Below are 85434 nucleotides of genomic sequence, written 5' to 3' on the forward strand. Positions count from 1 at the left end.
ACCGGGCGGGTGACCGGGGTGTCGTACAGGGCGCTGACGTCGCGGGCCAGGCCGGCGATGGACAGGCAGTCGCCGCGGTTGGGGGTGAGGCCGATTTCGATGCTGGCGTCGTCCAGGCTCAGGTACTGGCGAATGTCTTCACCAACCGGGGCGTCGGCAGCCAGTTCCAGCAGGCCGTCGTTCTCTTCGCTGATCTGCAGCTCGGCAGCCGAACACAGCATGCCGAAGGACTCGACGCCGCGCAGCTTGGCCTTCTTGATCTTGAAGTCGCCTGGCAGTTCGGCGCCGATCATGGCGAACGGGATCTTGATGCCTGGGCGGGCGTTAGGGGCGCCGCACACGACCTGGAAGGTTTCCTGGCCGTTGCTTACCTGGCACACGCGCAGCTTGTCGGCGTCCGGGTGTTGTTCGGTGGCGAGGATTTCGCCCACGACGATGCCGCTGAACTGGCCGGCAGCGGGGGTAACGCTGTCGACTTCGAGGCCGGCCATGGACAGGCGGGCGACCAGTTCGTCACGGGAGACTTGCGGGTTTACCCAACCGCGCAACCACTGTTCACTGAATTTCATGCTGTTCTCCTAGAATGTGCGTCGATTGGGCCTAGCGGAATTGGGCAAGGAACCGCAGGTCGTTATCGAAGAACAGGCGCAAATCGTTGACGCCGTAGCGCAGCATGGCCAGGCGCTCGGCGCCCATGCCGAAGGCGAAGCCCTGGAACTCTTCAGGGTCGATGCCGGACATGCGCAGCACGTTCGGGTGCACCATGCCGCAGCCCATCACTTCCAGCCAGCCGGTCTGCTTGCACACGCGGCAGCCTTTGCCGGAACACATCACGCACTGGATGTCGACTTCGGCGGACGGCTCGGTGAAGGGGAAGAACGATGGGCGGAAACGTACCGCCAGTTCTTTTTCGAAGAACACGCGCAGGAATTCTTCGATGGTGCCCTTGAGGTCGGCGAAGTTGATATCGCGATCGATCAGCAGGCCTTCGACCTGGTGGAACATCGGCGAGTGGGTGATATCCGAGTCGCAGCGGTATACGCGGCCCGGGCAGACAATGCGGATTGGCGGCTGGGTGGACTCCATGGTCCGCACCTGCACCGGCGAGGTGTGGGTGCGCAGCAGCATGTTGGCATTGAAGTAGAAGGTGTCGTGCATCGCCCGGGCCGGGTGGTGGCCGGGGATGTTGAGCGCTTCGAAGTTGTGGTAGTCGTCTTCCACCTCTGGGCCTTCGGCAATGCCGTAGCCGATGTGGGTGAAGAACTGCTCGATGCGCTCGAGTGTACGGGTGATCGGGTGCAGGCCACCGGTGGCCTGGCCGCGGCCTGGCAGGGTGACGTCAATGCATTCGGCAGCCAGGCGAGCGCTGAGCTCGGCTTCTTCGAAGGCGGCCTTGCGGGCATTGAGCACAACGGTAACGCGCTCTTTGGCGTCGTTGATCAGCGCGCCGACTTTCGGCCGCTCTTCGGCTGGCAGGTTGCCCAGGGTCTTCATCACCTGGGTCAGCTCGCCTTTCTTGCCGAGATAATTCACCCGGATCTGTTCCAGGGTATTGATGTCTTCAGCGCGCTCCACGGCCTCTAGGGCTTGGGAGACCAACGCATCCAGGTTTTCCATGTACAGACTCCAGATACGAAAATAGGGGAAGAGCTTTGAAGGCTCTTCCCCTATCGATGACGTTCAATGCCCGACGGCGCTAGCGCCGCCGGGTGATTGTCGCGGGTACTTAAGCCAGAACGGCTTTAGCTTTCTCGACAATCGCAGCAAACGCCGCTTTTTCGTTCACTGCCAGATCGGCCAGAACCTTACGGTCGATTTCGATCGAAGCCTTTTTCAGGCCAGCAATCAGACGGCTGTAGGACAGACCGTTGGTGCGGGCACCGGCGTTGATACGAGCGATCCACAGTGCGCGGAACTGACGCTTCTTCTGACGACGGTCACGGTAGGCATATTGACCTGCCTTGATGACAGCCTGCTTGGCAACGCGGAATACGCGCGAGCGTGCACCGTAGTAGCCTTTAGCCAGTTTCAGAATTTTCTTGTGACGCTTACGAGCGATGACGCCACGCTTAACACGAGCCATGAGTAACTTCCTCTATCTAAACCAGAATTAACGTACGCGCAGCATGCGCTCGACTTTTGCCACGTCAGACGGGTGCAGCAGGCTGGCACCGCGCAGTTGACGCTTACGCTTGGTCGACATTTTGGTCAGGATGTGGCTCTTGAAAGCGTGCTTGTGCTTGAAGCCGGAAGCGGTCTTCAGGAAGCGCTTCGCAGCACCGCTCTTGGTTTTCATTTTTGGCATGTTGGAACTCCGCATTCGATAAAATTACACAATAATCATCAGGCCTGCCGTGCCCGGGAGATTACTTCTTCTTTTTGGGGGCGATGACCATCATAAGCTGGCGTCCTTCCATCTTCGGATGCTGCTCAACGGAGCCGTATTCGGCGAGGTCGGCTTCGACCCGCTTCAACAGCTCCATGCCCAGCTCCTGGTGGGCCATCTCACGGCCGCGGAATCTCAGAGAGATCTTGGCCTTGTCCCCATCGGTAAGGAAACGTACCAGGTTGCGTAGTTTTACCTGGTAATCCCCTTCTTCCGTCCCTGGACGAAACTTGATTTCTTTGATCTGGATCTGCTTCTGGTTTTTCTTGGCTTCGTTGGCCTGCTTCTTCTTCTCGAAGAGGTGCTTGCCGTAGTCCATCACCTTGCAGACGGGCGGTTGCGCGTCGGCGGAGATTTCCACCAGATCCAGCTTCGCTTCATCAGCGATACGAAGCGCTTCATCAATCGAGACGATGCCAATCTGCTCGCCGTCAGCGCCAATTAACCGAACCTCGCGTGCCGAGATATTCTCGTTGATCGGGGCTTTCGGTGCAGTTCGTTTATCGTTTCTCATTTCACGCTTAATAGTCATTACTCCGATTCTAGGCGACCGCGCTGGGCAACAGCGCTGTTGAGCAGCTGCGTGAATTCAGCCACCGGCATGGAGCCGAGGTCTTTGCCTTCACGGGTGCGTACGGCGACGGTCTGCGTTTCGACTTCGCGATCCCCTATAACCAAAAGGTACGGGACCTTGAGCAAAGTATGCTCGCGGATTTTAAAGCCGATCTTCTCATTTCTCAAGTCCGACTTGGCACGGAAACCGCTACCATTCAGGGTATTTTCCACCTCGAGGGCGAAATCGGCCTGCTTGTCGGTGATGTTCATGATCACGGCCTGGGTGGGTGCCAGCCAGGCCGGGAACACGCCAGCGTAGTGCTCGATCAGCATGCCGATGAAGCGCTCGAACGAACCGAGGATGGCGCGGTGCAGCATGACCGGGCGAACTCGGCTGTTATCTTCGGCGATATAGCTGGCATCCAGGCGTTCCGGCAGGTTCGGGTCGTACTGCAGGGTACCGCACTGCCAGTTACGGCCGAGGCAGTCGCGCAGGGTGAACTCGATCTTCGGGCCGTAGAAGGCGCCCTCGCCCGGCTGGTATTCCCACTCCAGGCCCGATTCGTTCAAGGCGTCGGCCAGTGCGCCTTCGGCACGGTCCCACAGCTCTTCGGAACCCACGCGCTTGGCCGGGCGGGTCGACAGCTTCATGGCGATGTCGGTGAAGCCGAAGTCCTTGTACACGTCCAGGGTCAGCTTGATGAAGTCGGCGGCTTCTTTCTTCACCTGTTCTTCGGTGCAGAAGATGTGCGCGTCGTCCTGCACGAAGCCACGCACGCGCATGATGCCGTGCAGGGCGCCGGACGGCTCGTTACGGTGGCAGGCACCGAACTCGGCCAGGCGCAGCGGCAGGTCGCGGTAGCTCTTCAGGCCCTGGTTGAACACTTGCACGTGGCACGGGCAGTTCATCGGCTTGACCGCGTAGTCACGGCTTTCCGACGAAGTGGTGAACATGTTCTCGGCGTAGTTGGACCAGTGGCCGGAACGCTCCCAGAGAATGCGGTCGACAACCTGCGGGGTCTTGATTTCCTGGTAGCCGTTGACGCGCTGGACCTGGCGCATGTACTGCTCGAGTACCTGGTACACGGTCCAGCCGTTGGCGTGCCAGAACACCATGCCCGGGGCTTCTTCCTGCAGGTGGAACAGGTCGAGCTGCTTGCCGATCTTGCGGTGGTCGCGTTTTTCGGCTTCTTCGATGCGCTGGATGTACGCAGCCAGCTGCTTCTTGTCGGCCCAGGCGGTGCCGTACACGCGTTGCAGCTGCTCGTTCTTGGCATCGCCGCGCCAGTAGGCGCCGGACAGCTTGGTCAGCTTGAATGCCTTGAGGAAGCGGGTGTTCGGCACGTGCGGGCCGCGGCACATGTCGACGTATTCTTCGTGGTAGTACAGGCCCATGGCCTGCTCGTCCGGCATGTCTTCGACCAGGCGCAGCTTGTAGTCTTCGCCACGGGCCTTGAACACATCGATGACTTCGGCGCGCGGGGTCACCTTCTTGATGACGTCGTAGTCCTTGTCGATCAGCTCCATCATGCGCTTTTCGATGGCGGCCATGTCTTCAGGGGTGAAGGGGCGCTCGTAGGCGATGTCGTAGTAGAAGCCTTCGTCGATGACCGGGCCGATCACCATCTTGGCGGTCGGGTACAGCTGCTTCACCGCGTGGCCGACCAGGTGGGCGCACGAGTGACGGATGATCTCCAGTCCCTCTTCATCTTTAGGGGTGATGATCTGCAGGGTGGCGTCGTTGCTGATCAGGTCGCAGGCATCGACCAGTTTGCCGTCGACCTTGCCGGCCACGGTGGCCTTGGCCAGGCCGGCGCCGATGGAAGCGGCGACTTCGGCTACGGATACGGCATGATCGAACGAACGTTGACTGCCATCGGGAAGAGTAATAACGGGCATGGCGCCTCCTCTCCTAGTGGTGACCCCTACCAAAGGTCACGTGGGTTGGGATGAGCCAGTACAAGATCCGACCTGCCTTCCCGCAACGGGAAGCCTGCCTCACAGTGGCAGAAGCCTTTCGGCTTGCCAGGGACGAACCAGAGTGACTGGAAAGAAAAAAGATAGCTGCAGGCTGCAAGTTGTCAGCTGCAAGCCGGGCATGCTAGCACGCGGGTTGCATGCCAGGCAGAAATATTTGGAAATTACGCCGCAGCGGTGAACTAACGCGGAAAAATTCCTATCAGACCTTGGGAAGCAACCTACTCTTGATGAGACCTTAACCCAAGGAGTAACTGGTTATGCGAGTTCCGTCTCTTCTGGCCCTGGCGGCCGCTGGGGCCCTGCTGCTGCCCATGGCTGCGAACGCCGGCAACTTCCCGGCCGGGAAGGAAGCCGCCTACATGAGCCAGTGCACGCAAGTGGCTCAAGGCCAAGGCGTTGACGCTGCGACCGCGAAAAAACACTGCGACTGTGGCGCGCAAACCATCAAAAAGAATTTCACCGACGCGGAGATTGCCGACCTCGACAGCAACGATGGCGTGGACGCCAAGCTGATGCAGAAGGCCCAGACGGTCGTGAAACAGGCCTGCGCACCGAAGAGCTGAAACCTTAAAGCCAGAGCAGACCAGCCATTCTTTGAGCTGGATCAATATCCTGCGAAGGTAAAAGGCGCTAGATGCGCAGAATTAGACTATGATGTGTTCCGTGCTCCGTAGCCTCGGCCGCATTGCACCACTGAAAAAACTAAATGTTCTGGAGATTCACCCATGTCCAATCGCCAACAAGGCACCGTCAAATGGTTCAATGATGAGAAAGGCTACGGCTTCATCACCCCAGCAGGCGGCGGCGACGACCTGTTCGTTCACTTCAAGGCCATCGAATCTGACGGCTTCAAGAGCCTGAAAGAAGGCCAGACTGTTTCCTTCGTCGCCGAGCGCGGCCAGAAGGGCATGCAGGCTGCACAGGTTCGTCCGGAGTAATTCGGATAGCTGTAAAAAAACCCGCCCTTGTGGCGGGTTTTTTTATGGCCGTTTGCCAGGCTGCACGCGCTCGTTTTTTTTGTAGGAGCGGCCTTGTGTCGCGACGGGGCGCGTAGCGGCCCCAGGGTTTCAGCTTTGCAGCATCAATGGCCGGGGCCGCTTTGCGCCCCTATCGCGACACAAGGCCGCTCCTACAGGGACCGCGTCAAAGCTTGCCAGGGCCGCACCCTCGCTTTCTTGTAGGAGCGGCCTTGTGTCGCGACGGGGCGCGTAGCGACCCCAGGGTTTCAGCTTCGCAGCATCAATGGCCGGGGCCGCTTTGCGGCCCTTTCGCGACACAAGGCCGCTCCCACAAGGACCGCGTATCAGCCGCAGTTGACGCGAACTACCTTGCCCTGCTCGTCCACGTTCAGGTTCAAGCGCTCGGAGCGGTACTCGAGGGTAACCACGTCGTGCGGCTTGAGAATGCGGGCCATCTGCGAGCCACTGGCCTTGCGCGCCTGCTCCAGCAGCTCGGCGCTGGCGGGCTTGCCAATGGCGAAATCGGCGCCGCTGGCTTCGCAGCGGCCGTCGTTGCCTGCCGGCGTGGCTGGCGCAGCGCCACCAGCAGAATTGCCACCAGTGCTGCAACCAGCCAGGACAGCAGCCACCGCCAGGGTTGCCAGGTAAGCACGGGTACGGAACATGAAGCCTCCTAAATCGGTCCGGGAACTGTCTGATCCGACAGCTCCGCTCATCTTTTGTTGCAAAACCGGTCAAGTCTGCCTGAACTCTCCAGCCGAGGCGAAAACGCAATCGTGACCGGATTTTGCACAACCTGCTGCGTTTGCCATATGCTTAAGCCGCAAGGTCACTGACGCAAAGTCATGATTTAGTGCAAGAAGTGGAGCGCACCCCGCCTCCATCGAACACCAGGGTCAGGTGTTCGCCCCTTCGTCCCGGGCCCCAAGCGAGAGCCTTTCATGAGCAGCCACAGCATCGAAGCCGATATCAAGGTCAAATGGGCCGAAGGCCAGAGCGCGTACAGCCCTGGCACGCCGGAGGAGTTGCTGCTGATTGCCATCGACCTGCTGGTGCGCGATCGCGGCGCCGAGGCGGCACGCAGCTTCTTCGACCAGGTGTTCGAGCGCTACGCGCCGCACACGGCTATTCCAATCGCGCCAAACGGGCGCTGAGCAGGTCGAACAGGCCCTGGGCATCGCCCTCCTCCACCCACATCACGTTGGCAGGCTGCTTGAGCACGCCGTACCAGTCGGCAAGGGTCTGGCCGAAGCTGGGGCCTTCGCGGCTGTCGATGCTCATATGGATGCGCCGGCCGCTGAACAGCTCGGGCTTGAGCAGGTAGGCGATGACGCTGGCGTCGTGCACCGGGCCGCCGGGCATGCCGTACAGGTCCATGTCGTGGGTGATGTAGGCGTTGAGGATATCCACCACCCGTTTGCTGGCCTGGTTGTTCACCGCCGCCAGTTGCTTGAGGCGGGCGTCGCTGGTCAGCAGCTTGTGGGTGACGTCCAGCGGCAGGTAGGTCAGTTGCACGCCGCTGGCCAGCACCACTTCGGCGGCATGTGGGTCGGCATAGAGGTTGAATTCCGCCGCCGGGGTGATGTTGCCGCCGTTGAAATGGGCACCGCCCATGACCACCACCTGCTTGATGCCTTTGGCGATGACCGGGCGCTGGATCAGCGCCAGGGCCAAGTTGGTTTGTGGGCCGAGCATGGCGATGGTGATGCTGTGGGGCTTGGCGGCGCCCAGGGTGTCGACCAGGTATTGCACGGCATTGCCCTGGGCCAGCGGCGCTTTCGGTTCGTGGACCTGGATGCCGGTGAGGCCTTCTTCGCCGTGCACGTCGGCGGCGTAGATCGGCTTGCGCACCAGCGGGCGAGCGGCGCCGGCATACACCGGGATGTCTTCGCGGCCGGCCCATTCGCGGGCCAGGCGGGCGTTGCGCGAGGTTTTTTCCAGGCGCACGTTGCCGGCCACGGTGGTGATGGCGCGGATGTTGAGTTCGTCGGGCGAGGCCATGGCCAGGAACAGCGCGACCACGTCGTCGGCGCCGGGGTCGGTGTCGATGATCAGGTCGATGGGGGCGGCCTGGAGGGTGGTGGCTGCGGCCATGAGGGCGATTCCTTGTAGCAGGGGTTTGAGCATGGGTGGCACTCCTGTTGCCAGAGCATAATTATTCAGGCAAACCGCAATCCCCCTGTGGGAGCGGGCGTGCCCGCGAAGAATCCAACTCGGTGTATGGCACCGGCGTTGCCGGTGTTCGCGGGCATGCCCGCTCCCACAGGGGTTCTGCGTTGACCAAAACGACGAGCTAGAAGGTCACGCCGGAAATCAGCGCGATGTTGCTGTAGGGCTGGCACTCGCCAGTGCGCACTACCGCACGGGCACTGCGTGACAATTCCTTGAAATCTTCATGGCTCAGCCATTCGCGCTTGCCCAGCTTGCCCTTCAGCCGCTCGATCTCGACCAGCGCCGGCGGCACCACTTTCTGCATCTCTTCGGCCAGCACGTGGCGCTCTACCTGCAATTCGCTCAGCACAACCCGCAACACGCTGGCGAAATCCGGTAGGCCGGGCGTGACGGCCAGGTCGATCAGTTCGACACCCGGCGGCACCGGCAGCCCGGCATCGCCGATCACCAGGATGTCACCATGCCCCATGCCGGCGATGGTCCGCGACAGGGCGACGTTCAGCAGTGGGGTTTTCTTCATGGCGCAAGCTCCGCCAGGTAGGGAATCGACGGCTGGGCGCCGGCGCGGGTAACCGACAGGGCCGCGGCGCGCTGGCCGAAGGCGATGGCTTCGCCCTCCTCCAGGCCGCGCACCAGGCCAGCGGCAAAGCCGCCAATAAAGGTATCGCCGGCTGCCGTGGTGTCCAGCGGCTGCACCACCGGCGCGGGGAAGTGCTGGTGGCCCTGAGGGGTGACCAGCAAGGCCCCTTGCGCGCCCAGGGTGATGATCACTTTGCCCGCGCCCAGTTGCAGCAAGCGCTCGCCAGCGCGCCGGGCACTGTCCAGATCAGCCACCGCCACGCCGGTCAGGGCTTCGGCCTCGCTTTCGTTGGGCGTCAGGTAGTCGATGTGGGCGAACCAGTCCGCCGGCAAGGGGCCGGTCGCCGGCGCCGGGTTCAGGATCACCCGCTTGCCCAGTTCACGCCCCCTGGCCAGGGTCCAGGCCACGGTGTCGGCTGGTACTTCCAGCTGGCAGATGATCACCTCGGCCGCCTGCAGCAGCGCATCGAACCGCTGCACCGACTGCGGCGTCAGCAGGCCGTTGCCACCGGGGATGATGACGATGCAGTTCTGGCTGGCGGCATCCACGGTGATCAGCGCCACACCGCTGGACACGCCCTGGCAGGTGCTGACGCCCTGGCAGTCGATGCCTTCCACATACAAGGCCCGGTGCAGTTGCCGGCCATAATCATCGTCGCCAACGTTGCCGATCATCGCCACGCTGCCGCCCAGGCGCGCCACGGCCACCGCCTGGTTGGCCCCCTTGCCGCCCGGCACGGTGGAAAAGCTTTCGCCGGGGAGTGTTTCGCCGGCCCGGGGCAGGCGCTGGGCGCGGGCCACCAGGTCCATGTTGAGGCTACCGACTACCACGACCTTGGCACTCATGACATTTCCTTAGCGTTAGCGGTAATCGTTGAACAGGTCCGGGCGCGGCCCGGTGGACTCGCGCAGCACGATGCGCGGGGCGACGATGCGTTGCTCCGCCGCGCCCTGGCGGGGTGTGCCGATACGCGCCAGCAACAGCGACGCGGCGCTCTCGCCCAACTCGCGGATCGACTGGCCCACCGTGGTCAACGGTGGGTACACATAGCGGCTGAGTTCGATGTCGTCGAAGCCGATCACCGACAGCTCGCCAGGCACGTTGATATTGCGTTCGGCCGCGGCACGCAGCACGCCGAAGCCGATCATGTCGTTGCCGGCGAAGATCGCCGTGGGCCGCTTGCCCTCCAGCAACCGGGTTGCCACCGCATGGCCCCCCGGGCTGGTGAAGTCGCAGTGCAGCACGCGGTCGCCCAGCACCGCTGCGCCGGCCTCGGCCATGGCGCGACGGAAGCCGCTCAGGCGCAGCTGGGTGACCCCGGTCTCGGCGGGGCCGCCGATGTAGGCGATGTCGCGGTGGCCAAGCTCCAGCAGGTGACGGGTGGCCAGGTAGGCGCCCTGTTCGTGGTCGATGCGCACCAGGTCGGCATCGACGCCGTCCAATTCGCGGTCGACGATCACCATTGGCGTGCGCACGCCAGTCAGGCTTTGCAGCAGGTCGCTGTCCTGGCCTACCGAAGCCACCACCAGTCCGTCGATGCGTTTTTCCAGCAGTACACGCAGATAGCTGCGCTGCTTTTGCGGGTTGTCGTCGGAGTTGCACAGGATCACGCAGTAGCCGTTGCGTTCGCAGGCGTCTTCGATACCCCGCGCCAGTTCGGCGAAGTACGGGTTGACGCTGTTGGGCACCAGCAAGCCGATGGTGGCCGTGCTGCGCGCCTTCAGCGAGCGGGCCACGGCGCTGGGCACGTAGTCGAGCTCGGCGATGGCGGCTTCGACTTTCAGCCGCACCTGCTCGCTGACCGGCCGGGTCTTGTTCAACACATGGGACACGGTGGTGTAGGAAATACCCGCCAGTGCCGCGACGTCTTTGATGGTTGCCATGTTTTCAGTTCCGCCGGCCTGCACGCCGGCTACGGTAAGTGTCGAGCACCACGGCGATGACGATCACCGCCCCGGTGATGATGCGTTTGGTCGGTTCGCTGGCACCGATCTGCGCCAGCCCTGCAGCCAGCACCGAAATGATCAGCACGCCAAAGAAAGTGCTGATGACCGAGCCACGCCCGCCCATCAGGCTGGTGCCGCCAATCACCACGGCGGCGATTACCTGCAGCTCCAGGCCGGAGCCGGCATTGGGGTCTGCCGCTTCCAGGCGCGAGATCTGGAACAGCGCGGCCAGGCCGGCAAGCAGGCCCATCAGGGCGAACACCAGCACCTTGTACGGGCGCGGGTCGATGCCGGCCAGGCGCACGGCCTCTTCGTTGGTGCCGATGCCGATCAGATAGCGACCGAACACCGTGCGGGTCAGCACCAGCTGGGCCAGCACGATCACCAGCAAGGCAATGATGAACGCCGGCGAGATGCCGAATGCAATGGGGTTGGAGAACCAGGCATAGGCATCGCCGATATAGGCGGTGCGCGAGTCGGTGAACTGGTAGGCCAGGCCGCGGGCCATTTCCAGCACCCCGAGCGAAACGATGAACGACGGAATGCGCCAGGCCACGGTGACGCCGCCGGTGATGCTGCCAGCCAGCGCGGCCACGGCCATGCCCAGCAGGGCCGAAGGCAGCACGCCCCAACCCCAGCCGAGGATCGCCACGCTGACCGTGGAGGCCGCCAGCGCCAGCACCGAGCCCACCGACAGGTCGATGCCGCCGATGATCAGCACGAAGGTCATGCCCACCGCCAGCACCATCAGGTCGGGGATCTGGTTGGCCAGGGTACTGAAGGTGTTGTACGACCAGAAGTGGCTGCTGAGAAACGAGAACAGCACGATCATCGCCAGCAAGGCGCCGGCCAGGCCCAGATAGGTACCCAGGCCAAGATAGGTGCCACTGCGGCGCACCGGTGCGGCGCCTTGGCTGTCGAGCGGGGTGGTTTTCATGCATCCATCCTGGGAGCTGCGTCATGCAGCAGTGCGTCACGTTTCTGATAACCGGCAAAGGCCGCGGCCAGCAGCTGGTCCTGGCTCCAATGGTCACGCTCGAAGGTGTCGATCAGGCGACCGGCCGACAGAACGGCGATGCGGTCGCAGATCAGCATCAGCTCGCGCAGGTCGCTGGACACCACCACCAGGGCCTTGCCCTGGCGCGCCAGCTCGGCCAGCAGGCCATAGATGTCGAACTTGGCGCCGACGTCGATGCCACGGGTGGGCTCGTCGAACAGCAGCACCTGGCAATCGCGCTCCAGCCAGCGGCCGATCACCACCTTCTGCTGGTTGCCGCCAGACAGCTCGCCCACCACTTGCTGCGGGCCGGCACTGCGAATGCGCATGGCCTTGATCTGGCGCTCGGCCAAGGCCGCTTCGGCTTCGCCATCGAGCACCCCGGCCCGTGATACCGCGCCGAGGTTGCCCAGGGCGATATTGGCGCTGATCGACTGCGTCAGCAGCAGGCCCTCGCCTTTGCGGTCTTCGGTGATCAGCGCGATACCGGCCTGCACCGCAGCCTTGGGCGAGTCGATGGTGACCACCTGCGGTGGCTGGCCGAGGGCAATGCTGCCGCTGTCGGCACGGTCGGCGCCGTAGATCAGGCGCAACAGTTCGGTACGGCCGGCACCGATCAGGCCGGAGATGCCGAAGATCTCCCCTGCCCTGACCTCGAACGACACTTCACGCACCTTGTCGGCACGGCTGAGCTTGTCGACCTTGAGCAGCGGCGCGCCGATCTGCCTGCGGCCCAGGTCGATATGCTCGCCCAGCTCGCGGCCGACCATCAGGTTGACCAGTTCGGCGCTGCTGTAGCGCTGTATCGGCTCGTCGCACACCAGTTTGCCGTCGCGTAGCACGACGATGCGCTGGGCCACGCGCTGCAGTTCTTCCAGGCGATGGGAGATGTAGACGATGGCCACGCCACGTTGGCGCAGGCGCTCGATCTGGGTGAACAGCAGCTCCACCTCGCGCGCGGTGAGCATGGCGGTGGGTTCATCGAAGATCAGCACATGGCAATCGCCGATCAGGTTGCGGGCGATCTCGACCATCTGCTGGTGGCCGATGCCCAGCTCGCCGACCGGGGTGTCCGGGTCGATGGCGTCGAGGCCGACCTGGGCCATGGCGGCCGTGGCCAGTTGGCGCAGGCGCTTTTGGCTGATCCAGCCAAAGCGGCCGGGCAGGTTGTCGAGGAACAGGTTTTCCGCCACGGTCAGCGTGGGCAGCAGGTTCAGCTCCTGCATGACCATGCGCACGCCGAGGCGCTCGGCCTCGCTGCGGCTGCCAGGCGCGTAGGCCTGGCCGCGGTAGTGCATGTGCCCGGTGGTGGGGGTTTCCAGGCCACTGATGAGCTTGGACAGGGTGCTCTTGCCGGCGCCGTTCTCACCGGTCAGCGCCAGCACTTCGCCGGCCCGCAGGTTCAGGCTGACCTCGCCGAGCACGGGCTGGGCGTAGGTCTTGCCCAGGCCGCTGGCGGCGAGCACCACTTCATTGGCCGATGCAGGCATGGCCGTTTCTCCTGCCAGCGATCAGGGCTTGGTGATGAGTTGGACCGGGGTCTGGATGACGTTGTCGGCATCCACGTCAGGCTTCTCGCCCTTGACCATTTTCAGCGCCGCCTGGATGCCGTACACCGCCTGCTGGCTGGCCGCCTGGTCGAGTGTGGCGAGCACACGGCCATCGGCGAGCATCGGCTTGATGGCGTTGATGTTGTCGTAGCCCACCACTTGCACCTGGCCGGCTTTGCCAGCAGCACGCACGGCCGACACGGCGCCCAGGGCCATGCTGTCGTTACCGGCCAGCAGGGCTTTCAGGTCGGGGTATTCGTTGAGCATGGAGGCGGCGACGGCGTTGCCTTTGTCGATTTCCCAATTGCCGCTCTGCACCGAGACGATCTTGATCTGCGCGGCCTCCATGGCGTCCTTGAAGCCGGCGGTACGCTGCTGGGCGTTGGTGGTGGTCGGCACGCCTTCGATGATGCCGACCTGGTCGCCGGCCTTGAGCTTCTCGTTGGCCAGGTAGTCGCCGACCAGGCGCGCGCCCTTGCGGTTGTCGGGGCCCACGAAGGGTACGCTGATGCCTTTGCTCTTGAGCAGTTCAGGGTCCAGGCGGTTGTCGATGTTGATCACCACCACGCCTTGGTCCATGGCCTTCTTCACCGCCGATACCAGCGCCTTGGAGTCGGCCGGGGCAATGACCAGGGCCTTGGCGCCCGCGTTGACCATCTGCTCGACGATGCGGATCTGCTCGCCGGTGTCGGTCTCGTTCTTGATGCCGTTGGCGATCAGCTCGAATTCATCGGCGTGGGCTTTCTGGTAGTCCTTGGCGCCGTCTTCCATGGTGCGGAAGAACTCGTTGGCCAGCGACTTCATGACCAGGGCGACCTTGGGCTTGTCTTCGGCGTGGGCGGCCGAAAACGGCAGGGCCAGGGACAGCGAGGAAATGACCGCGAGGGCCAGCAGACGACCGGGGAACGGCAGTTTCATGGACGATGACTCCGGATCTTGTGTTTTTTGTCGGATCGCAAACGTTTGCGTTGCCTAACTATGGAAACAGGACCGGGGTTTGTCAAATCCGTTTGGCTGTGGGAGGTCAAGTCGAGCCTGGGGCAGTTTATCCGGATTTTTTCCGAAAAGCCGAACGTCTTTTCCTACGTTTGTTCGGAATCTCGAATGACACACCCCCGCATGTGGGAGCGGCCTTGTGTCGCGAAAGGGCCGCAAGGCGGCCCCGGCAATGTGTGTTGTTGCGCCGGGATCCGGGGCCGCTGCGCGCCCCTTTCGCGACACAAGGCCGCTCCCACAAGGCCCGTGCGCACAACTGGTACGAAACCTGCCTTGCACCCTGTGCGACAAAACAACCATCTCATTAGGAAGAGAGAGAACAATAACGATGAATGCCGCACTGAAAACCTTCGCCCCCAGCGCACTCGCCCTGCTGCTGGTGCTGCCAACCACCGTTTCGGCCAAAGAAGCCGAAACCCAGCAGAAGCTGGCCAACGTGGTCATTCTCGCCACCGGCGGCACCATTGCCGGTGCTGGCGCCAGCGCCGCCAACAGCGCCACCTACCAGGCCGCCAAGGTGGGTGTCGACAAGCTGATCGCCGGCGTACCGGAACTGGCCAACCTGGCCAACGTGCGCGGCGAGCAGGTCATGCAGATCGCCTCTGAGAGCATCTCCAACGACGACCTGCTCAAGTTGGGCAAACGCGTTGCCGAACTTGCCGAAAGCAAGGACGTGGACGGTATCGTCATCACCCACGGCACCGACACCCTGGAAGAAACCGCCTACTTCCTCAACCTGGTGGAAAAGACCGACAAGCCGATCGTGGTCGTCGGTTCGATGCGCCCGGGCACCGCCATGTCCGCTGACGGCATGCTCAACCTGTACAACGCCGTGGCCGTGGCCAGCGACAAGCAGTCGCGCGGCAAGGGCGTGCTGGTGACCATGAATGACGAGATCCAGTCCGGCCGCGATGTGAGCAAGGCGCTCAACATCAAGACCGAAGCCTTCAAGAGCGCCTGGGGCCCGATGGGCATGGTGGTGGAAGGCAAGTCCTACTGGTTCCGCCTGCCGGCCAAGCGCCACACGGTCAACTCCGAGTTCGACATCAAGCAGATCAGCAGCCTGCCGCAGGTGGACATCGCCTATGGCTATGGCAACGTCACCGACACCGCCTACAAGGCGCTGGCGCAGAATGGGGCCAAGGCACTGATCCATGCCGGTACCGGCAACGGTTCGGTGTCGTCGCGGGTAGTGCCGGCGCTGCAGGAACTGCGCAAGAACGGCGTGCAGATCATTCGCTCGTCGCACGTCAACCAAGGTGGTTTCGTGCTGCGCAATGCCGAACAGCCGGATGACAAGAACGACTGGGTCGTGGCCCATGACCTGAACCCGCAAAAGGCGCGGATCCTGGCGATGGTGGCGATGACCAAGACCCAGGACAGCAAGGAGCTGCAGCGGATCTTCTGGGAGTACTGATCACTAGTACCCCCTGAAATGCAAACAGCCCCGCTGCGTGGGCGGGGCCGTTTGCTGTCAGCTAGCCGAAGGCCTCAGTGGCTGGTCGGCATCGCGAACTCCGCCCCCTTGGCAATCGCCTGCGGCCAGCGCTGCATGATGCTTTTCTGCTTGGTGTAGAAGCGCACCCCTTCCTCACCGTAGGCATGCATGTCGCCGAACAGGCTCTTCTTCCAGCCACCAAAGCCATGCCAGGCCATCGGCACCGGGATCGGTACGTTGATACCGACCATGCCCACCTGGATACGGCGGCCGAACTCGCGGGCGATGTGGCCGTCGCGGGTGTACAGGCTCACGCCATTGCCAAACTCGTGGGCGTTGATCAGGTCGACCGCTTCGGCAAAGTCCTTCACCCGCAGGCAGGCCAGTACCGGGCCGAAGATCTCTTCCTTGTAGATGCGCATGTCCGGGGTGACGTTGTCGAACAGCGTGCCGCCCAGCCAGAAACCGTCACCACAACCTTCGCCAGCCGCCTGGCCGTTGAAGTTGCGGCCATCGACCAGCAGCTTCGCGCCCTCCTTCACGCCTTGCTCGATGTAGCCGGTGATGCGCTCCAGCGCCGCGCGGGTGACGATCGGGCCCATCTCGGCTTCGAGGTTGGTACCGTTCAGCACTTTCAGCTCGCGGGTACGCTCGATCAGCTTGGGCATGACCTTCTCGGCAGTATCGTCACCGACAAACACCGCCACGCTGATCGCCATGCAACGCTCGCCAGCCGAGCCATAGGCGGCACCGATCAGCGCATCGACCACCTGATCGATGTCGGCGTCGGGCATCACCACCAGGTGGTTCTTAGCCCCGCCCAGGGCCTGCACGCGCTTGCCGTGGCGGGCACCGGTTTCGTAGATGTGGTTGGCGATCGGCGTGGAGCCGACGAACGACACCGCCTGCACATCCGGGTGCTCGATCAGCGCGTTGACCGCGTCCTTGTCGCCCTGCACCACGTTGAACACGCCGTCCGGCAGGCCGGCCTGCTTCAGCAGCTCGGCGATGAACAGGCTCGGGCTCGGGTCCAGCGGGCTGGGCTTGAGCACGAAGGTGTTGCCGGTGGCCAGGGCGACCGGGAACATCCACATCGGCACCATCACCGGGAAGTTGAACGGGGTGATGCCGGTGACCACGCCCAGCGGCTGGCGCAGGGTCCAGTTGTCGATGTTGGTGCTGACCTGGTCGGTGAAGTCGGTTTTCAGCAGCTGCGGTGCGCCGCAGGCAAACTCGACGATCTCGATGCCGCGCATCACCTCGCCCTGGGCATCGGTGAACACCTTGCCGTGCTCGGCGGTAATCATGCGGGCCAGGTCGTCGCGGTGCTCGTTGAGCAACGCCAGGAACTTGTTCAGCACCCGCGAACGGCGCAGTGGCGAGAGGTTGCTCCAGGCCGGGAAAGCGGCCTTGGCCGACGCGACAGCGGCGTCCACGTCCTTTTGCGCAGACAGCTGCACCTGGCCGGTGACCACGCCGGTGGCCGGGTTGTAGACCGGCAGTTGCTGGCCGCTGGTGGTCTCGGCCTGAGCGCCGGAGATCCAGTTCATGATGGTTTGGGTCATTGTATTTTTCCCGTAATTCATTGGTAGAGCGCCTGCCCCTGTGGGAGCGGGCGTGCCCGCGAATCAGGCACCGCGGTGGATGGCACGGGCTTCGCCCGTGTTCGCGGGCAAGCCCGCTCCCACAGGGATCGCGCCAGCTTTCAAATGCCGAGCAAGGTACAAAGGGCCAGTGTTGCGTCAGTAGATGGCATAGACCTTGCGCACGGTTTCCAGCACGTCCCAGCGGCCGGTCCAGCCTGGCGGCAGGATGATCAGGTCGCCGCCGGTCACTTCCACCACCTCCCGGGTGCTGTCGTCGGTGAGCAGCGCCTTGCCGGAGATGATGTAGGTGAACTCGGTGTCAGGGCGGTCGACCACCGGCCAGCCACCCGGCTGGCACTCCCACACACCAAGGTTGCCGACCGCTTCCGGGGCCTGCTTGCTGATGGCGATCTGCGGGTCCCCCTTGTCGGCGCCGGCACGCTGACCGGCAGGGTTCAGTGGCAGTGCCTTGATATCGGCGTGCTTGATGATGGTGAACGAAGGCATGGGGTTTCTCCTTGTCAATGGGCGCCGGTGAGCTTTTCCAGCAGCATCGCGGTACGTGAAGGTTTGTGGGTGTAGCGCTCCTCCAGATCACTGAGCGACGCGGCAGCCAGGCCGCTGTTGATGCCGAACCAGCGCAGCGGTTCTGGCTCCCAGGATGGCGAGCGGTGGTTGACCAGGGGCAGCGTGTTGATGTCTTCATCACGCTCGAGAATCAGGTTGCGCAGAATGCGCCCGGCCAGGTTGCTGGTGGCCACGCCATCACCGACGTAGTTGCCGGCCCAGGCCATGCGCTGGTTGCGGTCGATACTGACGGTCGGGCACCAGTCGCGGGAAACACCCAGCGCGCCACCCCAGCGGTGGGTGATGCGGGCGTCGCGCAGGGCCGGGAAGAATTCGAGCAGGGTGTCGTGGATCTTGCCGTGGATACTGTCCACCAGGTCGGCCTGCTCAGGCATGCTCGAGCCCCATTTGTAGGGCGCGCCCCGGCCACCGAACACCAGCCGGCCTTCTGCGGTGACCTGGCCGTATACGCGCAGGTGGCGCATGTCGTTGAACGCCAGGCGGTGGTCGAGGTTTAGCCGGGCCAGCAGCTCTCGTGGCAACGGCTCGGTGGCCAGCACCAGCGAATACAGCGGGATGACGAAACGCGACTTGCCCGGCTGTTGCGAAGTGAATGCCTCGGTGGCCCGCACCGTCATGCCGGCACGTACCGAACCATGTTCGGTGTGCACCACGCCCGGGGCCATCTGGGTGACCGCCGACTGCTCGTAAATTGTCGCGCCCAGGCTTTCGACCAGCTTGGCCAGGCCACGCACCAGCTTGCCGGGGTGGATGAGCGCGCAGTGTTCGGTGTAGAGGCCGCCAAGGGTGCCTTGGGCACCGGTCCGGGCCTGGGCTTCGGCAGCCTCCAGCACTTGCCACTGGTCAGGCAGCCCGAAGCGCGCCGAGGACTCCACGGCCGCACGCGCCCGCGCCATCTGCGGGGCGCTGCGGGCCAGGGAGAGGAAGCCCTGTTTGGCATAGTCGGCATCGATCTCTTCCAGCGCCAGCACCCGGCCGATCTCGTCGACCGTTGCGTTCATCGCAGCCTGCAGGTGCAAGGCCGCAGGGTGGGAATACAGTTGCTCCACCCGGTGCAGGGAAATCGGGAAGATCGCCGAGGCCCAACCGCCGTTGCGGCCTGAGGCGCCGAAGCCGACGGCGTTCTTTTCCAGCAGCACCACGCGCAGCGACGGGTCGCTCTTGAGCAGGTAGTAGGCGGTCCACAACCCCGTGTACCCGGCACCGACGATCACCACATCGGCATCGGCCACGCCGTCCAGCCGGGCCCGTGGCGCGCTCGGGGCAAACCATAGCGGTTTGTTGGGTAACAGGGACAAATCGGATTTCGCTGACATGCTGGTGGCTTCCCGTTGGCGTTTGCGACTGGTGTAGAGGGCTTCGTCTTGTCAGTAGTGACCAGTGCGTGTTGGCCTGAGGTTATGCGGGGTTGGCGGGGGGTGGTATCGACCATTTTCAATAGACGGAGCCATCAGCCATACAAATGTATGAATGATCATCAGCATTTGCAGTTGCGCGATACCTGTGGGAGCGGGCATGCCCGCGAAGCATGCGACGCGGTGTATGGCACCGGCTTCGCCGGTGTTCGCGGGCACGCCCGCTCCCACAGGGTCTCCCGCATCAGAACCCTACGATGAGAAGCCTGTGGAATACCCTGGATAACGCTGCGCACGGATCGGCCCAGGCTTGAGCACAGTTTTCGCCTGACAAGCTGTTGCGAAATTACTTACAGTGAAATACTGTATGTGCATACAGCAAAAACAAGGAAACACTTGTGTCCAGCACCGCCTCCGCCACCCCGAGCAGCTATGAACAACTGGGTATGCGCATCCAGAAGATCATCAACAGCCCCACGGCCCAGCGCAGCCGCGCGGCGCTGATCTTTCGCCTGGAACAGGAAGCCCCGGAAGACTGGGAAACCCTGCTCGAGGAAATCGCCGAAAACGATAACGTCACCCTCGCCCACCGCGACGATGGCGGTGTGCAGATTTTCTGGACCGTGCCGAAGGAAGACTGACCGCGTATTCAACCTCAGGCCAACGCCTGCAGGTAGGCGCTGGCTTCGCGGTAACGCGCCAGCCGCGCCAGGTCGGTGGGGCCTGGGCAGGGGATGCGCGAAAGGTCGCTGTTGTCGGCCAGGTCGGCCAGCTTGACGGTGCGCGCCAGCGGGTCACCGCCCAGGCGCACCACGAAGTCCTGGTAGGCCTCGCCCTCACGGCGGCTGAGCGCCAGCAAGGCGGCAAGGATTTTCAGCGCGAAACCCTCGCGCGCCAGGTCGGACAGGGTCAGCGGGGTGTCTTCGATCACATCGTGAAGCACCGCGACAATCCGTTGTTCGGTTGTGGAAACCCGCATCATCACGCGTAGCGGGTGGAGGATATAAGCAGCCCCACCCTTGTCGTATTGCCCTTCATGCGCCCTGGCGGCCACGGCAATGGCCCGCTCCAGTGTAGACATGAGGCCCTCCCCGTTCGGCTTCTTCCTGCCAAGCATAGCCAAAACTGTGCGGACAATGTCTAGCGCGCGTTTGACTGTGCCGCGCCGACCTTGCACAAGCGGACTTGTGGAAGCCGTGTGGGAGCGGCCTTGTGTCGCGAAAGGGCCGCATAGCGGCCCCGGCAATCTGTGCAGGGTTCAAGATTCTGGGGCCGCTGCGCAGCCCTTTCGCGACACAAGGCCGCTCCCACAAAAGGCCGCGCCTGCAGAAACCGGGTTCAGCGCGCTGCGCCGTGCTGGATCACCACCGAATCGGTACCCAGCTTGGCCATCACCTCGGCCTTGCGTGCTTCGGCTTCCTCACGGCTGGGGAACGGCCCCATCAGCACCACCGGTTTGCCGTCGCGGTACTCCACCGAGGATGGGATGCCCTTTTCGATCAGGCGCGCGGTCATGTCGCTGAGCGCGCCCATGTTAGCGCCCTGGATCACTTCCACATCCCAGCCTTGCGGGGCCGGCTGGCCAGCCAGGGCTTCGGCGCGACGCTGCAGTTCGGCGCCGCCACACATCTCGCGGATGCGCAGGTTGTTGCCGCTGTCGTCGACGATGATTTCGTATTGGCCATCGCGCTTGATCGCCACGTAGCTGCGGTAGGCTTCGTACTGCCCGGCATCATCCTTGCCGCGGACCTGGCCGCAGATGGTGCCCTGGGTGTCGATCCGCACGTTGCCGAACTTGGCGGTCTTGGGGTTGTGCAGGTGTTCGGCCACCTGTTTGTGCACGCCTTCGACCTCGTTCTCACAGCCCGCCAGGGCGAGCACTGCCATTACCACAGCCAGTTTGCGCACGCGTGTACCTCCAGATTCGAAGGCGCGGATTCTAGCACGCCCTCCCCAGGCAAGGACCGCGACCATACGTTACACCGTGCAACCAGTGCTCATGCACCTCAGGCAGTCATGGCATGCCTTGCCCTGTCATGACGGCAGCAGATCCAAGGTCCGTTCGAGCTCATCGAGGTCGATGCGGAAGCCGCTGCCATCAGGTATCCCGACCACAAAGCCGAAATGCTGTTGATCGCGATCAGTCAGGTACTTGTAGAAGCAGACAAAGCGATCAGGTGGCTGCAGCGTCAGCACCGAAGCGCCGGGCGACAGCACATTCATACCGTGGATGAGCTGGCTGCCTTCGACGCCCACCACTACCCTCGCCCCGGCACAGGTTTCCACGATGGTTGCCAGGTCGCCCCCCAAAGGGGCAAGGATGCGAAAGCCGCGATGTTTTTGCAGATGTTCGGCAATCTGTAGTTCGTTGCGCAGCAGGCGCAGATCTCCGTCACAGCCCCGCAAGATGAAAACCCCCGGGTGGGACTGGTAATTTACCCGCGACAACAACTTTTGGCCCATGGCGCGGTATCGCTCGGACTGGTTTGTGTTGTGGCTGAAGTCATCGAACAGCACCAACTCTCGAAAAAAGGCCGTGTGCAGCCGAAGCGGATGCATGCCAAGCCATTCTTCGTACTGCGCAGCCTGGGAAAAAAGGGGGAACCTGCCGGAGGGTGCCGTGGTGACCGGCACGCCTTCGTTACGGGCCAAAGCATATGTGACGCAATCCTCGGCCAGCCACGTTCCAAACCAGCGGTTGCCGTAACGTGAACAATAAGCGGCCCCACGCTCGATCTCTTGCTCCACGACGATTCGCGGCAACCCGTTGGGCCGGTCAGACAGCCAGAAGCTGGCATTGTTCTTGTAGAGTGCGCCATCGATCAGAATGACGTCCTTGATCAGATAGCCCTTGGTAGGGGCCTGTGCGACGCTGCCCAGCCCCTCCATGGTCCGCCGCGGATGCTCGAACGGAAAGAAACGTTTCGCTTCCCAGCCGGTCACTCGCTCCAACTGATTCGGCAGAAAGAAAGCGGGAGGCGCTGGGGTGACCTCGGCCGGGGCGATATCCCAGGTCCTGACCGCAAGGTTCTTCAGGTTCTCCGACGGCTTTCGTACCAGCCGCTTTCTTGCGAGGTACTTGTATGCGGCCAAGCTCCAGCTTTTATGGTCGGATACCTTCGTGTCTACACCCGAAATGTCGTTCATCATGCAGCGCTCTCATTGAAAGGCTATCTTTCACGCTCAGTTGCACACTACTTTTTCCAGAATGGGAGGGGACTGGAAGTGAGCATATCGATCACGCAAGTTCTCCAGCAGCAGTTCGCCAGGCGCTTTCGCACAGTAAATGTAAATCTTGAATAACCCACCGAAGACCATTTCACGATAGCGATCGACAATTTCGTCGTCACTTGGCCCATCCGGCAAACCCAGATGCAGTGTAAGCCTGCTGTCCTCGACGGCAAATAACGGGAACTCCCAGAGAAACTTGGCGATGCCGGTCTTCGGCAGCCGGACAAACATATAGGCCTGGTTGCCCAAAGTATCCACATCACCGCCGCGCCGGCGCTTCCATTTCAAAAGCCCATCGTCCGGACGTGCCAGACATTGACCAATGTCGTAATAATCGAAACCCTGCTCGATGGCCCATTCCAGAGCCATGAAGGTAGTGATCGAGTTGACCTCGCGCAGTCGTTTTGGGTCGTTGAAGACGGCCTCCGGGTAGCCAAAGCGAAGCGTGCTCCAATAGCGCTTGCCGGCCCGGGTTATTACACAACCGAAATGACAGGCTACAACCTCCTCGCCTTTCATCACGAGGTCGAGCCGGCCAACGGTCTGGGCGATGCGCAACACTTCCTGGGAGTCGAATTGTTTGGCATGCAGGCCATGCCGCGCCTGGGCATAAGGCTGCAACATTTCCCGGTCGGCCTTGCCAATCTCCTCGTCCGTCAGCACCTGCTGCATGCGGTACAGCGGCCGACACTTGCGGATGTTGCGGCGCAGTTCACCGTCGTAGCGGGCGATGATCTCTTCCAGCGGACGCCCCAGGGGGATGATGGCGCTCAGATAATGGGGCACGTACAGGGCACCTGCACTGGGCATCTCGCTGATCAACACCCTATGGGACGCGGCGCCAGGCTGTTGCGTGCCAGCGCCGGATTTGGTGTCGGCCTCGGGTTTACCGCCGATGAGCAGCTTGGCCATTTCCTTGCGGCTCTTTCGACCGACATATAAGACTTCGTAGTCGTTACTTGTCTGCAGCCGAAACCTGGTAATTTCCCAGCGCCACAAACACGCGCGCCCCATTATATCCTGGGCCCAAGTCAAGAACTTTCTTATTTCGAAGCGCATCGACGGCGTTATGAGCTTTCGTATGTGCTCTCTCATTTCATGTCCTTGGAGCTTATCCAGTTAACAGGCAATAAGCGCTGCCAAATAAACACGCAATAACCTTTGGCACTTAAACGCCTTGGGCCACCATATACCAAAAGATTAAAGATCTGCGAAAAAGATCTGTCAAGACACGCTTAATCATTGATTATTCAATGATTAGCCCGTGGAAACTGTATGTTTTATGGCGCCATTTTTTCTACTTGTGAATATGGCGAAAGATAACAACGGCATACCTGACCGTGCGGCCTCAGGGGCCGCCTGATGCAGCCCCCCCCCCAGGCGCTGGAACCTTTCGCAGCCCATGTGTCTACCGACCACACGCTCACCTGCCTGCGCCTTCACGGCCCAATCAGGTGAACAGGCTGGTTATCATTTCACCGAAAAAGACGCCGATCAGCAGGGCAGGCAGTACTACAACCTCGCGCTTCAGGTCCAGCAGACCCAGCTTGCGGTTGACAGGAAAAATCAGGAAAAGCGTGAAGAAGGTATGCAGCGCCACACCCCAGATGGCATAGCTCACGCCACCGATGGCCATGAGGACCGGCAGCAGGATGAACAGCGAAACGACCCGGATGATGTTGTCCATCGCCACGTATTTGGTCAGCCCCAGGGCCAACCAGAGCTGGTGTGCCAGCGTGAAGCGCAAGGTGAAAAGAGAGAGCGAGAGAATGGCCATGGTATTGCCGGCGCCGGCATAACGGTCGTCGTACAGCCAACTGATCAACAGCGGGCTGGCAGTCAGCAAAAAACCGCAAGCGAACAGCGAGGTCAGGTCGAACAGCACCCTGGAGCGGTAGTAAAGGCTGCGCACCCGCTCTTTGTCGCCACTTCTCGTTGCCTCACTGAAGGCCGGCAAGGCGACTGCCCCCGCCAGCCGCAGCAGGACCGACTGAATCGCCCCGAGGATGGCGACAGCGATGGAATAGACCCCTAGCTCCGCGACCGACATACTTCCGCCGAACCAGATCCGGTCACCCTGCATCGCCAGCACCCCTACGGAGGACGACAACAAGATCCAGCGTCCGTAATCGAACACCTCGCGCAGCGCGGCGGGGTCCCATCGCAGGCGGTTGCGCGGCCCTTGGAATACCAAGTGACTGAGTACGGTGAAAACCAGTGTGCTCAGCAGCCCCGCCGCCACCAATGACCAGATGGAGCGGGTGAGATAGCCTGCCACGAGCATCACGATCAAACCGACAAACTGTGCAATCAGTTCGGCGATCACTACCTTCTTCTGCTGGAAGACACGGATGGCCACATCGACCTTGGGCGACTGGAAGCCATAGATGATCGCGGCGAACCCAGACAAAGCCAGCACCATCGGTAGCTCTGGAGCGGCGTAGGTGGAATGGGCCGGCCACAGTTCGATGTACTGCGTGAATTTTGCCCCCAGGGCCAATAGCAACGTCAGAAGGAACAGCACAAACCCACGGATGACTTGCACCGTCCACACGGTATCGAGAAACAGCGGTTCGTCGCCGCGCGAGCTCTGAATGACGTTCGGCCGCAGCCCAACATCGGAAAGCAGTTGCAGCACCACTGCAACAGTGGTTGCAATGGCCATCACGCCGAACATTTCCGGCACGAGCAAGCGGGTGATTACCAGATTGCCGCCCAGCCGCATGACCTGGGAAGCAAAGACAGCGAGAAGGTTCAACGCACTGGCCAACATGGCTCGTTTGCGCAGGCTCAACGGAAGCGACACATCAATCGAAGGCATAGCCGCATCTCTGACCCCATCGCTAGAGACTCACTATAGTCGCAATTCGCTATGCGGTTATCCGACGAGGCTGTAGCGCGTGAAATCGCCCTTCGTTGGGCACGACAAAAACAAAAGGGCGACCCCTTGGGGTCGCCCTTTTGATGCCCGGTAGCCGGGACTTTCGTTTGGTAGGCACAATTGGACTCGAACCAACGACCCCCACCATGTCAAGGTGGTGCTCTAACCAACTGAGCTATGTGCCTGTCGTGTGGTGCGCATTCTACCCATTCCAAAAACCCTGTCAACATTTTTTTTCGCGCTAACCTACTGAATCTTAAACTCTTTATAGAAAGGCGCGCTGACGGGGACCGAGTAAAGGATTTTCAACGGACGACTAGCGGGTGTTTATTATTATTGATAGCATCGGTACATTCGTTAAAAATATAAAACACGAGGTTCCTGCAGCATGGCTAACACCCCCTACCCCCAGTCCTACTACGCCGCCTCGGCCAACCCGGTGCCGCCACGTCCGGCGCTGCAGGGTGAGGTGGAAACCGATGTATGCATCATCGGCGCCGGCTACACCGGCCTGTCCAGCGCCCTGTTCCTGCTGGAGAACGGCTTCAAGGTGAGCATCGTCGAAGCGGCCAAGGTCGGCTTCGGCGCATCGGGCCGCAACGGTGGCCAGATCGTCAACAGCTACAGCCGCGACATCGACGTCATCGAACGCACCGTCGGCCCCAAGCAGGCCCAACTGCTGGGCCAGATGGCCTTCGAAGGCGGGCGCATCATTCGTGAGCGCGTGGCCAAGTACAACATCCAGTGCGACCTGAAGGACGGTGGCGTGTTCGCTGCCCTCACCAGCAAGCAGATGGGTCACCTGGAGTCGCAAAAGCGCCTGTGGGAACGCTTCGGCCACAACCAGCTGGAGCTGATGGACCAGAAGCGCATCCGCGAAGTGGTCGCTTGCGACAACTATGTGGGCGGCATGCTGGACATGAGCGGTGGCCACATCCACCCGCTGAACCTGGCCCTGGGCGAAGCCGCCGCGGTCGAGTCGCTGGGCGGCATCATCTATGAACAAACCCCGGCCGTACGCATCGAGCGTGGCGCCAACCCGGTGGTGCATACCCCGCAGGGCAAGGTCCGCGCCAAGTTCATCATCGTCGCCGGCAACGCCTACCTGGGCAACCTGGTGCCGGAACTGGCCAGCAAGTCCATGCCATGCGGCACCCAGGTGATCACCACCGAGCCGTTGGGCGACGAACTGGCGCGCACCCTGCTGCCGCAGGACTACTGCGTCGAGGACTGCAACTACCTGCTCGACTACTACCGCCTGACCAGCGACAAGCGCCTGATCTTCGGTGGTGGCGTGGTGTACGGCGCGCGTGACCCGGCCAACATCGAGGCGATCATCCGTCCGAAGATGCTCAAGGCCTTCCCGCAGCTGCAGAACGTGAAGATCGACTACGCCTGGACCGGCAACTTCCTGCTGACCCTGTCGCGCCTGCCACAGGTTGGCCGTATCGGCGACAACATCTACTACTCCCAGGGCTGCTCGGGTCACGGCGTGACCTACACCCACCTGGCGGGCAAGGTGCTGGCCGAGGCCATGCGTGGCCAGGCCGAGCGCTTCGACGCCTTCGCCGGCCTGCCGCACTACCCGTTCCCGGGTGGCCAGATGCTGCGTGTGCCGTTCAGCGCCATTGGTGCCTGGTACTACAGCCTGCGCGATCGCCTGGGCTTCTGATGTAGACAGGGCTGGCCTCTTCGCGGGCGCGCCCGCTCCCACAGGATTTGTGCTGGTTGCACGGCCCCTGTGGGAGCGGGCGTGCCCGCGAAAGGGCCGGTACAGACAAAGCTATTTGTTCAGGCTACTCACAGCCTGCTTCGCCGCAATCTCCTGCCCCGCCCGCGCCAGTTCATCCGCAGCCTGCAACCAGCGCTGGCGGTCCACCTGGGCCGGCAGTTGCCGCGGTGGCTGCACCAGCACCGCCCAGCTCCCAAGCTTCGCCCACGCCGAGGCAAAGTCATCGAACGCCATCAGCTGCCGCCGGTGCATGCCTGAACGCAACAGCACTCGCTGCTTGTAGCGGTCGTAGCCGATCAGCACGGCATAGCGTGGCTCGCTCCACCAGGCCGAACCATCCTCGTAACGCAGCAGCACCGGGTTGCCCGCCGCCACCTGGGTCAACAGCGCGTCCAGCTGCTTGTCCAGTGGATACACCACCATGCCGTAGTCGCGCGCCACCCGGGGGATGCTGGTGTCCAGCGCCTCGGCGCCCTGGGGCAGGTTCAGCGGCTTGTCCAGCAGCCCCGGCGTGATCGGAGCCCCCTGTTGCGACAGCACCGCCGCCAATGCCATGGCCCCGCTGTGGTTGGCGTTGCCACGGTAGAACGGCACGCTGCTGATCTCGACCCGCTGCGGCAGGCCCTTGAGGTTGGCGGAGGGTGCGCTGGCACAACCGGCCAGGCTGGCCGCTACCAGGCAGGCCGCCAGCAGCCGACGAGGGATGGTCTTGAAGGAAGGTTGCTGCATGGACACTCGCTTGCTCCAACGCCGGGCAGGCAGCGCCCGGCTCTGGCCACCGATCATAGGTCGGACAGCGGCGCGGGTATAGTCCGACACCGGTTAGGAGCAAATCGGACCAAGCAATAGACCTTTGGTCAATGGAACGTCACAGGCGAGAGACTAGACTAAAGCAGTGTCTGGAAGGCCAGCGTCGGCGACCGAGCGCGGCCCGTAGAGATGGAGGCACAGATGAGCCTGACCATGGCAATCCTCATGCTGGTGGGCATGTGGCTGAGCGTTGCAGCCGCCATGCTATGGGGTGTACTGCGTATCGTGCGGCGTCACTCCCACCACCACCTGCCACCGCAGGCCCCCGCCAAGCCACAGCCTGTGCGCCGGTCGCGGCGGCATGCCGGGGTGCACTGATTCAGAGCTTTCGGAGGCCCATTCGCGGGTGAACCCGCTCCCACAAGGCCCTCCACTGCCTTCAGAAGTGGCGGGGACCTGTGGGAGCGGGTTCACCCGCGAACGGGGCGCAAGCGCCCCGCATTTTTTACATCAACCTTCAGCCGCTTCGCGCTTCAACCGCGCCCGACGGGCCAGGATGTTGAGGATCTCGATCGCCGTCGAGAAGGCCATGGCTGCGTACACATAACCCTTCGGTACATGGGCGCCGAAACCTTCGGCGATCAGTGTCATGCCGATCATGATCAGGAAGCCCAGGGCCAGCATCACCACGGTCGGGTTGTCGTTGATGAAGTTGGCCAACGGGTCGGCGGCCACCATCATGACGATCACGGCAGTGATAACGGCAATGATCATGATCGGCAGGTGCTCGGTCATGCCCACCGCAGTGATGATGCTGTCGACCGAGAAGACGATGTCCAGCAACAGGATCTGGAAGATCGCCGCGGCAAAGCCCAGGGTAACCGTCGACGACACCTTGGCTTCTTCCTTGGCCCCGTGCGGGTCGACGTTCTCGTGGATTTCCTTGGTCGCCTTCCACAGCAGGAACAGGCCACCGGCAATCAGGATCACGTCCTTCCAGGAGAAGGCATTGCCGAACACTTCGAACACCGGGTCGGTCAGCTGGACGATCCAGGCCACCGTGCTGAGCAAGGCCAGGCGCATGACCAAGGCCATGCTGATACCGATACGGCGCGCCTTGGAGCGGTACTCCACCGGCAGCTTGTTGGTCAGGATGGAGATGAAGATCAGGTTGTCGATGCCCAGCACGACTTCCATGGCTACCAGCGTAGCCAGGGCAACCCAGGCGGTAGGGCTAGCGACGAGTTCCAGCAAGTATTCCATTGTTCAAATCCTGCAGCAGCGGTTGGGGGTCAGATTTCCTGGGTGTCTTCTTTCTTGTCGGCGTCCTTGGGCTTGTGCCCTTCGCTGCCGATGGCCTCGCTCAACGCCTGCTGTGCGGCCTTGTTGGTGTCGTCGATGGCCTGCTTGGCCGACTGTGCGGCCTGGTCGAGCATCTGCTGGGCGGATTTCTCGGCCTGCTCGCAACCGGCCAGGGTGAACAGGGCCAAGGCCAGCACCAGCGGCGTGCCGATGGATTTGAGTTGCAGCATGGGTTCCTCGCTTTTTCATGTTCCGGCGGCGCACACGGCGCCTGATGGAGTCGTATTCTAAAGAGCGCAACACATCCGGAAAATTCGTATTTTCAGCGGTTATACTTCGGTTTTTACGATTCCGGAAACATACCGATGCTCAACTATCGGCAGCTGCACTACTTCTGGGCCGTGGCCAAGACCGGCAGCATCGCCCGCGCCAGCGAACAGTTGAACCTGACCCCGCAAACCATCAGCGGGCAGATCAGCCTGCTGGAACAGACCTACGGCCTGGAGTTGTTCCAGCGCGTGGGGCGCCAGCTGGAACTGACCGAAACAGGGCGCCAGACGCTGATCTATGCCGAGCAGATGTTCCAGCTGGGTAACGAGCTGGAGGCCATGCTGCGGGCCGGCCCGCAGGAGCAGATCCTGTTCCGCGTGGGCGTGGCGGACGTGGTGCCCAAGTCCATCGTCTACCGCCTGCTGGCACCGACCATGGAGCTGGACGACGTGCTGCGTATCAACTGCCGCGAAGACAAGCTCGAACGGCTGCTGGCCGACCTGGCGATCCAGCGCCTGGACCTGGTGATTTCCGACAGCCCCATGCCCAGCCACCTGGACATCAAGGGCTATAGCCAGAAACTGGGCGAGTGTGGGTTGAGCTTCTTCGCCACCCCGGCGCTGGCACAACGCCTGGAAGGCCCCTTCCCCGCCTGCCTGCAGGATGCGCCATTGCTTATCCCCGGGCAGGAAACCGTGGTACGCAGCCGCTTGCTGCGCTGGCTGGGTGAACAGCAGGTGCAGCCACGGATCGTGGGCGAGTTCGATGACAGTGCCTTGATGCAGGCGTTCGGGCAGTCGGGCAGCGGCATCTTCGTCGCGCCCAGCGTGATCGCCGAGGAAGTGTGCCGCCAGTACGGCGTGGAGCTGATCGGGCAGACCGAGGCGGTGCACGAGTCGTTCTATGCCATTTCGGTAGAGCGCAAGGTCAAGCACCCGGGGATCGTGGCGATTACCGAGGGGGCGCGGCGAGAGTTGTTTCATTGGTAGCAGGCAGATTTGACGCCTCCCGCGTTTCAATGGTCATATGCCCGCCAGTTTCAGGTGCCCTGCGCCGCCGCGCGCAGGGTGAAACGGGAAGCCGGTGCGTCGTGTTGCCCACGACAAGTCCGGCGCTGCCCCCGCAACGGTAAGCGAGCGAACCCTTCGAGATACCACTGTGCACACGCATGGGAAGGTGAAGGTTTCATGCCCCTCGCAAGCCCGGAGACCGGCCTGGAGCTTCACTTGGCAACCCGCGGTGGGCGGGCGCAGGCCGGTATCCGTGCGCGCGCCTGCGTGCACGGTGCGCCTTTGCGTGTTTTCCACCGGGATCCATTCATTCCTGCAGTAGTGGAACGACATGTCCCGTATCTTCAAGCTTCACCCCCTGGCGGCCTGCCTGGCCGTATCCCTGCCGGCCCTGGCCGATGACCTCGACCGACAGCCACTGGCCCTGCCCTCCACGGCCATCACCGACACCCAAGGCAGCCACGCCATCGACCTGGCCACCCCGACCCAGGCGGGCTCGCGCCTGGGCCTCAGCGCCCTTGAGATACCGGCCAGCACCAGCAGCATCAGCGCCGAGCAGATCCAGCAGCGCAACAACCTCACCGTGCAGGACGCGGTAACCCGCTCACCGGGCATCAGCTACATCGGCTCCCCGGGCGACGGCGGCACGGGCCTGTCCGCCCGCGGCTTTACCGGGCACAACTCGGTGATGACCCTGTTCGACGGGGCACGCCTGTACACCGGTGCCGGCACCCAGACGTTCCCGGTCGACCCGTGGGTGGTCGAGCGCATCGATGTGATTCGCGGCCCGGCCTCAGTGCTGTATGGCGAAGGGGCCACCGGTGCGGTGGTCAACGTGATCCCGAAAAAGCCGTTTGCCGGCGAGGTACGCAACCACCTGCGCCTGGGCTACGGTTCGTGGGACCGCCAGCAGCTCGGCCTGGACAGCGGCGGCAGCCTCGGCGAGCGCCTGAGCTACCGCCTGGCCCTGAACCAGCAAACCGGTAACGGTTGGGTCGACCGCACCCCGTCACGCAGCCTGGCGCTGAGCGCCGCGCTGCGCTTCGATGCCAGCGACGACCTCAGCTTCACCCTCGCCCACGACCGCGGCGATGCGCAACCTGCCAACTACTACGGCACCCCGCTGATCGACGGCCACTACCGCAGCAGCCTGCGCAAGAAGAACTACAACGTGCAGGACGATGTGCAGCACTACGTCGATGAATGGACCCGCCTGAACACCGACTGGACGTTGAGCGACCACCTCAGCGCCAGCAACCAGCTGTACTACATCAAGAGCCGCCGTCACTGGCGCAATGCCGAGGAGTACAGCTGGGATGCCGGGCGCCAGCAGCTGCTGCGCGGCAGCTACCTGCAGATCAAGCACAACCAGGAACAGTTCGGCGACCGCCAGGCCTTCACCCTCGACCACACGCTGTTCGGCCTGGCCAGCAAGACCGTGGTCGGCGCCGAGTACAACAAGGTCCGCTTCAACGTCGACAGCAACGCGCCCTACAACGATGTGGGCGGTGACTACGTCGACCCGTGGCAGCCACAACCGGGTTGGTTCCACAGCGCCTCGCCGCTGCGCCCGCAAACGCTGTCTACCACCCACACCTTTGCCCTGTTCGCCGAAAACCGCCTGCAGTTGAGCGATCGCCTGTCCCTGGTCACCGGCGTGCGCCGCGACCAGAACCACATCGTCCAGGAGAAACTGACCACCGACAGCCGCAGCGACCGCAGCCTGCAAGGGGGCAACTGGCGTGCCGGGCTGGTGTTTGCGGTCAGCGACGACCTGTCGCTGTATGGCCAGTACTCCACCAGCGAGGACGGGGTCGACAACCTCATCAGCCTCAGCGCCAACCAGATGCACTACGACCTGACCGAGGCCAGGCAGACCGAGGTGGGCCTGAAGCAGCGCTTCTGGGAGGGGCGTGGCGAATGGACATTGGCGGCCTACCACATCGTCAAGAAGAAGTTGCTGGTGGATGACCCGGTCACTCACGAGAAGCAACAGGCTGGCCAGCAGACGTCCGACGGCCTGGAGGCAACCCTGGAACTGGCGCTGGCGCACCAGTGGCAGGTGTCGGCCAACGCGGCGATCGTGCGCGCCAGGTATGACGACTTCGACGAAATGGTCGGCGGCGTGGCGCAGGACCGTGCGGGCAATCGACCGGCCAATGTCCCGCGGCGTACCGCCAACCTGTGGCTGAGCAAAGGCTTCGGCCAGCGGCTGGAGACCGGCATTGGCGCGCGTTATGTGGACGAGCGCTATGCCAATACCGCCAACACCTACAGCGCCCCCGGCTACACCGTGGTGGATGCCGACATCGGCTGGCAGGTGTTGCCGGATGTGCGGCTGGGGTTGCAGTTGAACAACCTGTTCGACCGTGAGTATGTGCAGTCGGCGTTCAGTGGCCAGCAGTGGCTGATGGGGATGCCACGGTCGTACTTTGCGACGGTGGATTACAGCTTCTGACCTGAACTGCCTGCACCGGCCTCTTCGCGGGTAAACCCGCTCCCACAGGGATATCACAGAATTCGAATACGGTGACGTACCTGTGGGAGCGGGTTTACCCGCGAAGAGGCCGGCACAGGTAGCACAAAAACATCTACCGCCCCGTCACCTTTTAGTTATAAGATAACGTTTCAGTTGACATCCATTCCTATCAGCGACCTCCCATGACAAGCGCCAGTGCCACCCCCACCCTGCTCACCCAGCGCCTGCAGAGCATCGACGCCCTGCGCGGCCTGGTAATCCTGTTCATGCTCCTGGACCACGTTCGTGAAACCTTCTTTCTGCACCGCCAGGTCAGTGACCCGATGGCCATCGATACCACCGAGCCCACGCTGTTCTTCAGCCGCACCCTGGCCCACCTGTGCGCGCCGGTGTTCGTCATGCTGACCGGCCTGTCGGCCTGGCTGTACGGCGAGAAACACCAGGGCCGCGGCGATGTCTCGGCGTTCCTGTTCAAGCGCGGGCTGTTCCTGGTGGTGCTGGAATTCACCCTGGTCAACTTCGCCTGGACCTTCCAGCTGCCGTCCAGCGTCATCTACCTGCAGGTGATCTGGGCCATCGGCGTGAGCATGATCGCCCTGTCGCTGCTGGTCTGGCTGCCACGTGCCGCCCTGATCGCCCTGGGCGCAATCATCATCGCCGGCCACAACCTGCTCGACGGCCTGCACTTCGGCGCCGAATCCGCCCTGCATGTGCCATGGGCGATCCTGCATGACCGGGGTTGGCTGGAGCTTTCCGAAAACCTGCGCCTGCGCACCTCCTACCCGGTGCTGCCGTGGATCGGTGTCATCGCCCTGGGCTACGGCCTGGGCCCGTGGTTCGCCCGTGGCAGCGAGGCCGGCCAACGCCAGCATCGCCTGCTGCTGGCCGGGCTGATCGCGCTGCTGGGCTTTGTCGTGTTGCGCCTGGTCAACGGCTACGGCGAGGCGCCGTGGAGCGCTTACCCGACCGTCACGCAAACCCTGATGAGCTTCTTCAACATCACCAAGTACCCGCCGTCGCTGCTGTTCCTGGCCCTGACCCTGGGCTGTGGCCTGCTGTTGCTGCGCGCCTTCGAACGCGCCGGCCAGGCCCGCTGGATCAGTGCCCTGGCGGTGTTCGGCGCGGCACCGATGTTCTTCTACCTGCTGCACCTGTATGTGCTAAAGCTGCTGTACCTGGCCAGCGTGGCGCTGTTCGGCCGCAACCATGGCGACTACTTCGGCTTCGACGGCATCGCCGCGGTGTGGCTGGGGGCAGTGCTGCTGGCGGTTTCGCTGTACCTGCCGGTGCGCTGGTTCGCCCGCCTGAAGGCGCGGCGGCGCGACATCACCTGGCTGAAGTACTTCTGAAAAGCGTTTTCACCCGGCGGCACGATGGTCTACCATGCCGGCCGCCGGTTTCCACCACGGAATCAATAGGGAATCCCAGGCCCGCCAAATCGGGCCAAACGGAACTGCCCCCGCAACTGTAGGTGCCGAGCCTGCTCTATCGATGCCACTGGGCCACGAACCCGGGAAGGCCGGAGCCAGGCCATGACGCACCAGTCAGGAGACCTGCCGGCCTACATTCACCAACCGGCGGGGTGTCCGGGATTGGCCATCAGTGTTGCCCCTGCCGCCAGCGGGGGCTCGGCGATGCCTGTCCGTGCGTTCCTCACCCGAACTGTCCGATAGGAGATCGCCCAGCATGCTGCCCCGTTTTGCCACCCTGCTCGCCGGCCTCGGCCTCACCGGCCTGGCCCAGGCTGCTGCCACCCATTACCCGCTGACGGTCGACAACTGCGGCAAGCCGCAAACCTTCGCCCAGGCGCCGCAACGCACGGTCACCATTGGCCAGGCCGGTACCGAGATGCTCTACGCGCTGGGGCTGGGCGACAAACTGGCGGCCACCTCGCTGTGGTTCAACAACGTGCTGCCCGAGTACCAGGTGCAGAACGCCAAGGTGCCGCGCCTGGCCGACAACGAACCCAGCTTCGAGGCAGTAGTGGGCAAGCGCCCGCAACTGGTGACGGTGCAGTTCGAATGGATGGTCGGTGCCCAGGGCGTGGTCGGCACCCGCGAGCAGTTCGATGAACTGGGCATCCTCACCTACCTGCTGCCGTCGGACTGCGAAGGCAAGGACAACCTGGTGGGCGCCGATGGCACCCGCCTGCAGGCGTTCCAGGTCGACACTATCTACAAGAGCGTCAGCCAGCTGGCGGCAATCTTCGACGTGCAAGACCGTGGCACGGCCCTGAATGCCGAACTCAAAGGCCGATTGGACAGTGCCAAGGCGCAACTGGCCGACAAGGACCTGTCCGCCACCTCGGCGCTGTTCTGGTTCTCCAGCGCCGACCTGCACATCGACCCCTACGTGGCGGGCCGCCAGGGAGTCGCCGACTTCATGCTGCGCACCCTTGGCGTGCGCAACGTGGTCGACTCCAGCGAAGAATGGCCGACCGTAGGCTGGGAAACCCTGGCCAAGGCCAACCCCACCTGGCTGATCATTGCCCGCATGGACCGCCGCCGCTACCCCGCCGACGACTACCAGAAGAAGCTGGCATTCCTGCGTAGCGACCCGGTAACGCGCAACATGGACGCGGTGAAGCACGATCGCATCATCATCCTCGACGCCGACGCCATGCAGGCCGGCATTCGCTTGTTCAGCGGCCTGCAGACACTGGCCACCGCCTTCGCCAGCGGCAAAGCAGCCCAGTGATGATGCGCCTGTTACCCTGCATCGCCGTTGCCCTGGCCGCCCTGTTGGCGGCCCTGCTGGCCGGCACCGCCATCGGCGAAACCAACCTGTCGCCCGGCGTGGTCGGCCAGGTGCTGGCCAACCACCTGTGGCAGGCCGGCTACCCGGTCGACCCGATCGACGCCGGCATTGTCTGGAACTACCGCCTGCCCCGCACCCTGGTTGCTGCGGCCTGCGGCGCCGGCCTGGCCACCTGCGGCGTGATCCTCCAGGCACTGTTGCGCAACCCGTTGGCCGAGCCTTACCTGCTGGGGCTGTCTGCCGGCGCCTCGACCGGGGCGGTGCTGGTGGGCCTGCTGGGCTTCGGCAGCCTGGCGCTGAGCATGTCCGGCGGTGCCTTCATCGGCGCCCTGGCAGCGTTCGCCCTGGTACTGTTGCTGGCCCGGGCAGCCGGCCCCAGCAGCAACAACGCCCAGGTGATCCTTGCCGGGATCGCCGGCTCGCAACTGTTCAACGCCCTTACCGCCTTCCTTATCACCATGTCGGCCACCGCCGAACAGGCACGCGGCATCCTGTTCTGGCTGCTGGGCAACCTCAGTGGCGTACGTTGGCCTTCGGTGTGGCTGGCCGTGCCAGTTGTACTGTTCGGGCTGTTGGTGTGCCTGTGGCATCGCCGTGCCTTGGATGCCTTCACCTTCGGTGCCGACTCGGCGGCGTCGCTGGGCATCCCGGTGCGGCGTACCCAGTTGCTGCTGATCAGCTGCGCGGCGCTGGTGACCGCCGTGATGGTGTCCATCGTCGGCGCCATCGGTTTTGTCGGGCTGGTGATCCCCCATGCCCTGCGCCTGCTGCTCGGCCCCGGGCACAGCCGCCTGCTGCCCGCCAGCGCACTGGGCGGGGCACTGTTCCTGATTGCCGCCGACATTCTCTCGCGTACCTTGATCCCGGGCCAGGTGATCCCCGTTGGCGTGGTCACCGCGCTGCTCGGCGCACCGGTCTTCGCGCTGATCCTGGTCAGCCGCCGGGGGCGCCCATGACGGTCATGACGGCGCTACAGCTGGCCCCCTTGAGTTGCCAGAACCTGGGGCTGCAACTGGCCGGCAACACCGTGCTCAGCGATATCGAACTGAGCGTTGTCGCCGGTGAAACCCTTGGCATCGTCGGCCCCAACGGCTCCGGCAAATCCTCGCTGCTGAAGGTGCTGGCCGGGCTGCGCAAGCCAGGCAGCGGCAGCGTGCAACTGCTGGGCGAACCGCTGGCACGGTTGCCCCGACGCCGTGTCGCCCAGGCCTTGGCGCTGGTCGAACAGCAGGCAGACACCCTCGATGCGATCAGCGTGTTCGATGCCGTTGCCCTGGGCCGCACCCCCTGGCTGTCGGCGCTGGCGCCGTTCTCCCGGGAGGACCGTACGATCGTCGAGCAGGCCCTGGCCGACCTCGACGCCCTGCACCTGCGCACACGCCTGTGGGGGTCGCTGTCCGGTGGCGAGCGCCAGCGCGTGCACATTGCCCGTGCCCTGGCACAGCGGCCGCAGGTGCTGCTGCTGGACGAGCCGACCAACCACCTGGATATCCAGCACCAGCTGAGCCTGTTGCAACAGGTGCAGGCCCTGCCGGTGACCACCCTGGTGGCCCTGCACGACCTCAACCAGGCGCTCACCTGCGACCGCGTCGCGGTGCTCGACAAGGGCCGCCTGGTCGCCCTCGGCAAACCGCTCGAGGTGCTTACACCCGAGTGCCTGCTGAACACCTTCGGCGTGCACGCCCATTACCTCATCGACCCCTTCGACGGCGCGCACATCCTGCGTTTTCGCGCCCCCTGAACAGGAAGTTCTGCCCATGCCGCGCCCTGCCGTTTTGCTGCTCGCCAGCGCCCTGCTCGCGCCCCCTGCGCTGGCCGACTCCGCCCAGTCGCAAAGCAACGGTTTTGTCGAGGATGGCCGCTGGAGCCTGCTCAACCGCAGCGTATTCGACCAGCGCGACTACAAGCATGGCGGGCGCAACAGTGCCGGGCGCAACGCCTACAAGCCGCGCGATGAACGTAGCGGCAAGGCCGAGGAATGGGCCTATGGCCTGATGGGCACCTTCCGGTCCGGTTTTACCCAGGGGCTGATTGGTGTCGGGGTCGACGCCCACGCCTACCTAGGCGTGCAACTCGACAGCGGCGGCGGGCGTGTGGGCAAGGCACGCTTGCTCGGGGTGGATAACGAGGGGCACCCGAAGAACGAATACAGCCGTGCCGGCGCGGCACTGAAACTGCGCATGTCCGATACCGTGCTGTCCTACGGTGAGCAACGGGTCAAGACCCCGGTGTTCAGTTCCTCCGACAGCCGCCTGCTACCCGAGACCGCGACCGGGTTCTTCCTTGACAGCACCGAGTTCGACCACCTCAGGCTGGTGGCCGGGCACTTCAACGAGAACGCCGACCGCAATGCTTCCAGCCACGACCAGGGCTTCGTGGTGAACTACTCCAATGGCCGCCAGGGCAACAGCTTCGATTTGGCCGGCGTGGTGTGGAACCCCGGCGCCGCCTTCAGCGGCAGCCTGTACACCTCACGCTACCAGGACAGCTGGAACCAGCATTACCTGGGCAGCACCCTCAGCCATGCCCTGGATGAGCGACGCAGCCTCACCCTCGACCTCAACCTGTACCGCACCACCGACACCGGCAAGGCGCTGTCCGGGCACATCGACAACACCACCTGGAGCCTGGTCTCGCGTTACGACCATGGGCCGCACGGTTTCAGCCTGGGCTGGCAGCAGGTGGACGGCAACACGCCATTCGACTACGTGACGCGAGGGGCGATCTTCATTGCCAACGCGGTGCAGATGTCGGACTTCAACGCGCCGAACGAGAAATCGTGGCAGGCGCGCTATGACCTGAACATGGGCGCCTACGGCGTACCGGGGTTGAACCTGACGGCGTTGTACGTGCGCGGGTTCGATATCGACGGCAGCCATGTCGACCCTGCGGGCGGGTATGCGTACCTGGGGTATGGCAAGGGGGGCAAGCATTGGGAGCGCGACCTGGAGGCACGCTATGTGGTGCAGAGCGGCAAGGCAAAGGGCACCGCGTTTTCGCTGCGGCATAACGTGCATCGGGGCAATACGGCGCAGGCGGAGCTGGATGGGGACCAGATACGGTTGGCGGTGGAATGGCCGTTGGGGGGTGGGTTCTGATGTTTCGCGTGACCTGAAAAATCCTGGGGCCGCTGCGCGCCCCTTTCGCGACACAAGGCCGCTCCCACAGGTGCAATGCACCTTCAGAAACCTGTGAGGGTCTTGTGGGAGCGGCCTTGTGTCGCGATGGGCCGCACAGCGGCCCCAAAAATCCATCAGGCAACCACAACTGCCGTATAATCGGCAGCACTCACTGCCCAACCAGGCCACGCCATGCCTCGCCTCCAGAAGTTGCTGCTGCCCCTGCTGCTGACCGCAGCCCTCACCGCCTGCGACCAGAAACCCTCCCGTGAAGAACAGATCCTGGCCCAGCTGCCGCTGCAGGATGCCTACACGCACAACATCGAACGCATGGCCGCGCTGCTCGGCCGCACGCACCCGCAGCTGCCGCAAGCGACCATCCAGGGCGTGCTGCGCAAGCACCTGACCGTCGAGGACCAGCGCCAGGACCTGTTCCGCCTGTACAGCGAAAAGAACTTCAGCGATGCCGAGTTCGCCACCATCGTCGAGGCCACTCAGGACCCGGCCAAGGCCCGTGCCCTGGAAGACACCGAGGCCGGCAAGCGCCTGAGCGAAAAGCTCACCGCCCTGATGCGCGAATCGGCCCGCGACACGAAGGTGCAGGCCCTGGCCGAGCAGCGCATGCAGCAGGTTGAAGACGAGCTGGACGCGCTGGAAAAGGCAGGCTCCTGAACGCGGTTCCCCACTGCGCTCATAAGGCGTAAGTTTGTTCCCATTTCGTAGCTGTTTTTCGATCACCCGAGGTCAGGATTGCCACACGCCAAGCACGGACTGCGCCCGGATCTACGCACACTCATTCTGGTGCTTTGCGCCCTTACCGCCGTGGTCATGCTGTGCGCCAGCTACTTCGCCAGCTACCGGGTGCAACGCCAACTGCTGATCGACCATGCCCTGGAAGCCAACCGGGTGTATGCGATGAAGCTGGCAAGCATCACCGAGACCTTTATCGACAACGCCTTGCAGCAGCTGTCGTTCAGTGCTGGCGTGCAAGGCCGCCAGCTGGGTGACGCCGTCGCCCTGCAGGCGGAGACCGAGCGTGTCCTGAGCCAGAGCATGGCCTTCAATTCCACCTTCGTAATCGATGCCAACGGGGTGCTGCTGGCGATTTCCCCCGCCCCCTTGCGGCACCTGGTCGGCAGCCACATGCATTCGCCCGGTGTCCAGGAGGCGCTGCAGGCGCGCCGCCCATTGGTGTCGACGCCCTACATATCGGCGGCCAACAACCTGGTGGTGGCGTTGTCGCAACCCATTTACGACAGCAACGGCCGCTACCAGGGGTATGTCGGCGGCAGCCTGTACCTGCGTGAACGCAACATCCTCAACAGCCTGCTGGACGAGCATTTCTACACGGATGGTTCCTACCTGTACGTGGTCGACCGCAACCGCCGTCTGCTGTATCACCCCGACAGCGAGCGCGTGGGGACGGTGGTTGAAGGCAATGAATTGATCGATCAGCTGGCGAGCCTGGGCGATGGTACCCGGCAACTGACCAACAGCCTCGGCGTGGAAATGCTCGCCGGATACGCCACCGTGCCCAGCGCCGGTTGGGGCGTGGTGGCGCAGCAGCCGCTGACCCAGACAGTGACGCCGCTTAGCCACCTGATCCTCAACGTGGTCGGCACCTCCGCACCCTTGGCGCTGGTGGGCAGCGTGCTGCTGTGGTGGCTGGCCATGACCATCGCCCGGCCGCTGTGGCAGCTGGCCGCCGGCGCCCGCTCGATGGACCGGGCCGGCACTGCCGAGCGCCTGCATCGGGTACCGGCCTGGTACTTCGAGGCGGCCGAGCTGAAGCGCGCGCTGCTGTTTGGGCTGAACCTGCTGCATGAACGCATCGGCCGGCTCAACCGCGACGCCCAGACCGACCCGCTGACCGGCCTGGGCAACCGCCGCAGCCTGGAGTTCAACCTGTCGTTGCTGGAAGCCGAGGGCCGGGCATTTGCGGCCATCGTTCTGGATGTCGACCATTTCAAGCGGGTAAACGACCGCCACGGGCACGAGGTGGGTGACCAGGTACTGCGCCGGCTGGCGGAACTGATGCGCCGCTGTTGCCGCGAGGGTGACCTGCTGTGCCGCACCGGCGGCGAGGAGTTCCTGATGCTGCTGCCGGGGGCCGGCCTGGACGTTGCGGCAGTGGTGGCCGAGCGGCTGCGGGTGACGGTGCAGAATACGCCAGTGGAGCCGGTGGGGGCGGTGACGGTGTCGCTGGGGGTGGCGCATTGGGATGGCGAGACCGAGAGCGAACCGGGGGATGCGTTGAGCGAGGCTGACCGGGCGCTTTACCGGGCCAAGCAGGAGGGGCGTAATCGGGTGGTTGTTGCCTGAACGCCCTTGCTTGCCTGTTCCGGCCTCTTCGCGGGTAAACCCGCTCCCACAGGTACCCCGCAGCCCTCAAGGGCGGTGCATAACCTGTGGGAGCGGGTTCACCCGCGAAAGGGCCGGAACAGACACTACACAGCTCAAGACAAACCGATTGCCACATGACGGAATGAACTTGGCAGGCCGTAACATTCCTTGTCATAAAACTGTCTTGTTCCAGTCATAGGATTGACCCCAACCTGACATTTTCACTTCATGGATGAGCATCTAATGCGTCGTGTGGTTTTCAATCAGAAAGGCGGCGTCGGAAAGTCCAGCATCGCCTGCAACCTTGCCGCCGCCAGTGCCGCTGAAGGCTACCGGACCTTGCTGGTCGACCTCGACCCGCAGGCCAATGCCACCTACTACCTGACCGGCCTGGTCAATGACGCCATTCCTTCCGGCATCGCCGATTTCTTCCGCCAGACCTTGTCGCCAGTCACCGCTGCCGGCAAGAAGCACCGGGTGGCGATCACCGAAACCCGCTACAGCAACCTGCACCTGGTGACCGCCAGCCCCGACCTCAGCGACCTGCAAGGCAAGCTGGAGAGCAAGTTCAAGATCAACAAGCTGCGCAAGCTGCTGGTGGAACTGGGCGAGGACTACGAGCGGATCTACATCGACACCCCGCCGGCGCTCAACTTCTATACCTTCAGCGCGCTGGTGGCGGCCGAGCGGCTGTTGATCCCGTTCGACTGCGACAGCTTTTCGCGCCAGGCCCTGCACTGCGTCATGGCCGAGGTCGAAGAACTGCGCCAGGACCACAACCCGGCGTTGCAGGTGGAAGGTGTGGTGGTCAACCAGTTCGCCGGGCGCACCGCGCTGCACCAGACCCTGGTCGAGCAATTGCGCGGTGAAGGCATGCCGGTGCTGCCGGTGTACCTGAGCAGTTCGATCAAGATGCGTGAATCGCACCAGGCCTCGGTGCCGCTGGTGCACCTGGCGCCGCGGCATAAACTGGCGCTGGAGTTTGTTGATTTGCTGGATGTACTGGAGCGTGCGGCCTGACAGAACCCTGGGGGCGCTTTGCGCCCCTTTCGCGACGCAAGGCCGCTCCTACAAGGGATCTCGTCAAATTGCAGCCCCAAAATATCAAGCCCGAAGCACTACCCGACCGTTCATCCGGATGGTAGATTCGCCGCCATGAAAACCACCCGGCATACCCGCACGCTGACCGCCTGGACGCTCTACGCCAGTGTCCTGTTCAGCCTGGTTCTGTGCGGCCTGCACCATGGCCAGATGGGTGGCCTGCGCCTGGCCGGCCTGGAAGGCGGTTTCTGCTCGATCAACAGCGAACACGGCGTTGCCATCGACCTGGATGGCGCCGGCGGCGACCAGCACATGGCCCAGCTCGACTGCCCGGTGTGCTCCTCGTTCGGCCTGGCCGTGCCGCTCAGCAGCAGCGGCTGGTCGTTCACCCCGGCGCAAGCCGTGGCCACCTCGCCCATCGTGGTGCGCAGCTGGGCGCAACCGCCGCCGCGCTATCAACGCCCCGCCCTCAACCCCCGCGCCTCCCCCGTCGCTTTCCCCGCAGCCGTACTTCATTTCGCCTGACCTCAGCCGGGCGCGCCTGACTGCGCGCGCTCGAGGTCAGCCATGACCTTTGCGTGGAAGACACACCAACATGCTTCGCAAAACCTCCCTGGTGCTCCTCATGGGCACCTGCAACCTTGCCTGGGCGGATGCTGCCCCGGTGGAACTGAGCACCACCACCATCGACGGTGAACGCGACGCCGCCAGCGGCGTGCAACTGGACGAGCCGATCCGCACCGGTTCGCGCCTGGGCCTCACCGCGCGGGAAACGCCGGCCTCGGTCAGTGTCTCGGACCGCCGCCTGATCGAGGAGCGCGGCGCCAAGGACAGCCAGGACGTGATCAACGCCATGACCGGCGTCAATGCCTCGGCCAACCCCGGCTTTGGCGGCTTCGTCGCCTACCGCGGCTTCACCCAGAACCAGGTTACCCAGTTGTACAACGGCATCAACCTGGGCTACAGCAGCGCCACCCGGCCAGTGGATGCCTGGGTGCTCGACCGCGTCGAACTGATCGGCGGGCCATCGTCGTTCCTGCATGGTGCGGGCGCGGTGGGCGGCTCGATCAACTACATCACCAAGTTGGCCAGCCGCGATCAGCAGACCATCGACGGCCGTATCCGCCATGGCAGCTTCGACGACAGCGAAGTGGCGTTCGGCATCAACCAGGCACTGGCCAGCAACCCCGCCGATGCCCGCCATTTCATGCGCCTGGACTTCAGCCGCGGGCAGGGCAACGGCTACATCGACCGCAACGAACGGCACACCGACAGCCTGGCCTTCTCGTTGCTGAGCGACCTCACGCCCAACCTCACCCACACCCTGGCCCTGGAGTACCAGGAAGACCGCGAAGACAGCCCTTACTGGGGCTCGCCGATCCTGCCCGGGCGCAGCACGATGAAGATCGATAACAGCCGTCGCTTCGAAAACTACAACGTCGGCGACGGGCGCTATGAGCAGCGGGTACGCTGGCTACGCTCGATCCTCGACTACCAGCTCAGCGACAGCACCAGCGTGCAGAACACGCTGTACCACTACAACGCCCAGCGCGACTACCGCAACCTCGAACGCTACAGCTACACCAGCGATGGCAAGGTACGGCGCAGCAGCCCTTACCTGCAGCGCCACGACCAGAACCTGCTGGGCGACCGCATCGAACTGCGCCACGACAACCAGCTGTTCGGCCTGGCCAGCCAGTGGTCGCTGGGGCTGGAGTACTCGCGCATGCGCCAGACCCTCTACCCCACCTCGAGCAGCTGGAGCGACGTGGTCGATGCCGAGCACTTCGACCCCGGCAGCTTCGACGACATCCCCGGGGTGAATGCCGGCCTGACCAAGCAACGCCGCCACGAGGTGACCAACCGCGCGGTGTTTGCCGAAAACCGCCTGCAACTCACCGAACGCCTGGCCCTGCTGACCGCCCTGCGCTACGACTACCTCGACATGCAGGTGACCAACTACGGCGCGGTAACGCCAACCTCGCCGGCGTTCTTCGAACGGCGCTGGGAACCGCTTTCCGGGCGTATCGGCCTGACCTACGCGCTGACCCCCTCCGCCAGCGTCTATGCGCAGTACAGTACCTCTGCCGACTTGCCGGCCGGCTCGCTGGCGGCAGCGACCTATTCCAACGTCGGGCTGTTCGACCTGTCCAAGGGCGAGCAGTGGGAAGTGGGCAGCAAGTTCGACTTTCTCGACGGGCGCGGCGCGGCCACGCTGGCGCTGTACCAGATCGTGCGCAAGGACTTTGCCGTGCGCGACTCCAACGACGCCAACCTCACGGTCCAGGCCGGGCAGCAGACCTCACGCGGTGTCGAGTTGTCCGGGCGCCTGCAGGTGACGCCGAAGCTGCTGGCCGAGGCCAACTATGCCTATGTCGATGCGCAGTACGACGCGTTCAACGAGGCGGTCAACGGCGTGTCGGTATCGCGCAAGGGCAACGCACCGGTGAACGTACCGGCCAGCGTCGCCAACCTGTGGCTGACCTACAGCCTGACCCCGGCGTGGTCGGTGGGGGCAGACGGGCGCTACGTGGGCTCGGTGTATGCCGACAACGCCAACAGCCTCAAGGCCCCGGCGTACACCCTGTTCGGCGCGTTCGCCCGCTACCGGCTGGATGAACACACCACGCTGACCGGGCGGGTACGCAACCTGACCGACGAGGTGTATGCCAAGCAGGCCTACAACAGCCAGTACTACATGGGGCCGCCGCGCACCTTCGAACTGGCGCTGGACACGCGCTTCTAAGCGCATGGCCTGTCTTGCATGAACATCCCGGCCTGCATTGGCTCTTGTAGGAGCGGCCTTGCGTCGCGAAAGGGCCGCAAAGCGGCCCCGGCGATGTCAGTGGCGAAGCTGCAATCGAGGGGCTGCTGCGCAGCCCTTTCGCGACACAAGGCCGCTCCCACAGTGGACCGCGCCAAGCGAACAGCTCGCGGTTGAATCAGGTATCCCGAGGTCGCCCTCGACAAAGCGCCTTCCAGCGCCCGACTATCTACTGGCAAGCACAACAATGATGGCGCGGCCCGACCGCGCCACTTTCATCATGCCTGCCAATGGAACCGGAGAGCACTCGCATGCCCGCACCTCACGAGGTATCCCCCGCCACCCTGCGCCGGGTGATCGCCGCCTCGGCCATCGGCAATTTCGTCGAATGGTTCGACTTCGCCGTCTACGGCTTTCTCGCTACCCTGATCGCCAGCCAGTTCTTCGCCAGCGAAGACGCCAGCGTGGCCTTGCTCAAGACCTTTGCGGTATTCGCCGTGGCGTTCGCCCTGCGCCCGCTGGGCGGCATCGTGTTCGGCGCGCTGGGTGACCGCCTGGGGCGCAAGCGCATCCTGTCGCTGACCATCCTGCTGATGGCCGGCTCCACGACCCTCATCGGCCTGCTGCCGACCTACGCCAGCATCGGCCTGGCAGCCCCCGCGCTGCTGACCCTGGCGCGCTGCCTGCAGGGCTTTTCCGCCGGTGGCGAGTATGCCGGGGCCTGCGCCTACCTGATGGAGCATGCGCCCAACGACAAGCGCGCCTTCTATGGCAGCTTCGTGCCGGTGTCGACCTTTTCCGCCTTTGCCTGCGCGGCAGTGATTGCCTATGGCCTGGAAGCCAGCCTGTCGGCCGAGGCGATGAATGCCTGGGGCTGGCGCATCCCGTTCTTGATCGCCGCGCCGCTGGGGCTGGTCGGCCTGTACCTGCGCTGGCGCATGGAAGAAACCCCGGCGTTCCGCGAAGCCATCGCCCAGGGCAAGGAGCATGAACATTCGCCGCTCAAGGAAACCCTGCGCAACCATGGCCGGGCGATCCGCAACCTGGGGGCCTTCATCTCGCTCACCGCGCTGTCGTTCTACATGTTCACCACCTACTTCGCCACCTACCTGCAACTGGTCGGCAACCTGACCCGCGCGCAATCGCTGCTGGTAACTACCGTGGCCCTGCTGTTCGCCGCGGTCGGCTGCCCGCTGGCCGGGGCGTTCTCGGACCGCGTCGGGCGGCGCAAGACCATCGGCTTTACCTGCCTGTGGGTGATGCTGTGCGTGTTCCCGGCGTACTGGCTGGCCAGTTCCGGCTCGATGTCCGGTGCGCTGCTGGGGGTGATCCTGCTGGCGGTGGGGGCGTTGTGCAGTGGTGTGGTCACGGCGGCATTGCTGTCGGAAAGCTTCCCTACCCGCACCCGCTATACCGCTTCGGCAATTACCTACAACGTGGCCTATACACTGTTTGGCGGTACCGCACCGCTGGTGGCGACCTGGCTGATCGGGCAGACCGGCAGCAGCCTGGCACCGGCGTTCTACCTGGTGGTGATTGCACTGGTGGCGTTGGTGGGTGGGTTGGCGTTGCCGGAGACTTCGCGGATTTCGTTGCATGATGAGGCGGGAACGGAGAGCGCGCGGCCCGGAGCCCGTAGTACCGTTTGAGAATTTGGGGCCGCTTTGCGGCCCATCGCGACACAAGGCCGCTCCTACAAGGGATCGCGTCAATTTGCAGCTGATGCGGTCCCCTGTAGGAGCGGCCTTGTGTCGCGATGGGCTGCAAAGCAGCCCCAAAACGCTCAACCCTCCTGCACCTCTTCCCGCCGATACGCCCACTGATACAACGCCGGCAACACCAGCAAGGTCAGTGCGGTGGACGACAGAATCCCGCCAATCACCACGGTCGCCAGCGGCCTTTGCACCTCGGCCCCGGTCCCGGTCGCCAAGGCCATCGGGATGAACCCCAGCGACGCCACCAGTGCCGTCATCAGCACCGGCCGCAAGCGCGTCAGCGCGCCCTCCTCGACCGCGGCCCGCAGCGTGCGCCCTTCCTCCCGCAGGCCACGGATAAAGGCGATCATCACCAGCCCGTTGAGCACCGCCACCCCCGACAAGGCAATGAACCCCACGCCAGCGGAAATGGACAACGGAATGTCTCGCAACCACAGCGCCAGCACCCCGCCGGTAAGGGCGAACGGGATGCCGGTGAACACCAGCAGGCCATCCCTGAGGTTGTTGAACATCATCAGCAACAGCGCCATGACCAGCAGCAAGGCCACCGGCACCACCACCTGCAGGCGATCGGCCGCCGACTGCAGCTGCTCGAACTGGCCGCCCCAGCGGGTCCAGTAACCCGGCGGTATCTGCACCTGCTTGATCAGCGTCTGCTCGGCCTCCTCGACGAACGAACCCAGGTCGCGCCCGCGCACGTTGGCACTGACCACCACCACCCGCTTGCCATCCTCGCGGCTGACCTGGTTCGGCCCCAGCTGCAGGTTCAGCGTGGCTACCTGTGACAGCGGGATGAAGCCTATTTGCCCGGCACCCGCAGCAGCGCTGGCAGGCACCGGAATCAGCAGGCTGCCCAGCCCGTCGACATCGGTGCGTAGGGTTTCCGACAGGCGCACCACCATGTCGAAACGGCGGTCACCTTCGTACAGCGTGCCGGCCGTGCGGCCACCCACGGCAATGGCAATGGCGTCCTGCACATCACCCACGTTAAGACCATGGCGGGCCGCCTTGTCGCGGTCGATATCGATGGTCAGCACCGGCAGGCCGGTAGTCTGTTCGACCTTTACCTCGGACGCGCCCGGCACGCCTTGCAGGCTGCTGGCGATCTGCGCGGCTGTGCGGTTGAGCATGTCCATGTCATCACCGAACAGCTTCACCGCCACATCGCTGCGCACCCCGGAAATCAGCTCGTTGAAGCGCAGCTGGATCGGCTGCGACAGCTCATAGTTGCTGCCCGGCACGCTGGCGGCGGCACGTTGTACCTCGGCGATCAGCTCATCACGCGGCTTGCCCGGGTCGAGCCATTGCTCACGCGGACGCAGCATCACATAGGCGTCGGAAATGTTCGGCGGCATCGGGTCGGAGGCGATCTCGGCGGTGCCGGTGCGGGCGAACACCCGCTGCACTTCCGGCACCTGGGCGATGATCGCCTGCTCCAGGCGCTGCTGCATGTCGACCGACTGCGACAGGCTGGTACCCGGCACGCGCAATGCCTGCAAGGCAAAGTCGCCTTCGCTGAGGCTGGGGATGAACTCGCTGCCCATGCGGCTGGCCATAACCCCGGACAACAACACCAGGGTAGCGGCGGCAGCGAACGCCAGCTTGCGCCGGCCCAGCACCCAGGCCAGCACCGGGGCATAGCGCTGACGCGCCGTGCGCATTACCAGGCCTTCCTCTTCCTTGACCTTGCCGGTGACGAACAGGGCAATGGCCGCCGGCACGAAGGTAACCGAGAGGATCATGGCACCAAGCAGGGCGATGACCACGGTAAAGGCCATAGGGTGGAACATCTTGCCCTCCACCCCGGTCAGGGCAAAGATCGGCAGGTACACCACCATGATGATCAGCTGGCCATAGATCAGCGGCCGACGCGCCTCACGGGCGGCAGCGAACACTTCATGGAAGCGCTCGGTGCGGGTCAGCATGCGGCCATGGCGTTGCTGGGCGTGGGCCAGGCGGCGGATGGCGTTCTCCACGATCACCACCGCGCCGTCGACGATGATGCCGAAGTCCAGTGCGCCCAGGCTCATCAGGTTGGCGCTGACCTTGTTGCTGAACATGCCGGTGAAGGTGAACAGCATCGACAACGGAATGACCATGGCGGTGATCAATGCAGCGCGGATGTTGCCCAGGAACAGGAACAACACGGCGATGACCAGGATGGCGCCTTCGACCAGGTTCTTCTTCACCGTGGCGATGGCCTTTTCCACCAGGTTGGTGCGGTCGTACACCGTCACCGCGACCACGCCCTTGGGCAGGTTGCGGTTGATCTCGACCAGCTTGGCGGCAACCGCCTGTGACACCGTGCGGCTGTTCTCGCCAATCAGCATGAACACCGTGCCCAGCACCACTTCCCGGCCGTTTTCGGTGGCCGCGCCCGAGCGCAGTTCTTCGCCCAGGCCGACCTGGGCAACATGGCTGACGCGGATTGGCGTGCCATCGACGCTGGAAATGACGATGTTGGCGATATCCTCGGCCGACGCCACCTGGCCTGGCGCGCGAATCAGCAACTGCTCGCCATTGCGCTCGATGTAGCCGGCGCCGACGTTGGCGTTGTTGCGCTCCAGCGCCGCGATCAGGTCGTTGAGGGTGAGTTTGTAGGCCGCCAGGCGCTTGGGCTCCGGCGCAATCAGGTACTGCTTGGCATGGCCGCCGATGCTGTTGACTTCGGCCACCCCGGGCACGTTGCGCAACTGCGGCTTGATGATCCAGTCCTGGATTACCCGCAAGTCCGTCGGGGTGTAGGATGTGCCGTCCTCCTTCAGCGCGCCCTGCTCGGCTTCCACCGTCCACAGGAAGATTTCACCCAGCCCGGTGGAAATCGGCCCCATGCCCGCTTCGATGCCGTCGGGCAACTGCTCACGCGCCACTTGCAGGCGCTCGTTGACCAGTTGGCGGGCGAAGAACAGGTCGGTGCCGTCGTCGAAAATGACCGTGACCTGCGACAGGCCCGAGCGCGACAGCGAGCGGGTCTGCTTGAGCCCGGGCAGGCCGGCCATGGCGGTCTCGATGGCGAAGGTGATGCGCTGCTCGGTCTCCAGCGGCGAATAGCCGGGGGCGGCGGTATTGATCTGCACCTGGACGTTGGTGATGTCCGGTACAGCGTCGATCGGCAGTTTCTGGTAGCTGTGGATACCCACCGCGGCCATCAGGACCACGGCCAGCATCACCACCAGGCGCTGCTCGATGGCGAATTGGATCAGGCGTTCGAACATGCAGGCGTCCCCGTGATCAATGGCTGTGCTCGGCCGAGCCTTTGCCCAGCTCGGACTTGAGGACAAAGCTGCCGGCAGCGGCCACCTGGGTTCCGGCGGCAAGCCCGGTGGTGATTTCCACCTGGCCGGCGTCGCGGCGGCCGGTCTTCACCGGGCGGACCTCGAAGCCTTCCTCGGTACGGGCAAACACCACGGTCTGCTCCTCCCAGGTTTGCAGGGCGCTTTGCGGTACCACCACGGCGGCGTTGAAGCGTTCGACGCTGACCGCGACATTGACGAACAGCCCGGGGCGCCAGGCGCCGTTGGGGTTGGCCAGCGTGGCGCGGACAGTGGCGGCACGGTTCTGCTCGCCGAGCAGGCTGCCGACGTAGTTGACCTTGCCCTCGACCTGGGCGCCCAGGTCCGGCGCGCTGACCGTGACATTACGGCCGGTGGTCACCTTGTCCAGGTCGCGCGGGGCGACGGCGAAGGTGGCCCAGACCCGGCTCAGGTCAGACAGGGTGAAGGCATTGCTGGTCTCATCGACCACCTCGCCCACGGTCAGGTGCTTTTCCACCACCACTGCATCGAACGGCGCGCGCAGTTCATAGCGGTTGCCGGCGCCGGCCGGGCCCACGGCGGCGACTTTCTGCCGGGCGTTGGCCAAGGCAATCTCGGCTTCCTGCAACGCCTGACGGGCCTGCAGGTAATCCTGCTCGGCACTGATGCGTTCCTGCCACAGCTGCTGTTCGCGCTGGAAGGTCAGGCGCGCCAGTTCCAGGCGGCGCTGGGCAGCCTGTTGTTCGCTGCGCAGGTCGGAAATCTGCTGGCTGGCGATTACCGCCAGCACCTGACCACGCTTGACCGCCTGGCCCAGCTCGGCTTGCACCGACTCGACCACACCGGGCACGCGTGGCACGACGTGGGCGGTGCGGTCCTCGTCGAAGCGGATTTCACCCGGGAAGCTGATGGCGGTGCCCAGTTCACGAGGGCCGGCATTGGCCAGTTGCACACCGGCAGCTTCGATCTGGGCGATGGACAGGTGCAGCTTGCCCTCCTCTTCTTCGTGGCCCTCGCCGGCCTGTTCCTCGCCGTGGCCGTGGCTGTCTTCGCCGTGGTCGTCGTGCCGGGCTTCAGTGCCTGACGCGTTGCCGAGGTTGCCGGTCCAGGCCAGGCCACCGAGGCCAAGCGCGGCAATGGCGGCAGCCAGAAGGGCTATCTTGCGTGGATTAGTCATTGTTGCTCCTGCTGTTCAATTTGTTGCGCAGGCCATCGAGGTCGCCATAGATCCGCTCGACCTGCGCCCGCGCGTCGGTCGCCGAGGCCAGAGCCTCGAGGTACAGCCCGCGCGCCTCGATCAGCGTGCGCTGGGCGTCGAGCACATCGAGGAAGGCGAACTTGCCCATTTCGAAACCGCGTGTGGCGGTGTCCACGGCCTGCTGGGCAGAAGGCAGGATGGTGCGGTCATAGGCCTGCACTTCCTGCATGGCCGTGGCCCACTGGCTGACGGCGCTGCGGGTTTCACTGCGCAGGCGCAGCTCCACGGCGTTGCGCAGGTCACGCGCCTGGTCGGCACGGCGGGCCGCGGCCAGCACGTTGCCCTGGTTGCGGTCGAACAGCGGCAAGGGCATCGACAGGCCCACCACATTGACCCGCTCGCGGTCTTCGCGGCTGTACTGGCTGCCAAGGCTGACGGTGAGGTTGGGAATGCGCAGGGCCTTTTCCGAACCCAGGGACGCTTCGCCGCGCTCGACCTGGGCGGCGGCAAGACGCCATTCAGCCGTTTGCTCGACCTGGTCGAGCAGGGCGTCGGCGCTGGGCGCATCACCGGGGGACAGATTGGCGGCCTGCAACTGGTCGAAGCTTGCCAGCGGGCTGCCGGTCAACCGTGCCAGGGCCTGGTAAGCCACACTGCGCTGGGTTTGCGCACGGCGCACTTCAGCCTGGGCCTGGGCCAACTGCACCCGGGCCCGGGTGGCCTCCACGGGCGATGACTGGCCAGCGGTCACCCGCCCCTGCACCACTCGCAGCCCACGCTCGGTCAACGCCTGCGATTGTTGCGCCAGCTCCAGCGCGGTCTGCGCGCGCAGGGCCGCGTGGAACGCCTGCACCACATCGGCGCGCAGGCCGTTGCGCTGGCGCTCCAGGTCCAGCTGGGCAATGGCCTGGCCGGCACCGGCCACGGCGATGCGAGCACCGCGCTTGCCGCCCAGCTCCAGCGGTTGGCTGAGGGTGACAGTGGTGGTGCTGGTGTCACGGCGGGTGTCCTCGACCTCCCAGGACAGCTCCGGGTTGGGGATCAGCCCTGCTTGGCGCCGCTCGCCATCGGCAATGCCGATTTCCCGGCCGGCCGCGGCCAGCTCCGGGTTCTGGGCAAAGGCGGCGTCAAGCGCCTGGGGCAGGCTCAGGCTCTGGCTGGCCTGGGCGCTGGCGGCAACAGCCAGCAACAGGCAGAGCAAGGCGGTCTTGCGGGGGATGGGCACGAAACAGATCCTCGTCGGCGAGCTTTGGCGAGGGACTGTAGAAAGCCGCGCTTATCGGGGCGGTGGCGGGGAAATTACAATTTTGTAATCCAGCTGCGTTTCTCTTTGTAGGAGCAGCCTTGTGCTGCGAAGAGGCCGGTACTGCCACAGCAGATGTAATGGCACTGCCGGCCTCTTCGCAGCACAAGGCTGCTCCTACAGAGGGTGTGTACATACTGAGAGTTCGATAATCGCCCACTTTCCCGGTACAGCGGTTTAGTCCAATTGACTAAACTAACCAGTCGGTACAAAACTAGACGCATCCAACAACAACAAAGCGATGCCCGTCATGAAGCCCCTCATTCTCGTGCTCAACGGCCCCAACCTGAACATGCTGGGCACCCGCGAGCCTGCCCAATATGGCCACGAAACCCTCGCCGACCTGGCCCAGGGCTGTGCCGATACCGCCCATGCCCACGGCCTGGAAATCGAATTCCGCCAAACCAACCACGAAGGCGAACTGATCGACTGGATCCATGCCGCCCGTGGCCGCTGCGCCGGCATCGTGATCAACCCCGGTGCCTGGACCCATACCTCGGTGGCCATCCGCGATGCCCTGGTGGCCAGCGAAGTACCGGTGATCGAAGTGCACCTGTCCAACGTGCACAAGCGCGAACCGTTCCGTCACCTGTCGTTCGTATCGTCCATCGCCGTCGGGGTCATCTGCGGCCTGGGCAGCCATGGCTACCGCATGGCCATCAGCCACTTCGCCGAAATGTTGCAGGAGCACAGCGCATGAGCCAGCAAGCCATCCTCGCCGGCCTGATCGGCCGTGGCATCCAGCTGTCGCGCACCCCTGCCCTGCACGAACACGAAGGTGATGCCCAGGCGCTGCGCTACCTGTATCGGCTGATCGATGCCGACCAGCTGCAACTGGACGACAGCGCCCTGCCCGGCCTGCTCGACGCCGCCCAGCACACCGGTTTCACCGGGCTCAACATCACCTACCCGTTCAAGCAGGCGATCCTGCCGTTGCTCGACGAACTGTCGGACGAAGCCCGCGGCATCGGCGCGGTGAACACCGTGGTGCTCAAGGACGGCAAGCGGGTCGGCCACAACACCGACTGCCTGGGCTTTGCCGAAGGCTTGCGCCGTGGCCTGCCTGATGTGGCACGGCGCCAGGTAGTGCAGATGGGTGCCGGTGGTGCCGGTTCGGCCGTGGCCCATGCCCTGCTGGGTGAAGGGGTCGAGCGGCTGGTACTGTTCGAAGTGGACGCGGCCCGTGCGCAGGCCCTGGTGGACAACCTGAATGCCCACTTCGGTGCCGGGCGCGCCGTGGTCGGCAACGACCTGGCCACGGCCCTGGCCGAGGCGGACGGGCTGGTCAACACCACACCGGTGGGCATGGCCAAGCTGCCGGGCACACCGCTGCCGGTGGAGTTGCTGCATGCGCGCCTGTGGGTGGCGGAGATCATCTACTTCCCGCTGGAGACCGAACTGCTGCGCGCCGCCCGGGCGCTAGGCTGCCGCACCCTGGATGGCAGCAACATGGCCGTGTTCCAGGCGGTGAAGGCGTTCGAGCTGTTCAGCGGGCGCCAGGCAGATGCGGCGCGGATGCAGGCGCACTTTGCCAGTTTCACCTGACAGACAGGGGTTGGCTTCTTCGCGGGCTTGCCCGCTCCCACAGGTACTGCGCAAATTTCACTGATTACGCAAATCCCTGTGGGAGCGGGCAAGCCCGCGAAGAGGCCGGCACAGACAACTCACCCTTTCTCATCCAGCAACGCCTGTATCACCTGCTCCTGCCCCCCGTAATCCCCCTCGCCAAAGTGCACATGGCGCACCTGCCCCTTGCGGTCGACAAAGTAATGCGCCGGCCAGAACTGGTTGCCCCAGGCATTCCACACCTTGTAGTCGTTATCCACCGCCACCGGGTAACCGATCCCCAGGCTGGCCACCTTGTCACGCAAGGTGCCTATATCGTGCTCGTAGTCGTATTCCGGGGTGTGCACGCCGACCACCACCAGGCCCTGGTCGGCATAGCGCCGCGCCCATTCGTTCACATGCGGCAGGCTGCGCCGGCAGTTGATGCAGTCCCAGGTCCAGAAGTCCACCAGCACCACCTTGCCCTTGAGCCCAGGGCCATCCAGCGGCGCCGAGTTCAGCCACTGGCTGGCGCCGGACAGCGACGGCATGGCACCGTAGCTGTCGCGGGCCATCAGGTGCCCGGCCAGGCCCAGGCCGGCCAGCGCCAGGGCAATACCGCCAACCTTCAACAACAAGCGGCGATCAATTCTCATGGCAACCGCCGGTGGCGTAGGTGCGGTACTGCACGCTCTGCTGCTGGCCGTTGGAGTCGAGGTAGTCCATGCGGGTGTTCACCAGGCCGCAGGCGTCGCTCTGGTCATCCTGTATCGACAGCACTTTCTTCACATCCAGGTGGTCACCGTAGCGGTACTGCATGACCCCGGTATCGTCCATCGGCATCGTGGAGGCCTGGGCGGCAATGGCGCCGAAGCTGAGCACGGCGAACAGGCTGGCACGGGCGAAGGTATTGAAGTTCATGGCATCTCTCCTGTGTAACGCTTGAGGGTGGGGAGTTGTGCTCCCCGGTCGAGAGCCATTTCACGCCGGCCAGGTATCCCGTATGTGTCGCCCGAAGCTGTGATGTGCTTCCTCCTGTGTCTGTACACATGCCAGATACACTGCAATACAAACCCCCGCAGGCAAGCGCGATTGCGCTCGGTACACTGCGCCCATCCCTTCTTGCACAGGAACGCAGCGCATGGAACACGTCGATCACATCCTGATCGTCGACGACGACCGCGAAATCCGCGAACTGGTCGGCAACTACCTGAAGAAGAACGGCCTGCGCACCAGCATCGTCGCCGACGGCCGGCAGATGCGCGCCTTTCTCGAAGCCAACAGCGTCGACCTGATCGTCCTGGACATCATGATGCCCGGCGACGACGGCCTGCTGTTGTGCCGCGAGCTGCGCGCCGGCAAGCACCGCAACACCCCGGTGCTGATGCTGACCGCCCGCAACGACGAAACCGACCGCATCATCGGCCTGGAAATGGGCGCCGACGATTACCTGACCAAGCCGTTCTCGGCCCGCGAACTTCTGGCCCGTATCAATGCCGTGCTGCGCCGCACGCGCATGCTGCCGCCCAACCTGACCATCAGCGAAAGCAGCCGCCTGCTCGGCTTCGGCCAGTGGCGGCTGGACACCACCGCGCGCCACCTGCTCGACAGCGAAGGCACCCTGGTCGCCCTGAGCGGTGCCGAATACCGCCTGCTGCGGGTGTTTCTCGACCACCCGCAGCGGGTGCTCAGCCGTGAGCAGTTGCTCAACCTGACCCAGGGCCGCGAAGCCGACATCTTCGACCGCTCCATCGACCTGCTGGTCAGCCGCCTGCGCCAGCGCCTGGGTGACGACGCCCGCGAACCCAGCTGCATCAAGACCGTGCGCAGCGAGGGCTACGTGTTCTCGCTGCCGGTGCAACTGCTCGAGTCGCCATCATGAAGTGGCCACGTACCCTGGCCTCGCGCCTGGCACTGATCTTCTTCACCGGCCTGGTGCTGGCCTACGGCCTGTCGTTCGGCCTGCAGGCCTACGAGCGTTACATCAGCAGCCGCTCGATGATGCTCAGCACCCTGGAGCAGGACGTGGCCACCTCGGTGGCCATCCTCGACCGCCTGCCCGCGGCCGAGCGCGCCGCCTGGTTGCCACGCCTGGAGCGGCGTACCTACCGCTACCGGCTGGACCAGGGCCTGGCGGGCGAAGCCATGCCGACCAGCGACCCGCCCATGGCCGCCGACTCGATCGTCAAGGCCATTGGCGCCGACTATCGCCTTTCCTTCCAGGAAATCCCCGGCCCGAATGCGCACTTCCAGGCACACCTGACCCTGGCCGATGGCGCACCGCTGACCATCGACGTCACCCCATCGCCGGTCCCGGTGGCACGTTGGCTGCCCGTGGTGTTGCTGATCCAGCTGGCCGTGCTGTTGCTGTGCACCTGGCTGGCGGTACGCCTGGCGATCGGCCCGCTGACCCGCCTGGCCCGTGCGGTGGACAACCTCGACCCGGACAAGCCTGGCGTGCAGCTGGATGAAAGCGGCCCGCGCGAGGTGCGCTACGCCGCCGTGGCCTTCAACGCCCTGCAGGCGCGCATCGCTGCGTACCTCAAGGAACGCATGCAGTTGCTGGCGGCCATTTCCCACGACCTGCAAACACCGATCACGCGCATGAAGCTGCGTGTCGAAGTGATGGACGAAGGGGTGGAAAAGGACAAGCTGTGGAGCGACCTGGGTGAAATGGAACACCTGGTGCGCGAAGGCGTGGCCTATGCCCGCAGCATGGACACCAGCACCGAGGCCCCGTGCCGGGTCAACCTCGATGCCTTTCTCGACAGCCTGGTGTTCGATTACCAGGACAGTGGCGCCCAGGTCGAGCGCCATGGCAGCAGCGGCAGTCTGCTGGAAACCCGCCCGCATGCCCTGCGCCGAGTGCTGGTGAACCTGGTGGACAACGCCCTCAAGTTTGCCGGTGCTGCCGAGCTGGAGGTGTGCCGCGAGGGCGAAAGGACCCTGATCCGCGTGCTCGACAACGGGCCAGGCATACCCGGTGGCGAACTGGATGAAGTGCTCAAGCCGTTCTATCGCGTGGAAGGTTCACGCAACCGCAGCACCGGCGGCACCGGGCTGGGGTTGGCGATTGCCCATCAGCTGATCCAGGCCATGGGCGGCCGACTGACCCTGAGCAACCGCGCAGGCGGCGGGCTGTGCGCGCAGATCGAGCTCAAATGACAGTTTGTGGGAGCGGCCTTGCGTCGCGATAGGGCTGCGCAGCAGCCCCAGGTTTTCAGCTTCGTCGCATGAATTGCCGGGGCCGCTTTGCGGCCCTTTCGCGACGCAAGGCCGCTCCCACAAAAAGCAGGTGGCGCTTGAAGTATCAGTACACTCCGATACACAACCCCACCACCGCCGACACACTGCAGATACCCCACCCCGACACACTCCCGGTCACACAACCACACCCCGGGAGCCTCCAGATGAAACCCCTCACCCTTCCCTCCGGCTGGAAGCTGTTCGCCACGCTCGCCGGCCTGACCCTGGCGATGACTGCCGTGGTCCTGGCCAGCCAACCTGATCCGGACGGCCTGCGCAGCGCGATCCGTGCCACTGCGCGCAGCTCCTTCGCGCTATTCCTGCTGGCCTTCCTGGCCTCGTCGCTGGTGACCTTGCTGCCTGGCACCAGCAGCCGCCGCATCCTCCAGGAACGGCGCTATCTGGGGTTGGCATTCGCCTTTTCCCACACCGTGCACGGCGTACTGATCTACCGCTATGCCCAGCAATTCCCCGAGCTGTTCTGGGCCGGCCGCACGCTCACTTCCAGCCTGCCCGGCACCCTCGGCTACCTGTTCCTGCTGCTGCTCACCATCACCTCGTTCAAGGCCCCGATGCGCCTGTTGGGTGGCCGTGCCTGGCAGGCCCTGCACAGCACCGGCATGTGGGTACTGGCCGCGGTGTTCTGCCTGTCGTTCTACAAACGCATCCCAATGGGCGGCTGGTACCCGCTGGCGTTCGCCCTGATGTTCAGCGCCATCGCCGTCAAGCTCACCGCCAAGCTGGCCCGCCAGCAACGCCGTAACGCCCGTGCCCTTTCCTGAAGAGAGAAACCAGCATGACCACCTTGACCCGCACCCTGACCACCTTCGACCGTTTCGGTACCTGGAGCGCCGACCTGCCGTTGCGGCTGTTCCTGGCCTGGGAATTTTTCGAATCCGGCTGGGAGAAATTCAATGGCAGCAACTGGTTCGCCGACCTGCAAGCGAACTTCCCGTTCCCCTTCAACCTGCTGCCTGCAGAGCTGAACTGGCAGCTATCGATGTGGGCAGAGCTGATCCTGCCGTTACTGCTGTTGCTGGGGCTGGGTACCCGGCTGGCCTCGTTGGGGCTGATGGTGGTGACCGTGGTGGCGATTGCCGCGGTACATTGGCCGGCGCACTGGTCGAGCCTGGCCGAGCTGGCCCAAGGGTATGCGATTACCGACCAGGGCTTTGGCAACTTCAAGTTGCCGCTGATCTACCTGGTGGCGTTGCTGCCACTGCTGCTGAAAGGGGCTGGGCGGTTGAGCCTGGATCATTGGCTCAGAGGGCGGTTCTGCAGGTGATATCGCCGGGGCTGCGTTGCAGCCCATCGCGACACAAGGCCGCTCCTACAGGGGATCGTGTACCTCTGTAGGAGCGGCCTTGTGTCGCGATAGGGGCGCAAGGCGCCCCCCGTACCCGCACTCAACCTGTACCGATGATGACCCCCTGCTCGCGCAATCCCTCCAGCAACGCCAACCCCTCCTCCACAGCACCGCCCAACGCCTCCAACCGAGCCCGCCCACTGCCCTGTTCCAATGCCAGCAACCGGTACGCCAGCGGCGCCAGGCGCGCGAAGCGCACCTTCAGCTCCGCATCGCGATAAACCAGCAACAAGGTCGGCGCCTCTGGCGCGACCGCTGGCTGGTAATCCGCCCCGATCCGCTCCACCGGCCAGCGATAGGCCAACACCCGTGCCACACACGACAACAGTGGCTCCCCTTCCAGCAGGTCGCCTGCCGGGTCATGGGCCGGGTCCTCGGCATCGCTCAGATACAACTGCGCCTCGACCCACTCATAGTGCGCCAGCTCCAGCTGCCAGGGCGCATCCAGCTCGATGCCTTGCAGGTAATCGACGAACGCTTGAGCAATCTCGGTGAACAACGGTGTCTGGCTGCGATAGTTGGCATAGAAATCTCGCACTCGGGCATGCCAGCGCGGCTCGCCCAACGCCTGGCGCATCACCGGAAAACTGCCGGCCAGCAAACCTTCGATAGCACCATAGAACAGCTCGCGGTAAACCTTCAGGCGCCGGGCCTCCACGCCTGGTGGCGGCGCATGGCGCTGCGGGTCACGCAGGTGCCGGGCCAAGGTGTACTGCTGCTCACGCAAGGTCTCATTCATTTGCATGCCCTCCCGCAGCACGCTGCACAGTGCGGATGCGCGCCGCCTCGGCGAGCAGTTCGGCCAGCGGCGGATAGTTGAAATCACGCTCGAGCACGGTCGGTTGCGCACCGAAGCGCGCACAGGCGACCGCGTACAGCGCCCACACATCCTCCTTCACCGCAGCCCCATGGGTGTCTACCTTGAGGTCCGGCGCTTCATCGTAATGGCCAGCCACATGCATGCCGGTCACCCGCGCCTGGGGCAAGCCCGCAAGGAATTCGCGGGCGTCGTAGCCGTGATTGCAGGCATTGACGAAGACGTTGTTGACGTCCAGCAGCAGGTCGCAGTCGGCCTCATCGAGTACCGCGCGGATGAACTCGAGTTCACTCATCGCCTGGTACGGTGCGGCGTAGTAGCTGATGTTTTCCACGGCAATGCGCCGCTCCAGGTATTCCTGGGCCTGGCGAATCCGCGCGGCCACATGGCGCACCGCTTCGTCGGTGAATGGAATGGGCATCAGGTCGTACAGGTGCCCGTCATCACTGCAGTAGCTCAGGTGCTCGCTGTACAGGCGCACCTGGTGGCGATCGAGAAACTGGCGGGTGTGGCCAAGGAAATGGCGGTCCAGCGGCTCGCTGCCACCCAGCGACAACGACAGCCCGTGGCAGGTAATGGCAAAACGCTCGGCCAACTGCGCCAGGCCCTTGCCGTAGGCACCGCCCACGGCAACCCAGTTTTCCGGTGCGCATTCCAGGAAGTCCACGGCGCCAGCCTCCATGGCCAGCAGTTCCGGCAGCAGGCCGCGACGCAGGCCTAGCCCGGCCTCTAAAGGTACAGGGGACAAAGATGTGGGGTGCATGAAAAGGTCTCCGCAACAGGCACAACGCCCCGCCTGACCAGCAGGAGGGGCGTTGCGCGGTTCATGGGGCAGAAGGTCAGGACTTGCCGGTCAGGTGGCTGAACAAGCCTTCGGGCATGGCCTTGCCATTAGCCTGGTAGATCGCCTTGAGGTGATCCGCCGCCTCCTGTTCGGAGATGAAGCCATCATGGTTGCTGTCGATCTTGTCGAAGTCGCCGGCACGGTCCTTGGCCACCGCCAGGAACTCGTCGCGCGAGACCTTGCCGTCGTGGTTGCTGTCGGTCTTGGCGAACGAGGCATCACCACACTTGCCCTCGCCACACTTGCCTTCGGCACCGGCCTTGGCGCTGGCGCCGCACTTGCCCTCACCGCATTTGCCTTCGCCCTGGGTGGCCTTGGCGCTGCCACCACATTTGCCTTCACCACACTTGCCCTCGCCTGCCACCTTGGCCGAAGCCAGCTGGTAACCCTGGGCCAACGGCTCGACGGCAAAGGCGCTGCTGCTCAATGCCATGCTGCCGATCAGGGCAGCGCCGAGCAGGCCGAGGGTGTTTCGTACTTGAGTCATGGTGTCGCTCCACTGTGGTTGGAATGTGGAGCTATTAGGCCGTTGCGGTATGTCGTGGATGTATCGCGCGGGGTGCGGTTTTGTATGGGAATGGGTCTGCAGCGTGGGCAGATACAGTGGGATACACGACGGCCCCAAGGTGCCTCGGGGCCGTCGTGCAGGGTCAGTCTTCCAGCGGCTTGGGCGGCGCGGCAGGTTTGGCGGGCTTGGCGGGCTTGCTGTCCTTGGCCTTGGGTTCCGGTGCCGCCGCTGCCACAGGCTCCGGCGCCGACACGGCTTTTTCGCTGGCGGGCAGATCATCGACCGCCTTGAGGATCACCTGCGGGTCGATAGCCCCTCCCTCTTCGTCGTCCTTGAGCATGTGCCGCTCACCGTCCTTGCCCACCAGGATCACCTTGGTGCCTTTGCTGGCACCCAGCTTCAACTCGCGGATCAGGGCCATGGTGGTCTGCTGCTCGAGGTTCTTGTCCTCACGCTTGCCCATCATGTTGGCAACGCTGTACACCACCAGGTTGCGCTCTTTGAAGGCGGCCTGGGTGGCCGGGTCCTTGAGGGCCTCGTTCAACCCACGCAAGGTCGGGTCGGCGCTGCTGGGCGCAATGACGACCAAGGGCCTGGCCTTGCCCAGTTCCTTGGCCAGCGGCGCGTCACTGTCGGCAGCAAACACAGGGCCGACGAGCGCGAGCAAGGTGGCGAGGGTCAGTGACCGGACGAGCATGCGTATCTCCTTATTATCTCGATAAACCAGAAGACTACAGATCAGGGCGAAAGATCCGACGGGCGAGCGTAAACCAGCACGAGGCCTCCATGTTTGAATGAACAGTAACCGGCGGTTACCAAGTGCGCTCATTCCCTGTCCCGAGCCCCCAAAATACGTCTATCACGCGTAAATTGAGCATAGTCCAATGCGCCCTTGTCATACCCACCGTCGCAGAGCCTCGTTGGTCAGTTGGAGTTCGGTTTGTTCCGTCCACTCATTGACCTGCGCCTGCAACCTTTCGGAGGACTTTGCATCAGCATCTTCCGCCAACTGGTCGTAAAAACGCTGCGGCACTTCCAGTTCGCGTACATAACGTCGCTCGAGATAATTTTTCCAGAACGGTTGCTGGGCCATCCACACCGGCAGCGATCCAGGCTCGTTAAGTCTTACCTGCTCAGCGGCGCGTGTGACTGAAGCTTCATCCAGGTGCGGGATCGCGGAATGGAGCATGCTTCGCGCGTTGTCAAGCAGGTCCAGCCTCTCGCGCAAGCGGATCGAGTAGGCAAGCACCCACTCGATGGACTCGCTCGCCCAACCAGCAGCCTCAGCCTCGCGCAAAGCGATGAAGTCAAGTTCCCTTTGCCTCCACAACTGCCGCGCCAGTTTCACCAGGACTTGTTCCTTGTTGCCAGAAGGGGCAGCCTGCTCGGCTTCCCACACATAGTATCGAATTTCAAGCTGCTGGAAGACAACCGTGGCATTGTCGGGGCAGTTCTCAACCAGTGCAAAGGGGAAAATTTCATTGGCCAGTGCTGGAGAGTTGTCCACCTTTTCCATCATGGTCAGAACGCGTGAGGCCAGCAATTCCCCATATCGAGGATGGGTGAAGTCTCGCGAGCGCGTGAGCTGTTTCAGCAGTCGCATGAAGTTTGTCACTCCATCCATTTGCTCGATACTGCTCCACAGGATACCCAGAATTTCGCGCCTATCGTCTTGCAGGCGGTTCAGGGGGTCCAGGGGGTGCAGGCGGTCCATCCACATAAACTTTTGAGGAACTGAACTATCCTCCGGAATTTTCCAGGCCGCCTGCGCATCTTCAGCCTGTTGCAGAAGCACAGAATTGCCTGACAGCGCCACGTAGCCGTGTCGCCACAACGTGGACAGGATGAAGTTAGGGGGCAACAGAGAGATGGAATTGTGGGAAGCATCGAGCATGTACAACGTCTGACAATCCGTGATGCCCTCTGGCAGCAATACCAACCCGGCATTGCGCAGACGCAGTTCGGCCAACTGGCTCATCCCCGCCACAGAAAAGGTCATGTTCAAGCGGTTGTCCGAAAGGTTCAGGTAACGTAACCGGCTGCAGAGCCCAAGCGCTCGAGCCTGGGGTTCGTCCAGTGAGATGCGATTGCCGGACAAGTCGAGTATGCGCAGGTCATTGAGCAACGACAGGCTCTCTGGTAGACGTCGCAATTGGTTGTAACTCAGTTCCAGCGAGGTCAGATTGGGGAATGAAAGCAGGAATTGCTCTGGCACTTCTTTCAGCAACAGGCTACGCAGGGAAAGTTCGGTAATATGCGGGAAGCTGAAGAGTGGGCCCAATTCAGGCAATGAGCACAGGTCGCGCGGTTCGTAATGCCACACCAAAGCCGGACGTTCATCTTCAGGTGCAACTAGACCGGGTACCCGTTCCCGCCAGCATTGCATGAGTGCTTTGCGAAACCGCTTGCGCTCGGTTCGTTCGCCGACCAGCAACCCTCGCCGCTCCCAGCTTTTCAGGTGCTCGCTCAAACGGCGGGCCTGCTCTTCGAGCACACCGAGCTGGGTGTCGGTATCATGTCCCAAAACATGCAAGTTGGTCAGCCAGGCTTCGATCTGCTCGTCACTGTACGCTGGGTAAAGGTCGCGCAGACGCGCCTCGAACGCCCGGGGTCGGGACGCAGGCCGGGCAAAGCGTCCCTGGCTGCCGCCCAGCGGGTAGCCGACCCTGCCATCCTCCAGGCGCAGCGGCGCCAGCATCCATGGCTGTCGAGGGTTTTTGCCCAACACCTGAGCGAGTACCCTGCTGTGCCCGGGCATTTGCCGGGCCAACACTGCTCTCAAACCCGGGGCGTAGGGTTCAGTGATACCGAGTGCAGCATGATCGGCCGGGGCAAACGCAGCCGCCAAGGTCTCGAACAGCTCGCCGGGGCCGCGCAGCTCGATGCCTAGCGCATCTTCAAGCTCGAACTGCCCGTTGTCATGCAAAAGCCTGTAGTTCTGCCCGTCGCCAGCAGTAGTCATTACCGGCTGCGGGCTATCACCATCGTACAGCCGCCAGCGCGGCCTGGCCTCCCTGACATCCAGAGTCTCCAGCAGCGTCAGCGCGACCTTGGCCTGGTCCAGGGTCTGGGGCGTCTCGATGAACAGCGCCTCGCAGGCACGCGCAACACGTATGCGCAGTACGCTCAGCCTGGCCCTTTCGACCAGCCGAAACGGCACCGTGCCGCTGACCAGTGCCTGAAACTCCGCACCTTCTGCCGAAAGCTCACCCACAAGCTCGCGCGCCGCTCGGCGATGCAGGCTCGGGAATGCCTTGCGCAAGGTTGCCACCGCCGCATCGTCTGGCTCCTGCTGCCCGTCATACACCTGTTGAAACAGCTGGCGCCGCCTTGCCGAGAGCTGCGCCGCCAATGCTGGCCCGCCCTGCTCGGTGACGCCAGGCAAGGCGCGGGCCTTCGCCAGCAACGGCGCGTCCTCCGGCACCCGCCCAAGCTTCAGATCGTCCAGCAGGGTTTGCAGCCGGCGGTCGATCAGCAGGCGCTCTACGGTATCGACCAGCTCGGCCTCAGGCGGCCGGCCGTACACATGCAGCGCCCGAAGATGGTCTGCATCCAGGGCATGGACGGCCATGGCCTGGTCAATCTGTTCATCATCCAGGCGAGCGAAACGCTCACCAAGGCGACGGAACATCCGGTGCTTGTCTGTCCAGCTGGCCGGTTGCTCGGTCCATAGCCGCCAGGCACCGGCGTCATTGTGACGCAACAAAGGCCCATGACCATCTCGTGGTGCCAGTTGCCACTCTTCATCTGCGCGCTGGACGATTTCATAGTTGTGGCCGTCCATGGTCATCCAGCTTCTGTCCTGGGCACGGTAGATGCCCATTTCATCGGCCACTTCCCCAGCGGGAGGTGCAGCGCTGCGAAACGGCACCAGGTCTCCATTCCAGAGCTTCTCGCTGCCGTCTTCCAGGCGCGCTGGCACCCACTGGTCCAATGCGGCCCAGGCCCGGCTCGCTTCCCGCCATACCACAGCGGTTACTCCGATCACGGCCAGGTCTTTGGTCACGTTGAGTACATGGTCCATTGCGGCGCTGGTATCGCCCTCGCGCCAGTCTTCCACGGCCTGGAACAACTCGCCCAGCAGGTCCCAGACCATTACCGCCAGCAGCAGTGCATTGAGTGCGGGGACAAACACGCCCGCCACGGTGGCCAGTGTCCAACCCTCGGCAACCAACCTTTGTTGATGGGCTTCCTGGGCCTTGCGATCCAGTTCTGACACCGGCGTGGCAATCAGCGCAGCATCGTCCTTGATATGGGCAATGCGCTCGTCGGCAAGGTGGGCGAACAAGGGTAGCGGGTAGTCCCGTATGTGCTGGTCCATTTCCCGGGTTGCCCAATCGGCGACGCTCACCAGGTCCTTGGCAACCCTGGAGAAGAACTGCTGGCTGTCGCGCCGGCGTACGAAGCGTTTGAAGAAATCCTGATAGCGCTTGTCTCGCAGACGCTTGCCCAAGACCTTACGGGTGAAGCTTTCCAGGTCGCGGCTTGCGGTCCAGGGACCGTGGGGGTCATCGGGAATGTAGACAAGGATCTTGCGGCTGACTTTGTCATGAAATAGATCGAGTATCACGATCTGTTGCAAATCGCAGCCGAACGCCTTGAGTTGCCGGGCCACTACTTTCGACTCGTACAACGTGCCAGGTCTGCCGTGCTTGCATAGCTCTAGCACCAGGTCCAGTTCGGCAGCACTCAGGACTCCATCACCTTTAGCCTTGCAGGCATCGATCAGCATGACCGAGCTGTAAAGCTGGGCAAGTGTCGAAGCCATGCTGCGCCAGCCGCTTGCCTGGCTGCTCGGCGCTTTGAGCACGCTGTCCAGGTGCTGTTGATAGCGCTTGCCCAGATCCAGCTGGCGGCACAAGCGTGCGAAGGCTGGTGCGGTTGGTGAGGCGAGCCGTCGCGACAGGCTGTCGACGATACAGTTGTCCTTGTGCTGCTCGTTCCGCCCCTCGCCGGGCGTGAAGTTGTCCAGTGCCGCCTCGATCAGCGGTACGTCGAAATAGTCCTTTTCCAAAACCGGATAGCGCCCCCACACGGTGCCCTGGCTGGGAGCGGTGTAGGTGTACCAGCGCCTGAAATACAGGCCATCGACATTTTCCCTGGTGCCGAATTCTTCCTGCATGGCGTGTTGCAGCAGCGGCTTGACGAAACGGTCGATGCCCTGGATGCGCGCAAGCTCCTTTTCCAGCCACTGTCGACAGTCCAGGCTATCTTTCAACGCCTCGCGCAATGCAGCATGCTGCGATTCATACAGACCGTTGGCCGGGATGTTCTGCTCGGTCGGCGATACGATACGCAGCCGGCGAATCCATCTGGGCAGTCGCTTGACGATGAGGTTGTCCTGATAGGCCTGCTCCATGGCCAGCGTATCGGCGGTTGGCGGTTGTTCCTTGCTGGGTGTAGTCACGATGTTGCGCCTCGGGCTGATCAAAAGGCCCGACACTAGACGCAGGCTTGCCAAGCGATTAGCTAGATAGCTACCACCTCTTCAGAACAGCGCCAGCTGCTGGCCGGTCAACCCTTCGAAACTGTCGCCAACGAAAGGCAGGATGGCATCGGCCACCGGCTGCAGCTGCCGCGTCAGGTAATGCTCGTAGTCCACCGGCGCTTGCAGGTTTTCCAGGGGTTCTGGGCCCGCCAGGGTGATCAGATAGCTGATCCAGCCGCCGCGCTGGTATTGCAACGGGCGGCCAAGGCGGCGGTTGTAGTCATCGGCCAGCCGGGCCGCACGCACGTGCGGCGGCACATTGCGCTGGTAATCGGCTAGCGGCCGGCGCAAACGCTTGCGGTACACCATCAGCTCATTGAGCTCGCCCGCCAGGGTGCGCCGTACATAATCGCGCACATACGCCTGGTAAGGCTCCCCGCGGAATATCCGGCCATAAAGCTCCTGCTGGAACTCCCGGGCCAGCGGCGACCAGTCGGTACGCACCGACTCCAGGCCCTTGTAGACCATCTGCTCGCTGCCATCGGCCCGCTGCACCAGCCCGGCGTAGCGCTTCTTGCTGCCTTCGTCCGTGCCGCGGATGGTGGGCATCAGGAAGCGCCGGTAATGCACCTCGAACTGCAGCTCCAGCGCGCTTTCCAGGTTCATCTGCTCGCGCAGGTGTTCGCGCCACCACTGGTTGACCTGGGCTACCAGCTCGCGGCCGATACGTGCTGCAGCCTCCTCGCCGTGGGCGCCCTTTAGCCAGACGAAGGTGGAGTCGGTATCGCCGTAGATCACCTCGTAGCCCCTGGCTTCGATCAGCGCGCGGGTCTGGCGCATGATCTGGTGCCCGCGCATGGTGATCGACGAAGCCAGGCGCGGGTCGAAGAAGCGGCAGCCGCTCGAGCCCAGCACCCCGTAGAAGGCATTCATGATGATCTTCAGCGCTTGCGACAGCGGCGCGTTGCCCTCGCGCTTGGCTGCTTCCCGGCCCTGCCATACCCGCTCGACGATAGCCGGCAGGCAATGCTCGCTACGGGAAAAACGCCCCCCGCGGAAGCCTTCCACCGAGTGTTCATCGTCGGGCAGGCGCAAGCCTTCGACCAGCCCCACCGGGTCGATCAGGAAGGTACGTATGATCGACGGGTACAGGCTCTTGTAGTCCAGCACCAACACCGAGTCGTACAGGCCCGGGCGCGAATCCATGACGAAGCCACCGGGGCTGGCTTCGTCGGGGCGGCTGCCGAGGTTGGGGGCGACAAAGCCCAGGCGGTGCATCTGCGGGATGTACAAGTGGCAGAACGCGGCCACCGAACCACCGCTGCGGTCCACCGCAAGGCCGGTGACCGAAGACCGCTCCAGCAGGAATTCGAGCAGGCGGGTGTGGGCAAAGATGCGCGTCACCAGCTCGCAATCCTTGAGGTTGTAGCGCGCCAACGCCGGCTTGTCCTCGGCGAAGCGGCGGTTGATTTCATCCATGCGCTGGTACGGCGTGTCGATGGCCTTGCCTTCTCCGAGCAAGGTCTGGGCGACACTTTCGAGGCTGAACGACGGGAAGCTCCAGGTCGCCGAGCGCAGCGCCTCGATGCCGTCGATCAGCAGCCGCCCCGGGGCATCGGCGAACACGTGGCCACCACCGGCATGGCTGCGCAACGTCATCGGCGCGCCATTGCGCCCCAGTGCCAGCGGTACCTGCAGCAGCTTGGCGTGCTCGTGCAGCAGGCGCAGGTCGAACTGGATCAGGTTCCAGCCGATGATTGCATCCGGGTCGTGCTCGGCCATCCACTGGTTGAGGCAGGCCAGTATGCCGGCGCGGTCGGCGCAGTAGTGCAGGTCGAAGTCCAGGCCATCAGCCGTGCCGTTGGCCGGCCCGAGCATGTACACCTGGCGTTGGCCACAGCCTTCCAGGGCAATGCTGTACAACTCGCCCCGCTCGCTGGTCTCGATGTCCAGCGACACCAGGCGCAGCGGCGGGCGATAACCCGGCAGGGGCTTGAGCTGGGCATCGCAGAGCACGCCTTGGGCATCCGGTTGGCCGGTGAACTGCACCGGGGCGGTGATGAAGCGCTCCATCAGGTAGCGCTCGGGCGGGCGAATATCGGCTTCGAACACCTCGATACCGGCCGTGCGCAGGCGTTGCTCCAGCTGCATCAGTTGCCGGTGCTGGCGGCAGTACAGGCCCAGCACCGGGCGCTGGTCAAAGTCCTTCAGCTGCAGCGGCCGCAACTCGACACCGGCTTCGTTGGCCAGCAGCACCCGCGCGTGTGCCTCCTGCGCCTGGGGGATGAATGCCACCGATACCTGCGGCGCCAGGCGCAGCTGCCGTGGCCCCTGGTCGGTGGCCAGCCAGAATTCCACGCAGGTGCCTTCGGGTGTGTCATGCCAATGTCGGGTCAGGACAAAGCCCTGCTGCAACTCCACCGCGTCGACCTCTGAATCGTTTGTTGTGCTGATTGCGGCGATTCTACCGCTGACGCACCGTCGCAGCGCATTTTGTTGGGGGCAGCAGGTGTTTGTCGCAATATTTTCAGCGTCTGCGGGATCGAGCGCCGCCCGCGCGGCGCTTCGCAGCACAAGGCTGCTCCTACATCTGTTTCGGGCCAATTACGCCTGCCCCAATGCACGCGACCGCCTTGTTTGCCCGGCATGATATCGAGGTGGACACCAAGTGGCCGCGCGCCTTTGCCACAGGAATAACTGGCCCGAAACAGATGTAGGAGCAGCCTTGTGCTGCGAAGCGCCGCGCGGGCGGCGCTCGATCCCACAGGCGCTGAATCCCTCAAGACAAACACCCCCGCCACAAACCGCTCCACCGCCGGGCGCTTGCCGGCGGCCGGCCGCATGCTCGAACGCGTATTCAACCGTACAGGTAATTGATGTCCTTGCAGGCCAGCGGTGGCACCTGGCCCAGCAGGAACTCGCGCAGCTTGTGCATCTGCCGCGCCTTGGGGCTGGCCTTGAGCCAGGTCATGTAATAGCCGTCGCCAGTGGCCACCGCGTGCTTGAACGGCGTGACCAGGCGCCCGGCCAACAGGTCGGCGCTGGCCAGCACCAGGTCGACCACCGAAATACCCAGGCCTTGCTGTGCGGCCGAGATGCCCTGGTCGAGGGTATCGAACACTTGCCCGTGGTCGATGCTGATGTCCAGCGCGTCCATGCGAGCCAGCCAGCGCCGCCAGTCTCGTCGGTCAGGGGACGGGTGCAGGAATTCGCACTGGGCCAGGTCGGCAAGGTCCGGTTGTGCCTGGGCCATGTAATCCGGGTGGCACACCGGGATCAGCCATTCATCGAACAGCTTGAAACTCTCGATATCGGCGGGAAAACGCCCGTTGGCCAGGAGGATCGCACAGTCGTAGGGCTCGGAGTAGAAGTCCACGCTGTCGATGTCCATCCACACGCTGGACAGCTGCACGCTGCAGTTGTCCTCGACCTTCTTGAACGCATCCAGCGCCCGCAGCAGCCAGCGCACGGTGAGCGTGGACGGCGCCTTCAGACGCAGGCCGTAGCGGTCCTGGCGCAGCAGGGCGCAGGCATTTTCGATGATCTTGAAGCCAACCTTCAGCTCCTGCGCCAGCAGGCGCCCGTGCTCGGTCAGGGCCAGCTTCGGCCCGCGGCGTTCGAACAGGTCGCAGCCGAACATGGCTTCGAGGGTCTTGATGTGGTGGCTGACGGCGCCCTGGGTCAGGGCCAGCTCTTCCGCGGCACGGGTAAATGAGCCATAGCGAGAGGCCACCTCGAAGGCACGCAGCGCGTGCAAAGCCTGAATCCGTTCCGACATGGCGACGCCCCGAGCATGAGTAAGACTAATAGTAGGTCATAGTTCCACGCGTTTTACAACGCCAAGGACGTCTCGGAAAATGCAGGTAAATAATAAACATAACCAAGATCCTGCCTGCATGTGACTTGAACGTTCATAAAATTTACGCCTGGGGAAATCATGTCGACGGGTTATGGAACTTGCTATCGCCTGGATGCGCTGGAGCTGGCCGCTGAACATGTGCGCAACACGCAACATTGGACCTACAAAGCCGTAGAACATTTTCGCAGTGTCCTCGCCAACCCCGAGTTTCCCTGCCTGTTCGGCCGCAAGGCGGTAAACGGCGCAACCTGCCACATCCTCTTCGCCCGCGCCGGGCAGCTGGCCGATGACATCGCCATGGGCCTGGCCGACTACGTGCGCACCGTCACACCTATCCCACCCAAGCAGCGTATCGGCAGCCCACTGGTGGTGTTTCTCGAAACCGCCGCCGACTACACCCTGGCCGAGCAACAGGCGCTGGCCTGGAAGGTGTTGCGTGGCGTGCACGCGCGCGACCCGCATCCCTGGCCGCAGGGCATCCCGACCGACCCCGACGACAACGCCTGGTCGTTCTGCTTTGCCGGCATGCCGCTGTTCATCAACATGAACTTCCCCGGCCACCAGCAGATGAAAAGCCGCAACCTGGGGCCACACATCACCTTCGTCATCAACCCGCGGGCGAATTTCGACGAAGTGGCCAACGTCAACACCGAAAGCGGCCATCGTATCCGCGAACGCATCCGCGAGCGCGTGCACCACTACAACGACGGCGTCATGCCCGACACCCTTGGCTTCTTCGGCGATGCCGACAACTACGAGTGGAAGCAGTACCAACTGCAGGAGGCAGGGTCGCTCAACCCGTCCCGCTGCCCGTTCCACGCCCATGCCGTACAGCCGGCAACACCCGACATACTGATCGAGACCTGACCGTGAATACCGCACTCACCGCTACCTACGCCCTTACTGTCCTGCTACTGATCGCCACCCCCGGCCCGGTGGTGGCACTGATCGTCAACACCGCGGCCGCCTCCGGCTCACGCAAGGCCATGTTCACGGCTGTCGGCACCAACTGGGCATCACTGGTGCTGATCGGCGCGGCGGCCTGGATCATCCTCACCAGCGCCGCCATCGACAAGGCCTGGCTCAGCGCCATGAGCCTGCTGGGTTGCCTGTTCATCGGCTACATTGCCGTCGGCACGCTGCGGGACGCCCTGCAGGCGCCGGCAGCCGAGGCACCGGGCGAGCTCGCCAAACCTGGCCGCGGCGGGCTGCTGCAAGGTTTCATGGTGGGCATTTCCAACCCGAAGGACATCATTTTCTTCATCGCCTTCTTCCCGCAGTTCATTCAGATCACCGAATCGTTCGGCAAGAGCATGGTGGTGCTGTCGATGCTGTGGGTAGCCATCGATTTTGCCGTGCTCAGCCTGTACATCTTCGCCATCGGAAAGATCGCCTCGCAGCGCAGCAACCGCATGATCAGCCTGGCCTCGGGGGTCGCCCTGCTGCTGATCGCCGCCGGCGGCCTGCTGTACAACGTCAAGGAGCTGGCGGCCTGAACGTGACGCAAGGTGCCCGCTGCAACAGAAGGAGAACCCATGACCGCGACTGACACGACCCCGTCGCCTTCGCCGTTGCAACAGGACTACCAGCGCTTTCTGCTGCTGGGCAGCCGGCGCGCCCCGCACACCGTGCATGTGCACGAAACCGGCTACCGCTCCGGCACCATCAATACCGATGCCCTGGGCCTGCGCTACAGCCATTGCGCCGGCAAGCGCTTTTCGGCAGCCGAGCGCGGTGGTGCGTCACGCATCAACCTGCTGGTCGGCGGCTCCACCGCCCTGGGCATCGGTGCCAGCTCCGACGAACACACGGTGGCCTCGCACCTGTCGATGCTGACTGGCGAAGTCTGGCTGAGCCTGGCTGGCTGCGGGCTCAATGCCAGCCAGGAGCTGCTGATGTTCCTGACCCACCAACACCGCCTTGGCCAGCTCGGCCATGTGGTGGTGCTCAGCGGCCTCAACACCCTGGCCCACGAAGCCCTCTGCGAAGTCCTCGCCAGCCTGAGCGACCCGCGGCACGCCAAGGCCTACCAGGATTTTCTCAACAGTTTCAGCGAAGGCATGCAGCCCACGGCGGCGCCCCGCCGGCAATCGCTGTGGCGGCGCATCGGCCAGGCGTTGGCCACGCCCTCGGTCGCAACACCTGCCACCTGGCCACTGTCACCCCCGGAAAAGCGCCTGGCCCGTGCCGCCGACAGCATTGGCCGGACCTTGCGCCAATGGGACCGGCTGCTGGCAGACAGCCATTCCACCCTCACCTTCATTCTGCAGCCATTGCTGCCCTGGTGCCGGGATAGCCTGCCCGCTGGCGAGCAGGCCATGCTGGACGCGCTGCAGCGGCGACCGGCGAATTTCGACCGGCTGCTGGACGGCGCGTTCGACAGCCAGTTGCACTCGGCCTTCTTCCGTCGCATCAAGAGCCAGGCCGACCCGGTGCCCTGCTATGACATGAACTGCATGCTCAGCAGCTCTCCGGTGTTCGGCGCCGACCTGTTCATCGACCGCCTGCACCTGAACGACCTGGGCAACAATGCCCTGGCCAAGGTCATTACCGCCAAGCTTGGCCTGGCCCAGGAAAAACATGCCCAGCGCAAGGTCACGCCGATCAAGCTCGTCTGACAGTTGCCAGGTGGTCTTCCGGCCAGGCCCCTTGGGTGGCTAGAATAGGCCGTCGTTCCGATCTGCCCGAGGCGCACGCTTGACCGCCATGAACATCGAAGCCATCCATCAGTACCTGGCACCCCATGGGGCTTGCCTGTGAGCCGCATGCTTCGCTTGCCCCCACTGCTGATCGCCCTGATGCCGCTGGCCGCGCACGCGCTGGAAGTGCGCATCGACCCTCATGCCGACCTGCTCTACCGCCAGGCCTTGCCCCTGCTGGAGCAGGCCGACAGCCAGGACGACGGCGCCAGCACGCTGCGCACGGCCATCGGCGGCGACCCGGAGCTCAGCCGCCAGGGCCAGGCCATGGCCCACACCTTGCCGACAGCCGTCGCCTTGCTGAAAAAGTCCGTGGAGCTGGGCCACCCGGTCGCACAGTACCGCCTGGCGCTGTACTACATGACCTACCTGCCCGCCGCGCAAATCCCGGATGCCGCCTGCCCGCTGCTCGAAGCCAGCCTCAGACAGGGCTTTGCCGCACCGGCGCCGGCCATCGCCACCTGGTGCCCGCCTTATAACGTCAGCAGCGAGTACCGTACTGCGCTGGAGGCCATCCCCAACATGGCTACCGTGTATGCGCCCTATTACCCGCAACCGGCCACGCGCCTGGCCTGCAACCGCAACCGGCCACAAGGCCTGGAAATGCAGTGGGGGCGCCAGCGTGACTACCAGGCCGAGGTATACCGCCTGCTCGGCGACCTCGACCCGCAGCACCGCCAGAGCCTGCTGCAGAAGGCCGTGGACACCAACGGCTGCGTGACAGCGCAGCAGCACCTGACCAGCCGTCCGTAACACGTACACGGCTCCCGTGTAGGAGCGGCCTTGTGTCGCGATGGGGCGCGCAGCGGCCCCGGCAATATCTGCGGCGAAGCTGAAATCCTGGGGCCGCTGCGCACCCCATCGCGACACAAGGCCGCTCCTACAAGGGACCGTGCCAGGCATAGCAAGATCGTTCAAGCCATCCCCCGCCCCGTCTGGCATGCTGGCCTGCCAACGTACACGCACTGCAGCCACCATGCCCCACATCGCCCGCCAAGCCTTTCTCCACGGCGCCATCGCCATCCTCCCGTTGTCCCTGGCCGTCGCCCCCTGGGGCCTGCTGGCCGGCTCCATGGCCATCGAGGCCAACCTCAGCGCCTGGGAGGGGCAAGGGCTGTCGGCCATCGTCTTCGCCGGTGCCGCGCAACTGGTGGCGATCGGCATGCTCAAGGGCGGCGCCAACCTGGCGTCGATCCTGCTGACCACCCTGCTGCTGACCTCGCAGCACCTGCTGTATGGCCTGACGATGCGCCCGGTGCTGTCCAGCCAGCCGCTGCGCTGGCGGCTGGGCCTGGGCTTCCTGCTCACCGACGAGTTCTTCGCCCTGACCAGCCAGTACGACCAGCAGCAGTTCAACCGCTGGTACGCCCTGGGCGTGGGCCTGACCTTCTACGTCGCCTGGAACCTGTTCACCCTGGCCGGCATCCTGCTGGGGCAGAACATTCCGCACCTGGACCAGCTCGGCCTGGACTTTTCCATTGTCGCCACCTTCGTCGCCCTGATCGCGCCGCTGGTGCGCAACCTGGCCACGCTGGTGTGCGTGGCGCTGTCGCTGCTCTGTTCGGTGCTGTTCAGCTACTGGCACTGGGAAACCGCCCTGGTGGCCGCAGGCCTGCTGGGCATGAGCGCCGGTTTCGTCTGCCAGAAATTCACCGGAGCCCGCGCATGACCTGGGTCCTGATTCTTGCCATGGGCGCCATCGTGTTCCTCAACCGCTATGCGTTCCTGGAGCCGCGCCTGCCCTTGCGCCTGAGCTCCAACGCCCGGCAGTTCCTCGGCTTTGCCGTGCCGGGCATGCTCACCGCAATCTGCGGCCCGATCATCTTCATGCCCGAGCACCAGTTGAACCTGAGCCTGCTCAACCCCTACCTGCTGGGTTCGCTGGTGGCCATCGCCCTGGTGCTGTTGACCCGCAGCGTGTTGCTGAGCATGCTGGTGAGCATGTTGATCTTCTTCCTCCTGCGCAGCTGGCTGGCATGAGCACGCCCCTGCGCGAGCAGACACACCTCTGGCAGGCGCCGGCACTGGGCGACGTCGAGATGCTGCACGCGCGCTATTTCCAGCAGCGTTTCGCCCCGCATGTGCATGAAGGCTATGTATTCACCGTGATCGAGTCGGGCGCCCAGCGCTTCTGGCATCGCGGCAGCGAGCACCTGGCGCCGGTCGGCAGCATGGTGTTGATCAACCCCGACGAACTGCACACCGGGGCCACCGCCCACGAAGCGGGCTGGCGCTACCGAGGGTTCTACCCGGAACATGAACGGGTAACCGGGGTGCTCGACGAACTGGAACTGGGCCGCCACGGCATGCCCAGCTTCAAGGACAGCGTGATCCACGACCCGGCCCTGGCGCTTGCCTTCAGCCAGTTGCACCAGCTGTCCGAAGCCGGTGCCAGCGCCCTGCAGCAGCAGACCGCCTGGCGCCAGGCGGTGCTGGCCCTGGTGCAACGGCACGGGCAATGCGCCGAACCAGCCGCGCCTGGCCACGAACCGCTGGCAGTGGCCCGCGCCCGTGAGCTGCTGGAAAGCCAACTGGCCGACCCGCCCTCGCTCGAGGCCCTGGCGGCGGCGGTCAACCTGTCGCCATTCCATTTCGCCCGGGTGTTCCGCCAGGCCACCGGCCTGCCGCCACATGCCTGGTTGAAGCAGCGGCGCCTGGCCCGTGCGCGGGAAATGCTCAAGCGTGGCTGGGCTGCCTCGGAGGTGGCGTTCGACCTGGGCTTTGCCGATCAGAGCCATTTGAGCCGGCAGTTCAAGCAGGCCTATGGGGTAACGCCAGGGGCTTATCGCAGCGCCTGCCTGCAGGGCTGAGCTGCGACAGCCGGCCTCAGGCGGGCCGGCCAGCCACTGCTACACTGACAAGGCTGAATGGAGGATCCTGCCATGTCCGAAAGAGAGCTCACCACCCTCCTGTCGCTGATGAACCAGCGCCAGGCCTGCCTGAGCAGTGCCTGCAAGGAGATAGCCGACTGGATCGACCGGCAGGGCGACGTGCCCGCCGCCGGCAAGATCCGCGCAAGTCTCAAGGCCCTGGAGGCCGATGAGGCCCAGGTCCGCAAGACCTTGACCTCGCTGACCCTCGACAGGCCGCTGCCCAAGTTTCGCAGCTGATTGAACCGGGGGCTGCCTGGCAGCCCATCGCGACACAAGGCCGTTCCCACAGGGGATACGCGTTCTCCTGTGGGAGCGGCCTTGTGTCGCGATGGGGCGCAAAGCGCCCCCAAAGGGTTCAGCCTGATCAGTGCTTCATGTGCATGTGATCATGCCCACCGCCCGCCTCCGCGTTGAGCGCACGCACTTCGGCCTGTACGTCCAGGGTTTCCTTGGCCCCCTTGGCATCTTCGATGGTCAGGGTCAGCGGCACTTTCTCGCCTTCCTTCACCTGATTGTTCAGGCCCATCAGCATCACATGCAGGCTGTTCGGGTCGAGAGTTACGGCCTTGCCGGCCGGCAACTCGACCGCCTTGACTTCACGCATGCCCATCACATCACCGTTCATGGTCATCTCGTGCACCTGCACGGTCTTGGCCACAGGCGAAGCCACGCCCACCAGCTTGCTGTCGCTGCTGGCGGTCAGGGTCATGAAGGCACCGGTGGACTGCTGGTGCGGCACGGTCGCCCGCACCCAGGCGTCGCTCACGGTGGTCTGGGCCAGGGCCGGCAGCGCCAGGCCCATCAGGACCAGGGCAGCCAGGCCCTGCTTGATCGGTTGCATCGACATTCAGCAGATCTCCATCAGGGTGACCAGGTCTTCGGCGCATTCCTGGGCGGTCAGGGAATGGCCCAGGCTCAGGCGCAGGGTGCCACGCGTATCGTAGACGTAGCTGGTGGACGAGTGAGAGACGGTATAGGTATCACCGGCCGGGACTTTCTCGTAGAACACCTTGAACTCTTTGGCCACCGCAGCGATTTCCTCGGGGGTGCCGGTCAGCGCGGTGAACGACGGGTCGAACGCCTTCACGTAGGCATCGAGCACCTCGGGGGTGTCGCGCTCCGGGTCCAGGGTAATCAACACCACCTGGAACAGGTCGCGATCGCGGCCGCGCAGCAGCTTGCGGATTTGCGCAGCGCGCGCCAGGGTGGTCGGGCACACGGCCGGGCACTGGGTGAAGCCGAAGAAGATCATCGGCATGCTGCCGTAGAAGCTCGACAGGGTGCGCACATTGCCTTGGGTGTCCTTGAGGCTGAACTTGCGCCCAAGGATTTCGTTGCTCATGTTCTTGCCGTACTTGAACTCGAGCCCCCGGGCCGGGCTGCAGCCTGCGAGCAGGCCAAGCCCGAGAACGCCCATCCCGGCGACAACTGCGCGCCGGGTATATAGATCATTCATGAAACCATCCTTTACAGGGAAGGTGCCGGCCCTCGGGACGGGCCGGTCGAAAAACCGGGGCATTCTGGCACGACACCCCGAGGGGTTCTACCCGACGAAGGCAAGGATTGGCTGCAGCCCTTTGAATACGGGCTGCGGCCTGTTGTCGCAGGGGTTGAAACGGTAACACTTTGTTGCTAAGGCCTGACCAGATTGTGCGGTCGTTGTGGGAGCGGCCTTGCGTCGCGAAAGGGCTGCGCAGCAGCCCCCGGGATATTGGCGGCGAAGCTGATATTGCTGGGGCCGCTTCGCGGCCCTTTCGCGACGCAAGGCCGCTCCCACACGCAACAGACCGCGCCTGCCTCTACATCAGTAGTAGGCGTTCTCTTTCTGACTGTGGTCAGTCACGTCACGCACGCCCTTCAGCTCGGGAATACGCTCGAGCAGGGTGCGCTCGATGCCTTCCTTCAGGGTCACGTCGGCCTGGCCACAACCCTGGCAACCACCACCGAACTGCAGCACGGCAATGCCGTCGTCGACCACATCCACCAGGCTCACCTGGCCGCCGTGGCTGGCCAGGCCGGGGTTGATCTCGGTCTGCAGGTAGTAGTTGATGCGCTCGTTGATCGGGCTGTCTTCGTTGACCATCGGCACCTTGGCGTTCGGCGCCTTGATGGTCAGCTGGCCACCCATGCGGTCGGTGGCATAGTCGACCAGTGCGTCTTCCAGGAACGGCACGCTGACCGCGTCCAGGTAAGCGGTGAAGCTCTTCAGGCCCACGGCGGTGTCGTCAGGCTTCTCTTCGCCCGGCTTGCAGTAGGCGATGCAGGTTTCGGCGTACTGGGTGCCCGGCTGGGTGATGAAAATGCGAATGCCGATGCCAGGCGTGTTCTGCTTGGAGAGCAGATCGGCCAGGTAGTCATGGGCGGCGTCGGTAATGGTTATAGCGCTCATGTAGGTTCCTCACAGACTTGCGGCCAAGTGTACGCCAACCCGGCCTTCGAACAAAGTCCTAGTATTTGACTCGGGAAAGCGCATATTCAGGGGCCTGCCCCCGTGGCGCCGCCAGCCAGGCCTGCATGCGCCGGTACAGGCCGCGCTCCAGCCACTGGTAGCTGAACCACGACATTAGTCCAATGGACGGCACGCACAGGGCGAACACCAAGTACGGGTTCAACTGCAGGCGCTGGCTGGCGAACCAGCCTGCGTACAGCACCAGCACATGGACCAGGTACACCGAATACGAACAGTCGCCCAGCGCCTTGAGCAGCCGGTTGCCGCGGAACACCGGTTCCAGGGCGACGAAGGCCAGCACGATCATTGCGCTCGGCACGCCCCAGTGCAGCAAGCGCCGGGAAGCGTCCAGGTGGTAGATGGCAAGGCTTGCAACCGCCAGCAACGCCAACGGCAGCCAGCGGCCCTGGTGGATCAGCCCGCGACGGTGCAACACGCCCAGGCCGATGCCGAGCAGGAATTCGTAGATGATGTCGTTGTTGTAGAAGCGGCTGAGCACGCCCAGCCGGCCCAGTATCTCGCTGGCCAGCAGCAGCGCGGCGGTGACCAGCAACTGGTGATGACGCTGGCGCACCAGGAAGGCCAGGCCGAACAGCAGGTAGAAGAACATCTCGAAGTTCAGCGTCCAGCCCACGTTCAGGGTCGGGTACAAGCCGTAGCCACCGGGGTTTTCCGCCGGAATGAACAGCAGCGACAGCAGCAGGTGGTGCCAGGTGAATGCCTGGTGCGGCATCCATTGACTGAAGGCCAGCAGCAGGGTTGCCATCAGCGCCGTGTAGAACCAGTAGGCCGGGACAATACGCAGCGCCCGGTTGAGCAGGAACTGGCGGGGCTCGATGGCCTTGTCGCAAGTCGACAGGTAGATGACCAGCCCGCTGATGACGAAGAAGATGTCGACGCCTGCGGCGCCGCGGTCGGTGAGCAGTTGGCCGATGGGGCCGGAGGCTTGGAAGTCGAAGAAAATCTGCATGAAATGGTGGCAGACCACCACCCAGGCGGCGAACGCCCGCAGTGCTTGAAGCGAATACAGCATGGAGAACCCTGCAATTGCCGGTGCATTGAGGCCCAGGCTCGAATGCAGGGGCGAGCGCTACGCGCTCGTTCGCGGGTAAACCCGCTCCCACAGGGTTAACGCTGACCTCGAGAGCGGTGCCATACCTGTGGGAGCGGGTTTACCCGCGAAGGGCTGCAAAGCAGCCCCCTTGCAATCGATCAGGACCACCCAGCAAGTCCGACCGCAGGGTAATCGGAAAGGTCAGCCCAACCGATCAGAGGTTCTCGTAGCGGTTCATGTCCAGCACGCCCGCCTCGACCGGTTCGGTCTCCTTGATGAAGCTGTTCAGGTCATGGAAGTAGCGCCAGAACTCTGGGTGACTGCGACGCACACCCCAACGCATGACGATGCGCTCGAACCTGGCCGGGTCATCTTTCGCATACTCCATGTCCTCGACGAACTCCGGCACATCCTTGGTCGGGATGTTGAAGATGAAGTTGGGGTAGCTGCTGAGCACACCCGGGTACAGCGTCAGAGTATCCAGCCCCGGCTGGTAGCGGTACGCCTCACCCAGCAGGAACGCCACGTTGCTGTGCGCGCGGTTGCGCAGCAGGCTGTACACCTGGCGCTGGCCGCCCTGCCCTTCGATGCGCAGCATGGTCGCTTCGGGCAGCTGGTTGATCACCTTCAACCCGGCAGCCGGGCGCGACACCAGGCGGCTGAGCGACTGCTCGGCATTGCGGAACTCTTCGCTCACCTGCGGCCGCGAGCAGAACGCGCCCTGGCAGCGGTTGATCGGGTCAGGCGCGGCATTCAGGCTGCCGGTACGCTGCAACAGCTTCAGGCCGAAGTCGCGCTTGGGGTTGCGCGGGTCGAGCTGGATGCCGCTCGGGGTGTCGGTGTCGATGTCTTCATAATCCATCCACATCTTCACCTTGCCGCTGTTCTGGTACCAGTCGCCGAGGATCGCCTTGCGCTGGTCGGCCGGCATCAGGCGCAGGAAGTTGACCTCGGCGCCGTTGCGAATCAGGTCGAAGTACAGGCGCGTCTGCAACTGGTGCGAGACGTTGCCGAACACATCGAAGTTGACCGCCAGCTGGTAATAGGTGCGCTCGAACAACGGGTAGTCGAACAGCCACACGGTCAGCGGCACATCACCGATCAGGCCCTTGGTCACCGAGGCGCTGTCGAAGTGGCGGAAAATGCTCAGCAACGCATTGTCGTTACCGGCCCACAGCGTCGCCCAGCCCGGCGCCGGCATGTCGGCATAGGCTTCGCGGCGCAGTTTTTCGTACTCGTTGCGCTTGTCACGGTAGGCGTGCCACAGGCTCAGCACGCTGCCCACGTCATCGATCTGCCCAGGCATGGCCAGCAGCGGCGTGGCCTCGCCACGGTACTTGGCATCGGTGATGTAGCGGTCGTGGGCCGGCTCCTGGAACAACGCCCAGAAGTTGTCGCGGATCACGTCGGTGGCAATCTGCCCACGGCATACCGGGCCACGGATGAAGGTGCGCACGAAGTACTCGGCGTTATCCAGCATGAACTGGTAGCGCGCCACGGCCGGGATCGCTTCGAAGGTTTCGAACGGGTTGGCCCGGTGGCGCGGGCCGTAGCCTGGCAGCGCGGTGGCATGCCAGTCGCCGGCGTAGAACAGTTGCTTGACCCGCTTGAGCTTCTGCGGCCCCATCGGGTAGGTGATGTGCGTCTTGTGCACGATCACGCCCTGCACCGGGATCAACCGGTAGTAGAAGTCGGTGCCCGGCGGGTCGTTGGGGCGGCGCGTGGCGATCAGGTCGACCGGCTGGCCGCTCGGTGTACGCGAACGTACCCACTGGAAGAAGTGGCCCTGCTCGCCACCGACGAAATAGATGTGCGCCAGGAACAGGTGCTCGTACAGCCAGCGGCCGACCAGCGCCTCGGTGGAACCCGGGCGGTTGAGCAGCTCTTCCCAGTCGGCAATCTGCTTGGCTTCGGCCGCACTTGGCTTGATCGGCTGGTACTCGACCGGCGCACCGGCGGCCAGCCAGCGGCGCATGGTGTCGTATTCCTTGTCGGTCAGGCCGGTCACCGCCAGTGGCATGCCTTCCTTGGGGTGGGCGCCGGCATAGGCATCGAACTCATGCGGCAACGGGCACATGTTGTTGCGGTTCAGGCCCAGGACGATTTCCTCGGGCAGCTTGGCGTTGGGCGTGAGCGGGGTCTTGTGCCCCAGCTCAAGCATGCGCGCCATCAGCGCGGCCTGGCTGCCCTGGTTGTCGAGCACGGAGTAGAAGCCCTTCTTGCGCCACTCGCCCTCGCTGTGGGCGTCGTAGAACAGCCGCGTGGTGGGCACTGCCTTGCTGCGCTCGCCCTGGTACACCGGAACCTTGGTGGCGCCGCGCACCGCGCCTTCGGGGCTTTCCAGCTTCAGCTGGCAGGCGGCGTCGTTGCAGGCGTGGCAGGCCACGCATTTCTCGGTGAAGATCGGTTGAATGTCCCGGGTGTAGGAAATAGCCGGGCTCGACTGGGGGGCTTGCCCGAACGCCACACTGCTGATGAGCAGGGCGAAAACGCCGGCAAGAATACGATGCACCATGTGCGGAAAGTCCTGGGTATTGAAAGCCATCACGATTTGTTGCCTGGTCGTCCTTGGGTGCCCTGCTTCGCCGACGCCCGCCCAACATGAGCCATTTTCATGCAAATGGGCGATGCGCCTAAAAACCGCGCAGCTTTGTTATGATTCTGCACCTTCTGAAATTTGCCCGACCAGGTAGTTCCTATGTCCGACCGCAGCGCTCGTCTCCAAGCACTCCAGAACGCACTCAAAGAGCGCATCCTGATCCTCGACGGCGGCATGGGTACTATGATCCAAAGCTACCGGCTCGAGGAACACGACTATCGTGGCACGCGTTTCGCCGATTGGCCAAGCGATGTCAAGGGTAACAACGACCTGTTGCTGCTCAGCCGCCCGGATGTGATCGCCGCCATCGAAAAGGCCTACCTGGATGCCGGCGCCGATATCCTCGAAACCAACACCTTCAACGCCACGCAGATTTCCCAGGCCGACTACGGCATGGAGTCGCTGGTCTACGAGCTGAACGTCGAGGGCGCGCGCATCGCCCGCCAGGTGGCCGATGCCAAGACCCTGGAAACCCCGCACAAGCCGCGCTTCGTCGCCGGCGTGCTCGGCCCTACCAGCCGCACCTGCTCGATTTCCCCGGACGTCAACGACCCCGGCTACCGCAACGTCACCTTCGACGAGCTGGTAACGAACTACATCGAGGCCACCCGCGGCCTGATCGAGGGCGGCGCCGACCTGCTGCTGATCGAGACCATCTTCGACACCCTCAACGCCAAGGCGGCGATCTTCGCCGTGCAGCAGGTGTTCGAGGAAGACGGCATCGAACTGCCGATCATGATCTCCGGCACCATCACCGACGCCTCGGGCCGTACCCTGTCGGGCCAGACCACCGAAGCGTTCTGGAACTCGGTACGCCACGCCAAGCCGATTTCGGTGGGCCTGAACTGCGCCCTCGGCGCCAAGGACCTGCGCCCGTACCTGGAAGAGCTGGCGACCAAGGCCGACACCCATGTCTCGGCCCACCCCAACGCCGGCCTGCCGAACGCCTTCGGTGAATACGACGAAACCCCGGCGGAAATGGCCGTGGTGGTCGAGGAGTTCGCCGCCAGCGGCTTCCTCAACATCATCGGCGGCTGCTGCGGCACCACCCCTGGCCACATCCAGGCCATCGCCGAGGCCGTGGCCAAGTACAAGCCGCGCGAGATTCCGGAAATCGCCAAGGCCTGCCGCCTGTCGGGCCTGGAGCCGTTCACCATCGACCGCCAGTCGCTGTTCGTCAACGTCGGCGAGCGCACCAACATCACCGGCTCCGCCAAGTTCGCCCGGCTGATCCGTGAAGAGAACTACACCGAAGCCCTGGAAGTCGCCCTGCAGCAGGTCGAGGCCGGCGCCCAGGTGATCGACATCAACATGGACGAAGGGATGCTCGACTCCCAGGCCGCCATGGTCCGCTTCCTCAACCTGATCGCCGGCGAGCCGGACATCTCGCGCGTGCCGATCATGATCGACTCGTCCAAGTGGGAAGTGATCGAAGCGGGCCTCAAGTGCATCCAGGGCAAGGGCATCGTCAACTCCATTTCCATGAAGGAAGGCGTCGAGCAGTTCAAGCACCACGCCCGCCTGTGCAAGCGCTATGGCGCTGCCGTGGTGGTGATGGCCTTCGACGAAGTCGGCCAGGCCGACACTGCCGCGCGCAAGAAGGAAATCTGCCAGCGCAGCTACGACATCCTGGTCAATGATGTGGGCTTCCCGCCGGAAGACATCATCTTCGACCCGAACATCTTCGCCGTCGCCACCGGCATCGAGGAGCACAACAACTACGCCGTCGATTTCATCGAGGCCTGTGCCTACATCCGCGACCACCTGCCGCACGCCCTGAGTTCGGGCGGTGTGTCCAACGTGTCGTTCTCGTTCCGTGGCAACAACCCGGTGCGTGAAGCCATCCACTCGGTGTTCCTGTACCACGCGATCCAGAACGGCCTGACCATGGGTATCGTCAACGCCGGCCAGCTGGAGATCTATGACGAGATCCCGGCTGCCCTGCGTGAAAAGGTCGAGGACGTGGTGCTCAACCGTACCCCGCATGGCACCGACGCACTGCTGGCCATCGCCGACGACTACAAGGGCGGCGGCGCAACCAAGGAAGTGGAAAACGAAGAGTGGCGCTCGCTGCCGGTGGAAAAACGCCTGGAGCACGCGCTGGTCAAGGGCATCACCGCGTTCATCGTCGAAGACACCGAGGAATGCCGCCAGCAGTGCGCCCGCCCGATCGAAGTGATCGAAGGCCCGCTGATGAATGGCATGAACGTGGTCGGCGACCTGTTCGGCGCGGGCAAGATGTTCCTGCCCCAAGTAGTCAAGTCGGCCCGCGTGATGAAACAGGCGGTAGCCCACCTGATCCCGTTCATCGAAGCCGAGAAAGGCGACAAGCCGGAAGCCAAGGGCAAGATCCTGATGGCCACGGTAAAAGGCGACGTGCACGACATCGGCAAGAACATCGTCGGCGTGGTGCTGGGCTGCAACGGCTATGACATCGTCGACCTCGGCGTGATGGTGCCGGCCGAGAAGATCCTGCAAACCGCCCGCGACGAGAAGTGCGACATCATCGGCCTGTCCGGCCTGATCACACCGTCGCTGGACGAAATGGTCCACGTCGCCCGCGAAATGCAGCGCCAGGGCTTCCAGTTGCCGCTGATGATCGGCGGCGCCACCACCTCCAAGGCGCATACCGCGGTCAAGATCGAGCCCAAGTACAGCAACGACGCCGTGGTCTACGTCACCGACGCTTCGCGCGCGGTGGGCGTTGCCACCCAGTTGCTGTCCAAGGAGCTGAAAGCCGGCTTCGTCGAGAAGACCCGCCAGGAATACGAAGAAGTACGCGAGCGCACCGCCAACCGCAGTGCCCGTACCGAGCGCCTGAGCTATGCCCAGGCTATCGCCGCCAAGCCGCAGTACGACTGGGCTGGCTACCAGCCAGCGGTGCCCTCCTTCACCGGCGTCAAGGTGCTGGAAGACATCGACCTGCGCACCCTGGCCGAGTACATCGACTGGACCCCGTTCTTCATCTCCTGGGACCTGGCCGGCAAGTTCCCGCGCATCCTCACCGACGAAGTGGTCGGCGAGGCGGCCACGGCGCTGTACAAGGATGCCCGCGAGATGCTCGACAAGCTGATCGACGAAAAACTGATCAGCGCCCGCGCGGTGTTCGGCTTCTGGCCGGCCAACCAGGTGGCCGATGACGATATCGAGGTGTACGGCGAGGACGGCCAGGCCCTGGCTACCCTGCACCACCTGCGCCAGCAGACCATCAAGCCGGACGGCAAGCCCAACTGGTCGCTGGCCGACTTCGTCGCGCCGAAGGCCAGTGGCGTTACCGACTATGTGGGCGGTTTCATCACCACCGCCGGCATCGGTGCCGAGGAAGTGGCCAAGGCCTACCAGGACAAGGGCGACGACTACAGCTCGATCATGGTCAAGGCCCTGGCCGACCGCCTGGCCGAGGCCTGTGCCGAATGGCTGCACGAGCAGGTGCGTAAAGAGCACTGGGGTTATGCCCGCGACGAACACCTGGACAACGAGGCGCTGATCAAGGAGCAGTACCGCGGCATTCGCCCGGCCCCCGGCTACCCGGCCTGCCCGGACCACACCGAGAAGGAAACCCTGTTCCGCCTGCTTGATGGCACTGCCATCGGCGAGACCGGGCCGAGCGGCGTGTTCCTCACCGACCACTTCGCGATGTTCCCGGCGGCGGCGGTCAGCGGCTGGTACTTTGCCCACCCGCAGGCGCAGTACTTTGCCGTGGGCAAGGTCGACAAGGACCAGATCGAGCGCTACAGCGCGCGCAAGGGCCAGGATGTGAGTGTCAGCGAGCGCTGGTTGGCGCCTAACCTGGGTTACGACAGCTAAGACCCTTGGGGCCGCTTTGCGGCCCATCGCGACACAAGGCCGCTCCTATGTATGGACTCGCCCACACTGTCTAGCTGCTTTTGAACATAGGAACCCGGTTGCA

78 protein-coding genes, 1 tRNA gene and 2 riboswitches (1 of these 81 cut by a window edge) are annotated in these 85434 nt (G+C 63.9%); of the genes, 35 read left to right on the forward strand and 44 right to left on the reverse strand.

Going from position 1 to position 85434, the window contains the following annotated elements:
* The 6 genes from pheT to thrS form a co-directional block, all read right to left on the reverse strand.
* On the reverse strand, positions 1–569 hold the start of the coding sequence (gene pheT / locus ACGLHT_RS16300) for a phenylalanine--tRNA ligase subunit beta (protein ID WP_274079367.1). It extends 1813 nt beyond the left edge of the window; 569 of the gene's 2382 nt are visible here — the first part of the coding sequence; it begins with the start codon at positions 567–569; its stop codon lies beyond the left edge, outside the window.
* Between the two features lie 31 nt (positions 570–600).
* Positions 601–1617 (reverse strand): phenylalanine--tRNA ligase subunit alpha, encoded by a 1017-nt coding sequence (pheS, locus tag ACGLHT_RS16305; RefSeq protein ID WP_013972006.1) that lies wholly within the window; start codon positions 1615–1617, stop codon positions 601–603.
* 109 nt (positions 1618–1726) lie between these two features.
* Positions 1727–2083 carry a 50S ribosomal protein L20 gene (gene rplT / locus ACGLHT_RS16310; RefSeq protein ID WP_003250671.1) on the reverse strand — a complete coding sequence of 119 codons (357 nt, stop codon included), beginning with the start codon at positions 2081–2083 and terminating at the stop codon, positions 1727–1729.
* A gap of 27 nt (positions 2084–2110) precedes the next feature.
* Entirely contained in the window at positions 2111–2305 is a 195-nt protein-coding gene (gene rpmI, locus ACGLHT_RS16315; protein WP_003250667.1) for a 50S ribosomal protein L35, read from the reverse strand.
* A gap of 61 nt (positions 2306–2366) precedes the next feature.
* A complete protein-coding gene (gene infC / locus ACGLHT_RS16320; RefSeq protein WP_013972005.1) occupies positions 2367–2918 on the reverse strand; it encodes a translation initiation factor IF-3 in 552 nt (183 codons plus the stop codon).
* On the reverse strand, positions 2918–4840 hold the full coding sequence (thrS, locus tag ACGLHT_RS16325; RefSeq protein WP_013972004.1) for a threonine--tRNA ligase: 1923 nt from the start codon (positions 4838–4840) through the stop codon (positions 2918–2920). Before thrS ends, infC begins: the two co-directional genes overlap by 1 nt.
* Before the next feature lie 338 nt (positions 4841–5178).
* Between thrS and ACGLHT_RS16330 the strand changes: the two genes are divergently transcribed.
* Together ACGLHT_RS16330 and ACGLHT_RS16335 are read left to right on the forward strand one after the other, a co-directional pair.
* Positions 5179–5484 (forward strand): hypothetical protein, encoded by a 306-nt coding sequence (locus ACGLHT_RS16330; RefSeq protein ID WP_025338540.1) that lies wholly within the window; start codon positions 5179–5181, stop codon positions 5482–5484.
* 162 nt (positions 5485–5646) lie between these two features.
* The gene (locus tag ACGLHT_RS16335; RefSeq protein WP_003250656.1) at positions 5647–5859 is read left to right on the forward strand and encodes a cold-shock protein; all 213 of its coding nucleotides are present in this window, start codon (positions 5647–5649) and stop codon (positions 5857–5859) included.
* Between the two features lie 365 nt (positions 5860–6224).
* Here ACGLHT_RS16335 and ACGLHT_RS16340 read toward each other — a convergent pair whose 3' ends face one another.
* A complete protein-coding gene (locus ACGLHT_RS16340; RefSeq protein ID WP_003260961.1) occupies positions 6225–6545 on the reverse strand; it encodes an I78 family peptidase inhibitor in 321 nt (106 codons plus the stop codon).
* A gap of 276 nt (positions 6546–6821) precedes the next feature.
* Here ACGLHT_RS16340 and ACGLHT_RS16345 point away from each other — a divergent pair, with 276 nt between their 5' ends.
* A complete protein-coding gene (locus ACGLHT_RS16345) occupies positions 6822–7034 on the forward strand; it encodes a hypothetical protein (RefSeq protein ID WP_003260960.1) in 213 nt (70 codons plus the stop codon).
* Here the strand turns inward: ACGLHT_RS16345 and ACGLHT_RS16350 are convergent.
* From ACGLHT_RS16350 to ACGLHT_RS16380, 7 genes are all read right to left on the reverse strand, one after another.
* A complete protein-coding gene (locus ACGLHT_RS16350; RefSeq protein WP_274120240.1) occupies positions 7006–8007 on the reverse strand; it encodes a nucleoside hydrolase in 1002 nt (333 codons plus the stop codon). The genes ACGLHT_RS16345 and ACGLHT_RS16350 overlap by 29 nt on opposite strands.
* A gap of 166 nt (positions 8008–8173) precedes the next feature.
* Positions 8174–8572 (reverse strand): D-ribose pyranase, encoded by a 399-nt coding sequence (gene rbsD / locus ACGLHT_RS16355; protein WP_061550488.1) that lies wholly within the window; start codon positions 8570–8572, stop codon positions 8174–8176.
* Complete coding sequence (gene rbsK, locus ACGLHT_RS16360) at positions 8569–9477, reverse strand: ribokinase (RefSeq protein ID WP_274120239.1); 909 nt, start codon at positions 9475–9477, stop codon at positions 8569–8571. Before rbsK ends, rbsD begins: the two co-directional genes overlap by 4 nt.
* Before the next feature lie 15 nt (positions 9478–9492).
* Positions 9493–10515, reverse strand: coding sequence for a LacI family DNA-binding transcriptional regulator (locus ACGLHT_RS16365; protein WP_075044736.1), 1023 nt, complete (start codon positions 10513–10515; stop codon positions 9493–9495).
* Positions 10516–10519: 4 nt separating this feature from the next.
* Positions 10520–11515 carry an ABC transporter permease gene (locus tag ACGLHT_RS16370; protein WP_015269786.1) on the reverse strand — a complete coding sequence of 332 codons (996 nt, stop codon included), beginning with the start codon at positions 11513–11515 and terminating at the stop codon, positions 10520–10522.
* Positions 11512–13065 carry a sugar ABC transporter ATP-binding protein gene (locus tag ACGLHT_RS16375; RefSeq protein ID WP_085692082.1) on the reverse strand — a complete coding sequence of 518 codons (1554 nt, stop codon included), beginning with the start codon at positions 13063–13065 and terminating at the stop codon, positions 11512–11514. The genes ACGLHT_RS16370 and ACGLHT_RS16375 overlap by 4 nt, the downstream gene beginning before the upstream one ends.
* A gap of 21 nt (positions 13066–13086) precedes the next feature.
* Positions 13087–14043 (reverse strand): sugar ABC transporter substrate-binding protein, encoded by a 957-nt coding sequence (locus ACGLHT_RS16380; protein ID WP_085592289.1) that lies wholly within the window; start codon positions 14041–14043, stop codon positions 13087–13089.
* Positions 14044–14449: 406 nt separating this feature from the next.
* On the opposite strand from ACGLHT_RS16380, the gene ACGLHT_RS16385 reads away from it, so the two are divergent.
* Positions 14450–15538, forward strand: coding sequence for an asparaginase (locus ACGLHT_RS16385; RefSeq protein WP_274120238.1), 1089 nt, complete (start codon positions 14450–14452; stop codon positions 15536–15538).
* 74 nt (positions 15539–15612) lie between these two features.
* On the opposite strand, the gene ACGLHT_RS16390 is transcribed toward ACGLHT_RS16385, so the two are convergent.
* The 3 genes from ACGLHT_RS16390 to ACGLHT_RS16400 all read right to left on the reverse strand — a co-directional run bounded on the left by ACGLHT_RS16390 (position 15613) and on the right by ACGLHT_RS16400 (position 19049).
* The gene (locus ACGLHT_RS16390; RefSeq protein WP_075044730.1) at positions 15613–17124 is read right to left on the reverse strand and encodes a CoA-acylating methylmalonate-semialdehyde dehydrogenase; all 1512 of its coding nucleotides are present in this window, start codon (positions 17122–17124) and stop codon (positions 15613–15615) included.
* Between the two features lie 177 nt (positions 17125–17301).
* Positions 17302–17652: a cupin domain-containing protein gene (locus ACGLHT_RS16395; protein ID WP_025338531.1), complete on the reverse strand. Its 351-nt coding sequence runs from the start codon at positions 17650–17652 to the stop codon at positions 17302–17304.
* Positions 17653–17666: 14 nt separating this feature from the next.
* Positions 17667–19049 carry an FAD-binding oxidoreductase gene (locus tag ACGLHT_RS16400; RefSeq protein WP_274120237.1) on the reverse strand — a complete coding sequence of 461 codons (1383 nt, stop codon included), beginning with the start codon at positions 19047–19049 and terminating at the stop codon, positions 17667–17669.
* Between the two features lie 437 nt (positions 19050–19486).
* Between ACGLHT_RS16400 and ACGLHT_RS16405 the strand changes: the two genes are divergently transcribed.
* On the forward strand, positions 19487–19729 hold the full coding sequence (locus ACGLHT_RS16405) for a DUF1654 domain-containing protein (RefSeq protein WP_075044724.1): 243 nt from the start codon (positions 19487–19489) through the stop codon (positions 19727–19729).
* A gap of 14 nt (positions 19730–19743) precedes the next feature.
* On the opposite strand, the gene ACGLHT_RS16410 is transcribed toward ACGLHT_RS16405, so the two are convergent.
* The 7 genes from ACGLHT_RS16410 to ACGLHT_RS16440 all read right to left on the reverse strand — a co-directional run bounded on the left by ACGLHT_RS16410 (position 19744) and on the right by ACGLHT_RS16440 (position 25385).
* A complete protein-coding gene (locus ACGLHT_RS16410) occupies positions 19744–20169 on the reverse strand; it encodes an HD domain-containing protein (RefSeq protein ID WP_003260953.1) in 426 nt (141 codons plus the stop codon).
* A 257-nt stretch (positions 20170–20426) separates the two neighbouring features.
* Complete coding sequence (locus ACGLHT_RS16415) at positions 20427–20996, reverse strand: SPOR domain-containing protein (RefSeq protein WP_025338525.1); 570 nt, start codon at positions 20994–20996, stop codon at positions 20427–20429.
* Positions 20997–21122: 126 nt separating this feature from the next.
* Positions 21123–22238 (reverse strand): glycosyltransferase family 61 protein, encoded by a 1116-nt coding sequence (locus tag ACGLHT_RS16420; protein ID WP_274120236.1) that lies wholly within the window; start codon positions 22236–22238, stop codon positions 21123–21125.
* A 33-nt stretch (positions 22239–22271) separates the two neighbouring features.
* Positions 22272–23231, reverse strand: a complete 960-nt coding sequence (locus ACGLHT_RS16425; protein ID WP_394519775.1) for a hypothetical protein — start codon at positions 23229–23231, stop codon at positions 22272–22274.
* 43 nt (positions 23232–23274) lie between these two features.
* On the reverse strand, positions 23275–23349 hold the full coding sequence (locus ACGLHT_RS16430) for a hypothetical protein (RefSeq protein ID WP_350059728.1): 75 nt from the start codon (positions 23347–23349) through the stop codon (positions 23275–23277).
* A 420-nt stretch (positions 23350–23769) separates the two neighbouring features.
* The gene (locus ACGLHT_RS16435; RefSeq protein WP_274120234.1) at positions 23770–25140 is read right to left on the reverse strand and encodes an oligosaccharide flippase family protein; all 1371 of its coding nucleotides are present in this window, start codon (positions 25138–25140) and stop codon (positions 23770–23772) included.
* 168 nt (positions 25141–25308) lie between these two features.
* Positions 25309–25385, reverse strand: a tRNA-Val gene (locus ACGLHT_RS16440).
* A gap of 203 nt (positions 25386–25588) precedes the next feature.
* Between ACGLHT_RS16440 and ACGLHT_RS16445 the strand changes: the two genes are divergently transcribed.
* The gene (locus ACGLHT_RS16445; protein ID WP_025338521.1) at positions 25589–26872 is read left to right on the forward strand and encodes an FAD-binding oxidoreductase; all 1284 of its coding nucleotides are present in this window, start codon (positions 25589–25591) and stop codon (positions 26870–26872) included.
* A 111-nt stretch (positions 26873–26983) separates the two neighbouring features.
* On the opposite strand, the gene ACGLHT_RS16450 is transcribed toward ACGLHT_RS16445, so the two are convergent.
* Entirely contained in the window at positions 26984–27718 is a 735-nt protein-coding gene (locus tag ACGLHT_RS16450; protein WP_085619087.1) for a peptidase C39 family protein, read from the reverse strand.
* A 165-nt stretch (positions 27719–27883) separates the two neighbouring features.
* On the opposite strand from ACGLHT_RS16450, the gene ACGLHT_RS16455 reads away from it, so the two are divergent.
* Positions 27884–28060 (forward strand): hypothetical protein, encoded by a 177-nt coding sequence (locus tag ACGLHT_RS16455; RefSeq protein WP_015269782.1) that lies wholly within the window; start codon positions 27884–27886, stop codon positions 28058–28060.
* Positions 28061–28192: 132 nt separating this feature from the next.
* On the opposite strand, the gene ACGLHT_RS16460 is transcribed toward ACGLHT_RS16455, so the two are convergent.
* Both ACGLHT_RS16460 and ACGLHT_RS16465 read right to left on the reverse strand, forming a co-directional pair.
* A complete protein-coding gene (locus tag ACGLHT_RS16460; protein ID WP_003260907.1) occupies positions 28193–28945 on the reverse strand; it encodes a TerC family protein in 753 nt (250 codons plus the stop codon).
* A 29-nt stretch (positions 28946–28974) separates the two neighbouring features.
* Complete coding sequence (locus ACGLHT_RS16465) at positions 28975–29214, reverse strand: hypothetical protein (protein ID WP_025338519.1); 240 nt, start codon at positions 29212–29214, stop codon at positions 28975–28977.
* A gap of 135 nt (positions 29215–29349) precedes the next feature.
* Here ACGLHT_RS16465 and nhaR point away from each other — a divergent pair, with 135 nt between their 5' ends.
* The 13 genes from nhaR (at position 29350) to ACGLHT_RS16530 (ending at position 46416) form a co-directional block, all read left to right on the forward strand.
* Positions 29350–30243 (forward strand): transcriptional activator NhaR, encoded by an 894-nt coding sequence (nhaR, locus tag ACGLHT_RS16470; RefSeq protein ID WP_085692103.1) that lies wholly within the window; start codon positions 29350–29352, stop codon positions 30241–30243.
* Positions 30244–30278: 35 nt separating this feature from the next.
* A riboswitch (cobalamin riboswitch) is annotated at positions 30279–30487 on the forward strand.
* 108 nt (positions 30488–30595) lie between these two features.
* Positions 30596–32722 carry a TonB-dependent siderophore receptor gene (locus tag ACGLHT_RS16475; RefSeq protein WP_274120233.1) on the forward strand — a complete coding sequence of 709 codons (2127 nt, stop codon included), beginning with the start codon at positions 30596–30598 and terminating at the stop codon, positions 32720–32722.
* Between the two features lie 203 nt (positions 32723–32925).
* Positions 32926–34092, forward strand: a complete 1167-nt coding sequence (locus ACGLHT_RS16480; protein ID WP_274120232.1) for a DUF1624 domain-containing protein — start codon at positions 32926–32928, stop codon at positions 34090–34092.
* A 28-nt stretch (positions 34093–34120) separates the two neighbouring features.
* Positions 34121–34319: riboswitch (cobalamin riboswitch) on the forward strand.
* 110 nt (positions 34320–34429) lie between these two features.
* Positions 34430–35440: an ABC transporter substrate-binding protein gene (locus tag ACGLHT_RS16485; RefSeq protein WP_274120231.1), complete on the forward strand. Its 1011-nt coding sequence runs from the start codon at positions 34430–34432 to the stop codon at positions 35438–35440.
* Positions 35440–36456, forward strand: a complete 1017-nt coding sequence (locus ACGLHT_RS16490) for an iron ABC transporter permease (RefSeq protein ID WP_085619097.1) — start codon at positions 35440–35442, stop codon at positions 36454–36456. The genes ACGLHT_RS16485 and ACGLHT_RS16490 overlap by 1 nt, the downstream gene beginning before the upstream one ends.
* On the forward strand, positions 36453–37241 hold the full coding sequence (locus tag ACGLHT_RS16495) for an ABC transporter ATP-binding protein (RefSeq protein WP_274120230.1): 789 nt from the start codon (positions 36453–36455) through the stop codon (positions 37239–37241). The genes ACGLHT_RS16490 and ACGLHT_RS16495 overlap by 4 nt, the downstream gene beginning before the upstream one ends.
* Before the next feature lie 16 nt (positions 37242–37257).
* Positions 37258–38598: an OprD family porin gene (locus ACGLHT_RS16500; RefSeq protein ID WP_274120229.1), complete on the forward strand. Its 1341-nt coding sequence runs from the start codon at positions 37258–37260 to the stop codon at positions 38596–38598.
* 213 nt (positions 38599–38811) lie between these two features.
* Positions 38812–39291: a hypothetical protein gene (locus ACGLHT_RS16505; protein ID WP_137163516.1), complete on the forward strand. Its 480-nt coding sequence runs from the start codon at positions 38812–38814 to the stop codon at positions 39289–39291.
* Positions 39292–39369: 78 nt separating this feature from the next.
* Positions 39370–40941, forward strand: coding sequence for a sensor domain-containing diguanylate cyclase (locus ACGLHT_RS16510; RefSeq protein WP_274120228.1), 1572 nt, complete (start codon positions 39370–39372; stop codon positions 40939–40941).
* 264 nt (positions 40942–41205) lie between these two features.
* Positions 41206–41982, forward strand: a complete 777-nt coding sequence (locus ACGLHT_RS16515; protein WP_025338510.1) for a ParA family protein — start codon at positions 41206–41208, stop codon at positions 41980–41982.
* Positions 41983–42117: 135 nt separating this feature from the next.
* Positions 42118–42528, forward strand: a complete 411-nt coding sequence (locus ACGLHT_RS16520) for a DUF2946 family protein (RefSeq protein WP_085592246.1) — start codon at positions 42118–42120, stop codon at positions 42526–42528.
* A gap of 70 nt (positions 42529–42598) precedes the next feature.
* A complete protein-coding gene (locus ACGLHT_RS16525) occupies positions 42599–44749 on the forward strand; it encodes a TonB-dependent siderophore receptor (RefSeq protein ID WP_137163514.1) in 2151 nt (716 codons plus the stop codon).
* A gap of 329 nt (positions 44750–45078) precedes the next feature.
* Positions 45079–46416: an MFS transporter gene (locus tag ACGLHT_RS16530; RefSeq protein WP_137163513.1), complete on the forward strand. Its 1338-nt coding sequence runs from the start codon at positions 45079–45081 to the stop codon at positions 46414–46416.
* 134 nt (positions 46417–46550) lie between these two features.
* Here ACGLHT_RS16530 and ACGLHT_RS16535 read toward each other — a convergent pair whose 3' ends face one another.
* From ACGLHT_RS16535 to ACGLHT_RS16545, 3 genes are read right to left on the reverse strand one after another with little or no spacing between them, the layout of a single operon-like run.
* Entirely contained in the window at positions 46551–49697 is a 3147-nt protein-coding gene (locus ACGLHT_RS16535) for an efflux RND transporter permease subunit (protein WP_274120227.1), read from the reverse strand.
* Between the two features lie 16 nt (positions 49698–49713).
* Positions 49714–50913 (reverse strand): efflux RND transporter periplasmic adaptor subunit, encoded by a 1200-nt coding sequence (locus tag ACGLHT_RS16540; protein ID WP_274079356.1) that lies wholly within the window; start codon positions 50911–50913, stop codon positions 49714–49716.
* Entirely contained in the window at positions 50906–52159 is a 1254-nt protein-coding gene (locus ACGLHT_RS16545) for a TolC family protein (protein WP_274120226.1), read from the reverse strand. Before ACGLHT_RS16545 ends, ACGLHT_RS16540 begins: the two co-directional genes overlap by 8 nt.
* Before the next feature lie 328 nt (positions 52160–52487).
* Here ACGLHT_RS16545 and aroQ point away from each other — a divergent pair, with 328 nt between their 5' ends.
* Both aroQ and ACGLHT_RS16555 read left to right on the forward strand, forming a co-directional pair.
* Positions 52488–52937, forward strand: coding sequence for a type II 3-dehydroquinate dehydratase (aroQ, locus tag ACGLHT_RS16550; RefSeq protein ID WP_025338505.1), 450 nt, complete (start codon positions 52488–52490; stop codon positions 52935–52937).
* Complete coding sequence (locus ACGLHT_RS16555) at positions 52934–53782, forward strand: shikimate dehydrogenase (protein WP_025338504.1); 849 nt, start codon at positions 52934–52936, stop codon at positions 53780–53782. Before aroQ ends, ACGLHT_RS16555 begins: the two co-directional genes overlap by 4 nt.
* A gap of 119 nt (positions 53783–53901) precedes the next feature.
* Here ACGLHT_RS16555 and ACGLHT_RS16560 read toward each other — a convergent pair whose 3' ends face one another.
* The gene (locus ACGLHT_RS16560) at positions 53902–54438 is read right to left on the reverse strand and encodes a thioredoxin family protein (protein WP_170929310.1); all 537 of its coding nucleotides are present in this window, start codon (positions 54436–54438) and stop codon (positions 53902–53904) included.
* Complete coding sequence (locus tag ACGLHT_RS16565; RefSeq protein ID WP_274120225.1) at positions 54428–54703, reverse strand: DUF2790 domain-containing protein; 276 nt, start codon at positions 54701–54703, stop codon at positions 54428–54430. The genes ACGLHT_RS16560 and ACGLHT_RS16565 overlap by 11 nt, the downstream gene beginning before the upstream one ends.
* A gap of 220 nt (positions 54704–54923) precedes the next feature.
* On the opposite strand from ACGLHT_RS16565, the gene ACGLHT_RS16570 reads away from it, so the two are divergent.
* The 4 genes from ACGLHT_RS16570 (at position 54924) to ACGLHT_RS16585 (ending at position 58313) form a co-directional block, all read left to right on the forward strand.
* Positions 54924–55664, forward strand: coding sequence for a response regulator (locus ACGLHT_RS16570; protein ID WP_003250463.1), 741 nt, complete (start codon positions 54924–54926; stop codon positions 55662–55664).
* Positions 55661–56947 (forward strand): HAMP domain-containing sensor histidine kinase, encoded by a 1287-nt coding sequence (locus ACGLHT_RS16575; RefSeq protein ID WP_274120224.1) that lies wholly within the window; start codon positions 55661–55663, stop codon positions 56945–56947. Before ACGLHT_RS16570 ends, ACGLHT_RS16575 begins: the two co-directional genes overlap by 4 nt.
* Positions 56948–57192: 245 nt before the next feature.
* Positions 57193–57810, forward strand: coding sequence for a ferric reductase-like transmembrane domain-containing protein (locus tag ACGLHT_RS16580; protein ID WP_025338500.1), 618 nt, complete (start codon positions 57193–57195; stop codon positions 57808–57810).
* A gap of 14 nt (positions 57811–57824) precedes the next feature.
* Positions 57825–58313, forward strand: coding sequence for a DoxX family protein (locus tag ACGLHT_RS16585; RefSeq protein ID WP_046615678.1), 489 nt, complete (start codon positions 57825–57827; stop codon positions 58311–58313).
* Positions 58314–58434: 121 nt separating this feature from the next.
* Here ACGLHT_RS16585 and ACGLHT_RS16590 read toward each other — a convergent pair whose 3' ends face one another.
* The 7 genes from ACGLHT_RS16590 to ACGLHT_RS16620 all read right to left on the reverse strand — a co-directional run bounded on the left by ACGLHT_RS16590 (position 58435) and on the right by ACGLHT_RS16620 (position 69769).
* Positions 58435–59133, reverse strand: coding sequence for a DUF2063 domain-containing protein (locus tag ACGLHT_RS16590; RefSeq protein ID WP_274120223.1), 699 nt, complete (start codon positions 59131–59133; stop codon positions 58435–58437).
* Positions 59126–59974, reverse strand: coding sequence for a DUF692 domain-containing protein (locus tag ACGLHT_RS16595; protein ID WP_274079352.1), 849 nt, complete (start codon positions 59972–59974; stop codon positions 59126–59128). The genes ACGLHT_RS16590 and ACGLHT_RS16595 overlap by 8 nt, the downstream gene beginning before the upstream one ends.
* Before the next feature lie 76 nt (positions 59975–60050).
* The gene (locus ACGLHT_RS16600; protein ID WP_013971966.1) at positions 60051–60542 is read right to left on the reverse strand and encodes a hypothetical protein; all 492 of its coding nucleotides are present in this window, start codon (positions 60540–60542) and stop codon (positions 60051–60053) included.
* Positions 60543–60705: 163 nt separating this feature from the next.
* Positions 60706–61260 (reverse strand): DUF4174 domain-containing protein, encoded by a 555-nt coding sequence (locus ACGLHT_RS16605; RefSeq protein ID WP_047932611.1) that lies wholly within the window; start codon positions 61258–61260, stop codon positions 60706–60708.
* A 198-nt stretch (positions 61261–61458) separates the two neighbouring features.
* Positions 61459–65970: an NEL-type E3 ubiquitin ligase domain-containing protein gene (locus ACGLHT_RS16610; protein WP_274120222.1), complete on the reverse strand. Its 4512-nt coding sequence runs from the start codon at positions 65968–65970 to the stop codon at positions 61459–61461.
* An 81-nt stretch (positions 65971–66051) separates the two neighbouring features.
* Positions 66052–68412, reverse strand: coding sequence for a DNA polymerase II (locus ACGLHT_RS16615; RefSeq protein WP_274120221.1), 2361 nt, complete (start codon positions 68410–68412; stop codon positions 66052–66054).
* A gap of 436 nt (positions 68413–68848) precedes the next feature.
* Positions 68849–69769, reverse strand: a complete 921-nt coding sequence (locus ACGLHT_RS16620) for a LysR substrate-binding domain-containing protein (RefSeq protein WP_075044647.1) — start codon at positions 69767–69769, stop codon at positions 68849–68851.
* A 159-nt stretch (positions 69770–69928) separates the two neighbouring features.
* Here ACGLHT_RS16620 and ACGLHT_RS16625 point away from each other — a divergent pair, with 159 nt between their 5' ends.
* From ACGLHT_RS16625 to ACGLHT_RS16660, 8 genes are all read left to right on the forward strand, one after another.
* A complete protein-coding gene (locus ACGLHT_RS16625; protein WP_137163499.1) occupies positions 69929–70717 on the forward strand; it encodes a YqcI/YcgG family protein in 789 nt (262 codons plus the stop codon).
* Positions 70718–70719: 2 nt separating this feature from the next.
* Positions 70720–71346: a LysE family translocator gene (locus tag ACGLHT_RS16630; RefSeq protein ID WP_025338491.1), complete on the forward strand. Its 627-nt coding sequence runs from the start codon at positions 70720–70722 to the stop codon at positions 71344–71346.
* A 39-nt stretch (positions 71347–71385) separates the two neighbouring features.
* On the forward strand, positions 71386–72468 hold the full coding sequence (locus tag ACGLHT_RS16635; RefSeq protein ID WP_085663179.1) for a hypothetical protein: 1083 nt from the start codon (positions 71386–71388) through the stop codon (positions 72466–72468).
* A 138-nt stretch (positions 72469–72606) separates the two neighbouring features.
* Positions 72607–73302, forward strand: coding sequence for a sel1 repeat family protein (locus ACGLHT_RS16640; protein WP_075044645.1), 696 nt, complete (start codon positions 72607–72609; stop codon positions 73300–73302).
* Positions 73303–73525: 223 nt separating this feature from the next.
* Positions 73526–74218, forward strand: coding sequence for an AzlC family ABC transporter permease (locus tag ACGLHT_RS16645; RefSeq protein WP_137163496.1), 693 nt, complete (start codon positions 73526–73528; stop codon positions 74216–74218).
* The gene (locus ACGLHT_RS16650; RefSeq protein WP_046615691.1) at positions 74215–74529 is read left to right on the forward strand and encodes an AzlD domain-containing protein; all 315 of its coding nucleotides are present in this window, start codon (positions 74215–74217) and stop codon (positions 74527–74529) included. Before ACGLHT_RS16645 ends, ACGLHT_RS16650 begins: the two co-directional genes overlap by 4 nt.
* Positions 74526–75359, forward strand: a complete 834-nt coding sequence (locus ACGLHT_RS16655) for an AraC family transcriptional regulator (protein WP_025338486.1) — start codon at positions 74526–74528, stop codon at positions 75357–75359. The genes ACGLHT_RS16650 and ACGLHT_RS16655 overlap by 4 nt, the downstream gene beginning before the upstream one ends.
* A 72-nt stretch (positions 75360–75431) precedes the next feature.
* On the forward strand, positions 75432–75659 hold the full coding sequence (locus ACGLHT_RS16660; RefSeq protein WP_003260451.1) for a hypothetical protein: 228 nt from the start codon (positions 75432–75434) through the stop codon (positions 75657–75659).
* A 127-nt stretch (positions 75660–75786) separates the two neighbouring features.
* Here the strand turns inward: ACGLHT_RS16660 and ACGLHT_RS16665 are convergent, their stop codons facing one another.
* From ACGLHT_RS16665 to ACGLHT_RS16685, 5 genes are all read right to left on the reverse strand, one after another.
* On the reverse strand, positions 75787–76269 hold the full coding sequence (locus ACGLHT_RS16665; RefSeq protein ID WP_085592211.1) for a copper chaperone PCu(A)C: 483 nt from the start codon (positions 76267–76269) through the stop codon (positions 75787–75789).
* On the reverse strand, positions 76270–76878 hold the full coding sequence (locus ACGLHT_RS16670) for an SCO family protein (RefSeq protein ID WP_024086651.1): 609 nt from the start codon (positions 76876–76878) through the stop codon (positions 76270–76272).
* A gap of 348 nt (positions 76879–77226) precedes the next feature.
* Entirely contained in the window at positions 77227–77811 is a 585-nt protein-coding gene (gene nfuA / locus ACGLHT_RS16675; protein WP_003250416.1) for a Fe-S biogenesis protein NfuA, read from the reverse strand.
* Between the two features lie 58 nt (positions 77812–77869).
* Positions 77870–78904, reverse strand: a complete 1035-nt coding sequence (locus tag ACGLHT_RS16680) for an acyltransferase (protein ID WP_137163495.1) — start codon at positions 78902–78904, stop codon at positions 77870–77872.
* Between the two features lie 235 nt (positions 78905–79139).
* Entirely contained in the window at positions 79140–81440 is a 2301-nt protein-coding gene (locus ACGLHT_RS16685; protein WP_025338484.1) for a fatty acid cis/trans isomerase, read from the reverse strand.
* A 183-nt stretch (positions 81441–81623) separates the two neighbouring features.
* On the opposite strand from ACGLHT_RS16685, the gene metH reads away from it, so the two are divergent.
* A complete protein-coding gene (gene metH, locus ACGLHT_RS16690) occupies positions 81624–85331 on the forward strand; it encodes a methionine synthase (protein ID WP_137163494.1) in 3708 nt (1235 codons plus the stop codon).
* The last annotated feature ends 103 nt before the right edge of the window (positions 85332–85434 follow it).

This window comes from Pseudomonas sp. PsB, assembly GCF_043658375.1.
Classification (GTDB): domain Bacteria; phylum Pseudomonadota; class Gammaproteobacteria; order Pseudomonadales; family Pseudomonadaceae; genus Aquipseudomonas; species Aquipseudomonas putida_Z.

Coding starts and splice junctions, on each gene's coding strand:
- pheS (WP_013972006.1), bottom strand. CDS start 1,617: ATGGAAAACCTGGATGCGTTGGTCTCCCAAGCCCTAGAGGCCGTGGAG.
- rplT (WP_003250671.1), bottom strand. CDS start 2,083: ATGGCTCGTGTTAAGCGTGGCGTCATCGCTCGTAAGCGTCACAAGAAA.
- rpmI (WP_003250667.1), bottom strand. CDS start 2,305: ATGCCAAAAATGAAAACCAAGAGCGGTGCTGCGAAGCGCTTCCTGAAG.
- infC (WP_013972005.1), bottom strand. CDS start 2,918: ATGACTATTAAGCGTGAAATGAGAAACGATAAACGAACTGCACCGAAA.
- thrS (WP_013972004.1), bottom strand. CDS start 4,840: ATGCCCGTTATTACTCTTCCCGATGGCAGTCAACGTTCGTTCGATCAT.
- ACGLHT_RS16330 (WP_025338540.1), top strand. CDS start 5,179: ATGCGAGTTCCGTCTCTTCTGGCCCTGGCGGCCGCTGGGGCCCTGCTG.
- ACGLHT_RS16335 (WP_003250656.1), top strand. CDS start 5,647: ATGTCCAATCGCCAACAAGGCACCGTCAAATGGTTCAATGATGAGAAA.
- ACGLHT_RS16340 (WP_003260961.1), bottom strand. CDS start 6,545: ATGTTCCGTACCCGTGCTTACCTGGCAACCCTGGCGGTGGCTGCTGTC.
- ACGLHT_RS16345 (WP_003260960.1), top strand. CDS start 6,822: ATGAGCAGCCACAGCATCGAAGCCGATATCAAGGTCAAATGGGCCGAA.
- ACGLHT_RS16350 (WP_274120240.1), bottom strand. CDS start 8,007: ATGCTCAAACCCCTGCTACAAGGAATCGCCCTCATGGCCGCAGCCACC.
- rbsD (WP_061550488.1), bottom strand. CDS start 8,572: ATGAAGAAAACCCCACTGCTGAACGTCGCCCTGTCGCGGACCATCGCC.
- rbsK (WP_274120239.1), bottom strand. CDS start 9,477: ATGAGTGCCAAGGTCGTGGTAGTCGGTAGCCTCAACATGGACCTGGTG.
- ACGLHT_RS16365 (WP_075044736.1), bottom strand. CDS start 10,515: ATGGCAACCATCAAAGACGTCGCGGCACTGGCGGGTATTTCCTACACC.
- ACGLHT_RS16370 (WP_015269786.1), bottom strand. CDS start 11,515: ATGAAAACCACCCCGCTCGACAGCCAAGGCGCCGCACCGGTGCGCCGC.
- ACGLHT_RS16375 (WP_085692082.1), bottom strand. CDS start 13,065: ATGCCTGCATCGGCCAATGAAGTGGTGCTCGCCGCCAGCGGCCTGGGC.
- ACGLHT_RS16380 (WP_085592289.1), bottom strand. CDS start 14,043: ATGAAACTGCCGTTCCCCGGTCGTCTGCTGGCCCTCGCGGTCATTTCC.
- ACGLHT_RS16385 (WP_274120238.1), top strand. CDS start 14,450: ATGAATGCCGCACTGAAAACCTTCGCCCCCAGCGCACTCGCCCTGCTG.
- ACGLHT_RS16390 (WP_075044730.1), bottom strand. CDS start 17,124: ATGACCCAAACCATCATGAACTGGATCTCCGGCGCTCAGGCCGAGACC.
- ACGLHT_RS16395 (WP_025338531.1), bottom strand. CDS start 17,652: ATGCCTTCGTTCACCATCATCAAGCACGCCGATATCAAGGCACTGCCA.
- ACGLHT_RS16400 (WP_274120237.1), bottom strand. CDS start 19,049: ATGTCAGCGAAATCCGATTTGTCCCTGTTACCCAACAAACCGCTATGG.
- ACGLHT_RS16410 (WP_003260953.1), bottom strand. CDS start 20,169: ATGTCTACACTGGAGCGGGCCATTGCCGTGGCCGCCAGGGCGCATGAA.
- ACGLHT_RS16420 (WP_274120236.1), bottom strand. CDS start 22,238: ATGATGAACGACATTTCGGGTGTAGACACGAAGGTATCCGACCATAAA.
- ACGLHT_RS16425 (WP_394519775.1), bottom strand. CDS start 23,231: ATGGCCAAGCTGCTCATCGGCGGTAAACCCGAGGCCGACACCAAATCC.
- ACGLHT_RS16435 (WP_274120234.1), bottom strand. CDS start 25,140: ATGCCTTCGATTGATGTGTCGCTTCCGTTGAGCCTGCGCAAACGAGCC.
- ACGLHT_RS16445 (WP_025338521.1), top strand. CDS start 25,589: ATGGCTAACACCCCCTACCCCCAGTCCTACTACGCCGCCTCGGCCAAC.
- ACGLHT_RS16450 (WP_085619087.1), bottom strand. CDS start 27,718: ATGATCGGTGGCCAGAGCCGGGCGCTGCCTGCCCGGCGTTGGAGCAAG.
- ACGLHT_RS16455 (WP_015269782.1), top strand. CDS start 27,884: ATGAGCCTGACCATGGCAATCCTCATGCTGGTGGGCATGTGGCTGAGC.
- ACGLHT_RS16460 (WP_003260907.1), bottom strand. CDS start 28,945: ATGGAATACTTGCTGGAACTCGTCGCTAGCCCTACCGCCTGGGTTGCC.
- ACGLHT_RS16465 (WP_025338519.1), bottom strand. CDS start 29,214: ATGCTGCAACTCAAATCCATCGGCACGCCGCTGGTGCTGGCCTTGGCC.
- nhaR (WP_085692103.1), top strand. CDS start 29,350: ATGCTCAACTATCGGCAGCTGCACTACTTCTGGGCCGTGGCCAAGACC.
- ACGLHT_RS16475 (WP_274120233.1), top strand. CDS start 30,596: ATGTCCCGTATCTTCAAGCTTCACCCCCTGGCGGCCTGCCTGGCCGTA.
- ACGLHT_RS16480 (WP_274120232.1), top strand. CDS start 32,926: ATGACAAGCGCCAGTGCCACCCCCACCCTGCTCACCCAGCGCCTGCAG.
- ACGLHT_RS16485 (WP_274120231.1), top strand. CDS start 34,430: ATGCTGCCCCGTTTTGCCACCCTGCTCGCCGGCCTCGGCCTCACCGGC.
- ACGLHT_RS16490 (WP_085619097.1), top strand. CDS start 35,440: ATGATGCGCCTGTTACCCTGCATCGCCGTTGCCCTGGCCGCCCTGTTG.
- ACGLHT_RS16495 (WP_274120230.1), top strand. CDS start 36,453: ATGACGGTCATGACGGCGCTACAGCTGGCCCCCTTGAGTTGCCAGAAC.
- ACGLHT_RS16500 (WP_274120229.1), top strand. CDS start 37,258: ATGCCGCGCCCTGCCGTTTTGCTGCTCGCCAGCGCCCTGCTCGCGCCC.
- ACGLHT_RS16505 (WP_137163516.1), top strand. CDS start 38,812: ATGCCTCGCCTCCAGAAGTTGCTGCTGCCCCTGCTGCTGACCGCAGCC.
- ACGLHT_RS16515 (WP_025338510.1), top strand. CDS start 41,206: ATGCGTCGTGTGGTTTTCAATCAGAAAGGCGGCGTCGGAAAGTCCAGC.
- ACGLHT_RS16520 (WP_085592246.1), top strand. CDS start 42,118: ATGAAAACCACCCGGCATACCCGCACGCTGACCGCCTGGACGCTCTAC.
- ACGLHT_RS16525 (WP_137163514.1), top strand. CDS start 42,599: ATGCTTCGCAAAACCTCCCTGGTGCTCCTCATGGGCACCTGCAACCTT.
- ACGLHT_RS16530 (WP_137163513.1), top strand. CDS start 45,079: ATGCCCGCACCTCACGAGGTATCCCCCGCCACCCTGCGCCGGGTGATC.
- ACGLHT_RS16535 (WP_274120227.1), bottom strand. CDS start 49,697: ATGTTCGAACGCCTGATCCAATTCGCCATCGAGCAGCGCCTGGTGGTG.
- ACGLHT_RS16540 (WP_274079356.1), bottom strand. CDS start 50,913: ATGACTAATCCACGCAAGATAGCCCTTCTGGCTGCCGCCATTGCCGCG.
- aroQ (WP_025338505.1), top strand. CDS start 52,488: ATGAAGCCCCTCATTCTCGTGCTCAACGGCCCCAACCTGAACATGCTG.
- ACGLHT_RS16555 (WP_025338504.1), top strand. CDS start 52,934: ATGAGCCAGCAAGCCATCCTCGCCGGCCTGATCGGCCGTGGCATCCAG.
- ACGLHT_RS16560 (WP_170929310.1), bottom strand. CDS start 54,438: ATGAGAATTGATCGCCGCTTGTTGTTGAAGGTTGGCGGTATTGCCCTG.
- ACGLHT_RS16565 (WP_274120225.1), bottom strand. CDS start 54,703: ATGAACTTCAATACCTTCGCCCGTGCCAGCCTGTTCGCCGTGCTCAGC.
- ACGLHT_RS16570 (WP_003250463.1), top strand. CDS start 54,924: ATGGAACACGTCGATCACATCCTGATCGTCGACGACGACCGCGAAATC.
- ACGLHT_RS16575 (WP_274120224.1), top strand. CDS start 55,661: ATGAAGTGGCCACGTACCCTGGCCTCGCGCCTGGCACTGATCTTCTTC.
- ACGLHT_RS16580 (WP_025338500.1), top strand. CDS start 57,193: ATGAAACCCCTCACCCTTCCCTCCGGCTGGAAGCTGTTCGCCACGCTC.
- ACGLHT_RS16585 (WP_046615678.1), top strand. CDS start 57,825: ATGACCACCTTGACCCGCACCCTGACCACCTTCGACCGTTTCGGTACC.
- ACGLHT_RS16590 (WP_274120223.1), bottom strand. CDS start 59,133: ATGAATGAGACCTTGCGTGAGCAGCAGTACACCTTGGCCCGGCACCTG.
- ACGLHT_RS16595 (WP_274079352.1), bottom strand. CDS start 59,974: ATGCACCCCACATCTTTGTCCCCTGTACCTTTAGAGGCCGGGCTAGGC.
- ACGLHT_RS16600 (WP_013971966.1), bottom strand. CDS start 60,542: ATGACTCAAGTACGAAACACCCTCGGCCTGCTCGGCGCTGCCCTGATC.
- ACGLHT_RS16605 (WP_047932611.1), bottom strand. CDS start 61,260: ATGCTCGTCCGGTCACTGACCCTCGCCACCTTGCTCGCGCTCGTCGGC.
- ACGLHT_RS16620 (WP_075044647.1), bottom strand. CDS start 69,769: ATGTCGGAACGGATTCAGGCTTTGCACGCGCTGCGTGCCTTCGAGGTG.
- ACGLHT_RS16625 (WP_137163499.1), top strand. CDS start 69,929: ATGTCGACGGGTTATGGAACTTGCTATCGCCTGGATGCGCTGGAGCTG.
- ACGLHT_RS16635 (WP_085663179.1), top strand. CDS start 71,386: ATGACCGCGACTGACACGACCCCGTCGCCTTCGCCGTTGCAACAGGAC.
- ACGLHT_RS16645 (WP_137163496.1), top strand. CDS start 73,526: ATGCCCCACATCGCCCGCCAAGCCTTTCTCCACGGCGCCATCGCCATC.
- ACGLHT_RS16650 (WP_046615691.1), top strand. CDS start 74,215: ATGACCTGGGTCCTGATTCTTGCCATGGGCGCCATCGTGTTCCTCAAC.
- ACGLHT_RS16655 (WP_025338486.1), top strand. CDS start 74,526: ATGAGCACGCCCCTGCGCGAGCAGACACACCTCTGGCAGGCGCCGGCA.
- ACGLHT_RS16660 (WP_003260451.1), top strand. CDS start 75,432: ATGTCCGAAAGAGAGCTCACCACCCTCCTGTCGCTGATGAACCAGCGC.
- ACGLHT_RS16665 (WP_085592211.1), bottom strand. CDS start 76,269: ATGTCGATGCAACCGATCAAGCAGGGCCTGGCTGCCCTGGTCCTGATG.
- ACGLHT_RS16670 (WP_024086651.1), bottom strand. CDS start 76,878: ATGAATGATCTATATACCCGGCGCGCAGTTGTCGCCGGGATGGGCGTT.
- nfuA (WP_003250416.1), bottom strand. CDS start 77,811: ATGAGCGCTATAACCATTACCGACGCCGCCCATGACTACCTGGCCGAT.
- ACGLHT_RS16680 (WP_137163495.1), bottom strand. CDS start 78,904: ATGCTGTATTCGCTTCAAGCACTGCGGGCGTTCGCCGCCTGGGTGGTG.
- ACGLHT_RS16685 (WP_025338484.1), bottom strand. CDS start 81,440: ATGGTGCATCGTATTCTTGCCGGCGTTTTCGCCCTGCTCATCAGCAGT.
- metH (WP_137163494.1), top strand. CDS start 81,624: ATGTCCGACCGCAGCGCTCGTCTCCAAGCACTCCAGAACGCACTCAAA.